This is a genomic window from Pseudomonas sp. 7SR1, from assembly GCF_900156465.1.
GTDB lineage: Bacteria > Pseudomonadota > Gammaproteobacteria > Pseudomonadales > Pseudomonadaceae > Aquipseudomonas.
In genome coordinates, this window is the sequence record NZ_LT707064.1 from 3,425,001 (window position 1) to 3,540,343 (window position 115,343).

71 protein-coding genes, 5 tRNA genes, 2 rRNA genes and 1 pseudogene (2 of these 79 cut by a window edge) are annotated in these 115,343 nt (G+C 63.5%); 47 read left to right on the plus strand and 32 right to left on the minus strand.

Annotation, left to right across the window (positions count from 1 at the left end):
• Window positions 1-2,284 (plus strand): 23S ribosomal RNA (locus BW992_RS15705); it begins 608 nt to the left of the window's first position.
• Between the two features lie 158 nt (window positions 2,285-2,442).
• Window positions 2,443-2,558: ribosomal RNA gene (gene rrf, locus BW992_RS15710) — 5S ribosomal RNA — on the plus strand.
• A 114-nt stretch (window positions 2,559-2,672) separates the two neighbouring features.
• Here rrf and BW992_RS15715 read toward each other — a convergent pair.
• Window positions 2,673-3,074, minus strand: coding sequence for a lysozyme inhibitor LprI family protein (locus BW992_RS15715; RefSeq protein ID WP_072430730.1), 402 nt, complete (start codon window positions 3,072-3,074; stop codon window positions 2,673-2,675).
• A 151-nt stretch (window positions 3,075-3,225) separates the two neighbouring features.
• On the opposite strand from BW992_RS15715, the gene BW992_RS15720 reads away from it, so the two are divergent.
• The gene (locus BW992_RS15720) at window positions 3,226-3,684 is read left to right on the plus strand and encodes an SRPBCC family protein (RefSeq protein WP_072430722.1); all 459 of its coding nucleotides are present in this window, start codon (window positions 3,226-3,228) and stop codon (window positions 3,682-3,684) included.
• Window positions 3,685-4,128: 444 nt separating this feature from the next.
• Here the strand turns inward: BW992_RS15720 and BW992_RS27555 are convergent.
• Together BW992_RS27555 and BW992_RS15730 are read right to left on the minus strand one after the other, a co-directional pair.
• Window positions 4,129-4,308, minus strand: a pseudogene (locus BW992_RS27555) (hypothetical protein); the annotation flags it as partial.
• A gap of 290 nt (window positions 4,309-4,598) precedes the next feature.
• On the minus strand, window positions 4,599-5,546 hold the full coding sequence (locus BW992_RS15730; protein ID WP_072392043.1) for an AraC family transcriptional regulator: 948 nt from the start codon (window positions 5,544-5,546) through the stop codon (window positions 4,599-4,601).
• Between the two features lie 202 nt (window positions 5,547-5,748).
• Between BW992_RS15730 and BW992_RS15735 the strand changes: the two genes are divergently transcribed.
• Window positions 5,749-6,486 (plus strand): SDR family oxidoreductase, encoded by a 738-nt coding sequence (locus BW992_RS15735; protein WP_072392046.1) that lies wholly within the window; start codon window positions 5,749-5,751, stop codon window positions 6,484-6,486.
• Between the two features lie 28 nt (window positions 6,487-6,514).
• Window positions 6,515-6,772 carry an Atu4866 domain-containing protein gene (locus BW992_RS15740; RefSeq protein ID WP_072392049.1) on the plus strand — a complete coding sequence of 86 codons (258 nt, stop codon included), beginning with the start codon at window positions 6,515-6,517 and terminating at the stop codon, window positions 6,770-6,772.
• Window positions 6,773-6,845: 73 nt separating this feature from the next.
• Here BW992_RS15740 and inhA read toward each other — a convergent pair whose 3' ends face one another.
• Window positions 6,846-7,532 (minus strand): isonitrile hydratase, encoded by a 687-nt coding sequence (gene inhA, locus BW992_RS15745; RefSeq protein ID WP_076406533.1) that lies wholly within the window; start codon window positions 7,530-7,532, stop codon window positions 6,846-6,848.
• Between the two features lie 98 nt (window positions 7,533-7,630).
• Between inhA and BW992_RS15750 the strand changes: the two genes are divergently transcribed.
• Complete coding sequence (locus tag BW992_RS15750) at window positions 7,631-8,623, plus strand: GlxA family transcriptional regulator (RefSeq protein WP_072392055.1); 993 nt, start codon at window positions 7,631-7,633, stop codon at window positions 8,621-8,623.
• Here the strand turns inward: BW992_RS15750 and BW992_RS15755 are convergent.
• Both BW992_RS15755 and BW992_RS15760 read right to left on the minus strand, forming a co-directional pair.
• On the minus strand, window positions 8,592-9,494 hold the full coding sequence (locus tag BW992_RS15755; protein WP_072392059.1) for an alpha/beta fold hydrolase: 903 nt from the start codon (window positions 9,492-9,494) through the stop codon (window positions 8,592-8,594). The two genes, BW992_RS15750 and BW992_RS15755, sit on opposite strands and share 32 nt — an antisense overlap.
• A gap of 18 nt (window positions 9,495-9,512) precedes the next feature.
• The gene (locus tag BW992_RS15760) at window positions 9,513-9,890 is read right to left on the minus strand and encodes a hypothetical protein (protein ID WP_076406535.1); all 378 of its coding nucleotides are present in this window, start codon (window positions 9,888-9,890) and stop codon (window positions 9,513-9,515) included.
• 476 nt (window positions 9,891-10,366) lie between these two features.
• On the opposite strand from BW992_RS15760, the gene BW992_RS15765 reads away from it, so the two are divergent.
• Entirely contained in the window at window positions 10,367-10,747 is a 381-nt protein-coding gene (locus tag BW992_RS15765) for a DUF6124 family protein (RefSeq protein WP_072392065.1), read from the plus strand.
• Window positions 10,748-10,833: 86 nt separating this feature from the next.
• Here BW992_RS15765 and BW992_RS15770 read toward each other — a convergent pair whose 3' ends face one another.
• The 4 genes from BW992_RS15770 to tam all read right to left on the minus strand — a co-directional run bounded on the left by BW992_RS15770 (window position 10,834) and on the right by tam (window position 15,781).
• A complete protein-coding gene (locus tag BW992_RS15770; protein ID WP_072392069.1) occupies window positions 10,834-12,657 on the minus strand; it encodes a glycoside hydrolase family 15 protein in 1,824 nt (607 codons plus the stop codon).
• The gene (locus BW992_RS15775) at window positions 12,650-13,450 is read right to left on the minus strand and encodes an SDR family oxidoreductase (RefSeq protein WP_072430716.1); all 801 of its coding nucleotides are present in this window, start codon (window positions 13,448-13,450) and stop codon (window positions 12,650-12,652) included. The genes BW992_RS15770 and BW992_RS15775 overlap by 8 nt, the downstream gene beginning before the upstream one ends.
• A 268-nt stretch (window positions 13,451-13,718) precedes the next feature.
• Window positions 13,719-14,852, minus strand: a complete 1,134-nt coding sequence (locus BW992_RS15780) for a cupin-like domain-containing protein (RefSeq protein ID WP_072392075.1) — start codon at window positions 14,850-14,852, stop codon at window positions 13,719-13,721.
• A 158-nt stretch (window positions 14,853-15,010) separates the two neighbouring features.
• Complete coding sequence (gene tam, locus BW992_RS15785; protein WP_072392078.1) at window positions 15,011-15,781, minus strand: trans-aconitate 2-methyltransferase; 771 nt, start codon at window positions 15,779-15,781, stop codon at window positions 15,011-15,013.
• Window positions 15,782-16,060: 279 nt separating this feature from the next.
• Here tam and BW992_RS15790 point away from each other — a divergent pair, with 279 nt between their 5' ends.
• From BW992_RS15790 to BW992_RS15810, 5 genes are all read left to right on the plus strand, one after another.
• Complete coding sequence (locus BW992_RS15790) at window positions 16,061-16,795, plus strand: thioesterase II family protein (protein WP_072392081.1); 735 nt, start codon at window positions 16,061-16,063, stop codon at window positions 16,793-16,795.
• Between the two features lie 223 nt (window positions 16,796-17,018).
• Window positions 17,019-29,363, plus strand: a complete 12,345-nt coding sequence (locus tag BW992_RS15795) for a non-ribosomal peptide synthetase (RefSeq protein ID WP_076406537.1) — start codon at window positions 17,019-17,021, stop codon at window positions 29,361-29,363.
• Window positions 29,363-42,901 carry a non-ribosomal peptide synthetase gene (locus BW992_RS15800; RefSeq protein ID WP_076406539.1) on the plus strand — a complete coding sequence of 4,513 codons (13,539 nt, stop codon included), beginning with the start codon at window positions 29,363-29,365 and terminating at the stop codon, window positions 42,899-42,901. Before BW992_RS15795 ends, BW992_RS15800 begins: the two co-directional genes overlap by 1 nt.
• Entirely contained in the window at window positions 42,898-46,143 is a 3,246-nt protein-coding gene (locus BW992_RS15805; RefSeq protein WP_076406541.1) for a non-ribosomal peptide synthetase, read from the plus strand. Before BW992_RS15800 ends, BW992_RS15805 begins: the two co-directional genes overlap by 4 nt.
• Window positions 46,144-46,623: 480 nt before the next feature.
• Complete coding sequence (locus BW992_RS15810) at window positions 46,624-49,092, plus strand: TonB-dependent siderophore receptor (RefSeq protein WP_072430711.1); 2,469 nt, start codon at window positions 46,624-46,626, stop codon at window positions 49,090-49,092.
• Between the two features lie 150 nt (window positions 49,093-49,242).
• Here the strand turns inward: BW992_RS15810 and BW992_RS15815 are convergent, their stop codons facing one another.
• The 5 genes from BW992_RS15815 to pvdM form a co-directional block, all read right to left on the minus strand.
• Window positions 49,243-53,400, minus strand: coding sequence for a non-ribosomal peptide synthetase (locus BW992_RS15815; RefSeq protein WP_076406543.1), 4,158 nt, complete (start codon window positions 53,398-53,400; stop codon window positions 49,243-49,245).
• Between the two features lie 37 nt (window positions 53,401-53,437).
• A complete protein-coding gene (locus tag BW992_RS15820; protein ID WP_076406546.1) occupies window positions 53,438-55,096 on the minus strand; it encodes a cyclic peptide export ABC transporter in 1,659 nt (552 codons plus the stop codon).
• An 89-nt stretch (window positions 55,097-55,185) separates the two neighbouring features.
• The gene (gene pvdO / locus BW992_RS15825) at window positions 55,186-56,082 is read right to left on the minus strand and encodes a dihydropyoverdine dehydrogenase (protein ID WP_072430708.1); all 897 of its coding nucleotides are present in this window, start codon (window positions 56,080-56,082) and stop codon (window positions 55,186-55,188) included.
• Window positions 56,083-56,116: 34 nt separating this feature from the next.
• Window positions 56,117-57,397 (minus strand): pyoverdine-tailoring periplasmic protein PvdN, encoded by a 1,281-nt coding sequence (gene pvdN / locus BW992_RS15830; protein WP_072430707.1) that lies wholly within the window; start codon window positions 57,395-57,397, stop codon window positions 56,117-56,119.
• The gene (gene pvdM, locus BW992_RS15835; RefSeq protein WP_072392109.1) at window positions 57,394-58,764 is read right to left on the minus strand and encodes a pyoverdine-tailoring dipeptidase-like protein PvdM; all 1,371 of its coding nucleotides are present in this window, start codon (window positions 58,762-58,764) and stop codon (window positions 57,394-57,396) included. Before pvdM ends, pvdN begins: the two co-directional genes overlap by 4 nt.
• A 260-nt stretch (window positions 58,765-59,024) precedes the next feature.
• Between pvdM and pvdP the strand changes: the two genes are divergently transcribed.
• Window positions 59,025-60,641 carry a pyoverdine maturation tyrosinase PvdP gene (gene pvdP, locus BW992_RS15840; RefSeq protein WP_072392112.1) on the plus strand — a complete coding sequence of 539 codons (1,617 nt, stop codon included), beginning with the start codon at window positions 59,025-59,027 and terminating at the stop codon, window positions 60,639-60,641.
• 102 nt (window positions 60,642-60,743) lie between these two features.
• On the plus strand, window positions 60,744-61,049 hold the full coding sequence (locus tag BW992_RS15845) for a hypothetical protein (RefSeq protein WP_076406549.1): 306 nt from the start codon (window positions 60,744-60,746) through the stop codon (window positions 61,047-61,049).
• 235 nt (window positions 61,050-61,284) lie between these two features.
• Here BW992_RS15845 and BW992_RS15850 read toward each other — a convergent pair whose 3' ends face one another.
• On the minus strand, window positions 61,285-61,611 hold the full coding sequence (locus BW992_RS15850) for a DUF6124 family protein (protein ID WP_072392118.1): 327 nt from the start codon (window positions 61,609-61,611) through the stop codon (window positions 61,285-61,287).
• A 574-nt stretch (window positions 61,612-62,185) separates the two neighbouring features.
• Between BW992_RS15850 and BW992_RS15855 the strand changes: the two genes are divergently transcribed.
• Both BW992_RS15855 and BW992_RS15860 read left to right on the plus strand, forming a co-directional pair.
• Window positions 62,186-62,593 (plus strand): DUF6088 family protein, encoded by a 408-nt coding sequence (locus BW992_RS15855; RefSeq protein ID WP_072430704.1) that lies wholly within the window; start codon window positions 62,186-62,188, stop codon window positions 62,591-62,593.
• A complete protein-coding gene (locus tag BW992_RS15860; RefSeq protein WP_076406552.1) occupies window positions 62,574-63,536 on the plus strand; it encodes a nucleotidyl transferase AbiEii/AbiGii toxin family protein in 963 nt (320 codons plus the stop codon). Before BW992_RS15855 ends, BW992_RS15860 begins: the two co-directional genes overlap by 20 nt.
• A 47-nt stretch (window positions 63,537-63,583) precedes the next feature.
• Here BW992_RS15860 and BW992_RS15865 read toward each other — a convergent pair whose 3' ends face one another.
• From BW992_RS15865 to BW992_RS15875, 3 genes are read right to left on the minus strand one after another with little or no spacing between them, the layout of a single operon-like run.
• Complete coding sequence (locus BW992_RS15865; protein ID WP_076406554.1) at window positions 63,584-64,978, minus strand: efflux transporter outer membrane subunit; 1,395 nt, start codon at window positions 64,976-64,978, stop codon at window positions 63,584-63,586.
• Window positions 64,979-64,988: 10 nt separating this feature from the next.
• Window positions 64,989-66,959, minus strand: a complete 1,971-nt coding sequence (locus BW992_RS15870; RefSeq protein ID WP_072459411.1) for a MacB family efflux pump subunit — start codon at window positions 66,957-66,959, stop codon at window positions 64,989-64,991.
• Complete coding sequence (locus tag BW992_RS15875; RefSeq protein WP_072392127.1) at window positions 66,960-68,111, minus strand: efflux RND transporter periplasmic adaptor subunit; 1,152 nt, start codon at window positions 68,109-68,111, stop codon at window positions 66,960-66,962. It lies immediately after the preceding gene.
• Between the two features lie 311 nt (window positions 68,112-68,422).
• Here BW992_RS15875 and BW992_RS15880 point away from each other — a divergent pair, with 311 nt between their 5' ends.
• The 11 genes from BW992_RS15880 (at window position 68,423) to BW992_RS15930 (ending at window position 83,054) form a co-directional block, all read left to right on the plus strand.
• Complete coding sequence (locus BW992_RS15880; protein WP_072459412.1) at window positions 68,423-68,905, plus strand: sigma-70 family RNA polymerase sigma factor; 483 nt, start codon at window positions 68,423-68,425, stop codon at window positions 68,903-68,905.
• Between the two features lie 153 nt (window positions 68,906-69,058).
• Window positions 69,059-70,393 carry a lysine N(6)-hydroxylase/L-ornithine N(5)-oxygenase family protein gene (locus tag BW992_RS15885; protein WP_076406557.1) on the plus strand — a complete coding sequence of 445 codons (1,335 nt, stop codon included), beginning with the start codon at window positions 69,059-69,061 and terminating at the stop codon, window positions 70,391-70,393.
• A 272-nt stretch (window positions 70,394-70,665) separates the two neighbouring features.
• On the plus strand, window positions 70,666-73,947 hold the full coding sequence (locus BW992_RS15890; RefSeq protein ID WP_076406560.1) for an ATP-binding protein: 3,282 nt from the start codon (window positions 70,666-70,668) through the stop codon (window positions 73,945-73,947).
• Between the two features lie 193 nt (window positions 73,948-74,140).
• Window positions 74,141-74,575: a chemotaxis protein CheY gene (locus BW992_RS15895; RefSeq protein ID WP_072392139.1), complete on the plus strand. Its 435-nt coding sequence runs from the start codon at window positions 74,141-74,143 to the stop codon at window positions 74,573-74,575.
• Between the two features lie 112 nt (window positions 74,576-74,687).
• Window positions 74,688-75,302, plus strand: coding sequence for a response regulator transcription factor (locus BW992_RS15900; protein WP_072392142.1), 615 nt, complete (start codon window positions 74,688-74,690; stop codon window positions 75,300-75,302).
• 115 nt (window positions 75,303-75,417) lie between these two features.
• Window positions 75,418-76,284, plus strand: a complete 867-nt coding sequence (locus tag BW992_RS15905) for a pirin family protein (RefSeq protein WP_076406562.1) — start codon at window positions 75,418-75,420, stop codon at window positions 76,282-76,284.
• Between the two features lie 205 nt (window positions 76,285-76,489).
• Window positions 76,490-77,932, plus strand: a complete 1,443-nt coding sequence (locus tag BW992_RS15910) for a mechanosensitive ion channel family protein (RefSeq protein ID WP_076406565.1) — start codon at window positions 76,490-76,492, stop codon at window positions 77,930-77,932.
• Between the two features lie 239 nt (window positions 77,933-78,171).
• Window positions 78,172-78,612 (plus strand): carboxymuconolactone decarboxylase family protein, encoded by a 441-nt coding sequence (locus BW992_RS15915; RefSeq protein ID WP_072459415.1) that lies wholly within the window; start codon window positions 78,172-78,174, stop codon window positions 78,610-78,612.
• Window positions 78,613-78,823: 211 nt separating this feature from the next.
• Complete coding sequence (locus BW992_RS15920; protein ID WP_072392155.1) at window positions 78,824-79,324, plus strand: sigma-70 family RNA polymerase sigma factor; 501 nt, start codon at window positions 78,824-78,826, stop codon at window positions 79,322-79,324.
• Window positions 79,325-79,375: 51 nt separating this feature from the next.
• Window positions 79,376-80,380: a FecR family protein gene (locus tag BW992_RS15925; protein WP_072392158.1), complete on the plus strand. Its 1,005-nt coding sequence runs from the start codon at window positions 79,376-79,378 to the stop codon at window positions 80,378-80,380.
• A gap of 235 nt (window positions 80,381-80,615) precedes the next feature.
• On the plus strand, window positions 80,616-83,054 hold the full coding sequence (locus BW992_RS15930; RefSeq protein ID WP_072392161.1) for a TonB-dependent siderophore receptor: 2,439 nt from the start codon (window positions 80,616-80,618) through the stop codon (window positions 83,052-83,054).
• A gap of 21 nt (window positions 83,055-83,075) precedes the next feature.
• On the opposite strand, the gene BW992_RS15935 is transcribed toward BW992_RS15930, so the two are convergent.
• A complete protein-coding gene (locus tag BW992_RS15935; RefSeq protein WP_072392165.1) occupies window positions 83,076-84,227 on the minus strand; it encodes an MFS transporter in 1,152 nt (383 codons plus the stop codon).
• A 207-nt stretch (window positions 84,228-84,434) separates the two neighbouring features.
• Between BW992_RS15935 and BW992_RS15940 the strand changes: the two genes are divergently transcribed.
• On the plus strand, window positions 84,435-85,427 hold the full coding sequence (locus tag BW992_RS15940; RefSeq protein WP_072392168.1) for a diaminopimelate epimerase: 993 nt from the start codon (window positions 84,435-84,437) through the stop codon (window positions 85,425-85,427).
• 88 nt (window positions 85,428-85,515) lie between these two features.
• Here the strand turns inward: BW992_RS15940 and codA are convergent, their stop codons facing one another.
• The 5 genes from codA to BW992_RS15965 all read right to left on the minus strand — a co-directional run bounded on the left by codA (window position 85,516) and on the right by BW992_RS15965 (window position 90,885).
• Window positions 85,516-86,763 carry a cytosine deaminase gene (gene codA, locus BW992_RS15945; RefSeq protein ID WP_076406569.1) on the minus strand — a complete coding sequence of 416 codons (1,248 nt, stop codon included), beginning with the start codon at window positions 86,761-86,763 and terminating at the stop codon, window positions 85,516-85,518.
• Between the two features lie 13 nt (window positions 86,764-86,776).
• On the minus strand, window positions 86,777-88,048 hold the full coding sequence (codB, locus tag BW992_RS15950; protein WP_076406571.1) for a cytosine permease: 1,272 nt from the start codon (window positions 88,046-88,048) through the stop codon (window positions 86,777-86,779).
• 274 nt (window positions 88,049-88,322) lie between these two features.
• Window positions 88,323-89,153: an alpha/beta fold hydrolase gene (locus BW992_RS15955; protein WP_072392177.1), complete on the minus strand. Its 831-nt coding sequence runs from the start codon at window positions 89,151-89,153 to the stop codon at window positions 88,323-88,325.
• 211 nt (window positions 89,154-89,364) lie between these two features.
• The gene (gene queD / locus BW992_RS15960; RefSeq protein ID WP_072392180.1) at window positions 89,365-89,721 is read right to left on the minus strand and encodes a 6-carboxytetrahydropterin synthase QueD; all 357 of its coding nucleotides are present in this window, start codon (window positions 89,719-89,721) and stop codon (window positions 89,365-89,367) included.
• Between the two features lie 84 nt (window positions 89,722-89,805).
• Window positions 89,806-90,885 (minus strand): hypothetical protein, encoded by a 1,080-nt coding sequence (locus tag BW992_RS15965; protein WP_072392184.1) that lies wholly within the window; start codon window positions 90,883-90,885, stop codon window positions 89,806-89,808.
• Between the two features lie 238 nt (window positions 90,886-91,123).
• Between BW992_RS15965 and BW992_RS15970 the strand changes: the two genes are divergently transcribed.
• The 6 genes from BW992_RS15970 (at window position 91,124) to BW992_RS15995 (ending at window position 97,185) form a co-directional block, all read left to right on the plus strand.
• Window positions 91,124-91,432 carry a PepSY domain-containing protein gene (locus tag BW992_RS15970; protein WP_072392188.1) on the plus strand — a complete coding sequence of 103 codons (309 nt, stop codon included), beginning with the start codon at window positions 91,124-91,126 and terminating at the stop codon, window positions 91,430-91,432.
• A complete protein-coding gene (locus BW992_RS15975) occupies window positions 91,432-91,743 on the plus strand; it encodes a PepSY domain-containing protein (RefSeq protein WP_072392191.1) in 312 nt (103 codons plus the stop codon). The genes BW992_RS15970 and BW992_RS15975 overlap by 1 nt, the downstream gene beginning before the upstream one ends.
• Window positions 91,743-92,411: a response regulator transcription factor gene (locus BW992_RS15980; protein ID WP_072392196.1), complete on the plus strand. Its 669-nt coding sequence runs from the start codon at window positions 91,743-91,745 to the stop codon at window positions 92,409-92,411. The genes BW992_RS15975 and BW992_RS15980 overlap by 1 nt, the downstream gene beginning before the upstream one ends.
• Window positions 92,412-92,421: 10 nt before the next feature.
• On the plus strand, window positions 92,422-93,735 hold the full coding sequence (locus BW992_RS15985; RefSeq protein WP_072392199.1) for an ATP-binding protein: 1,314 nt from the start codon (window positions 92,422-92,424) through the stop codon (window positions 93,733-93,735).
• A gap of 253 nt (window positions 93,736-93,988) precedes the next feature.
• The gene (locus tag BW992_RS15990; protein WP_165887874.1) at window positions 93,989-95,305 is read left to right on the plus strand and encodes a Na+/H+ antiporter family protein; all 1,317 of its coding nucleotides are present in this window, start codon (window positions 93,989-93,991) and stop codon (window positions 95,303-95,305) included.
• A 200-nt stretch (window positions 95,306-95,505) separates the two neighbouring features.
• Complete coding sequence (locus tag BW992_RS15995) at window positions 95,506-97,185, plus strand: methyl-accepting chemotaxis protein (protein ID WP_076406574.1); 1,680 nt, start codon at window positions 95,506-95,508, stop codon at window positions 97,183-97,185.
• A 247-nt stretch (window positions 97,186-97,432) separates the two neighbouring features.
• On the opposite strand, the gene trhP is transcribed toward BW992_RS15995, so the two are convergent.
• Window positions 97,433-98,758, minus strand: coding sequence for a prephenate-dependent tRNA uridine(34) hydroxylase TrhP (gene trhP / locus BW992_RS16000; protein ID WP_072430691.1), 1,326 nt, complete (start codon window positions 98,756-98,758; stop codon window positions 97,433-97,435).
• A 150-nt stretch (window positions 98,759-98,908) separates the two neighbouring features.
• Here trhP and BW992_RS16005 point away from each other — a divergent pair, with 150 nt between their 5' ends.
• On the plus strand, window positions 98,909-99,970 hold the full coding sequence (locus BW992_RS16005) for an AI-2E family transporter (RefSeq protein WP_072392211.1): 1,062 nt from the start codon (window positions 98,909-98,911) through the stop codon (window positions 99,968-99,970).
• 128 nt (window positions 99,971-100,098) lie between these two features.
• Here the strand turns inward: BW992_RS16005 and BW992_RS16010 are convergent, their stop codons facing one another.
• From BW992_RS16010 to BW992_RS16025, 4 genes are all read right to left on the minus strand, one after another.
• Window positions 100,099-100,281 carry a hypothetical protein gene (locus BW992_RS16010; RefSeq protein WP_072392214.1) on the minus strand — a complete coding sequence of 61 codons (183 nt, stop codon included), beginning with the start codon at window positions 100,279-100,281 and terminating at the stop codon, window positions 100,099-100,101.
• A gap of 89 nt (window positions 100,282-100,370) precedes the next feature.
• Complete coding sequence (locus BW992_RS16015; protein WP_072393063.1) at window positions 100,371-100,565, minus strand: hypothetical protein; 195 nt, start codon at window positions 100,563-100,565, stop codon at window positions 100,371-100,373.
• A 289-nt stretch (window positions 100,566-100,854) separates the two neighbouring features.
• A tRNA-Asn gene (locus BW992_RS16020) sits at window positions 100,855-100,930 on the minus strand.
• A gap of 194 nt (window positions 100,931-101,124) precedes the next feature.
• A complete protein-coding gene (locus tag BW992_RS16025) occupies window positions 101,125-102,321 on the minus strand; it encodes an amino acid aminotransferase (protein WP_072392217.1) in 1,197 nt (398 codons plus the stop codon).
• 333 nt (window positions 102,322-102,654) lie between these two features.
• Here BW992_RS16025 and uvrB point away from each other — a divergent pair, with 333 nt between their 5' ends.
• The 11 genes from uvrB (at window position 102,655) to BW992_RS16080 (ending at window position 110,727) form a co-directional block, all read left to right on the plus strand.
• Entirely contained in the window at window positions 102,655-104,670 is a 2,016-nt protein-coding gene (gene uvrB / locus BW992_RS16030; RefSeq protein ID WP_072392220.1) for an excinuclease ABC subunit UvrB, read from the plus strand.
• Between the two features lie 225 nt (window positions 104,671-104,895).
• Window positions 104,896-106,377: a glutamate--tRNA ligase gene (gltX, locus tag BW992_RS16035; protein WP_072458159.1), complete on the plus strand. Its 1,482-nt coding sequence runs from the start codon at window positions 104,896-104,898 to the stop codon at window positions 106,375-106,377.
• A gap of 146 nt (window positions 106,378-106,523) precedes the next feature.
• Window positions 106,524-106,599 (plus strand) — tRNA-Ala (locus BW992_RS16040).
• A gap of 78 nt (window positions 106,600-106,677) precedes the next feature.
• Window positions 106,678-106,753, plus strand: a tRNA-Glu gene (locus tag BW992_RS16045).
• 53 nt (window positions 106,754-106,806) lie between these two features.
• Window positions 106,807-106,882: transfer RNA gene (locus BW992_RS16050), tRNA-Ala, on the plus strand.
• A gap of 75 nt (window positions 106,883-106,957) precedes the next feature.
• Window positions 106,958-107,033: transfer RNA gene (locus BW992_RS16055), tRNA-Glu, on the plus strand.
• 179 nt (window positions 107,034-107,212) lie between these two features.
• Window positions 107,213-107,752 (plus strand): TetR/AcrR family transcriptional regulator, encoded by a 540-nt coding sequence (locus BW992_RS16060; RefSeq protein WP_072392227.1) that lies wholly within the window; start codon window positions 107,213-107,215, stop codon window positions 107,750-107,752.
• 28 nt (window positions 107,753-107,780) lie between these two features.
• A complete protein-coding gene (locus tag BW992_RS16065; RefSeq protein ID WP_072392230.1) occupies window positions 107,781-108,614 on the plus strand; it encodes an alpha/beta fold hydrolase in 834 nt (277 codons plus the stop codon).
• A gap of 65 nt (window positions 108,615-108,679) precedes the next feature.
• The gene (locus tag BW992_RS16070; RefSeq protein ID WP_072392233.1) at window positions 108,680-109,162 is read left to right on the plus strand and encodes an acyl-CoA thioesterase; all 483 of its coding nucleotides are present in this window, start codon (window positions 108,680-108,682) and stop codon (window positions 109,160-109,162) included.
• Window positions 109,163-109,194: 32 nt separating this feature from the next.
• Window positions 109,195-110,154, plus strand: a complete 960-nt coding sequence (locus BW992_RS16075; RefSeq protein ID WP_072392236.1) for a tRNA dihydrouridine synthase — start codon at window positions 109,195-109,197, stop codon at window positions 110,152-110,154.
• A gap of 120 nt (window positions 110,155-110,274) precedes the next feature.
• Entirely contained in the window at window positions 110,275-110,727 is a 453-nt protein-coding gene (locus tag BW992_RS16080) for an Hsp20 family protein (RefSeq protein ID WP_072392239.1), read from the plus strand.
• Between the two features lie 59 nt (window positions 110,728-110,786).
• Here BW992_RS16080 and BW992_RS16085 read toward each other — a convergent pair whose 3' ends face one another.
• Together BW992_RS16085 and BW992_RS16090 are read right to left on the minus strand one after the other, a co-directional pair.
• Entirely contained in the window at window positions 110,787-114,065 is a 3,279-nt protein-coding gene (locus BW992_RS16085; protein WP_072392242.1) for an EAL domain-containing protein, read from the minus strand.
• 66 nt (window positions 114,066-114,131) lie between these two features.
• Window positions 114,132-115,022, minus strand: coding sequence for a LysR family transcriptional regulator (locus BW992_RS16090; protein ID WP_072392245.1), 891 nt, complete (start codon window positions 115,020-115,022; stop codon window positions 114,132-114,134).
• 158 nt (window positions 115,023-115,180) lie between these two features.
• On the opposite strand from BW992_RS16090, the gene leuC reads away from it, so the two are divergent.
• Window positions 115,181-115,343, plus strand: partial view of a 3-isopropylmalate dehydratase large subunit gene (gene leuC / locus BW992_RS16095; protein ID WP_072392249.1) — the start only. The gene runs 1,256 nt beyond the window's last position; the window shows 163 of its 1,419 coding nt (coding positions 1-163); its start codon is at window positions 115,181-115,183; the stop codon falls past the right edge of the window.

The window sequence follows — 115,343 nt, forward strand, 5'->3', positions numbered from 1 at the left end:
GGGAGGCGTAGCGAAAGCGAGTCTTAATAGGGCGTCTAGTCGCTGGGAATAGACCCGAAACCGGGCGATCTATCCATGGGCAGGTTGAAGGTTAGGTAACACTGACTGGAGGACCGAACCGACTACCGTTGAAAAGTTAGCGGATGACCTGTGGATCGGAGTGAAAGGCTAATCAAGCTCGGAGATAGCTGGTTCTCCTCGAAAGCTATTTAGGTAGCGCCTCATGTATCACTGTAGGGGGTAGAGCACTGTTTCGGCTAGGGGGTCATCCCGACTTACCAAACCGATGCAAACTCCGAATACCTACAAGTGCCGAGCATGGGAGACACACGGCGGGTGCTAACGTCCGTCGTGAAAAGGGAAACAACCCAGACCGTCAGCTAAGGTCCCAAAGTTATGGTTAAGTGGGAAACGATGTGGGAAGGCTTAGACAGCTAGGAGGTTGGCTTAGAAGCAGCCACCCTTTAAAGAAAGCGTAATAGCTCACTAGTCGAGTCGGCCTGCGCGGAAGATGTAACGGGGCTCAAACCATACACCGAAGCTACGGGTATCACGTAAGTGATGCGGTAGAGGAGCGTTCTGTAAGCCTGTGAAGGTGAGTTGAGAAGCTTGCTGGAGGTATCAGAAGTGCGAATGCTGACATGAGTAACGACAATGGGTGTGAAAAACACCCACGCCGAAAGACCAAGGTTTCCTGCGCAACGTTAATCGACGCAGGGTTAGTCGGTCCCTAAGGCGAGGCTGAAAAGCGTAGTCGATGGAAAACAGGTTAATATTCCTGTACTTCTGGTTATTGCGATGGAGGGACGGAGAAGGCTAGGCCAGCTTGGCGTTGGTTGTCCAAGTTTAAGGTGGTAGGCTGAAATCTTAGGTAAATCCGGGGTTTCAAGGCCGAGAGCTGATGACGAGTTACCCTCTGGGTGACGAAGTGGTTGATGCCATGCTTCCAAGAAAAGCTTCTAAGCTTCAGATAACCAGGAACCGTACCCCAAACCGACACAGGTGGTTGGGTAGAGAATACCAAGGCGCTTGAGAGAACTCGGGTGAAGGAACTAGGCAAAATGGCACCGTAACTTCGGGAGAAGGTGCGCCGGTGAGGGTGAAGCACTTGCTGCGTAAGCCCACGCCGGTCGAAGATACCAGGCCGCTGCGACTGTTTATTAAAAACACAGCACTCTGCAAACACGAAAGTGGACGTATAGGGTGTGACGCCTGCCCGGTGCCGGAAGGTTAATTGATGGGGTTAGCTAACGCGAAGCTCTTGATCGAAGCCCCGGTAAACGGCGGCCGTAACTATAACGGTCCTAAGGTAGCGAAATTCCTTGTCGGGTAAGTTCCGACCTGCACGAATGGCGTAACGATGGCGGCGCTGTCTCCACCCGAGACTCAGTGAAATTGAAATCGCTGTGAAGATGCAGTGTATCCGCGGCTAGACGGAAAGACCCCGTGAACCTTTACTATAGCTTTGCACTGGACTTTGAATTTGCTTGTGTAGGATAGGTGGGAGGCTTTGAAGCGTGGACGCCAGTCTGCGTGGAGCCATCCTTGAAATACCACCCTGGCAACTTTGAGGTTCTAACTCAGGTCCGTTATCCGGATCGAGGACAGTGTATGGTGGGTAGTTTGACTGGGGCGGTCTCCTCCTAAAGAGTAACGGAGGAGTACGAAGGTGCGCTCAGACCGGTCGGAAATCGGTCGTAGAGTATAAAGGCAAAAGCGCGCTTGACTGCGAGACAGACACGTCGAGCAGGTACGAAAGTAGGTCTTAGTGATCCGGTGGTTCTGTATGGAAGGGCCATCGCTCAACGGATAAAAGGTACTCCGGGGATAACAGGCTGATACCGCCCAAGAGTTCATATCGACGGCGGTGTTTGGCACCTCGATGTCGGCTCATCACATCCTGGGGCTGAAGCCGGTCCCAAGGGTATGGCTGTTCGCCATTTAAAGTGGTACGCGAGCTGGGTTTAGAACGTCGTGAGACAGTTCGGTCCCTATCTGCCGTGGACGTTTGAGATTTGAGAGGGGCTGCTCCTAGTACGAGAGGACCGGAGTGGACGAACCTCTGGTGTTCCGGTTGTCACGCCAGTGGCATTGCCGGGTAGCTATGTTCGGAAAAGATAACCGCTGAAAGCATCTAAGCGGGAAACTTGCCTCAAGATGAGATCTCACTGGAGCCTTGAGCTCCCTGAAGGGCCGTCGAAGACTACGACGTTGATAGGCAGGGTGTGTAAGCGCTGTGAGGCGTTGAGCTAACCTGTACTAATTGCCCGTGAGGCTTGACCATATAACACCCAAGCAATCTGTCGACTCGACAGAGACCAGATTGCGGTGTTGTGAAGACGAAACGAACCGAAAGTTCGAACGTGCTGCAGGCAACACACAAACTATCGCATACCCATTCGCTGGAACGTGACCGTAAGGCACGCGCTGGCTACCGAATTTCTTGACGACCATAGAGCGTTGGAACCACCTGATCCCATCCCGAACTCAGAAGTGAAACGATGCATCGCCGATGGTAGTGTGGGGTTTCCCCATGTGAGAGTAGGTCATCGTCAAGATTAAATTCCGAAACCCCTATCTGCTGATGCAGGTAGGGGTTTTGTTTTTCTGGTCTGAATCACCTGTGCAGAAAAAGGATGCGCTGAAAGCTCATCCTTTTTGCATCAGGTCAGTCATGCCTCAGGCACGGGGCAGCTCAGATCACCTTCCTTGCATTTGAGGTAGGTCTTGAAGGTCTCGACGCGTGCTTTGGTCAAGGCGGTGACGCAATTGCCGTAAATGAGTGGATAAACACTGCCACCCTCGACCCCGGACGCTGAGAAATTGCATTCAGCATCACGGAAGCCGATCCAGGCCCGTTGTGCCTTGACCAGCAGTTGCTTGGCCCCTGGGTTGTCCTTCAGGCGTGCTGTGATTTGCTTGTACAGGCGATTCAGTTCGTCATCGGCGGCCTTCTTTTCCTGGGCCGCACATTGATTCATTTCACCTTGGGTCATGGCGTTGGTGCAATCATCGGCTTGGGCAACGCTGGCAAGAATCAGCGGTGCCAGGGCCAGCAGCAAGCGTGAGGACATGATCATCTCTCCTTGAAGGTAAAAAATGCCGGGGGAGTTTACCTCGCCCCAGGCGTTTTAACGCCGTCGCACTGTCAAACCGCAGACAGATACAACTTTCCGGTTGGCCTCGTGGTCTTACAGGCCTACTGTTGAACACAGGAGGTGACCCATGCATCTATCCGATCGCATCGAAAGAAAGATCCTGCTCAAGGTGCCGCGCTCCCAGGTTTGGCGGGCCCTGGCCAATGCCGAAACTTTCGGGCAGTGGTTTGGCGTAGCCCTGGAGGGCAAACGGTTTGTGGCAGGTGAGCGTACCCAAGGAAGGATCACTTATCCCGGTTATGAGCACCTTACCTGGGATGTGGCGGTGGAGCGGGTCGAGCCCGAGCGATTCTTCTCCTTTCGGTGGCACCCCTACGCCATTGAGCCCGAGGTCGATTACTCCCAAGAACCCGAAACGCGTGTTCAATTCGAGCTGGAGGATATGGACGGTGGAACCTTGCTGAAGGTGGTGGAGTCGGGGTTCAGTGGTATCCCCGAAGCTCGTCGACTCAAGGCTTTTCGCATGGACAGCCGTGGCTGGGACGAACAAATGGCCAATATCGAAGAGTTTCTGGCCAATACCTGAGTTACCTAAGGGTTTACGGAAGGTGGCTATGGCGAATGTCCTACACGAGATGGTAGTTATGTCGTCTGTTTCGTTTTGGATCCGACGCGTAATCTGTACTCATCCACTGAAGCACAGGGAGTGCTCAGGATCAGGGACGATCGACCATGCCAGGATGGCTATCGACAGGGAGTCGTAATGGTCTTGGAAAAAACCCGCCTAGGCGGGTTTTTTTTGCCCATAAAAAACTGTGCTGAGCGGTATAGCGAAAGGCTTACACATCGGTGCTACTTTCTCGTCTTTTGCCAAATCAGCGATGGGCCTAATCTGTGTCCATCCACTGAGTACAGGGAGTGCTTGGGGTCATGGATGATGGGACCAGGCATGGAATGCCAGACAAGGAGTCAAATTGGTCCTCAAAAACCCGCTTCGGCGGGTTTTTTTTGCCTGAGTAAAAGTGGCCCATCATGCCAGGCGCTGACCCATGGTCCGATCCGCGCCATCAGCGGCGAGGGCCTGGCCGCCGGGAGTCCGATCTGCGCCATCAGCGGCGAGGGCCTGGCCGCCGGAAGTCCGATCCGCGCCATCAGCGGCGAGGGCCTGGCCACCAGGGGTCCGCTCCGCGCCATCAGCGGCCATCGTCTGTTGGTAATCCGAGGCCTGGGTGAAGAAACGGTCTTCTTGCTGGCTCGGCAGGGCAAAGGCACTGGCGCTCAGGGCGAAGGTAGTAGCGGCGATCAGGGTGTTGAAAGTTTTCATGGTAAGACTCCGGTCATATCAAAGGTTGAGTGCCGGGTCGTTCAGATATCGTGATCTGCTGAACCCGTTGCAGCGTGACGGTTGTCTTGCTGCATGGGTTCAGATTAGGGGCGCGATGGGTGCGGTCGTTAGACGAATACTGCCCCGGTTTTGCCTGATCCTGTTTGTGTGCAGGATCAGGCAGTGTTGGCTTGCAGCGCCTGGGCACGTAGACGGGCGATGTCCTTGCTCGGAGATGCGCCGAATAGACGGCTGTATTCGCGGCTGAACTGCGAAGGGCTTTCGTAACCCATCTTGTAGCCGATTGACGAAACATCGCTGTTCTCGGAAAGCAGTAACCGTCGGGCTTCCTGCAGGCGCAGCTGCTTTTGATACTGCAATGGACTCATGGCGGTCACGGCCTTGAATCGGTGATGCAACGCAGAAGGGCTGAGGTTGATCATCTGTGCAAGGCTGTCGATGCTCAGCGGCTCGGCATAATGGGTATTGAGCCACTCGATAGCGCGGCTGATGCGGTGGGCCTGGGTGTCTGGAATGGCAATTTCATGCAAGCGCTGGCCTTGGGCACCACGCAGCAGACGGTAGAAGATCTCCTGCTGGGCCAGAGGAGCCAGGGTGGCGATGTCGTCCGGGCTCTCCAGCAGTCGCAACAGTCGCAATACGGCATCGAGCAGCGGCGCGTCGATGCGGTCCAGGAACAATCCACGCCCGCTCCGTTGGGCCGGTACGCCGATGGGGCTGGCGTCGGCGATCAGGCGGCAGATCTGTGCCGGATCGATGTCCAGGCGAATGCACATATAAGGTCGCTCGGGGCTGGCTTCGATGACCTGGCCGGCCAGTGGCAGCGTGACCGAGACCACCAGGTAATTGAGCGGGTCATATACGTAGCATTCATCCGCCAGCCGTACTTCCTTGCGTCCTTCGATGATCACGCAAAGGCCCGGCTTGTGCACGAGATGCAGGGCATCGGTCGGCTGGTCGCTACGAATCAGGTGCAAGGGTTCGATGGCCGTGGGGAAGACCCCATTTTCCGGTGCGTAACGTTTCATCAGCTCCGCCAGCTCTGCGCGGCGCTGGTTGACGCCGTCGTCTGGCGCAATCTGTATGGAGGTGGATACCGACATGCCGATCAATCTCCCTGGCCAAATGAATGGATCGCGCTAGTAAAGCCGATTGCGCGGCCGGCGACCAGAGTCGGTTTTATCGCTACAGGATCGTGCAAGTGCGCAGGAGGATCCGGCTAACCCTGAGATCGACTGCTTCCCTAATCTGGACCTGTCGAAACGCTCCCACCGGGGGCCAACACATCCAGACGAGGAAACCATCATGTCCGATATCCAGAACAAAGTAGTGGTGATCACAGGTGCCAGCAGCGGGATTGGTGAAGCCGCGGCACGTCTGCTGGCGGCACGAGGCGCCCGCGTAGTACTCGGTGCACGTCGCGTCGACCGTTTGCAGGCGCTGGTCCAGGAGCTCGAAACAAAAGGCCAGCAGGCCGTCTGCAAAGCGGTGGACGTGACCCGCCGCGACGATGTCCAGGATTTGATTGACTTCGCGGTCGAGCGTTTCGGCCGGGTCGACGTGATCATCAACAACGCCGGAGTCATGCCGCTCTCCAAGCTCGAGGCGCTGAAAGTCGAGGAATGGGATCGCATGATCGATGTCAACATCCGTGGCGTGCTCCATGGCATCGCGGCCGGCTTGCCCTTGATGCAGCGTCAGCGCAGCGGCCAGTTCATCAACATCGCATCCATCGGGGCCTACACCGTCAGCCCGACCGCCGCGGTGTATTGCGCCACCAAGTTTGCCGTGCGGGCCATTTCCGAGGGGCTGCGGCAGGAGGTCGGCGGTGATGTGCGAGTCACGGTCATTTCCCCTGGCGTGACCGAGTCGGAATTGGCCGAGAGCATTTCCGATGAAGGTGGACGTGCCGAGATGCGCGAGTTCCGCAGGATCGCGATCCCCGCCGAGGCGATTGCCCGGGCGATCGCCTACGCCATCGAGCAACCGGCGGATGTGGACGTCAGCGAGCTGGTGGTGCGGCCAACCGCCAGTCCGTTCTGAACCGACTCGACCGACAGGAGACGTTCCTATGAGAAAGGCATTTGGAGACCAGGACAAGTTCGTCGGCCTGTGGGTGACGGCCGATGGCGTGATCCGCCATCGGCTGCTGCCGGGGGGGCGTTATGACGAAGCACGCGGTACACGTGAAAGCGCCTATCAAGGCGACTACTGGCTGCAGGGCGACCACATCGAATATCACGACGACACCGGTTTCACCGCCGATGGGGATTTTCGCGAAGGTGTGCTCTATCACGCGGGTATGGTCCTGTATCGCCAGGAAGAATGACGTACTCGTTGAAACCGGCGGCGAGCGGGATACCCCCCTCGCCGCCGGTCTCATGCCGACTGGGGATTGACCGTCAAGCCACCGTCATTCGCGCCGCGGCACGTTGGGTGATCTGCGAGCGCACCCGGAACGACTCCGCCGCGCGCCGATTGGCCTCTTCCAGCACTTGCGCGGGTGCGGTGTCCGGGTGGCCAGCGTCGAACGGTGGGGCAGGGGCGTATTCGAGTTGAAGCTGGACCAGCTCGGCGGTGTCCTGGTCGAACAGCTCGGCCGCCAGAGTCAAGGCAAAGTCGATCCCGGCGGTAATGCCACCGCCGGTGATGAGCTTGTCGTCTCGTACCACGCGCTCCTTGATCGGGATCGCACCCAGGGGCGACAGCAAGCTGTGGTAGGCCCAGTGGGTGGTAGCCCGCTTCCCTCGCAGCAGTCCCGCCGCACCCAGCACCAGTGCGCCGGTGCACACCGAGGTGATGTACTGCGCTTGGCTGGCCTGGCGCTTGATGAAGGCCAGCGTCTGTTCGTCTTCCATCAACGGGCCGACACCACTGCCACCAGGGACACAGATGACGTCCAGCTTCGGGCAGTCCTCGAACGTGGTGGTGGGCGACAGTACCAGCCCGGTGCTGGAGGTGACAGGCCCCAGGTCTTTCCAGATCAGATGCACTTTCACATCCGGCAACGAGGCCAGCACGTCATAAGGGCCGGTCAGGTCCAGTTGCTGGACTTGGGGGAACAACAGCAAGCCGATCTGCAGTGTCATGTCGCTTTCTCCTTGTCAGGGTGCCCGGGGGTGGACGGTTCTACTTTAGGTCCGTAGGCTCTGGCGTATACGCCAATCACCCCACGAATTACGCCAATATGTCCCATTCACCGAAAACCGTTCATGTACTGGCCTTCGCCAATGTGCAGGTGCTGGATGTCACCGGGCCCTTGCAAGTGTTCGCCTCGGCCAACGACCTGGCCCGCCAGCGTGGCTTGCCGTTGCCGTATGCGCCGACGGTGGTGGCGGCCGGTGGCGGGGCGGTGGTGTCGTCGGCGGGCCTGGCGTTGCTGGCCGAGCCGTTGCCCGATGAGGGCAGCGACACCCTGCTTATCGCGGGTGGCTGGGGCGTGTACGAGGCGGCGAAGGACCCTGCGCTGGTGGCCTGGGTCAAGAATCATGGCCTGCGTTCGCGGCGGGTGGCGTCGGTATGCACCGGCGCGTTCCTGCTGGCTGCCAGCGGCTGGCTGGACGGCCGGCGGGTGGTCACGCACTGGACACGCTGCGAGCAGTTGGCCGAGCAGCATCCGAAATTGCGGGTCGAACCCAACCCGATTTTCATCAACGACGGTCCGGTCTGGACCTCGGCGGGGGTCACGGCTGGCATCGATCTGGCCCTGGCGCTCGTGGAGGACGACCTGGGACGTGCCGTGGCCCTGGAGGTCGCCCGGCAACTGGTGGTGTTTCTCAAGCGGCCGGGTGGGCAGTCGCAGTTCAGCGTGACCTTGTCGCTACAGAACCAGGGTGGTCGTTTCGATGAATTGCATGCCTGGATCGCCGAAAACCTTTCCTGCGACCTTGGCCTGCCCAACCTGGCCGCTCAGGCAGGCATGAGCGAACGCAGCTTCGTGCGTCACTATCGCGCCGAGACTGGCCAGACACCGGCGCGGGCGGTGGAGCTGATCCGCGTGGAGACCGCCCGCCGGCTACTGGCCGACACCGTCGTGCCGATCAAGCGGGTGGCGGCGCAATGCGGCTTTGGCAGCGAGGAAACCCTGCGACGCGGTTTCCTGCGGGCCATGGGCGTGACGCCCCAGGCGTACCGCGAGCGTTTCGCGGTCAGCCTTCAAGCAGATCCAGCAGCGCCTTGACAGTGGCTTCGGGTGCTTCCTGGGGAATGTTGTGGCCAACGCCGGCCAGCACTCGGCGTTCATAGAAACCGGTGAAGTGTCCGGCGTCCTCGTCCAGCTCGGGGGCCGGGCCCACGCCGTCGTCGGCACCGCACAGGGAAATGCTCGGCACGCGGATGGCCGGTTGCGCCGCCAGCTGTTCCTCGATCCCTTCCAGGGTCGGATCCCCCGGTGCATACATGAAACGATGCCGATAGGAATGGATCACCACGTCGACGAAGTCCGGGTTGTCGAAGGACGGTGCGCTCAGCGGGTACAGCTCGGCGCCGCGCTTCCAGGTTGGCGACCACAGGCGCCAGAGCAACGCGCACAGTTCACGTCGATTCTGCGTCAGGCCTTCGACGCCGCGGGGCGTGTGGAAGTAGTACTGGTACCACAGGCGATGTTCGGTGGCCGGGTCCAGCGGCTGGGTCGATCTAGGGATGTCCTGCAGATTGTAGCCGTCCCCGGTGACCAGGCAGCGCACACGCTCGGGCCACAACGCCGCCACGATACATGCCGCCCGGCCGCCCCAGTCGTAGCCGCACAGTGCCGCTTGGGGAATATGGAGCACGTGCATCAGGTCCAGCAGGTCCTGGGCCAGCGCCGCTTGCTGGCCGGAACGGATGATGGCGGGGTTGTTGAACCGGGTCGGGCCGTAGCCGCGCAGATAGGGCACGATGACCCGGTAACCGCGACCGGCGAGCACCGGGGCGACTTCATCGAAGGCCCTGGGGTCGTAGGGAAAACCGTGCAACAGGATCACCGGCTCCCCAGTGGCTGGGCCATGCTCTTCATAGGCGATGCGCAACAGCGGCGTCACCGCGAAATCGACCTTGGGTTCCTGGTGCATGGTGGCCTCCGGTTGTGTTCAGGCGGGCTCCTGATTCACATATTTGGCCCGATCCGGCGTGAACGTCACGTTCATCTTCGTGCTGGAGCAGGTCAGGGTGCGTTCCTGGGACAGGTCGATGTCCAGGTCTTCACCGCGCAGCCCTTGCCATTGGGCGAGGTATTTGAGGCAGCCGAATTTTTCGTTCTTCTTCAAGCTGCGGCTGACCCCGCCTTTCCAGCCCAGCACCGGCAACTCACCGGCCAGGCAACGTTGCGCCAGTTCCGGAAACTTCGACGCGCGGTCGCGGCCGATTTCCCAGCACTTGATCAAGCCCCGGTCATGGCTTCCCCAGAGATCCTCCCGGGTCAGGCCTGTTCGGAGTGGGGTCGTGATGGGGCGTTTGATATGAGTCATGTCAGGTCCTTGAGTCGGGCTTTTATCGGGCAGCTCCGCTGCACCCGTGAGTGCATCGATCTTAGGAGGGGTTTTCCGGGCTGGCAACTTCTAACGGGCAGTGGCGATAAATGGGAAAGTGGCGGTGATCGCTTTTGTGGCGAGGGGATTTATCCCCTCGCCACAATGGTGTGGTGTTCCTACAAAAAAATAGGTGAACCGGAATTTTCTGACGAGTCGCGGCGGTTGTCGGTTCGGAAGAGGCGGGGATAGGCTTTATCGGTCGCTGCAAAATCAGCGACCGGGCTTGGTCGCCCGGGTTTAGAATGGCGCACAATGCCGCGCGAGCGGCTGCCTGCTTTATGGCCGGCTGTGCGTGGGAGGGCTTCGGGCCCTGCCGGGTTTCCATTCCCTGGTCGACCAACCTGCGCACAGTTCGCCACCCCTCTGCTTGGTCGCGGAATGGCGAACTCCACTTTTGAATGGAGCTTTATGTCATGGTCAAGATCACCCCCAACCCCCCACGCGCCGAAAACCTCTCTTCCTACACCACCCTCGATTCAAGAAAACTCCGCGAAGCGGCCGACCGGGCGCTGAATATCCATCTGTCCACCCCGACGCCAGCCAAGCCCGACACCCAGGACGGCCGCGTCTTTTCGGTGGTTCCAGGCATCAACACCGAATCGGTCCTGACCAGCCTCAGCGAAACCCTGGCCTCGGCCAATGCCATGGTCAGCGACCTGGCGTTCGAGCTGGAGGGCTCTCGGCGGCATGTGGCGCTGGGCATTCAGCAATTGATCGAACTGGGTGCATTGCTGGCCGACCGAGCGCTGGATGACATCGAATTGGCTGAGCCAACAAGCCAGTTGGCGCCGTAGTCTTGTGACAAAGGGGCTTGATCTGTGGCGAGGGGATGAATCCCCTCGCCACAGTGTGTTCACTTTGAAAGTGCTGGCGACCTCGCTCACGGCTGCCAGTGGTGCTTCTCGCCGCTCAACTGGCGATCCAGGAAACTGGCCGCGCTGATCAGCGCCAGGTGGCTCAGGGCCTGGGGTGTGTTGCCCAGGTGATAGCCATGGCTGTCGAACTCCTCGGCGTACAGCCCCAGCGGGTTGGCGTAGCGCAGCAGTTGTTCGAATTCCAGCTGGGCTTTTTCCAGGCGGCCGGCGCGGGCCAGGCATTCGACGTACCAGAACGAGCACGCGACGAATGAACCTTCGCTGCCGCTGAGACCGTCGATCGGCTGGTCGTCGTTGCGGTAGCGATACACCATGCCATCGCGCACCAGGTGTTTTTCGATGGCGTCCAGGGTGGCGAGCCAGCGCGGATCGCGGGCGCTGACGAAACGCACCAGTGGCATCAGCAGCATTGAACCATCGACCGCCGTGCTGCCCAGGCGCTGGACGAAATGCTGGCGTTCGTCGTCCCAGAAATGCGTCCAGATGTCCTGGTAGATGGCTTGGCGAGTCTCGTCCCAGCGGCTGAACGGCGCAGGCAGGGAACGCTTGACCGCCAGGCGGATGCCGCGGTCGACGGCCACCCAGCACATCAGCCGCGAGTGCAGGAAATGCTGCTTGTCGCCGCGCATCTCCCAGATGCCTACGTCCTTTTCCTGCCAGATGCTGCACACCTGGTCGATCACGTCGACGGTGTGTTTCCAACCTTCATGGGAAATGGCCTCGCCGTATTTGTTGACCAGGTACACCGCATCCATCAGCTCGCCAAAGATATCCAATTGCACTTGCTGGTAGGCGAGGTTGCCAATGCGCACCGGTTGCGCCTGGCCGAAGCCGCTCAGCTGCGGCAGTTCACTTTCCGGCAGTTCCTGCCGGCCGTCGAGGCCGTAGAGGATGTTGAGTTTGGTCGGCTGCTCGCAGCAGTCGCTGACCCGGTTTCGCAGGAAACGCATGTAGGCATTGGCTTCTTCGACGAAGCCCAGGCGCATGAACGCATAGACCGTGAACGAGGCGTCGCGGATCCAGGTGTAACGGTAATCCCAATTGCGCTCGCCGCCCCGGCTTTCCGGCAGCCCGAAAGTGGCGGCGGCCAGGATGGCGCCATGTTTGCGCGAGGTCAGCAACTTGAGGGTGAGGGCCGAGCGGTTGACCATCTCCCGCCAGCGCCCTCGATAGTTGGATTGGCCGATCCAGCTGCGCCAGAACGCCAGGGTCCGTTCCAGGCACAGTGCGCTGACGTCGTCGGTGAGCCTGGGGTCGTCGATGCCCCCCAGCAGGAATTCGGCGCTCTGGCCTTCCTGCAGGGTGAACCCGGCCACCGCTGCGTTGCCATCCAGGGCCATGGCCTGGTCCGAACACAGGCGCAGGCTCGGTTGTCCCGGCGCCTCGAAACAGATATGGGGGCCGTCCTGGCGTGCCTCGGTGGCGGCCCGGGCATAGTCGTGGCGCACCGCGCAGCGCATGCGAAACGTCGCGCGGCCCACCGCCATATGGACCTTGCGCATCAGCACCGGCAGATCGTCTTCGCTGTCTGCGATGGGCAGCACGTCGGTGATCTCCACCACCACGCCGTCGCTCAGCCAACGGGTCTGCAGCACATTGGTGTCGGGCAGGTAGATCTGTTGTCGACGCGCCTGGGGCAGGTCTGGAGCGAGCTGGAAGATGCCGGCCTGGGGCGTGTCCAGCAGCGAGCAGAAGATCGACGGGCTGTCGAATTCCGGCCAACAGAAAAAATCGACGCTGCCTCGGTCATTGACCAGCGCGGCGGTGCGCATGTCGCCGATGATGCCGTGATTCTCGATGGGGCTCTGGGGTTCGTCATGCTCAGCCATTGTCACGGAACCCCGGATAAAGGCTCATCCCGCCATCGATGAACAATGTGGTACCCACCACGTAATCGGACAGGTCCGACGCCAGCCAGACCACCGCGTTGGCCACGTCGTCCACTTCGCCGACGCGTCCATAGGGAATCAGCTCCAGCAGCCTTTGCTCCTGTTCACCCTCGGTGGCTTCACGGTTGATGGCCGTGCGGATGGCGCCGGGAGCAATGCCGTTGATGCGGATGCGCTGGTGGCTGGTTTCCTGGGCCAGGGTCTGCATCAATTGATCGATGCCGCCCTTGGAGGCTGCGTAATTGACGTGCCCGGCCCAGGGGATGCGCTGATGCACCGAACTCATGTGGATAATCTTGCCGGCGGCGCGGGATACGCCCTGGCGAATGCCCTGGCGGTTGAAAATCCTCAGGGCGGCGCGGGCGCAGAGGAACTGGCCGGTGAGGTTGACACCGATCACGGTGTTCCAGTCCTCAAGGCTCATGTCGACGGCGGCGGCATCTTTCTGCAGGCCGGAATTGGCGACCAGGATGTCCAGGGCACCGAACGTCTCCAGGGCCTGGGCGAACAGCCGTTCGACCTGGTCCTCTTTCGCCACGTCGGCGCCGAGGGCGATGGCACGACCGCCGCTGTCGTTGATTTCCTCGGCCAGTTCCCTGGCCGGTCCCGCACTGGAATGATAATTGAGCACCACGGCGGCACCGGCCGCCGCCAAGGCCCTGGCCGAACCTGCGCCGATGCCGGAGCTGGCGCCGGTGACGAGGGCGACTTGTCGGGCGAGAGATATCTGCATGGTCTAGCACCTTGAAGTGAGGGCCTTACCTGCTGACTGACGGGAGGAGTGCAGAGTTCACTTGGGTGAAGCGATCTTCACGATGACGTGAAACACTGATGAACGGAAGAATGGGTGGCGAGGGGATCTATTCCCGCTGGGCTTGCGAAGCGGCCCTAAAACCAGCCAACTCGGTGTATCAGCAAGAGTCGGATTGGAGATCCTGGGGCTGCTAGGCAGCCCAACGGGGATAAATCCCCTCGCCACAGGACGGTGTTCAACTTCGGCCTTACCAGCCCCTTCCGGAGTTCACCCAGAAGTTCACCGACAGTGAGGTAGACACCGACTCCACCTGGTGGAACCAGCCCTCGGGCAGGAACAGCAGGTCCCCGGCCTCCAGGGTGATCCGCATGAACGTCACGTCCCGGGCGGCGGGAAAACGTTGGTAGTCTGGCGCATCCGGGTTGAAGTCACAGCCGTCCAGGCCGCCCTGGGGAGCCGTCGACCAGGTGCCCAGGGCCTCGCGATGGTGGGGGGCGGCGAGGATGAAGCGCTTGCGACCCCAGACCTGGGCGAACAGGTTGTCGGTGTCGTCCCGGTGCAGGGGCGTCAGGGTGCCCTTGGGGCCGATCCAGATGCGCGGCGGGATGAACAGCGACGAATCGAAGTAGGGCGGGTACTTGATCTGCTCCATCAGTTGCGCCGGCAGGATGTTGTTGCCCATGTAGGCCGGCGGTTCGCCGTCGGCGCTCCTGGGGGCCGGGTTGTCCAGGGAGGCAATGAAATCGGCCATGGAGGTGGAGCGAAAGTCCCGTTCGGTGGAAAAGGTTTTCTTCACGTAGTCGCCGTGGCGGGTGATGCCTTGCAGCTCGGCGAAGTGCACCAGGGACTCTTCGCGGCTGAGCTTGAACAGCGGCCAGTCCCGCAACGCATCGCTGATGACCACCGGGATGCCGTGGGGCAGGTAGCGCGACTGGAACTCCTGCACCGACAGATCGCTGCGCGGGCGCCGCTCCACGGTGCGTTGGGTGGGCAGGCTGGCGGTGAGTTTTTCGCTGAAGCGCGGTGGGGTGGGGTAGCGCTTGTTCATGTCGACTTTTTCTACCACGCCACCCCCATGCCGGGCATGGTCGATGATCTGCGGCAGCAGGGTCGCCAGGCCCATGTTGCCGCCGATCTTCAGGCGGCCGCTGGCGAACAGCTCCTCGACATTGGCCATGCCGGCCATGATCCCGAGGAAGTCTTTTTCCGCGACCTCGATGGTCACGTCGGGACTGGCGTGGTGGCCGGCCTGGGTGCGACTGCTGGCCTTGACCTCGGACCAGTACGCCTGATGAGGCCCGAACACGAATTGGAAAACGCCTTCGATACCAACGGCGCCGGCATTGGCGAACAGTTTGCCCAGGATGGTTTGCAGGTCCACGGCGGTCACTCTTGTGGGTTTTGGTCTTGGCAGGTAACGAGGGGCCGGAACAGAAATTTAGCCCCTCACCGCCGACCAGCGCCCAGGGCTTTGTACTTTTCGTACAAGCCCTGGTGGCCCGTATGGTTCATTTGTCTGCGGGAATCAGCCACACGGTTTTAACGCGTGGCAACCATGAACACCCGGGGGAACGGCAGCAGCACCGTGCCATCTTCCAGGGCGGGGTAGGCCTGTTCGATCGCCTTCAGGTATTGCTCCAGGTATCGGGCGCGCTGGGCTTCGTCCAGGGGATCGAGAAACGGCCGCAAGCCACTGCCCTTGAACCATTCCACCACCCCGGCGGCACCGCCGGCCAACGGATGGTGGTAGGTGGTGCGCCACACATCGACACGGGCGCAGTGGGGCTTGAGGATCGAGTAGTAGGTGCTGGCGTCTTCCACCTCGGTACGGGTATCGGCCGCCCCGGCCAGTTGGCTGGCCCAGGGGCCGCTGGCGGCGATTTCGCGCATCAGGCGGTGGGATGGCTGGTGCAGGGTATCGGGCATCTGGACCGCCAGGCTGCCTCCGGGCGCCAGTTTGTCCACCAGCGCGGGGAGCAGGCGGGCATGGTCGGGCAGCCATTGCAGCACGGCATTGGCGAAGATCACGTCGAACGGCCCGGGCTCCTGCCATTGACCGATGTCCGCCACTTCGAACGCCACGTCGGGCAAGCGTTGGCGAGCGGCGGCGATCATGTCGGCGGAACTGTCCAGGCCCCGCACCGTCGCGCCGTCGAACTGCTGCACCAGCAGTTCGGTGGAATTGCCGGGGCCGCATCCCAGGTCGATCACCGAGCGGGGCGCCATGCTCGCGATGGCGGCCAGCAGGTCTCGGGCCGGACGGGTGCGTTCCTGTTCGAAGGTGACATATTGCTTGGCGGACCAGCTCATGACGGGCTCCTTTTCGGTGGGCCAGGCTCTGTACGAAAGTTTTGAGACGAGGTCAGGCAAGGCGAAAGCAGCCGGGCAAGCGCAGAATGCATGAGCATTGCGAGGTTGTTCTCAACGCAGCCTGAACGAGTATCAAGGCTTTTCGTACAGAGCCTGGACAGGATGCCCGCCAGTATAAGGGCAGCCGATAGTAAGATGGCGCGTCGACGGTGCATTCGACTAATTCATTGCCTTGCCACTTCGTTATCTTCCATACACCACCGCTCGGAGAAAACCGCTGTGACCCAACTGACCTTGCTGTGCCTGCCTTACTCGGGCGCCAGCGCGATGGTTTACAACCGCTGGCGACGCAAGTTGCCCCAGTGGCTGCAGGTGCGGCCGGTGGAGCTGCCGGGGCGCGGGGCGCGTTTCGACGAGCCGTTGCACACCGACATGGGCCCGTTGGCGCTGCAACTGGCGCGGGAACTGCTGCCGACGCTCCAGGCGCCCTACGCCTTGTTCGGTCACAGCCTGGGGGCGCTGCTGGCTTGTGAAATCGCCCACGCCTTGCGTGAGCTGGGCTGCGCCGAGCCGGTGGCGCTGTTTGCCTCGGGCACTGCCGCGCCAACGATGCGGGCCGATTACGATCGTGGTTTCGCCGAGCCGAAAACCGATGCCGAGCTGATCGAGCAACTGCGCACCCTCAACGGCACCAGCGAAGAGGTGTTGGCCAACGAAGAGCTGATGGCGCTGACGTTGCCGGTCCTGCGCGCGGACTTCCTCATGTGCGGGCATTTCCAGCCCAGGATCCGGCCGCCCCTCAACTGCCCGGTGCATGTGCTGGGAGGCACCACGGACAAAGCCAATACCGAACAACTGATCGGCTGGCGCCGGGAAACCTCGGGCAGTTTTTCGGTGGACATGCTGGCCGGCGGTCACTTCTTCATCCACGAACACGAGGCCCGGGTGCTGCGGCTGATCAAGGATCAGTTGAGCGTGCATCACCGGCGCCATGGCCTGGCGATCAGCGCCTGACGCGCTGATGCACCCATAACCTGCTGTGTGGCGAGGGGATTTTCCCGCGGGGCTGCGCAGGCCCGCAGGAATCAATCCCCTCGCCACACTGTGGGCGGTCTATTGCACGTCGGGATGCTCTTCCTGACACAAATTCTCAAACGCTAATTTTTCCGGTCTGCATTCGTTTTATAGGGACGACTTGCCTTTGTGCCTTGTGCCCACTGATTCCGGATACCCAGAAATGAATGCTGAAGACGCCTTGAAACTTGCTCGCCGGTTTATCGGGTTGCCCCTGGAAAAGCGCCGGATGTTCCTGGCAGCGTTGGACAAGGAGGGCGTGCAGTTCAGCGGCTTCCCCATCCCCCAGGGCGTCGAGGCCGAAGATCGCCAGGCCTTGTCCTATGCCCAGCAGCGCATGTGGTTTCTCTGGCAGCTGGACCCTCACAGCGGTGCCTACAACCTGCCCGGCGCGGTGCGGCTCAAGGGCGCGTTGAGCCTGTCGGCGCTGGAGCAGGCCTTCGCCAGCCTGATGGCTCGTCATGAAACCCTGCGCACGGTGTTCCAGCGCCAGGCCGACGACAGCCTCCTGCAAGTGCCCATGACCGCGCCACTGGTGATCGAGCAAGAGGATTTCAGCGCGTTGGCGACCGCCGAGCGCGAACATGCGGTGGCCGAGGCGGCGCAACGACAGTCGCTGCTGCCGTTCGATCTGGCGGTCGGGCCGCTGTTGCGGGTCAAGCTGCTCAAGCTTGGCGAGCAGGAGCATGTATTGCTGCTGACCTTGCATCACATCGTCTCCGACGGTTGGTCGATGAACGTGCTGATCGATGAATTCATTCGCTGCTATGACGCGCATGAAGCGGGGCAGCCACCGCAACTCGCACCGTTGCCGATCCAGTACAGCGACTATGCCCTGTGGCAGCGCCGCTGGCTCGAAGCGGGCGAACAGGCACGGCAACTGGAATACTGGCAGGCGCAACTGGGGGATGAGCATCCGGTACTGGAATTGCCCACCGATCACTCCCGCCCGGCCATGCCGAGCTACCGTGGCAGCCGTCATGAATTCGCCATCGACGGCGCCTTGGCCGAGCAGCTGCGCAGCACAGCCCAGCAGCATGGCGTGACGTTGTTCATGCTCTTGCTCGGCGCGTTCAATGTGCTGTTGCATCGCTACAGCGGCCAGTGCGATATCCGTGTCGGCGTGCCCATCGCCAATCGCAATCGCGATGAAATCGAAGGCCTGATCGGCTTTTTCGTCAACACCCAGGTGCTGCGTACCGAGCTCGACGGGCAGACACGGGTGGTCGATCTTCTGCGGGCCGTCAAAGAGGCCGCCCTCGGCGCCCAGGCCCATCAGGACCTGCCGTTCGAACGCCTGGTAGAAGCCTTGAAGCTGGAGCGCAGCCTCAGCCATACGCCACTGTTCCAGGTGATGTACAACCATCAGCCGCAGGTGGCCGACGTCACCCGCATCAGCACGGCATCCGGGCTGGAGCTGGGCATGATCGACTGGCAGGGCCGCACCACCCAGTTCGACCTGACCCTGGACACCTTCGAGAAGGCCGGCAAGCTGCACGCCGCGCTGACCTACGCCAATGACCTGTTCGAAGCACCGACCATCGCGCGCATGGCGCGGCACTGGCTGCGTCTGCTGGCGGCGATGGTGGTCGATCCATCGCAGCGCATCGGCGAATTGCCCCTGCTCGATGCCGACGAGCACCAGGTCCTGGTGCACGACTGGAACACCACTGCCCAGCGCTACCCCACCGACCGGTGCATGCATCGGCTGATCGAAGCCCAGGTGGCGCGCACTCCGCAGGCCGTGGCGGTGTCTTGCGGCGAGCACAGCCTGACCTACGCCCAGCTCGACGCCCGTGCCAACCAACTGGCCCACCTGCTGATGGCGCAAGGCGTACAGGCGGACAGCCTGGTGGGGATCTGTGTCGAGCGCTCGGTGGAAATGGTTGTCGGCTTGCTGGCGATCCACAAGGCTGGCGGCGCCTATGTGCCACTGGACCCGGAATACCCGCAGGAGCGCCTGGCCTACATGATCCAGGACAGTGGCATCGCCTTGCTGCTGACCCAGGGTTCGCTGTCGGCGGCACTGCCCACCGATGACGTCAGCGTGATCCTGCTTGATCAGCCGGCCGGCTGGCTCGACGCCTACAGCGAACGCCGCCCCGAGGTGGTGGTCGATCCGTTGAGCCTGGCCTATGTGATCTATACCTCCGGTTCCACCGGCCGGCCCAAGGGCGCGGGTAACAGCCATGCCGCGCTGGTCAACCGTCTGTGCTGGATGCAACAGGCCTACAGCCTGGACGGCAGCGATGCGGTGTTGCAGAAGACACCGTTCAGTTTCGACGTGTCGGTATGGGAATTCTTCTGGCCCCTGATGACCGGCGCCCGGCTGGTGATGGCCGCGTCGGGAGCCCATCGCGACCCGCTGCAACTGATCGACAGCATCAACCGTCACGGCATCAGCACGCTGCACTTCGTGCCGTCGATGCTGCAAGCGTTTATCCACGAGCCCGGCGTGGAAACCTGTACCGGGCTCAAGCGCATCGTCTGCAGCGGTGAAGCCTTGCCCCTGGATGCCCAGCATCAGGTCTTCGCCAAGCTGCCGAACGCCGGGCTCTACAATCTGTACGGTCCGACCGAAGCGGCAATCGACGTGACCCACTGGACGTGTGTCGACGAAGACGCCGATTGTGTGCCGATCGGGCAGCCGATCGCCAACCTGCGCACCCATGTGCTCGACGCCCAGCTGAAACCGGTGCCGTGGGGTGTGTCCGGTGAGTTGTACCTGGGCGGGGCGGGGTTGGCGCGCGGTTATCACCGGCGCCCGGCATTGACCGCCGAGCGCTTTGTACCGTGCCCGTTCCATGCCGGCGAGCGCCTGTACCGTACCGGTGATCGCGTGCGCCAGCGTGCCGACGGCGTGATCGAATACCTTGGCCGCCTCGACCATCAGGTCAAGCTGCGTGGCCTGCGCATCGAGCTGGGTGAAATCGAGACCCGGCTGGTGCAACACCCGCTGGTGCGCGAGGCGGTGGTGCTGGTGCAGGACGGCAAGCACCTGGTGGGCTATGTGGTGCTGGAAAACCCCCAGCCGCCCGAGCAGTGGCAACAGGACGTCAAGGCCTGGCTGCTGGGCAGCCTGCCGGAATACATGGTCCCGACCTACCTGATGCCCCTGGCCAGGCTGCCGGTGACCGCCAACGGCAAACTGGATCGCAAGGCCCTGCCGCAACCGGATGCCGCGCCGCAGCAAGCGTTCGTCGCTCCTCAGGATGCGCTGCAGATTGCGCTGGCCGGCATATGGCAGGACGTTCTGGGGCTGGAGCGGGTCGGCCTGGAAGACAATTTCTTCGAACTGGGCGGTGATTCGATCATCTCCATCCAGGTGGTGAGCCGTGCGCGACAGCTCGGTATCCACCTCAATCCACGCGATCTGTTCCAGCACCAGACCGTGCGCAGCCTGGCGCTGGTGGCCAGCGTCGAGCATCACAATGCCGTGGACCAGGGGCCGGTCACCGGCCAAGCCCTGCTCGGACCGATCCAGCATCGGTTCTTCGCGCAGCCGATGCAGGACCGAGCGCACTGGAACCAGTCGTTGCTGCTCAGCCCGCGCGAGCCCTTGGACGCGCAGCGACTCGACGCGGCGCTGACCTGCGTCATCAATCACCACGACGCCTTGCGCCTGCGCTTCGTCGAAGACGCGGACGGCTGGCGACAGAACCATGGGCCGCTGCTGCAAGGCGCTGGCCTGTGGCTGCGCGATGCGCAATCGGTCGAACAACTGGGCGCGCTGTGCGACGAAGCGCAGCGCAGTCTTTGCCTGCGGGATGGGCCGCTGATGCGGGCGATGCTGGTCAGCCTGGCCGATGGCAGCCAGCGGCTGGCGCTGGTCATCCATCATTTGGTGGTGGACGGCGTGTCATGGCGTGTATTGCTGGAAGATTTGCAGCAGGCCTACGAGCAGTTGGCGGCGGGTGGCGGTGTGACGTTGCCGGCCAAGACCAGTGCGTTCCAGGGCTGGACCGAGCGCCTGAGCGCCGAAGCGTCGCGTTTCGACGACCAGTTGGCCTATTGGAAAGCCCAGCACCAGGGCGCGCAGGACCTGCCATGCGAGCGTCCGCAAGGCAGCCTGGAAAACGCCCATGGCGCCAGGATCCAATGGCGCCTGGACGCCGGGCTGACCCGGCAATTGCTGCAACAGGCACCAGCGGCGTATCGCACCCAGGTCAACGATCTGCTGCTGACCGCGCTGGCTCGCACCGTCAGCGGTTGGAGCGGGCAGCCGGGTACGCTGGTGGAGCTGGAAGGCCATGGCCGCGAAGACCTGTTCGATGACATCGACCTGACCCGAACGGTCGGTTGGTTCACGAGTCTGTTCGCCGTGAACCTGACCGCCGCCGACGACCTCGGCGCTTCCATCAAGGCGATCAAGGAACAATTGCGCAGCGTTCCCGACAAGGGCCTGGGCTATGGCGTGTTGCGCCATCTGGCTGCGCCCCAGGTGCGAGCCGAGCTGGCCGACCTGCCACCGGCGCGCATCACGTTCAATTACCTGGGCCAGTTCGACCGACAGTTCGACGAATCGGCGCTGTTCGAGCCGTCCAGCGAAGGCAGTGGCATCGCCCAGGACCCCACGGCGCCCCTGGCCAACTGGTTGACCGTGGAAGGGCAGGTGTACGGCGGCGAGCTGACCATGAGCTGGGGGTACAGCCGTGAGATGTTCGACAGCGCCACCGTGCAGCGACTGGTGGATCGATACGCCCTCGAACTCACGACGCTGATCGAACATTGTGCCAACCTGGCCGTGCCGCAAGCCACGCCCTCGGATTTCCCCATGGCCCGCATCACCCAGGCGCAGCTCGATGGGCTGCCCGTGCCGACCGGCCAGCTCGACGACCTGTACCCGCTGTCGCCGATGCAGCAGGGGCTGCTGTTCCACACCCTCTACGAGCAGGCCGCGGGCGAATACGTCAACCAGCTGCGGGTGGATGTGCAAGGCCTGGAGGTGGAGCGCTTCCGCGCGGCATGGCAGGCGTGCATTGATGCCCAGGACATCCTGCGCAGCGGCTTCGTCTGGCAGGGCGACCTGCAGCAGCCGTTGCAAATCGTCCACAGGCACCTGCCGGTGCCGTTCACCGTGCTGGACTGGCGTGAGCGTGCCGACCAGGCGCAGGCCCTTGCCGCGCTGGCCGAAGACGAGCGGGCCAAAGGCTTCGACCTGAGCCAGGCACCGCTGTTACGGCTGGTGCTGGTGCAGACCGGTGCCGGGCAATGGCATTTCATCTACACCCATCACCACATTCTGATGGACGGCTGGAGCAATGCGCAGCTGCTCGGCGAAGTGATGCAACGCTACAACGGCCACGCCTCGGCCAGCGTCACAGGGCGATACCGCGACTACATCGCCTGGCTGCAGCGTCAGGACGAGCAACTCGGCAAGGACTACTGGACGGCGCAACTGGCCACCCTGCAAGAACCGACCCGACTGGCCCGGGCCACCTCTGGCAGCGACAGCCAGCGCGGGCACGGCGACCTGTTCCAGACCCTCGATGCCCCGCGCACCCAGGTGCTGGAGCGCTTTGTCCGCCAGCAGAAAGTCACCCTCAACACCTTGGTGCAAGCGGCGTGGCTGTTGCTGCTGCAACGCTACACCGGCCACGACAGCGTGGCCTTCGGTGCCACCGTGGCCGGGCGTCCGGCGGATCTGCCGGGCATCGAGCAACAGGTCGGGTTGTTCATCAACACCCTGCCGGTGATCGCCGCGCCGCGTCCGGATCAATCCGTCGGGGCCTGGCTGCAAGCGGTACAGGCGCAGAACCTGGGCCTGCGGGAGTTCGAGCACACGCCACTGGCGGATATCCAGCGCTGGGCCGGGCAAGGCGGCAAGGCGCTGTTCGACAACATCCTGGTGTTCGAAAACTATCCGGTTGCCCAGGCCCTGCAGGACAGCGCCGGACAAGGGCTGGTGTTCGGCGAGGTCGCTCACCTGGAGCAGACCCATTACCCACTGAGCGTCGCCGTGACCCTCGGCCAGACCCTGGCGCTGCACTACAGCTTCGACCAGGCGCATTTCAGCCCGGCGACCATCGACCAGATCAGTCGTCACCTGATGCACCTGTTGGAAACCTTCGCCGAATCGGCGACCCGCAACCTGGGACAGATCGCCCTGGTGGACGCCGGGGAACAGGCCCGGCAACAGGCCGCCAACCATCGGCAGCCATACCCGACCGACATCGCCGTGCATCAGCGCATCGCCCGCTTGGCGGCGCTGAAGCCCCACGCCACGGCGGCGATCTTCAACGGGCAACGGTTCAGCTATGGCGACATCGACCGTCGAGCCAATCAACTGGCCCATGCCCTGATCGCCCGCGGCGTCGGCCCGGAAACCCGCGTCGGCGTGGCCCTGCCGCGCAGCGAAGGGGTGATCGTCGCGTTGCTGGCGGTGCTCAAGGCCGGCGCCGCCTACGTGCCGCTGGATACCAGCTACCCCCGCGAACGCCTGGCATACCTGATCGAGGATTCGGGGCTGGCGCTGTTGCTGACCGATTCGCGGGTGTCGGCGCAGCTGCCGCTTGAGGGGGCCGCCCAGGTGCTGGAACTCGACAGCCTGGACCTGCGTCAGCAACCCCTCGATGCGCCCGATGTCCAGGTCGATCCGCAGAACCTGGCCTACGTGATCTACACCTCCGGTTCCACCGGTAACCCCAAGGGCGTGAGCGTGGCCCATGGCCCGCTGGCGATGCATTGCCAGGCCATCGGCGAGCGCTATGAAATGCGTGACAGCGATTGCGAATTCCACTTCATGTCCTTCGCCTTCGACGGCGCCCATGAGCGCTGGCTCACCAGCCTGACCCATGGCGCTTCGCTGCTGATTCGCGACGACAGCCTGTGGACGCCGGAGCAGACCTGTCACGCGATGCGCGAACACGGCGTGACCGTGGTGGCGTTTCCGCCGGTGTACCTGCAACAACTGGCCGAGCATGCCGAGCGCGAGGGCAACCCGCCGACAGTGCGGATCTACTGCTTCGGCGGCGATGCGGTGCCCAACGCCAGTTTCGAACGGGTCAAGCGCGCCCTAGACCCGGACTTCATCATCAATGGCTACGGCCCCACCGAAACCGTGGTCACGCCGCTGATCTGGAAGGCCGGCCGCGACGTGGCCTGCGGTGCGGCCTATGCGCCGATCGGCAGCCGCATCGGTGATCGCAGTGCCTATGTGCTGGACGCCGACCTCAACCTGCTACCCCAGGGCATGGCCGGTGAGCTGTACCTGGGCGGCACGGGCCTGGCCCGGGGATACCTGAATCGCCCGGGGCTCACGGCCGAGCGCTTCGTCGCCGATCCGTTCAGCAACGGCGGTTTGCTCTACCGCACCGGTGACCTGGTGCGCCAGCGCGCCGACGGCACCTTCGATTACCTGGACCGCATCGACAACCAGGTGAAGATTCGCGGGTTCCGCATCGAGCTGGGCGAAGTCGAAGCCAGCCTGCAAGCCCTGGACGGCGTGCGCGAAGCCGTGGTGGTGGCCCAGGAAGGCACCGCCGGCAGCGGCAAGCGCCTGGTGGCCTATGTCGTGGCCGATGAGTCCGCGGCCCGGCGCCCGGCGTTCGCCGAGCAACTGCGCGAGCAGCTCCAGGCCACCTTGCCGGCGCACATGGTCCCGGCCTATCTGCTACTGCTGGAGCGCTTGCCACTAACGCCCAACGGCAAGTTTGACCGCAAGAACCTGCCCAAGCCTGACGTCAGCCAATTGCAGCAGGATTACGTAGCGCCGCGCAGCACCCTGGAACAACACCTGGCGTCCATCTGGCAGGATGTGCTCAAGCTCGGGCAGGTAGGGCTGCGGGATAACTTCTTCGAACTGGGGGGCGATTCCATCGTCTCGATCCAGGTGGTCAGCCGCGCCCGTCAGGCCGGCATCCACTTCACCCCGAAGGATCTGTTCCAGCACCAGACCATCGAGGCGCTGGCGAGCGTGGCGCGCTCGGGCCAGGCTGGCCCGGTCATCGATCAGGGACCGGTGGTCGGCGAACTGCCGCTGTTGCCGGTACAACGGCTGTTCTTCGAACAGGCGATCCCCGAGCGTCAGCACTGGAACCAGGCGGTGATGCTCAAGCCCACAGAAAGCCTCGATCCCCGGTTGCTGGAGCAGGCCCTGGACGCGCTGCGGGTGCATCACGATGGCCTGCGCTTGAGTTTCACCCCCGGGCAGGCGGGATGGACGGCACATTACCGCTCGCCGGCCAGCCCTTGCGCTGACCTGCTCTGGGTCGTGGATGCGCCGGATGCCGATGCATTGCACGACATCGCCAACCAGGCACAGCGCAGCCTCGACCTGCAGGACGGTCCGTTGTTGCGGGCCGTGCTGGCCAATCTGGCCGATGGCAGCCAGCGGCTGTTGGTGGTGATCCACCATTTGGTGGTGGACGGTGTGTCCTGGCGCATCCTCTTCGAAGACCTGCAAGACGCCTATCGCCAGTTGTCCACCGGCCAACAGGTGCGGCTGCCGGCGAAAACCACTTCGGCCCGGGTGTGGGCCGAGCGTCTGCAGGACTATGCGCGCAGCGCCGCCTTGCAGGAGGAACTGGCGTATTGGCAGGCCTGTCTGGAGGGTGTCGACGGGCAATTGCCGATGGACAATCCACTGGGCGGCCAGCAGGAGCGTCTCGCGTTGACGGTGCGCACCCGACTCGACGCGTCGTTGACCCGTCGATTGCTGCAGGAGGCGCCCCAGGCCTATCGCACCCAGGTCAACGACCTGCTGCTCACCGCCCTGGCCCGGGTCATGGTGCGCTGGACCGGAAGCGACAGCGCCCTGGTCCAGCTCGAAGGTCACGGCCGTGAAGCCCTGTTCGACGATGTCGACCTGACCCGCACCGTCGGCTGGTTCACCAGCCTGTACCCGGCCAGGCTCACCCCGACGGCCGACCTGGGCAGTTCCCTCAAACAGATCAAGGAGCAACTGCGGGCGATCCCGAACAAGGGCATGGGATTCGGTGCCCTGGCCCGACTGGGGGATGACTCGGCGCGGGCGATCCTGGCCGCGCTGCCGACACCGCGCCTGACCTTCAACTACCTGGGCCAGTTCGATGCCAGTTTCGACGAGGCCGACGGTGCCCTGTTCGTACCGGCCAGCGAAGGGGCCGGGGACGAGCTGGACCCGCAAGCGCCGTTGTCCAACCTCCTGGCGCTCAATGGCCAGGTATTCGGCGGTGAACTGAACCTGGGCTGGACCTTCAGCCGCGAGGTGTTCGACCCGGCCACCATCCAGGCCCTGGCGGACGATTACACCCGCGAGCTGCAAGGGCTGATCGAGCATTGCTGTCAGGGCGGGCAGGGCGGCGTGACGCCGTCGGACTTCCCCCTGGCCAGCCTGAGCCAATGGCAACTGGACGGGCTGCCGGTGGCGATGACGCAGATCGCCGACCTCTACCCACTGTCGCCGATGCAGCAGGGGATGCTGTTCCACAGCGTCTATGGCGAGGCCAGCGGCGACTACATCAACCAGTTGCGCCTGGACGTCGAAGGGTTGGACCCGGAGCGCTTCCGGCAGGCCTGGCAGGCGGCGGTGGATGCCCACGACATCCTGCGTACGCGCTTCGTCTGGCAGGGGGACCTGCCGGAGCCAGTGCAATTGGTCAGCAAGCACCTGGAACTGCCCTACCGCCTGCATGACCTGCAAGGCGATCCGCAGCGCGATGAAACCTTGCTGGCGCTGGCCGATGCCGAATGCCGACAACTGGCCCTGGACTCTGCGGCCCTGTTGCGATTGACCATCGCGCGTCTCGATGAGCAGCGCTACCACCTGATCTATACCCATCACCACATCCTGATGGATGGCTGGAGCAACTCGCAGTTGCTCGGCGAGGTGCTGCAACGCTACAGCGGCAATCACGTCGCCGTGCAGGGCAGCCGCTATCGGGACTACATCGCCTGGCTGCAACGCCAGGATGGCGCCGCCAGCCAGGCGTTCTGGATGCCTGCGCTCAAGCGCCTGGACGCTCCGACGCGCCTGGCCGACGCCATGGCCCGCCCGGCTGAGACCGGCATCGGTTACGGCGACCATGTGCAAGTGCTGGACGAAGGGTTGACCCGACGCCTGGAAACCTTCGCCCGGGCCTCGAAAGTCACCGTCAACACCCTGGTGCAGGCGGCGTGGCTGCTGCTGTTGCAGCGCTACACCGGCAAGGACACCGTGGCCTTTGGCGCGACGGTGGCCGGTCGCCCGGCGGACTTGCCCGGTATCGAGCAGCAGATCGGCCTGTTCATCAACACCTTGCCGGTCATTGCCAGCCCACGGGCCGAACAGTCCCTGGACAGTTGGCTGCAAGCGGTGCAAGGGCAGAACCTGGCGCTGCGGGAATTCGAGCACACCGCATTGCTGGACATCCAGCGCTGGGCCGGCCAGGGCGGTGACGCACTGTTCGACAGCCTGCTGGTGTTCGAGAACTACCCGGTCGCCCAGGCCCTGGAGCAGGGCGCGCCTCAAGGCCTGCGCTTCGGCCCGGCAGCCACCCGGGAGCAGACCAGCTATCCGTTGACCTTGCTGGTGAGCCTGGATCGACAGTTGTCGGTGCACATGAGCTACCAGCGCGCCAGTTTCCAGGCCGACACCGTGGTGCGCCTGGCGGCGCACCTGGCTCAGTTGCTCGGACAGATGACCGGCCAGGGCGAGCGCTGCCTGGGGCAGTTGTCCATGCTCGGCTTCGATGAGCATCAACGCCTGACCCACGACTGGAACCCGGTGGACGCTCCGTTCGAGCAAACCCTGTGCGTCCATCAGGCGATCGCCCGCCAGGCCGAAGCCATGCCGGATGCCCTGGCGGTGACGTTCGCCGAAAACCGTCTCAGCTACAGCGAACTGGACAGCCGCGCCAATCGCCTGGCCCACAAGCTCATCGAACTGGGCGTGGGCCCGGAAGTGCGGGTGGGCGTGGCGATGCCGCGGTCCGAACACTTGCTGGTGGCCTTGCTGGCAGTGCTCAAGGCCGGCGGCGCCTACGTGCCACTGGACCCGGATTATCCGGCCGAGCGCGTGGCCTACATGCTCGACGACAGCCGTGCCCGCGTGCTGCTGACCGAGCAGGCCGTGGCGGTGACCTTGACAGTTCCGGCCGACACCGCCGTGCTGATGCTGGACCGCATCGAGCTTGGGCAATATTCCCTGGATGCGCCGGCGACCGGGGTCACTCCGGACAACCTCGCCTATGTGATCTACACCTCCGGCTCCACCGGCAAGCCCAAGGGCGTGGCGATTGCCCATCGCAACGTGCTGGCGCTGATCGACTGGTCCAGGTCGGTCTATCGCCGCGACGACATCCAGGGCGTGCTGGCTTGCACTTCGGTGTGCTTCGACCTGTCGGTATGGGAGCTGTTCGTGACCCTGGCCAACGGCGGCTCGCTGATCATCGCCCGCAATGCGCTGGAACTGCCGCAGCTGCCGGCGCGGGATCAGGTACGCCTGGTCAACACCGTGCCATCGGCCATCGCCGCGTTGCAACGCAGCGGCGATATCCCGCCCGGCGTGCGCATCATCAACCTGGCGGGCGAGCCACTGAAGCAGAGCCTGGTGGAGGCGCTGTATCAATCGACCCGCGTCGAACACGTCTACGATCTCTACGGCCCTTCGGAAGACACCACCTATTCCACCTGGGCGCGGCGCTGCGTCGACGGCACGGCGAATATCGGCCGTCCCCTCAAGCACACGGCCAGCTACCTGCTGGATGCCGGTCTGCAACCGGTGCCCCAGGGAGTACCGGCGGAGCTGTACCTGAGCGGCGCGGGCATCACCCGTGGCTATCTCGGGCGAGCGGCGATGACCGCCGAAAAGTACGTGCCCAATCCGTTCTCCACCACCGGCGAGCGCCTGTACCGCACCGGTGACTTGTGCCGTTACCGCGCCGATGGCGTGCTCGAATACCAGGGGCGCATCGACCATCAGGTGAAGATCCGTGGCTTTCGCATCGAGCTGGGGGAAATCGAAGCGCGACTGCTGGCTCAACCGGGGGTGCGCGAGGTGGCCGTCCTGGCCCAGGACGCGCCGGGAGGTCCGCAATTGGTGGCCTATGTGGTGGCGCCTGCGCTGGACCGGGAAGCCGACGACCTGCGTGCAGTGCGCGACCGACTCAAGGGCGGGCTCAAGGCGCATCTGCCCGACTACATGGTCCCGGCCCACCTGCTGTTTCTCGACCAACTGCCCATGACCCCGAACGGCAAGCTCGACCGCAAGGCCTTGCCGGCCGTGGAGACCGGCTTGTCCCAAGCCGGCTACGTGGCCCCGGTCAGCGAGCTGGAACGACAGGTCGCGGCGATCTGGGCACAGGTGCTCACCGTGGAACGCGTGGGTCTGAACGATCACTTCTTCGAGCTGGGCGGCCATTCGCTGCTGGCGGTCAACGCCGTCTCGCGCATGGCTCTCGAACTGGGGTTGACCCTGACCCCGCAGCTGATTTTCCAGCACCCCGTCCTGCAGGATTTCGTCGCGCAACTGGACACCGGGGACGGGCCGATCAATGAACAGAAACTGAACAAGCTGGAAGCCCTGCTTGATGAAATGGAGGAAGTCTGATGGACAAGAGTGTTGCTTTGAGGATTGCCAAGCGCTTTATCACTCTGCCCCTGGACAAACGCCGGCTGTACCTGGAAAAGATGCTCGAAGAGGGCGTCTCGCCGGCCAACCTGCCGATTCCCGAGGTGCGTTCCGGGTTCGAGGATATTCCATTGTCCTATGCCCAGGAGCGCCAATGGTTCCTGTGGCAAATGGAGCCCAACAGCTCGGCCTACCACATCCCCAGTGCGCTACGCCTCAAGGGCCCGTTGGATGTACCGGCCCTGGAGCGCAGCTTCAACGCCCTGGTGGAACGCCATGAAAGCCTGCGCACCACCTTCATCGAGCGCGACGAGCGGACAGTGCAGGTGATCCACCGGCAGTTGCCGCTGCGCATCAGCCTCGAGTCGTTGCCCGCGGACTCCACCGCCAGCCTCGAGGACAGCCTCAAGGCCTTCGTCGAGCGCGAGACCGCGCGTCCGTTCGATCTGCGCCTGGGGCCGCTGCTACGGGTTTCCCTGTTGAAAATCGCCGAGGACGACCATGTGCTGGCGCTGATCCAGCACCACATCATTGCCGATGGCTGGTCGATGCAGGTGCTGGTCAATGAACTGGTGAGCCACTACGCGGCGGACACCGTCGGCACGCCGCTGGCCTTGCCGGAATTGCCCGTGCAGTACGCCGACTATGCGATCTGGCAACGCCATTGGCTCGAAGCCGGCGAGCGTGAGCGGCAGTTGGCCTATTGGGTCCGGACCCTGGGCGGCGAGCAACCGGTGCTGGAATTGCCCCTCGATCATCCGCGCCCGCCCGTACAGAGCTTTCGCGGCGCACGGCTGGACCTGGACCTGCCGCCGCAATTGGCGACGGCACTCAAGCAACTGGCCCAGCGCCAAGGGGCCAGCCTGTTCATGGTGTTGCTGGCCTCGTTCCAGGCCTTGCTGCATCGCTACAGTGGCCAACCGCAGATCCGCGTCGGCGTGCCGGTGGCCAACCGCAACCGGGTCGAGACCGAAGGCCTGATCGGCTTCTTCGTCAACACCCAGGTGCTGAACGCCCATGTGGACGGGCAACTGCCGTTCGACCGTCTGCTCGACCAGGTCAAGCAATCGGCCATGGCCGCCCAGGCGCATCAGGACCTGCCGTTCGAGCAGTTGATCGAGGCACTGCAACCGGAGCGCAGCCTCAGCCACAGCCCGATCTTCCAGGTCATGTTCAACCATCAGACCGCAGGCGATGCCCAGGGCCGGCAGTTGCACCTGCCGGGCCTGGGCATCGAAGACCTGGTGTGGGAGGGACGCACAGCCCAATTCGACCTGACCTTGGGCACGTATGAAACCGAGCAGGGAATCGCCGCCGAGCTGACCTATGCCACCGACCTGTTCGAGCCGCAGACCATCGAGCGTCTGGTCCGGCACTGGCAGAACCTGCTGCAGGGTATCGTCGACGCGCCGCAGCGACGCATCGGTGAGCTGCCGCTGCTCGACAGCGACCAGCAACGCCTGATGCAACGGCAATGGCACCGTGTGGTGGAGCAGGGGACACAGGCCACCTGCGTCCACCAGCGCATCGCCGAACAGGCCCGCCAGTCCCCCGATGCGCTGGCCCTGACCATCGATGGCCAAACCCTGACCTACCAGCAACTGGACACCCGGGCCAATCAGCTGGCCCACCGCCTGGTCGCCCTGGGCGTGACGCCTGACCAGCCGGTGGGCATCGCGCTGGAGCGCAGCGCCGAAATGATCGTCGGCCTGCTGGCGATCCTCAAGGCCGGCGGTGCCTACGTGCCGTTGGACCCGGCATATCCCGAGGATCGCCTGGCCTACATGATCCAGGACAGCGGCATCCGCCTGCTGTTGACCCAGGCCCGGCTGCAGGCGGTGTTGCCCATTCCGGCGACCCTCCAGACCCTGCTGCTGGACCAGCCCGACATGGCGCTACAGGATGCTCCCGGCACCTGCCCGGCGGTGCCACTGAGTGCCGAACACCTGGCCTACGTGATCTACACCTCCGGCTCCACCGGCAAACCCAAGGGCGTGATGGTGCGCCATGGCGCATTGAGCAACTTCGTCACCAGCATGATTGCCCAACCCGGCCTGACGGCTGGCGACCGCATGCTGTCGCTGACCACGTTCTCCTTCGACATTTTCGGCCTGGAGATCTACGGGCCGCTGTCGGCCGGGGCCAGCGTGGTGCTGACCGGCCAGAACGTGCACCAGGACCCGGAGGCGGTGCTGGCGCTGGTGGGGCAGCACGATGTGACCATGCTGCAAGCCACGCCTTCGAGCTGGCGCATGCTGCTGGACCACGAACAGGCTTCGCGACTGGCGGGGCGCACCTTCCTCTGCGGCGGCGAGGCATTGCCGCTGGAATTGGCGCAGCGGCTGCTGATGCTTTCGCCCAAGGTCTGGAACCTCTACGGCCCGACCGAGACCACCATCTGGTCGGCGGTGCATCCCTTGAGCCATGACAACAGTCGTCCGTTCCTCGGCAAGCCCCTGGACAACACTGCGCTGTACATCGTCGGCAGCGACCTGACGCTCAACCCGCCCGGCGCCCCGGGTGAACTGCTGATCGGTGGCCAAGGCCTGGCCCGTGGCTACTTCCAGCGCCCGGCGTTGACGGCCGAGCGTTTCGTCCCGAACCCATTCTCCACCACTGGCGAGCGGCTGTACCGCACCGGCGACCTGACCCGCTATCGGGCCGAGGGCGTGGTGGAGTACATCGGCCGCATCGACCATCAGGTCAAGATCCGCGGCCTGCGTATCGAGCTGGGGGAAATCGAAGCGGCGCTGCTGGCCCAGGACAGTGTGCGTGAAACCGTGGTGATCGCCCATGAAGGCCCGACCGGCTCGCAACTGGTGGCCTATGTGGTGCCCACCGCCAGTCCGATGCCCGACCCGCAAGGCGAGGCCGCGGCGCGCACCGCCCTCAAGGCCGCGCTCAAGGCGCAATTGCCCGAGTACATGGTTCCGGCGCACCTGGTGTTCCTGGCCCAGCTGCCGTTGACGCCCAACGGCAAGGTCGATCGCAAGGCGCTGCCGGCCCCGGATGTCAGCGAGGTGCAAAGGGCCTACGTGGCGCCCCGCAGCCTTCGCGAGCAACAGGTGGCGCAGATCTGGCAGCAAGTGCTCAAGCTCGAACGGGTAGGGCTGCAAGACAACTTCTTCGAGTTGGGCGGTCACTCGCTGCTGGTCACCCAGGTGGTGTCCCGGGTCCGTCGGGTGCTGGGCATCGAGGTGCCGCTGCGCAGCCTGTTCGAACACGGCACGTTGCAGGATTTCGTCGGCGCCCTCGACGCAGGCCAAGGCCCGCAGGCGCCCGCGCTGGTGCCGGTGCCACGTGACAAGCCGCTGCCGCTGTCGTTTGCCCAGGAGCGCCAATGGTTCCTGTGGAAAATGGACCCCGACAGCACCGCCTACAATATCCCGACCGCCTTGCGCCTGCGCGGTACGCTGGACAAGGACGCCTTGCGTCGCAGCTTCGAAGCGCTGGTGGAGCGTCACGAAAGCCTGCGCACCGCTTTCGTCGAAGACGACGGGCGCACCTGCCAGGTGATCCGTCCACAGGGCCAGGTCAGTGTCGTCGAGCGGCACCTGGACGGGGAGGACGAGGCCGCCATCCAGGCGTTCCTCGAACAGCAGACCCAAGGCCCGTTCGACCTCCTGAACGACGCGTTGCTGCGCGTGGCGCTGCTGGCGCTGGGCGAGCAGGAGCACATCCTGGTGCTGACCCTGCATCACATCGTGGCCGACGCCTGGTCGTTGCAGGTGATGGTCGATGACCTGATGAGCCTGTATTCGGCATTCGTCGAGGAGCGGCCCGCGCAATTGCCTCCCTTGGCGGTGCAGTACGCCGACTATGCGATCTGGCAGCGGCAATGGATGGACGCCGGCGAGCGGGAGCGCCAACTGGCCTACTGGACCGAGCAGTTGGGCGGCGAACAGCCGCTGCTGGAGTTGCCCACCGACCATCCGCGTCCGGCGCAGCAAAGCCAGCGTGGCGCGCGTTTGCCGATCGTGATCGATCCTTCGTTGAGCGATGCCCTCAAGGCACTGGCCCGACGGGAAAACGTCACCCTGTTCGTGCTCTTGCTCGGCGCTTTCCAGGCGCTGCTGCAACGCTACAGTGGGCAATCCGACATCCGCGTCGGGGTGCCGATCGCCAACCGCCAGCGGCTGGAGACCGAGCGGTTGATCGGGTTCTTCGTCAACACCCAGGTATTGCGAGCCCGGTTCGACAGCCAACTGACCGGCGCCGAGCTGCTGCAGCAGCTCAAGCAGACCGCCATGGCGGCGCAGATGCATCAGGACCTGCCGTTCGAGCAACTGGTCGATGCCTTGCAGCCGCAGCGCAACCTGAGTCACAGCCCGCTGTTCCAGGCCATGTTCAACCATCGCAACGAAACCGATGCAGCCTTTGCCAATGGATTGCCCGGCCTGGCAGTCGAGCCCCTGGGCTGGGCGCAGCGCACCGCCCAGTTCGATCTGAGCCTGGACACCGTCGACAGCCCGCAAGGCTTGCATGCGGCCCTGACCTACGCCACGGATCTGTTCGAGCCGGCCACCATCGAGCGCATGGGCCAGCACTGGCTCAACCTGTTGCAGAGCCTGGTGCAGGACCTGCATCGCCCTGTGGCCCAATGCACCTTACTGGGGGCTGACGAGCGTCGGCGGATGCTCGTCGACTGGAACGCGACGGCGGTTCGCTACCCCCTCGACCGCACGGTGCAAGGCCTGATCGAGGAGCAGGTGCGCAACCACCCGGACGCTCCGGCGCTGATTTTCGGCGAACAGCGCCTGAGCTACGGCGAACTCAACGCCCGGGCCAATCGACTGGCTCATCGGCTGGTCGATCACGGCGTCGGCCCGGACGTGCTGGTGGGCATCGCCGTGGAGCGCTCCGTGGAAATGGTCCTTGGACTGTTGGCGATCCTCAAGGCCGGCGGTGCCTACGTTCCTCTGGACCCGGAATATCCGCGGGAGCGCCTGGCCTATATGTTCGAGGACAGTGGCATCGACCTGCTGCTGACCCAGGGCCATTTGCTGGACCTGCTGCCGATCCCGGGCGGCATGCACAGCCTGCTGCTGGACGCGCCGGACGACGGCCTGTATGCCGACCGCGACAGCGATCCGCAGGTCGACGTCCACGGCGAGAACCTGGCGTATGTGATCTATACCTCCGGTTCCACCGGCAAGCCCAAGGGCGCGGGCAACCGGCATTCGGCGCTGGTCAACCGGCTGTGCTGGATGCAGCAGGCCTATGGGCTCGATTCCACGGACAGCGTGTTGCAAAAAACGCCGTTCAGTTTCGATGTGTCGGTGTGGGAGTTCTTCTGGCCGCTGATGACCGGTTCGACCCTGGTGGTGGCCGCGCCGGGGGCACATCGCGACCCGACCCAACTGATCGGGCTGATCACCGCGCACCGCATTACCACGCTGCACTTCGTTCCATCGATGTTACAGGCCTTCGTGCAAGATCCCCACGTAGCCGATTGCACCAGCCTCAAGCGCATCGTCTGCAGTGGTGAAGCGTTGCCGGTGGACGCGCAGCAGCAGGTGTTCGCCAAGCTGCCGAATGCCGGCCTGTACAACCTCTACGGCCCCACTGAGGCGGCCATCGACGTGACACACTGGACCTGTGTCGAGGAGGGTCGCGACAGCGTGCCCATCGGCCAGCCGATCGCCAATCTGGGCACCTATATCCTGGACGACGAACTGGCCCCGGTGCCGGTGGGCGTGATGGGCGAGCTGTACCTGACGGGAGAGGGGCTGGCCCGCGGCTACCATCGCCGCGCCGCGCTGACGGCCGAGCGGTTCGTCACCGGGCCCTTCGGCCAGGGACAACGGCTGTATCGCACCGGTGACCTGGCGCGGTACCGCGCCGATGGCGTGATCGAGTACGCCGGACGCATGGACCACCAGGTGAAGATCCGTGGCCTGCGCATCGAGCTGGGGGAAATCGAAGCGCGCCTGGCCGAGCACGAAGAGGTGCGCGAAACGGTGGTCATCGCTCAGGACGGTACCTTGCTGGTGGCCTACCTGGTGCCCACCCGTGCCGAGCTGCTGGACGCCGACGACGATGCCCGCCAGGCGCTGCAAGCCCGCCTCAGGGATCACCTGGGCCGCGCATTGCCCGACTACATGGTGCCGCAGCGATGGCTGTGGCTGGAAAGGATGCCTGTCAGCCCCAACGGCAAACTGGAGCGCAAGGCACTGCCCCGTGCCGATATCAACGCCAGTCCCAAGGCCTGCATCGCACCGGGCACGGCCCTGGAACAGGCCCTGGCCGACATCTGGCAAAGCGTGCTGGGGGTTGGGCAGGTGGGTATCCACGACAACTTCTTCGAGCTCGGGGGCGATTCCATCATCTCCATCCAGGTGGTCAGCCGGGCTCGCCAGGCGGGCATCCATTTCAGTCCCAAGGACCTGTTCGTCCACCAGACCATCCAGGGCCTGGCCGGCGTGGCGAGCATGGGCGACAGCGGCCCGGTTATCGACCAGGGCCCGGTGACGGGCGATGCGCCGTTGCTGCCGTTCCAGCAACTGTTCTTCGACCTGGACATGGCCGAGCCGCATCACTGGAACCAATCGTTGCTGCTCAAGGGCAGGCGGCCGGTCCACGCCGGGCATCTGGAGCAGGCGCTGCAAGCGCTGGTTGCCCATCACGATGCCTTGCGCCTGGCCTTCGTCCGTGAGGGCGATGGCTGGCTCGCTCGCCATCGCACACTCGCCGAACAGCACGCGGTGTGGCAAGACTCGCCGCTGTTGTGGACCGCAGAGGTGGCCGATGCCCCGGCGCTCGAACAATTGGCCGAACGGGCCCAGCGCAGCCTCGCACTGGACCATGGCACGCTGTTGCGCGGGGTCTTGGCGAACCTGGCCGACGGCAGCCAGCGGCTGCTGCTGGTGATCCATCACCTGGTGGTGGACGGTGTCTCCTGGCGCATTCTGCTGGAAGACCTGCAACAGGCTTATGCCCAACTGCAAGCCGGACAGCCCCCGGCGCTTGCGGCCAAGACCAGCGCCACCCAGGCCTGGGCGCAACGTTTGCAGGCCCATGCCGGCAGCGCGGCGCTACTGGCCCAGATGGCTTATTGGCAAGGCCAGTTGGCAGGTGCACGCGCCGACCTGCCTTGTGACCGCCCCCAAGGGGGCATGCTCAGGTGCCATGCCGCGCAGGTCCAGACACGCCTGGATAAACAGCAGACCCAGCGCCTCTTGCAGCAAGCGCCGGCGGCGTATCGCACCCAGGTCAACGATCTGCTGCTGACGGCCCTGGCCCGGGTAATCGGCCGCTGGACTGGCGAAGACTCCACCCTGATTCAATTGGAGGGGCATGGCCGCGAGGCGTTGTTCGATGACCTGGACCTGAGCCGCAGCGTGGGCTGGTTCACCAGCCTGTTCCCGGTGCGCCTGACGCCAGCGGCCACTGCGGCGGACTCCATCAAGACCATCAAGGAGCAGTTGCGGGCGATCCCCGACAAGGGGCTCGGATTCGGTGTGCTGCGCTACCTGGGCGACGAGCAGACGCGTCGCACCCTGGCGGCCCTGCCCATGCCTCGCATCACGTTCAACTACCTGGGCCAGTTCGACAGCGGCTTTACCGACGATGCCGACGGCTTGTTTGTCCCGGCCAGTGAATCGGCCGGTGCGCCCCAGAGTCCCCTGGCGCCGCTGGACAACTGGCTGACGCTCAACGGCAGTGTCTATGCCGGTGAACTGAGCATCGACTGGGCGTTCAGCACACAGATGTTCGACCCGGCCACCGTCCAGGCCCTGGCCCTGGACTACGGCCGGGAATTGCTGGCGCTGATCGAGCATTGCTGCCAGGCGCAGCACCAGGGCTTCACGCCTTCGGACTTCCCCCTGGCCGGCCTGACCCAGGCCCAGCTGGATGCCCTGGCCGTGGCGCCCGGGCAGGTCGAAGACATCTACCCGTTGTCGCCCATGCAGCAGGGCATGCTGTTCCATACTCTCTACGAGCAGCAGGCGGGCAACTACATCAATCAACTGCGCGTGGACGTCGAGGGGCTGCAGGTCGAGCGCTTCCGCCAGGCCTGGCAGGCCGCCATGGATGCCCATGAAGTGCTGCGCAGCAGTTTCGTCTGGGAGGGCGATTTCAAGCGGGCCCTGCAGGTGGTGCACAAACGGGTGGAGGTTGAATTCCTGTTCCACGACGGGCATGCCAACCCCGGGCTGTCCCGGGACCTGGACGCTCTCGCCCTGGCCCAGCGCCAGCAAGGCTTCGCGCTGGACGCCGCGCCGTTGCTGCGCTTGGCCGTGGTGCGGGTGGCGCAGGATCGCTATCACCTGATCTACACCAGCCATCACATCCTGATGGACGGCTGGAGCAATTCGCAGTTGCTCGGTGAAGTGCTGCAGCGCTACAGCGGCCAGGCACCGGCGCGACCGGCTGGACGCTACCGTGACTACATCGACTGGTTGTCGGCCCAGGATCCCCAGGCCAGCGAGCGGTTCTGGCGCGCACAATTGGCCGAGCTGGACGAGCCGACACACCTGGCAGGGGCCTTTGCCCGGGACTCGCGCAGTGAGGCAGTCACCGGCCACGGCGAGTACGAGCAGTGGCTCGATGAGCGCGCCACGGCGCGGCTGCATGCCTTTGCCCGAGAGCAGAAGGTGACAGTCAACACCCTGGTGCAAGCGGCCTGGCAGTTGTTGCTGCAACGCTGCACCGGACAATCGGCGGTGGCCTTCGGCGCCACGGTGGCCGGACGCCCCGCGTCCATTGCCGGCGTGGAGCAGCAGATCGGCCTGTTCATCAACACCTTGCCGGTGATCGGCAGCCCCCGGGCGGAGCACAGCGTCGGCCAATGGTTGCAGGAGGTCCAGGGGCGAAACCTGAGCCTGCGCGAGCATGAGCACACGCCCCTGTTCGACATCCAGCGCTGGGCCGGGCAGGGCGGCGCGGCACTGTTCGACACCTTGCTGGTGTTCGAGAACTATCCGGTTTCCCAGGCGTTGCAAGCGGGCGCGCCGGCCACGTTGCGTTTCGGCGAGGTGGCCAATCACGAACAGACCAACTACCCGCTGACCCTGGCAGTGAACCTGGGCGAGACGCTGTCGTTGCTGCTGAGTTACAGCCGCGACAGTTTCGCCCCGGGAGACGTTGCCCGCATCGGCCAGCACCTGGCGCACCTGCTGGAGCAGATCGCTCTGGGTGGCGAGCGCACGGTGGGGCAATTGTCATTGCTCGATGCCGGACAGCTGGCGGTTCAGCAGGGCTGGAACGCCACCGCCACCGAGTACCCCCTCGACCACAGCGTCCATCGCCTGATCGAAGCGCAGGTGCGGAGGACCCCTGACGCCTGCGCGCTGGTCTTCGGCCAGCAACGGCTCAGCTATGCGTTGCTCAATGCCCAGGCCAACCGCCTGGCTCATCTGCTGATGGAGCACGGTGTCGGTCCGGATGTGCTGGTGGGCATCGCCGTGGAGCGTTCGGTGGAAATGGTGGTGGGCCTGCTGGCGATCCTCAAGGCCGGCGGTGCCTATGTCCCGCTGGACCCGGAATATCCACAGGATCGCCTGGCCTATATGTTCGAAGACAGCGGCATTGGCTTGCTGCTGACCCAGGGGCATCTGCTTGACCAGTTGCCCGTGCCGACGGGCCTGCGCAGCCTGGTGCTGGACCAGCCGGGCGACTGGCTGGCGGGGCGCAGCGATGCCAACCCCGCGGTCGAACTGCAGGGCGAAAACCTCGCTTATGTGATCTATACCTCCGGTTCCACCGGCAAGCCCAAGGGCGCCGGCAACCGTCATTCGGCCCTGGTCAACCGCTTGTGCTGGATGCAGGACGCCTACCGGCTGGAGGCGAGCGACAGCGTGCTGCAAAAGACGCCGTTCAGTTTCGACGTCTCGGTCTGGGAGTTTTTCTGGCCCTTGCTGACCGGCTCCACATTGGTGATGGCGCCTGCGGGGGCTCATCGCGATCCGGAGCAATTGATCGAGCTGATCACCACCCATCGGATCACCACGTTGCACTTTGTCCCCTCGATGTTGCAGGTATTCATGCAGGATCCGGCGGTCAGTCGTTGCCAGAGCCTCAAGCGCATCATCTGCAGCGGCGAAGCGCTGCCGGTGGATGCCCAGTTGCAGGTCTTCGCCAAGCTGCCAGGGGCCGGTCTCTACAACCTGTACGGCCCCACCGAGGCCGCCATCGACGTGACCCACTGGACCTGCGTCGATGAAGGTCGCGATGCGGTGCCGATCGGCCAGCCCATCGCCAACCTGGGCACGTTCATCCTCGACCACAACCTGTCGCCATTGCCGGTGGGGGTGACGGGCGAATTGTACCTGGGCGGCGAAGGCCTGGCCCGCGGTTACCATCGTCGTCCGTCGCTGACGGCCGAGCGATTCGTCACCAGCCCGTTCGGCGACGGTGCGCGCCTGTACCGGACCGGCGACCTGGCGCGCTACCGTGCCGATGGTGTCATCGAGTACGCCGGGCGCATGGACCACCAGGTGAAAATCCGTGGCCTGCGCATCGAGCTGGGTGAAATCGAAGCGCGCCTGGCCGAGCACGACGAGGTCCGCGAAAGCGTGGTCATCGCTCAGGACGGCACGGTGCTGGTGGGCTATGTGGTGCCGCAGTCGCCAGCGTGGCTGGGCGGCGACGGCACTAGCAGCCAGGGGCTGGAGCAGGCGTTGAAGGCCCACTTGAGCCAGCACCTGCCCGACTACATGGTTCCACAGCACTGGTTCGTGCTGGAGCGCATGCCGGTCAGCCCTAACGGCAAGCTTGAGCGCAAGGCCCTGCCACGCTTCGATGCCAGCCAGGCGCAGCAAGGCTTCGCGATGCCCGAGGGCGAACTGGAGCAACGGATCGCCGCTGTCTGGCAAGAAGTGCTGGAAGTGGAGCAGGTCGGGCGCAACGACCATTTCTTCGAGCGCGGCGGCCACTCCCTGCTGGCGACCCAGGCCGTTTCCCGTCTGCGCAGGTTGACCCGTTATCCGCTGAGCCTGCGTGATCTGTTCAACCATCCACAGCTCAAGGCATTGGCGACGCTCATGGCAGGCCATGGGGAGGGGCCGGTGCGGGCGGGGGACTCTGGCGGGGTACGGCTCGTGGCCCATGGGCCGCGGCGCTCGGCACCGCTGTCGCTGGTGCAGCGACGCTTGTGGATCGCGGAACAGTTGTCCGGCGGCACCTCCGCGTATGGCATGCCCATGGCGCTGCGCCTGTGCGGCGAATTGTCGGTGGAGCGCCTGCTAGGCAGCTTTGCTGAGGTGATCCGCCGCCACGATGTGCTGCGCACCGCGTACACCCAGGATGACGAAGGCGACCCGGTGGCGCTGATTGCCGATGAGGTCCGGCTGGACTTCCCGGTGATCGATCTGTCCGGTCTCTCGCCCAGCGCCCAACGCGAGCGGGTGGCCCAGGCGACCCTGGAAAATGCCCGTACGCCGATCGATCTGGAGCAGGCGCCGCTGTTGCGCGGGCGGATCCTGCACCTGGGACCGACCGAGCATGTGCTGCTCTACGCCATGCATCACATCATCTCCGATGGCTGGTCCATGGGGCTTTTGATCAACGAACTGGTGCAGGCCTACGAGGCATCCGCCAAGGGCGAGCCGCTGTCGCTGCCGCCCCTGGAGGTCCAGTACCAGGACTTCGCGTTGTGGCAGCAGGCACTGGAAGAGCAAGGGGTGTTGGCGCGTCAGGCCGAGTACTGGAAACAGCGGCTTCGCGGCTACGAGGGACGCCTGGACTTGCCGCTGGACAACCCCCGCGGCCAGACCGCTTCCTATGACGGCGATGCGTTGCAGTTCCAGCTGTCCGCAGCGTTGACCGAGGCCTTGCGCCGGCTGTCCAGCAGCGCTGGCGTCACGCTGTACAGCACCTTGCTGGCGTCGTTCCAGGTATTGCTGCACCGAGTCTGCGCGGCACAAGACGTGGTGATCGGGGCGGACGTGGCCGGACGCGAGCGACCGGAGCTGGAGCGCTTGATCGGCTTCTTCGTCAACGTATTGCCCCTGCGTTCGCGCCTTGACGCCCAAGCCACGTTCTCGCGGTTCCTGGGGCAGACCCAGGACGACCTGCTGGGCGCACTGGAGCACCAGGACCTGCCGTTCGACCAGATCGTCGACGTGTCGGGCGTGCCTCGCCACAAGGGCATGAACCCGCTGCTGCAGGTGCTGTTCGTGATGAACAACGTCCCGGTGCGTACCCGTTCCATGGCCGGTCTGAACGTGGAGTTCCTGCCGGCGCTGCAGACCCATTCTAAATTCGACATGGCGCTGTTCGTTGACGAAGAAGAAGGGCAATTGCGCGGTAATTGGCAATTCGCCACAACCTTGTTCGGACACGAGCGCATCCAGTACCTGATCCAGGCCTGGACAGCCCTGTTGGAACAGATCGTCGCTGATCAGGACATTCAATTGGGAGCTATCAGCATGCCAGTCGACAACTTGGCGGCAGCCGTCACGCCTGCCACCGTCCCGGGGCCCAAGGCCGATAAACTGGGCAAGTTCCTCAAGCGTTCCGTGACGCCGCAGGCCAAGGCCCGCCCTGCACGGGTGCGTGAATCGCTGGTGGCGGCGCCCCAGCGATTCCCGTTGATGCTGGAGCCGGGCGAGCCTCACCTGGATGTCATCGAGTGGATCCAGCAGAACCGGCCGTTGATCGAGCAGAAGCTGGCCGAGCACGCCGGCATTCTCTTCCGCGGTTTCGAGCTGGACGGCGTCCAGGGCTTCGAGGCGTTCGCTGAAGCCATACAGCCGGGGCTTTATGGTCAGTACGGCGACCTGCCCAAGAAGGAAGGCGGCAAGAACACCTACCGCTCCACGCCGTACCCGGAGCGCAAGATGATCCTGTTCCATAACGAGAGCTCCCATCAGGACCGCTGGCCACGCAAGCAGATGTTCTATTGCGAACAGGCCGCGCCGGTAGGAGGCGCGACCCCGGTGGTGGACTGCCGGTTGATGTACGAACGGCTGCCGGCGGACATCCGCCAGAAGTTCGAGGAAAAGGGGCTGCTCTACGTGCGCACCTTCACCGACAAGCTCGACGTGTCGTGGCAGCATTTCTTCAAGACCGAAGACCGCAGCGAAGTCGAGGCCCGCTGCCGGGCCGGCGGCATCCAGTGGCGCTGGCTCGACAACGACGAGTTGCAGACCCGCACACCGGGGCCCGCGATCATCACGCACCCGATCACCGGTGAGAAGTCGTTCTTCAACCAGGTGCAGTTGCACCACATCTACTGGCTGGACCCGGACGTGAGGGAGGACCTGCTGTCGATGTTCGGCCTGGAACGGATGCCCCGGCATGTCTACTACGGCGACGGCACCCCGATCGAAGACGAGGTGATGCAGCGCATCGGCCAGCTGTACGAAGCCTGCGCGGTGCGTTTCGACTGGCGCAAAGGCGATGTGATCCTGCTGGACAACATGCTGGTGGCCCACGCCCGGGATCCGTTCGAAGGCCCCCGCAAGATCGTGGTTGCCATGGGCGACATGTACGACCACAGCAGCCTGGAGCGTCCGTCGGTCGCCGGGCAAACCGCCCTGGGCGAACTCAATACCGAGGAAGTCGGAGCATGAACGAGGTCACGATGGACGCGCAGGATCCGGGTTTCGCCCTGGCGCCCGAACAACAGCGGGTACTGGAGCAGTTGCCGAACACGGCGACCTGTGGCGAGGCCATGCGCTGGCTGACGGTGCTCATCGATGGCGAGCTCGATCCACAGCGCCTGCAGCTCGCGCTCGATACGTTACTGGCGCAGCAGCCGATGCTGCTGGCGCGCCTGGTCAAGGTCGCCGGCTTCCACGGTCTGCGTCAGGTCGCCAGCGGTGCCGGGCGCTTCCCGCTCACGGTACGGACGGGTGAGCAAGGGGTCGAGCAAGTCCAGGCACAGATCGAGGAATCGATGGGCCGCGCCTTCGTGGCCGGCGAATCGGAAAGCGTCCAGGCGGCGCTCTATCGCCTGGCGCCGCAGCAATGGCAACTGGTGCTGGGCATCGCCCGCTACGGTGCCGATGCGCAATCCCTGCGCTTGCTGCTCGAGCACCTCCAGCAGGCATACGCTGCGGCTTCGGCACCGGAAGATGGAGCGCCGGGCGACGAAACGCCGGGTGAGTTCGCCCAGTACCTGGAATGGCGCAGCGAAGTGGTGCTCGATGAAGATGCCGCCAGCGCGCGAGCCTACTGGCAGCAACACCTGCAAGGCGTGCAGGCGGACATCGCCACGCCTTGGCTGGCCGATCGGGGCGCCAGTGGCGAGACGGGTGTCGCCGACGCGCGCCTGTCCCTGACCTTGACGCCTGCCCAAGGCGATGCCTTGCAAAGGCTGGCCGAACAGCTCGGTCAGCCCCTCGCCACGTTGCTGCAAGGTGCGTGGTGGCTGCTGCTGGGCCGTCTGGGCGGGCTCGAGCAGACGCTGGTGGGTGTGCGTCACGACAGCCGCGAGGATTACGATTACTTCGCCAACGCCGTGGGGGTGTTCGAAAAAAACTTGCCCCTGTGCGTTTCGTTGCCGGCCACCCAGCCGTTCAACGAGTGGTTGGCGGCGCTGGCGGTGCGCCTCGAAGAACACCGAACCTGGCAGGAATACTGGGCGCCGGAACTGACCCCCGAGGCGGCGCGCCCGGCCTATGGCTTTACGGCAGGGCAGGCGCCGACTGCCGGCCACGCCGGCGGCCTGGCCTGGGTCGTGTCGCAAAGCGCCGGTGTGCAGGCCGATGGGTTCGAGCTGCTGTTGCAGGTTCGATTGCAGGATGATCGGCGACTAGCCTCGATCGACCTGTGTTATGCCCGTTCGCGTTATGCCCCTGCCTCGGCCACAGCCCTGTTGGAGCAGTACGGCGTGCTGCTGGCCTCGATCCTCGCAACGCCGCAAAACCCATTGGCGCGGCTCAGCCTGCTGGGACACGTCGAGGAGCAGCGCCTGCTGGCGATCAACCCGGCGATGCAGGCATTGCCGGACAACCGTTACCTGCCGCAGCGCATCGCCGACCTGGCCGTTGCAACGCCCCATGCCATGGCCTTGACCGACGCCCACGAGCAATTGAGCTACGAACAGCTGCATGCCCGGGTCGAGCGCTTGGCGGGAGGGCTCAAGGCGCGTGGGCTGGGGGACGGTTCGATGGTCGCCCTGGCATTGCCGCGCTCGGTCGACCTGGTGATTGCGATGCTGGCGGCCTGGCGCGTGGGGGCGGCCTACCTGCCCCTGGATGCGCAGTGGCCCCAGGCGCGCCAGGCATTGATGCTGGAACAGGCCGGCGCGACGCTGTTACTGACCGACGCGGCGCATCTGTCGGCCTGGCAGGAGGCGCCGCACACGGTACTGACCGTGGCTGAACTCGGTCAGTCGAGCGCGCCATTGGCCGGACTCGCCACCCGGGGCAACGATGTCGCATACGTATTGTTCACATCCGGCTCCACCGGCGTGCCCAAAGGCGTGGTGATCGAGCATCGACAGTTGCTCAACTACACCGCCCAGGCCAGCCAGGCGCTGGGACTGGAGCAGTGCAGGCACGTGGGTTTGAGCTCCACCGTGGCGGCGGACCTGGGCAACACGGCCCTGTTTGGCGCGTTGTTCAACGGGGCGGCCTTGCATGTAGCCAGTGATGAGCAGATGCAGGACGGCGTGTTGTTCGCCGAGTACCTGCAGCGACACGCGATCGACTGCCTGAAGATCGTACCGTCGCATCTGGCGGCGCTGCTCGACACTGAGCGGGCGACGCTGCCGCGAACGTTGATTCTCGGGGGGGAACCGATTGCCGCTCCGTTGATCGAGCGCATTGCGCGGGTGCGCGGCGATTGCCGGGTGTTCAACCACTATGGGCCGACCGAGGCTACCGTTGGCGTGATGATCCATCCGTTGACCCTGGACGGTGGCGCCGACGATTGCTCGGCCCTCAGCCAGGTGCTGGGCAATAACCGGGTCTACGTGCTGGACGCCGACCTGCGCCTGGCGCCGGTGGGCATGCTGGGTGAGTTGTACCTGGGCGGCGCGCAGCTGTGCCGGGGCTATCTGGATGCCGAAGCCGATGGGCAAGCGTTCATCCAGAGTCCTTTCGATCCGGCGCAGCGGTTGTATCGCACCGGCGACCTGGCGCGTTACCGCGCGGACGGTGCGATCCAGTTGCATGGTCGGCGCGATCAGCAGGTCAAGGTGCGCGGGTTCCGTATCGAACTGGCGGAAATCGAGGCCGAGCTGCTGCGCCTGCCAGGGGTGGCTGAAGCACTGGTGCTGCCGGCAGCGTCGGGCGAACAGGGACTGCTGGCCTTCGTCGTGGCGCAGCCGGGGCAATCGGTGGGCTTGCTGGACGCCGCGCGTAGCGGGCTGAGCGCTCGCCTGCCCAGTGTGATGGTGCCAGCGCACCTGCAACTGATCGAACAATTCCCACGGTTGGCCAACGGCAAGATTGATCGCAAGGCGCTGCAACAGCTGGCCGGCGCGGCGACGAATAGCCAGGACGCCGCGCCGCGCGATGGACTGGAGCAGTTGCTTGCCACGCGTATGGCGCAGTTGCTGGGGCTGGAGCGAATCGGCATCGACCGCGACTTCTTCGCCGCAGGGGGGCATTCGTTGCTGGTGATCAAGCTGGTGGCCGGTATCCGCAAGCTGCTGCAGTGCGAGATCCATCCAGGGCTGGTCTTCGATCATCCGACGGTGGCGTCCCTGGCGTCGGCCTTGAAGGCGGTGGAAAGCAGCCCGGGGCAACTGGAAAAAATGGCCCAGGTGCGTTTGCGCATGGATGCGATGAGCCCCGAGGAAAAGGCCCGCTTGACCGAACAGGCGCGGCAGCAGCAAGCCGCCAGGGTCGTCCAGGGCAACTGACCCGGCGGCAGACCTGAGCCCGGGCTCATCACGTCGGCCCCAGGCTCTGCGCGGGAATGCCTCGCCGGGCGCCCAGCGTTCGGCGGTTGAAGGGAAAACGGGACGTCCCTTGCTGTGAACCCGCCGCTAGCGCGGGAACGATCATGGATAAGCAGGAACGAAGGCCGTCGCTTGATTGCGACGGCCTTTTTTTAAACTTTGTTACGTGAATGATAAATAAACTCATTCCGGTTTTTTGCAGGTGCTTCGTCTTACTAAGGTGTGTAGGCAAATCGGGTCGGGCAGGGCAGCCCGGACAGCGGATTTGTCCAGCAAGAAAATTGCCGTCGTCCAGCCGGATGACCGCGCCCGGGGAGGGGCCGGTCAGCGCGCACTGATGCATTGCCAGGGGCAATCGTCAGGGCGGGTTCACCAGTGCTGGCGGACGGCGGGCCATTCGGCCCCATGGACCTTTCACTTCGACCAATAATAGAGAGCACGATGTCATCCATTCATGAGTTGAAACCTCTGTTCAAGGCACTCGTCATGTCCCGCGGCCTGCGCTCGCGTGGCGTGTTGACCGGTCTGGGGCTGGCCTGCGCATTGCCCTTCAGCGCTCAGGTGATGGCGCAGGACGTCAGCATCGACATCCCTGCGCAACCGTTGCCCAAGGCCTTGCAGGCGTTCGGTCAGCAGACCAACCAGCAGGTGATCTACAACGCTGACGACCTGGCCGGCCTGAAGAGCAACCGCGTCAGCGGCAAGATGAGCCCCCAGGCCGCCATCGCCGAACTGCTCAAGGGCACTGGCGTAAGCTACAGCCTGGAGGGCAACACGCTGATGCTGGTGCGGGGTTCCGCGGCGGGAGGCCTGGAGCTGGGCGCTACCACCGTCAAGGCCACGGCACCGGACGCGACGACCGAAGGCAGCAACTCATACACCAGCAACGCCGTGACCATCGGCAAGGGCACCCACACCCTCAAGGAAATCCCCCAGTCGATCACCGTCATGACGCGCAAGCAGATGGATGACCAGAACCTGGTGGACCTCAAGGACGCGGTCAACCAGACCACCGGTATCGTCGGCCTGCAGGGCGTCGGCCAAGGCATGATCCTGTCGTCGCGCGGCTTCCAGATCGACGACTGGCAATACGACGGCGTGCCGATCCCGCGCAACACCTACTCCCTGGGCAACTGGGCGACCCAGGACCTGATCTTCTTCGATCGCCTGGAAATCATGCGTGGCGCCTCCGGCCTGCTGCAAGGCACGGGCAGCCCCGGCGGTGCCGTCAACCTGGTGCGCAAGCGAGGCCAGAGCGCCCCGACCGTAACCCTGACCGGCAAGGCCGGCTCCTGGGACCACTACGGCCTGCAACTGGACGCCGGCGGCCCGCTGAACGAAGCCGGCAACATCCGCGGCCGGATCGTCGCCGACGAAGACCAGAGCAATTCCTTCGTCGACCATGCGTGGAACAAGACCCACTCGCTGTACGGCGCGCTGGACATCGACCTGAGCGAGGCCACCACCCTGGGCCTGGCGGTCAGCCGGTCCGAGGGCGAATCCCGCGGCAACATCCGCGGCCTGCCACGCTACGTCGACGGCTCGATGCCGGACGTTTCGCGTTCGACCTATACCGGCGCGCGCTGGAACCGTTCCGACATCGACGTCACCACGGTCTATGCCGATCTGGAACACCGCTTCAACGAGGACTGGGGCTTCAAGGTGGGCGCGGTGCACATGACCGAGGATAACCAGGCGAAAAACCAGCGGACGCAAAATGGCAACGTGGGCCTTAACCTGGATGGCACCGGTGTGCAATATGCCGACTTCGTGACTGACTTCCAGTCCACCAAGGTCGGCCTGGACATGAACCTGTCCGGCAAGTTCGAAGCCTTGTCGATGCAGCAGGAAGTCATGCTGGGTAGTAACTACTCCCAACTGGAGACCGATGACAAATACGCTCGTACGTTCAACAGCAGCAGCGACAACATCTTCGATCTCGACAACAACCGGCCGGATATCAGCTATGACAGCCTGGTCAACGCTTCGAACGGGCGGGGGACCCTCAGTAAATACGATATCCGCCAGAAGGGTGTGTATGGCACCTGGCGCGTCAAGCCGGTGGACGATCTGACGCTGGTACTGGGCTCTCGTGTCAGTTGGTATGACTACAGCTACAAGTCCAAGACCCAGAACTCGAGCGGCATCACCACGAATACCCCTAGCACTGGAACCGAGACCGGAGAGGTCACGCCCTATGCCGGTGTCATTTATGACCTGAGCCGTGAATGGGCGGTGTATGCCAGCTACACCGATGTCTTCCAGCCGCAGACCAACCTCGACCCCAACGGTTCGGTGCTCAAGCCTATCATCGGTACCAACTACGAGGTCGGCCTCAAGGGTGAGCTGATGGACGGCCGGGTCAATACGTCCCTGGCGGTGTTCCGTTACGACCAGGAAAACCGTGCGATTCCCATCGCCGGCTGTACGGGTGTGAATTGCTCCTCGGCCGCAGGGGAAGTGCGTAGCCAGGGCATCGACGCCGAAATCAGTGGTGAAGTGACGGAGAACCTCCAACTGTTCGCAGGCTACACCTACAACACGACCAAGTACCTGGAAGAGCCGGGCAAAGAGGGCAAGGTCTTCAGCACCTGGACGCCGAAACACATGTTGCGCGCATGGGGCAACTACCGGTTCACCGGCGACTGGAGTCGTCTGAGCACCGGGCTGGGCTTTACTACCCAAAGCCATACCCTGGTCTACGACTATGACCGTGAGATCCCAGGCTACACCGTATGGAATGCCCGCGTTGGCTACCAACTGACGCCGGAGATCGATCTGGCGGTCAACTTCAATAACCTGTTCGACAAGACGTACATTGCGCCCGGTTACAACCAGCTTAATGGCAACAACAACTTTGGCGATCCGCGTAACATGATGTTCACCGTGAAATACACCCCGCAGTTCTGATCCCCGCGTCAACCATAAAAAACCGACCCGCCTTGTGCGGGTCGGTTTTTTATTGGGTTGCGTTCCAGCTACTTTGCAAAAAAACGAAAACCTGTGGCGAGGGCGCCAACTCCCTTGCCACAGGTTTATCGTTTGTTCTTCGGTGTGGCGCTACTGCGTTTGCGCCGCGCTGCCCAGGAATGCTTCCACCAGCGAATCGAGCAAGCCATCGTCGAAGATCATGCTGCGATGGCGTAAAGGCGAGTGCACCGAGCATTGCAGCTCCCCCGTCACGCTGTGGGCCTGGATCAAGGTTTCGCAGAACGCCAGTTCCTGCGCTGTCTTCTCCGTTTGCGTCCACCAGCAACTGGGACGTACCCGTACCGGCTTGAAGGTGAACCCGTCGAAGGCTTCCAGCAATCGGTCATGCACCGAGAACGCCTGGGCGTTCATGACCTCCTCCTTGACGCTTTGCACCACCGACAACAGGTCGCTGCGGCCTGGTTCGATCTGGCTGGCGGCCCAGTCATGGAAGGCCTTGACCGTGCTCTCGGGGTGTTCGCGCCGATAAGCCGCGGTGCGTTCCGTGAGGGTGGGGAACAGCAGGTCGAAATATTCGATGGCTTCTACCAGGTCCTGGGAAGCCAGGTCGGCTTTTTCCTGGCCGGGCACATGCCGACGACGGGGCAACGTCTCCGGGTACAAGTGTTCAGGGATCGTGCTGTCCACCAGGCCCAGGAAACCGACGGTATGGCCCTGGCTTTCCAGCGTCGCGGCGATGTCCAGGGCAATCGTGCCGCCCAGGGACCAGCCCATCAGGTAGTACGGGCCTTGGGGCTGGGCCTTGACGATTTCCCGGCTGTAGTCGGCAATCATCTCGTCCCAGGCTTCGGGACCGACATGGGGTTCGCTGAAGCCGCGGTGCATGACGCCGAAGGTGCGCGCCCGATTCTGCAGTTTGCGCGCCAGGGGTTGGTAGCAGAACACGATGCCTCCGCTGGGGTGCAGGCAAAACAACTGCGGGGCGCTGGCGGGGGCCTGGTTCAAGGTCACCAGGCATTGAGCCTGTTCCCGATGCTTCTGCGAGATGAACAGGGCCAGTTCGGCGATGGTCGGGTTGCTCAGCAGTTCCTGCAGGCGCACCGTGATGTCCAGGCGTGCCTTGAGGCTGGCGATCAGCTCGATTGCCAGGATCGAATGCCCGCCCAGCTCGAAGAAACTGTCGTCGATGCCCACGCGCTCGACCCTGAGGGACTGTTGCCATAGCTGTGCCAGGGCTTGTTCCAACTGGGTGCGAGGCGCCACGTAGCGCGCATGCAGGAGGCTGGCGTCGGGCTCCGGCAAGGCCTTGCGGTCGAGCTTGCCATTGGCGTTGAGAGGGAACTGGTCGATGAACAGCAGGTGGCTGGGCACCATGTAGTCCGGCAGGTGCGCCTTGAGTTCGGCCAGCAGGCTTTCGCGCAGCTCGTTGCCGGAGGATGGCGTGGCGATGACGTAGGCCACCAGTTGCAGGCCACCCGGACCATCATGGGTCAGCACGACACAATCCTGCACGGGTGGCAGCCCTTGCAGGCGCGCCTGGATTTCCCCCAGTTCAATGCGGAAACCGCGAATCTTGACCTGGTGATCCAGGCGTCCGATGTATTCGATGCTGCCGTCGGCACGGTAGCGGGCCAGGTCGCCGGTGCGGTACAGGCGTCCGCCCGGCAGCGGGTCGAACGGATCGGGAATGAAGCGGCTGGCGGTCAGGTCGGCGCGCCGGTGATAACCCCGGGCCAGGCCGGCCCGACCGACGTACAGCTCACCAGTGCAGCCCTTGGGCACCGGGTTCAGGTGCGCATCGAGCAAGTACCAGGACAGATCGACGATGGGCTCGCCGATAGGGCTCGCGGCCTCGCTGTCCAGATCTTGCAACGACAGCGGTCGCCAGGTGACATGGACCGTGGTTTCCGTGATGCCATACATGTTGATCAGCTGTGGCGTGCGGTCCCCGAAGCGTTCGAACCAGGGGCGCAAGCTCTGCACATCGATGGCTTCACCGCCGAAGATCACCTGCCGCAGATGCTGGTCAAGGGGCTGCCGTGACGCGCAGGCAACCTGCGACAACGACTTGAACGCCGACGGTGTCTGGTTCAGCACGGTGACGCGTTCGTGGCACAGCAGGGCATGAAAGTCTTCCGGCGAACGGCTCACGACGTGGGGCACGATGACCAGCCGGCCGCCATGCAGCAGCGCGCCGAAGATCTCCCACACGGAAAAGTCGAAGGCGTAGGAGTGGAACAGGCACCACACGTCCCGGTGGTCGAAGCTGAACCAGCGGTCCGTGGCCTGGAACAGACGGGTGACGTTGTGATGCGCCAGCAACGCCCCTTTGGGCTTGCCCGTGGAACCCGAGGTGTAGATCACATAGGCCAGGTTGTCCGGGTGCACCGGCACATCCGGGTTGTGCTCGGGACATCCGTCATCGACGTCCTGCGGATCCAGTGACAGACAGACCGTACCGGCGGGCAACGCCAACGAATCACGCAGATGCGCCTGGGTCAGGACCCGCATGATGCCGCTGTCCTGGATCATGTAGGCCAGGCGGTCGGCCGGGTACGCCGGGTCCAGCGGCACGTAGGCGCCGCCGGCCTTGAGAATCGCCAGCAGGCCGATGATCATCTGCGGCGTACGCTGCGCAGCGATCCCCACCAGCACATCGGGCCCCACGCCTTCGGCGATCAGCCGATGGGCCAAGCGGTTGGCCTGCCGGTTGAGGTCGGCATAGCTCAGGTGTTGCCCTTCGAAGGTCAGGGCAATCGCGTCGCCCGTGGTGGCCGCGTGGCTTTCGATCACGTGGTGCAGGCATCGCTCGCGGGGCAGTTGGGTCGGTTGCCGGTTCCAGTCGTCCAGGGTCTGTTGGCGCTCCCGGGAACTCAGCAGTTGCAGTTCGCCCAATGCACATTGCGGGGTGTCGATCAGGCCCTGCAACAGGTTTTGCCAATGCTCGGCCATGCGCTCGATGGTCGCCGTCCGGTAGAGATCACGGCTGTACTCAAACGTCGCCAGTAATTGCTGCGGTGAATAATCGACATCCAGCGACAAGTCGAATTTGGCCTGACTGTCGCCAGTGGGCAGAAATTCCAGTGCCAGTCCATCCTGGATCGACATCGATGTCGTGGGCGCGCCGGTGCGCCAGTTGAACAGGACCTGGAACAGCGGGTTGGAACCCTGTGCGCCGGGGCGTTGCAATTGGTCGAGGATCAGTTCCAACGGGTAGTCGGCATGTTCAAGCGCCGCCAGGGATTGCACGCGCAGGTCGCGAAGAAAATCCAACGCGGTGCGCGTCGAATCGAGCTGCGCCCGATAGACTTGGCTGCTGACGAAAAAACCCACCAGCTCCTGGCTTTCAGGGCTGTTGCGGTTGGCGTTGGGGACGCCGACGGTGAAATCGTTCTGGTTGGCGTACCGGCCCAGCAACAGTTGCCAGGCGCCTAGCGCCACCACGAACGGCGTAAGCCCCTGGCGTCGGCAAAACGTCTCCAGGGCCTGGGCCAGGGCCGGTGCAAGTGTCACCTGGACGCGTCCGGCCATGTGCTGCTGGCTCGCGGCGCGAGCGAAATCCTGAGGCAGTTCCAGAACGGGTAGGTCATGGCCCAGGCACTGGCGCCAGTAGTCGCCGCTGCGCTGGCAGGCCGTGCTCTGCAGGTATTCGCCTCGTTGGTGGGCTGCGTAGTCGGCGTATTGCAGGGGCAAGGCCGGCAACGGTGAAGCGTCGCCGAGTAGGGCGCGGGCGTAGGCCTGGGTCAGGTCCTGCATGAGAATCGTGTTGGACCAGGCGTCGGAGACGATGTGATGCATGTTCAGCAGCAGCACGTGTTCATCGCTGTCCAGCCTGAGCAGCGTTGCCCGCATCAGCGGTGCCTGGCTGAGATCGAAGGGGCGCCTGGCGTGCTGTTCGATGCGCCGTGCGAGCTCGATGGTCCGTGCCTGGTGGTCGAGCGCGCCAAGGTCATCGCGCTGCAGGACCAGCCTGGCGTTGCGCTCGACCACCTGGGCCGCCGCGCCATCGATTTCAGTGATCGCGGTGCGCAGAATGTCGTGTCGGTCTATGACCCGGTTGAGCGCCTGCTCCAGGGCGTCGGCATCGAGCTCGCCCGTCAGGCGCAGGGCCCGTGGCAAGTTGTAGGCCGAACGGGTCGGGTCACGCTGTTGCTCCAGCCACAAGCGTTGCTGGGCGAAGGACAAGGGGGCGCGGTCCAGCCGGTCGCGGCCGGGCCCGTCGGGCATGCTGCCTTCGGCCTCTTCGAGCAGTAGCGTCAGCAGGTCATCATCTAGCAGTTCGTTCATGGTGTTCTCGCGGTAAACAGCATTGCGTCGGGTCGGTTCAGGCAAAGGCCTGCGGGGCTTTTTCACTGATGACCCGACCGGCCTGCATCCGGACCAGTTGATCGGCGATATCGAAATAACGGTCATCGTGGGAAATGACGATGATGGTCTTGCCCAGCGCTTTGAGTTCCGGCAGCAGCTGCGTATAGAAAATCCGGCGGAACACCGGGTCCTGGTCGGCGGCCCATTCGTCGAAGACCAGCACCGGGCGGCCTTCCAGCCAGGCGTTGAGCAGGGCCAGGCGCTTGCGCTGGCCGGTGGAGAGGTCGGTGGTGCTGAACACGCCGTCGTGGATGCTGACCTTGTGGGCGATTTCCAGGCGTTCCAGGTAGCGGTTGGCCTCTTCAGGCACCTGCTGGTCGCCCTGGACCAGTTCGTCGAACAGGTAGTAGTCGGCGAAGATCGTGGTGAACAACTGGCGGTAATCGTCCCGTCCAGCGGCTGTCACCGGTTTGCCGTCAAGCAGGATATCGCCGCGCTGGGGTGGATAGAGCCCCAGCAAAAGCTTGATCAGCGTGGTCTTGCCGCCGCCGTTCTCGCCGACGATGAAGACGATTTCACCCTGGGCGATGGACAGGTTGACCGGCCCGAGTGCGAAGGGTTGGCTGCCCTCGACTGCCGGGAAGGCATAATGCACATCGCGTAACTCAAGTCGCTGGATCGTTGCCGTGGCTGCGTTCCTGTCATCGAGCAACAGGTGGGACTCGGGAGAGGAAAACTGCTCGGCCAGTTCGGCGATGCGCTTGAAGGCGATGTTGGCCCGGCTGATGACCGGCAAGGTCATCACCAGGTATTCCAGCGGGCCCTTCATGTACAAAAGCACCAGCACGAAGCCGCTGAGCACGGCCTTGTCGGTACCCAGCCAAAGCGATTGCAGGGCCAGGACCAGGCCGATGACCACGAAGAACAGCATCGAGCCGAAGGTCTTGGCGACCACGAAGGTATTGACCGAGCGGATATTGGTATCGCAGATGTGATCGGCGGTCGCTTCGATGCGCTGGCTGAACATGCGCTGGCGGCGTGGACGGTGGATGCGCAGTTCCTTGGCACCGGCGGCGATGGCGCTGTAGTGCTTTTGCAGGGCGTCCTCGGCCTCGCGGGCCGCTTCGAACCCCCTGATGCCCCGGGCCCGGGCCACGTACTGGATGACGGTGCCGATCACCAGCGCCACCAGCAGCACCGCGAACATCGGCAGCGAAAGGTACGCCAGGTAGGCCAGGCAACCGAGGGTGACGGTGAATGCGATGGCCAGTGGAGCGAAGGAAAACGCGAAGTTGCTGACCATGTTGACGTCATGGGTCAGTACCGGGATGAGCCGGTGGCTGCGAAAGCGTTCGATCTGCTCGATGGGGGCCAGCAAGACTTTCTTGCCCAGGGATTTACGCAAGCCGGCGATGATGTTCTGGCCGACATGGTTGGTTCCGATGTCCGAAAGGATCGAGGTCAGCAGGGCCGCCGCGCAGAGTCCCACGAACGTCGCCAGCACCTGCGGCGTGGGCTTGGTCGCGGCATTCAAGGCGTCGTTGATGGTGGCGAGCAGGGCGGTGATGCTCAGGCCACCCAGCATGCCGAGCAGAATCGACGCCACCACAATGAGCCGGAAAGGCTTGAGCAGGCTGAGCACTTCACTGAGGGCTCCGCGGGAGTTCGAGGTCATGGGGTTCCCCTTGTAGGGCCGGTGACGGCAATGGTTCAAGGCGCTGGCGCGAGGCACGGGCAGGGTGGTGTGGGCAGGGCGGTCACGGTTCACATATCCCGGGCCACCCGGAACCCCAGCCAGTCGCCCCGTGCGTCGGGATAGACCGCGTTGCGGTTGCCCGAGCGGGAGAACACCGGCGCTTCGCCCCAGTCATTGCCGCGGATGCGCCGCACCTTGCAGTCGCCGCTGAGCCAGGCGCTGCCGTCGCTCGGGGCGCCGACGTAGTCCGGGTTGTAGCAGTCGGCCGTCCATTCGTAGACGTTGCCGTGCATGTCGTACACCCCGAAGGCGTTAGGCGCGAAGCGTCCGGCGGGGGACGTGAAGTTGTAGCCGTCGGCCGCGCCGTAGGTATTGGCGTGCTGGGCGATGCTATAGTCCTTGCCGTCATCGAAGGGGAAGGGGAACGGGCCGGTGCTGCCGCCGCGGGCCGCGTATTCACGCAACGACTCGCTGACCAGGCGGTATTGTTTCCCGGTCTTTTTCGACAGCCACGCCACGTAGGCATTGGCTTCTTCGAAATTCATGCACACCGCCGGGTGCATGTCGGTGTACTGCTTGCCCGGGTCGCTGCCCTGGTAGTCGGGAACACCGGCCTTGCAGGCACGGCCGGGGCGCTTATCGGCGTCGGGCATCGTGTAGCCGGTGTCCTGCAGATAAGCGAACCATTCGCCCTTGAGCACCTGGAAGCGGCTGATGGCCACGGGCCTGGCGAATGTCACCGGGTGCATCGGTCCTTCATCGGGTTCGCGGCCGACTTCGTCGTCCGGGGTGCCCATGGTGAAGGTGCCACTGGGCAGCACCACCATTTGCGGGCAGTCCTTGCAGTCCCGGAATACCTGGCCCGGCTGTGCCGCCTGGGCGCCGATGCAGAGCAGGCCGGTGGCGGCGGCGAGGGCCAGCGCGGGCAGTGTCTTCACTGAAAAACTGTGCAACTCACGGTTCATCATCTTTCTCGATAAAGTCAAAGAAGGGAGCGGTTCAGAGCGTCTTGCTCAGCAGCCCCATGAAGTGATCGATCTCGGCTTCGGTATTGAGTAGCCCAGGCGCGGTGCGGACCACTGGGCCGGCGTCGCGATGCACCGCGTCGGCAATCACCCGGTTCTTCATCAGGTAGGCGGCGATCTCGTCGCTCTCGCGGCCCTTGACCCGAAAGAAGGTGAAGCCGGCCGACAGGTCCGGGCTCAAGGGCGTGACCAGCTCGATCTGCGGCTGTGCCAGCAACTGTTTTTTCAAGTAGGTATTGAGGGCATGGATGCGTGCCTGCACGTCGGCCTTGCCCAGTTGCAGGTGCAACTTGAAGGCTTCGTCCGCCGCCCAGCGATGCTCGAAGGCGTGGAAACCCCCTGGCGTCATCACGGTGGAAAACGCGGTGGCTTCGGAGAACGTTGGAATGATCGGCGTGACGTACTTGAGCTCTTCGCTGCGGCTGCATACCAGGCCCGTGCCCCGGGGGCCGAACATCCACTTGTGGGTGCCGGCGATGAAGAAATCGCAGTTCATCGTCGGGAAATCGAGGTCCTCGACACCGAAGCCGTGCACGCCATCCACCACGTAGACGATGCGCTGGGCGTCGCTGCGGCCCTGGTTGTGCTTGTCGACGAGCGCGCCGATCTTGTCGATGGGCAGCTTGACGCCGCTACCCGAGTGCACCCAGGTCATGCCCAGCACGCGAGTCTGCGGACGAATGCTGCGGTCGATGGTGGCGAGGATTTGCGCCTCGCTGGCCTCGTGGGCGCTTTCGAACAACTTGATCTTGCGCACCTGTGTGCCGTTGCGCTGGGTACGCAGGCCGAGGATGGTGTGGGTGGAGTAGTGTTCGTGGGCGGTGGTGAGGATCTCCTGGTCGGCGCTCACCTGAACGCCGCCATAGATCATCGCCAGGCCTTCGGTGGTGCTGCCGGTAAGGGCGATCTGTTTGGGGCTCGCTTGCAGGTAGCGACCGGCCCAGGTCCGGACGTTTTCCTCGCGTTCTTCGGTGACCCCCAGGTCCCAGTCCATCAACAATCCCGGATTCTTGTCCAGCGCGGCGCGGTGTCGTTCGATGGCTTCGCGTACCGGACGCGGGTGGGTGGTGACCAGGAAGTTGGAAAAATGCAGGTAGTCCGGATCCTGGTCGAACAGCGAGCGCAGCTGTGTCCATTTGTCCCGGGAAATCGGCGGCAACGGATCGGCGATCGCCGGGGCCGGGAGGCTGGCGGCCAGTGGCAGGCCGGCGGCGAGGATGCCGGCCTGCTTCAGGAAAGTACGGCGTTCATTCATGGCTGGACGGCCTTCTGGTTCGAGGCCACGGCTGGCCGGGCGGCTTTCTGCACCTGGTCCCAGACCCGCAGGAAATTGCCGCCCCACAGCTTGGCGATATCGGTTTCGGAGTAGCCACGGGTCAGCAGCTCGGCGGTGACGTTGCGAATGTCGCCCACGTCCTCCCAGCCTTTCACTCCGCCGCCTTCGTTGAAGTCCGAGCTGATGCCGACGTGGTCGATGCCGATCTTGCGCACGGCATAGTCGATGGCATCGCCCAGATCCTTGAGGCTGGCCTTGGGTTCTTCCTCCAGGATGCCGTAGAGCTGGGCGGCGTATTCGCCAAACCGTTGCTCCGGCCAGGCGGCGATGATCGGGTCGCCTGGCATCAGTGCCATCGCCAGGTTGGGCAAAGGCGGCAAATCGAAACGCGCGCGCAGGGCGTTGAGTTTGTCCTGGGTTTTTTGCGTCAGTGGGCGCAGGTACTGGGAAAAACCGACGATCTGCACCACGCCGCCGCTGGCCTTGATCAGTTGCATTTCCTTGTCGCTGAGGTTGCGCGGGATGTCCACCATCGCCCGTGGCGCCGAATGGGAGGCCACCAGTGGTGTGCGGCTCAGTTGTGCGACTTGCTCCAGGGCCTGGGTCGACATCTGCGACACGTCGATGATCACGCCCAGGTCGTTCAGGCGGCCCACGGCTTGCTTGCCGATGTCGGAAAGACCGCCCAGGGCGTCGGCGGAATCGTTGAAGAAGGGCAGCGGCCGCGAAGAGTCGGCCCAGTCGTTGTTGCCGATGTAGCTGAAGCCGAACATGCGCATGCCTCGCGCCGTCCACAGGTCCAGCAGGCTCAGGTCGTGGCCCAGGGGATAGGCATTGAGCATGCTGATGAAAATCGCGAACTTGCCTTCGCCGTGCAGGCGTCGCAAATCATCCGGCGTGTAGGCGATGGCGACCTGGTTGGGAAAATCCCGAACCATGCCGGTGATGATCTTGTAGCGTACCTCCTGCTGGTTGCGCGCCTCTTCGACGAAACCGGCGGTGGGCCTGTGGGGGGCGTTGGGGCCGTTCCACAGCTCGGGCCAGCCGAAGATGGTCAGGGCTGCGCCGGACAGGTGCCCGCGGTTGGCTTTCACCAGGTCGAACTGGCCCTTGCCGTCCTTGTCGGCCTCGTTGCCGGCGGTGCCGAAGTCCAGCGGCACGGTGATGTGACTGTCGAAGGAGAGCAGGCGTTCATGCAGCTCCCGGGCTTGCTTCATCACCTTGACCGGGTAGCCGGGGTTGTCCCGCCACCAGTGGTCCCAGGCCGCGAGGCCACCACCGACCACCAGCGCCAGGGCCAGGGGCACGCCGATGAACAGAGCCTTTTTCGAACGTCGTGTTGTCATTGCCGATCTCAGTCAGGTTCGCCTTGGAAAGACAGGCGCGGGGGCCTTTGCTATCTGGGGGGAACGAGTGATCGGGCGGGAAATTTAGGCGTTCTCGGGCCCGCCATCCCGAGCAAGCTCGCTCCCACCATCTGGAATGCGCTCACCTGTGGGAGCGAGCTTGCTCGCGATGAGGCCCCCCGTTTCCCTATAAATTTGTCAGTCCACCCATCGTTCTAGCTTGGATAAAGCCCGCTCCAGGGCCTGACACAGGTAAGGCAATGACGATTTCTCGACGATGGTTCATGGCAGGCCTGGCGCTGACCGGCGCCGCCGTGCCTGTGGTGTATTACGGGCATCGCGAATTGACCCGGCCGGACCCCACCATCACCCCCGGCGAGGCTTCATTCGATGTGGCGGACGTGGCGGGCCAGCGCCGGGCGGACAAGCTGCGCGGTATCTGGACGATCCGCTTCACGGGACGCGATGCCGGCCTTGACGGTCTGCCGACCGAGGGGCTGCAGGTATTCCTCGACATCGCCCACAAGGGCCGTGGCCTGGTGGGATGCCTCGATACCGCCGAACGCCTGCGCGCTGGCGACGAGCCTCGTTACCGGCTGCTGGGCGACCTGGCCGGCGCCGACCCCAGGCAATTGAGCTGGCGACTCACCGGTGCCGAGCATGCGGCGCCGGACTACGAATTCATCATGACCCTGGACGAGGTCTGGGCCGGCTTCGGCAATGCCGGCCGCGCCACGCTCAGCGGTCGGGTGTCGCGCCTGGACCGGTCGGCGGCCCTGCCGGAACTCGACAATCAGTTCATCGCCCTCAAGCAAGCGTTCCCCGAAGCCCGCGAACGCACGCCGCTGAGCCCTGCGCTGCTGGCCTGGCTGGTGTCGCCCGAGCATCGTCTGTTCCATCAGCTCTGGCATGCCTCGCGGGATAAATGGCACGCCCTGGACGAAGACAAGCGCGACGCCCTGCGGGGCCTGGGCTGGCAGCCCGGGCCTCGGGACCAGGAGCGTGACGCTCGCGGCCCGCGCAAGGACCGCAACGGCTCGGGCATCGATTTCTTTTTCATGCATCGGCACATGCTGGGGACGGCCCGTTCGTTCCAGCCGCTGCCGTCCTGGCAACGCTTTCCCTTGCCGCAGCCGGAGCTTGACCGTGATCGCCAGGGCTTCGCCCGGTATTTCGACAACCTCGACGGTACGGCCTTGCCGCCGACCTGGCTGGCCGCCGGTGACGAGCAATACGCCCAATGGGTGAGCGACATCAAGACCGCGGAGACCTACCACAGCAATTTCCTGGTCTGGGAGTCGCGTTACCGGGATCCGCGTTACCTGTCGAAACTGACCCTGGGCCAGTTCGGCTCGGAAGTGGAACTGGGCCTGCACGACTGGCTGCACATGCGCTGGGCCTCGGTGCCTCGGGACCCGTCCAACGGCCACCCGGTGCCGTTCGCCCGCGATCAGGCCGACTTTGCCCAGCGCTGGTTCGCCCCGGAGAACGACTTCCTGGGGGATCCGTTTTCGTCCCATGTCAATCCGGTGTTCTGGGCTTTTCATGGCTGGATCGACGACCGCATCGAAGACTGGTTCCGGGCCCATGAGCGTTTCCATCCGGGGGAAGTGAGCCGGCTTGAAGTCAAGGGTGTGCCCTGGTTCGCCCCGGGCCGCTGGGTGGAGATCGCCGACCCCTGGCTGGGCCCGGACACCCATGGCTGCAGTACCACGCCAGGGTTGCAGGTTGGCCGCTCGGTAGAGATGGATCCGGAAACCATGAAGCTGGCCCTGCGCATCACCTTCGGCAGCGATGACAAAAAGCTTTCCAAACTGTTGCGCCGGGTGCCGCAACGGCCCTGGTATGCGCGCAATCTCAAGGCCAGACCTGTGTAGTGCCTGGCGAGGAGACCTGTTAGTTCTTACAGCAGACAGCCTCGTCCTCTCGGCATAGAGTGCCTGCACTGCCATCGGATCATCTGCCAAAGGAGGCTTCGAATGGAAACCAGCAAAGGCATCCTGATTACCTTGACCGAGAAAACCGGGACGACTTTCGGGGCGGTGGAGATTGAATTCGTGACCCGCATGACGGGGTTCATCGATGACGACCCGGACACTGAGTTCATCGACTCGATTGTGTCCGCCTACGGCGTCCGGGTGACCAGGACAAACCCGCAAGGTCCCCTCGACAGGGTTTCGGTACATGGAGACATGGACGGGGATAATGACGTTGACGCGGCCGACAGTCAGGCGCTGATCGATCTCGCCATCGCCGCAACCAGGGTGCCCGAACCGGCAGGATAAACCCAGGCCACAGTGACCGCGGTCCGTCAGATACACCGCCATCGCGGGCAAGCCCAGCTCCCATAATGACAGCAGCTTGTCAGATACACCGCGAACCCCTGTGGGAGCGAGCCTGCTCGCGATAGGGCGGCACATCCAGCATCACCGGTTCAGGTAGACCGCATCGCGAGCAGGGCTCGCTCCCACAAAATGTGGCTCTTTCATATTGGGGGGCTTGATAGGACTTTGCTCAGGGCTACGGCCGTTCGGCGATATCCAGGGCGCGGTTCGCCAGCAGTTCGCCCAACTCGACCATCTGCTGGATCCCCAGCGCAAAATGCCGCCGCGAACCCTCCAGCTCGAACGCCAGTTCACTGGCCATGACATTGACCGAGGCCAGGGTCTCGCTGAGGTTGGCCAGCAGGCATTCCATGTCCACGCCTTCTGCCACGGTGAACAACTGGCCCGGTAATGGATTGGTCTTTTCAGGTTTGGGGTCGAGGTAGAAGGCGAGGGCGCGGTCGGCGGCTTCGTTGAGTTTTTTCGAGTCGTCTTCGGGGGGATTGGGGGTGATCTTGAACATGGTGCAGCTCCTGGTTATTCACGTGGGCTGACATTCATCACTTGCAGATGATGGGTGGCAGCTATGCGCGGGTCTGCAAGACCGGGAAACCAGGCACCCGGCAGACCCGAAGGTCTCCCACACACAGCCGCCATGAAACGAACAAAACCGTCTCGATGGGCTTGCGGCTACGCGCCTGGTTTTCGTCGGGCTTGCAGACCCGATCGCTGAAATCAGCGACCCGGAAACAGTAAAAGCCACGAGCCAGGCACACAAGCCGGCGGATTCTGGCGCAGTTGTAGGCAATGGCGCAAGGCGATGTAGCCTCGCTCGGGAGTCCTAAATGGCAGGATAAACAGAATCAAAGCCGGACACCCTGTGTACGGACATCGCCCACAGCTGCTTCAGAATCCGCCGGCTTGTGCGCTTTGTGCTTCATCGGTAGGTTGAGATTTGTCGCTACTGCTCTCTGAATTGGCCTGTATTCCCCATGCTGATCTATACTGAGCAAGCATGAGCACAGTTTGTATTGAAAAATTCATATGGAACAGTAGGTTGTGTACTTTTCGGGCTTAGGTGCCGTTTGAGGTGAGACATGATTATCGAGGAGCGCATCAGGAGATCAATCGCCTTGCGAAAGGACGACGTGTTTCTGCGCTCTGAATTTTCCAAGTTCGGCAGTTCCGCACAGGTATCCCGAGCGTTGCGTCATCTGGTGGCTAACGGTGTATTGGTCAGACTTGGCGTTGGCGTCTTCGCGAAGGCTAAAAACAGTGTGCTCACCGGCAAGCCAATCCCGATACGTCCGCTTGAAGTTCTGGCGCCTCTGGCTCTGCAGAAGCTTGGCGTGAAGATCACGGCGGGGCGCGCGTTGCGTGAATACAATGCCAGCGACAGTTTGCAGCTTCCCGCCGGCGTTGTTTTTGATACAGGCTCACGCCGTATTATCCGCAAGCTCGGCTTTGGTGGGCGCTACGTAGTTTATGAAAACCATCACGCCTGAGCAGGTTGAGTTGATTGATGCGGTACTGGCTGAGGTTGAGGTCGGTTTTCTGACCGCCAGCATTCTTGAAAAAGACATCCATGTAACCGATGCCTTGCAGCATCTGATGGGAATACAGTTTCCGGGCATTCGATTAGTGTTCTGTGGCGGGACGAGCCTGTCCAAGGCCTATCGATTGATCGAGCGCATGTCAGAAGACGTTGACTTGAAGATCGTATGGGACAAGTCGAGCATGTTCAGTGCTTCGGCTCAAAAGCGACACCTCAGTCAGTTGAAGGCTGAGGTTTCCCAGGGGCTCGCCAGGCTTGGCTTCGAAGAAATCGTGGACGCGCGTATTGCCCGGAATGAAAACCGATATTTCTCCAGTCGTTGGCAATATGCACCTCAATACCCGCACGACTTGAGTTTGCGCCCTTATCTGAGCCTGGAACTGACCGCACGAATGCCTGAGTTCGAAGTGACTCTGCGACCGCTGGAACACTTGGTGGATAGACTTGCCGCAAGGCCTGGGTACTTGGGAAGTATCCCCTGTGTAGCGGTTGAAGAAACACTTGCGGAAAAAGTCATTTCATTTCTTCGGCGTTATGCCCAGCACCAGGCCGGGGCCATGCTTCAGGCGTGGGACGATACATTGGTGCGTCATATCTACGACGTTTATTGCATCAGCCTTGCCGATCCTGCCGTCAGCGAACGAGCCGCCAGCGGTTTCAAAAAACTGGTGAACTTCGACGCCGCTGAATTTGGTCGGCAGTTTCCTCCGTTCGCTGCCAATCCAGGAAAGGTCATGCAGAGAGCCCTCGATCAAAGCAGCTCGGACGCGGCGATTCGTGGCCAGTATGACGCGAGGCTGATGCCGTTGATTTTTGGCTCCATCCGCCCCGGCTTCGACGAGGCTTTTGCAGTGTTTCGTGAACACGCCGAGTTGTTGATTCGAACTCTTTGAATGCTTGGTCAGATTAGCTGGCCTCCGCGTGTTACTTGGTTTTAGCCTTACATCACCTGCCACCCACCACCCAATGCCTTGTACAACGCCACGCTAGCCTGCACCCGCGCCAATCGCAATTGCACGTTCATGTCCTGGGCGGCGTACAGCGTCCGTTGGGTTTCCAGCACCGTGAGCAGGTCTTCTGCGCCGGCCCGGTAGCGGCTCTGGGCGATGTCGAAGGCGGTCTGGGCCTGGTGCAGTTCTTCGGTCTGCCACTGCCGTTGCTGGTCCAGGCCGTCGATGCCGTTCAGGGCTTTCTCGACATCGGCGAAGCCGTTGACGATGGCGGCGCGGTAGAGCTCCAGCAACTCCTCCTGGCGGGCGGTGGCCCTGTCCCGTTCGGCCTTGAGGCGGCCGTTGTTGAAGATCGGCGCGGCCAGGCCGGCGCTGAGGTTGTAGACGTTGTTGCGCAACAGCTGGTCGGCGATGTCGGCGCCGGTGGCCAGGCCCAGGCCCAGGGTCACGGAGGGCAGCATCGCGGCGCGGGCCACGGTGATGTCGGCCTGGGCCGCCGCGAGGCGCGCTTCGGCGGCGGCAATGTCCGGCCGCCGGCGCAGCAGCTCGCTGGGTACCCCGGCGTCGACGGACGGCCAGTTCAGGCGGTCGAAGGGTTCATCCTCGATCCGGATCGACTGCACCGGTTGTCCCAGTAAGGTGGCCAGGGTAATCAGGGCTTCCCGGGCCTGTTGCTGCACTTGGGGCAACCGGCGCTGTTGGGCCGCCACCAGGCTTTTTTGCTGGGACAGCTCCAGGGCCGTGGCGCTGCCGGCGTCGTAACGGGTCTGGACCAACTGGAGCACGTTGTGGGCGTTGGCCAGGTTCAGCTCGGCGATGCGCTGTTGTTCGCGAAGGGACAACGCCTGGGTGTAGCTATTGGCGACCCCGCTGAGCAGGGTCAGCTCCACGGTCGCCTGGTCGAACCGGCTGGCTTGCAGTGTGTTCAGCGCGCTGTCCCGGGCCGCCCGTTTACCGCCCCAGAAGTCCAGCTCGTAGGTGGCGCTGAGGTGGGCATCGTAGTAATCGATGGTGCGGTTGTTCCGGTCCACGTCCAGCTGGCTGTAACCCTGGCCTCGCAGCAATTCCTGGCGGTTGCCGTTGAGCCCGGCGGTGATCTCGGGCAGCAGTGGGGCACCGGCGATCACCGCGCTGGCCTGTGCCTGGCGAACCCTGGCCATGGCGGCGGCCAGGTCGTGGCTGTCCAGGCGCGCCTGTTCGATCAGGCGGTTCAATTGCGTGCTGCCAAATTGCGTCCACCATTGCTGGTTATCTGCGCGAGCATTGGGCGTATGGAGGCTCTGCCAGGCCGGTGGTGGCTGGATGCCGCTGTCCGGCGCTGGCACCGGGCTGGCGCAGGCCGCCAATAGCAGGCTGGCGGCCAGGAGGGTCAGGTGCGCTTTCATAGATTGGGATTCATTCACTGGTGAGGGCCGCGACCGGGTCGAGGCGGGCGGCCTTGCGAGCCGGCATGAAGCCGAAGACGACGCCGGTGACCAGGGCGCAGCCGAAGGCGCCGAACACCGCCAGCCATTCGAAGGCCACGGCGATCCTGCCCAGCAGCAACGCGCCGCCCACCAGCAGGGCCAGGCCAATGCCAGCGAGCCCACCCACCACCGAGAGCATGACCGCTTCGGTGAGGAACTGGCGCAGGATGTCGCGCTGGCGAGCGCCGGTGGCCATGCGGATGCCGATCTCACGGGTCCGCTCGCGCACGGTCATGAGCATGATGTTCATCACGCCGATGCCTCCCACCAGCAGCGAGATCGCAGCAATGGCCCCGAGCATCAGCGACAGCGTGCCCTGGGTCCGGGCTTCGGCCTGGATCATCGCGGCGTTGTTGGTCAGTTCGAAATCCTGCTTGCCGTCGTGCAGGCGCAGCAGGGTCCGGGAAATGGCCTGCTCGGCCTCCTTGACCTTGCCCGCGTCCCGGGCGGCGATCACCACGTATTCGGGATGACGGGTGCCGAACAGCCTGACGCTGGCGGCGGAGTAGGGCACGGCGATGCGGTTGTCGGCGTCCGAATCCCCGGAACTGGCGCCTTTTTCCGCCAGTACGCCGACCACCTGGAACGGCATGTTCTCGATCAGGATATAGCGGCCGATGGGATCGGCGATGTCCTTGAGCAGTTTCTGCCGGACCTTGTGGCCGATCACCGCCACCGCCGCCGCGCCTTGTTCATCGGCGTCGGTGAAATAGCTGCCCTCGGTCACCGGCCAGTTGAAGATCGTCGGGAAATTCGTGTCGTTGCCGCCCACGTAACTGGTGTGGTCGAGGTTGCCGAAACGCACGCTGGCGTTGGCGCCGTTGACCGGCATGATGCGTTGCACCTCGGGCAGGGCGGCGAGGGCCGCCAGGTCATGCTCGCTGATGATGCCCTTGGCGGCGCGTGGAGTGGGCGCGGAGCCGTTGAGGTAGATGATGTTGGAGCCGAACGCTCCCATCTGCGCCATGACCTGGCGCTTGCTGCCTTCGCCCACCGCCAGCATCACCACCACCGAGGCCACGCCGATGACGATGCCGAGCAGGGTCAGGGCGGTGCGGAAGCGGTTGATCCACATCACCCGCCACGCCGCCTGTACCGCGTCCACCAGCTCGCCTTTCCAGGCGCCGTTGTGTTCGCTGCCGGCGCTCAGGCGCTGGCGCAGGTCCACGGCCTGCAGTGCTTTCGGGTTGGCTCGCGGCGGTGGCGTATCGGTGCGGGCGCTGTCGCTGATGATCAGCCCGTCGCGGACCTCGATGATGCGTTTGGCCCGGGCCGCCACTTCGCGGTCATGGGTAATCAGGATCACCACATGGCCCTGGCTTGCCAGTTCGTCGAGCAAGGCCATGACCTCGATGCCGCTCTGGCTGTCGAGGGCGCCGGTGGGCTCGTCGGCGAGGATGATGTGCCCGCCGTTCATCAAGGCCCGGGCAATCGACACCCGCTGCTGCTGGCCCCCGGACAATTGATGCGGACGGTTGCCGGTGCGGCTGGCCAGGCCCAGGCGTTCGAGCAGGGCGCTGGCCCGGGCGTGACGCTCGGCGGCAGAGGTACCGGCATAGATGGCCGGCATCTCGACGTTTTCCTGGGCCGTGCCGGACGGGATCAGGTGATAGCCCTGGAACACGAAGCCGAACGCCTCGCGCCGCAACCAGGCCAGTTCGTCGCTGCCCAGGCGAGCGACGTCCTCGCCGGCAAAACGGTACTCGCCGCTGGTAGGGCGATCGAGGCAACCGAGGATGTTCATCAAGGTGGACTTGCCGGAGCCGGACGCCCCGACGATCGCCAGGAACTCCCCGGCATGGATCGACAGGTCGATGCCGCGCAGCACCTCCACCCGCGGACTGTCGCCGCCACCATAGGCCTTGCGGATGTCCCGCAGTTCGATCAGGGGCGTGTCCATTCAGCCCCCGTTGCCAGCGGCCGGACCGATGAGCACCCGCTCGCCCTCGCTGAGGCCGTCGAGGATCTGGGTGCGCAGGCGATCGCTGACGCCGGTCCGGACGCTGCGTGCCTGGACATCGCCGTTGGCGGCCAGCACCCGCACCTGGCCGGCGTTGTCCTGCAAGGCCGCGGTGGGCACGGTCAACACATCGTGGGCCTGGGCGGCGACGAAGAACACCTGGGCGGTCATGTCGGTCATCAGGGCGCGGTCGGCGTTATCCACATCCAGCAACACGGTATAGAGCACCACCCGCTCGGTGCCGCTGCGCCCTCCCGTGGGGCTGCCGCCCTGGCTGGCTTCCAGCGGGCGCGGCGGCACGGGGAGAATCTGGCGCACGGTGCTGCTCCAGCGCCGGCCGCCCCCCGCCAGGGTGGTGAAGTAGGCGGTCATGCCCGGCTTGACGTGACCGATGTCCGCCTCCGACACCTCGGCCCAGACCGTCATCGGCGACAGCCGGGCGATGCGCAGGATCAACGGTGTCTGTTGCTGGGCATTGAGGGTCTGGCCTTCCCGGGCCCCGACAGCCACCACAGTGCCGGCCATGGGCGCATAGATGCGGGTATAGCCCAGCTCGGCCTCGTCACTGCGCAGGCTGGCCTGGGCCTGGCGGATCTGGGCCTGGAACATGTCGATGCGGGCCTGGGTCGCGCGCACTTCGGCCTGGGCCGTCTGCACGTCTTCCTCGCGGGTGGCGCCGCCGGCCTTGAGTTGCTGCTGACGGCGGAATTTCTGCTGCGCCAGGTCGTGCTGTGCCCGTTGTTCCTGGAGCTGGGCCTTGAGGTTTTCGATGGAGAAGCGCCCGGCATCCAGCCTGGCCTGTTGCGTGGAAGGATCGATTTCCACCAGCAACTGCCCCTCGCGAACCTCGTCGCCGGCCTCCACGTGGATCTTCTGGATCTGCCCGGAGGCCTGTGCGCCCACATCCACATAACGTCGTGGCTGCAACGTTCCCAGGGCGGTCACGCTGTTTTCGATATCGCCCCGGGTGACGGCGACGGTGGCCAGGGGGGCGTTATTCGGTACCACCGCCTGCCAGGCGGCGAAGGCCACGGCTGGGAGCACGGCGAAAGTCAGAAGCCAGGCGCGACGGGTGGGTCGGGGACGTTTCATGCAGGGTTCCGGCCGGTGAAATCGGGCCCGTTCCAGGGAGGGCGGGGACGGGGGCTGTTCTGGTAAACGAGCGCTTTGGACGGGAATTTACTGGCTTGAAACACTTGGTAGCAGGTTGAAGGGAAGACAACTCAATCGCCGATCCATGGATGCGGTGGTGGCGGGATTTATCTGTGATACAAACGAATGCTTTAAATCTATATGAGAATTACTATAAATTACGCGATTGAATCTGACACCATTGTGCTACGCCTTTTCGAGCGGGCCGGGTGGCAGAGGGATAGCTGTCGCAGCCATTGCGCACGGGAGTCATGTTGGAAAACTACTATCGCGAGCTGGTGTGTTTCCTGAACGCCAGGCTAGGCAACCGCCAGGCGGCCGAGGATGTGGTGCATGACGCCTATGTGCGGGTGCTGGAGCGTGCCAGCGATACGCCCATCGAACAGCCCCGGGCGTTCCTTTATCGCACGGCGCTGAACCTGGTGATCGACGGGCATCGACGCAATACCCTGCGCCAGGTCGAATCCCTGGATGTGCTCGACAGCGAAGAACGTTTCTTCACACCATCGCCCCATACCAGCCTCGACCATGGCCAGCGCCTGGACATGCTGCAACGTGCGCTGGCCGAACTGCCGCCGCTGTGCCGGGAAAGCTTTTTGCTGCGCAAGCTCGAAGGCCTGTCTCACCCGCAGATCGCCGAGCGCCTGGGCATTTCCCGGGCACTGGTGGAAAAGCACATCGTCAATGCCATGAAACACTGCCGTATCCGCGTCCGGCAGTGGGACAGGGGCTGAACCTCGTCGCGCGTTAAATTTCCTTTCATCGTCCTCGTTACCACTCAACAGCAACTACTGACGACTTGCCGGCCCGGTTGCATGGGCACCGCCGGCCGGTTTTCCCGGCTTTTCGCGCCCTGTTGAGGGGCTTCTCTCCAGAGGACACTGGACATGACACAGGCAACTGCAACGCCCCACGTTCACGATTTGATCGGCATCGGCTTCGGCCCCTCGAACCTGGCGTTGGCCATCGCGTTGCAGGAGCGCGGCCCGGTCCAGGGCGAGCTGGATGCGCTGTTCCTCGACAAGCAGGCCGACTATCGCTGGCACGGCAATACCCTGGTGACCCAGAGCGAGCTGCAGATCTCCTTCCTCAAGGACCTGGTGACCCTGCGCAACCCCACCAGCCCCTATTCGTTCGTCAACTACCTCAAGCAGCACGGTCGCCTGGTGGACTTCATCAACCTGGGCACCTTCTACCCGTGTCGCATGGAGTACAACGACTACCTGCGCTGGGTCGCCGCACAGTTCGCCGGGCAGAGCCGCTACGGCGAGGAAGTGTTGCGTATCGAACCGGTGCTGCAGCACCAGCAGGTCGAAGCCCTGCGGGTGATCTCCCGGGACGAGCAGGGCAAGGAGCGAGTGCGTACCGCCCGCTCGGTGGTGGTGAGCGCCGGTGGCACGCCGCGTATTCCGGCGGCATTCAAGGCGTTCAAGGACGATCGCCGGGTGTTCCACCATTCCCGCTACCTGGAGTGCATGGCGGCCCAGCCTTGTGTGAAAGGCCAGCCCATGAACATCGCCATCATCGGCGGCGGCCAGAGTGCCGCGGAAGCCTTCATCGACCTCAACGACAGTTTTCCTTCGGCGCGGGTCGACATGATCCTGCGCGGCTCGGCCCTCAAGCCGGCCGACGACAGCCCGTTCGTCAACGAAGTGTTCTCGCCGGAGTTCACCGACCTGGTGTTCCAGCAACCCCACAGCGAGCGCGAGCGCCTGATCAACGAGTACCACAACACCAATTATTCGGTGGTGGACATCGACCTGATCGAACGCATCTACGGCATCTTCTATCGGCAGAAAGTCTCCGGCATCGCCCGCCACGCGTTCCGTACCCTCACCACTGTGGAAAAAGCCACCGCCACCGACGCGGGCGTGGAACTGGCGGTACGCAACAACGCCACCGGCGAGGTGAGCGTGCGTCTCTACGACGCCGTGGTGCTGGCCACGGGATACGAGCGCCAGACGCACCGCACCTTGCTGGCGCCGCTTGCGCAATACCTGGGCGACTTCGAAGTGGACCGCAACTACAAGCTGGTCACCGACGAGCGCTGCAAGACTGCGATCTATATGCAGGGTTTCTGCCAGGCCAGTCATGGTCTGAGCGATACCTTGCTGTCGATCCTGCCGGTGCGCGCCGATGAGATCGCCGGCTCGCTGTATGAGCATGCCAAGTACCACGACCAGAGCCGCCCGGTACGCGACCAACTGCTGGCCGCGGTGTAGACGACATCAGCGCGATCCCTGTGGGGGCAGGCGGCACCCACAGGTCTTGTTCACGTCTTTTCGGCGGGCCTGGGCCATAAGTCGTTGGCCTCAGGCAGGCAAATCCTCGGAAATTTCCTACACTCAATCCACGCCTGTCACCGTTCGATAGGCGTATGGACGGTTCGCTGTTCCCTCGCATTGGCAGTCTGAACCTATCAGCCGGTCACTCGGGCTCGACCTGAAGCCAGCGGTGCGCCGGGCCGATTTCGCCAAGCGAAACCCCGATTCAGATGATGCAGCTTCTACGCACGGGCCTGGTGGCACTGTTGCTGGGCTCGTTGAGTGTGATGCCACAGGCTGGCGCGGCTCCCGAATGGCTGGAGGTACTCGGGCGCTCTCACGTGGACGATTATTCGGTGTCCCTGGAGGCGGCGGACCAGGCCTGGTTGCGGCAGAAGGGCACGTTGCGGCTGGGGGCCTCGGCGCCGGATTACGCACCCTTCAGCATCACCGGCAATGGCCGCGACTATGAGGGCCTGACCGCCGACTACGCGCAGTTGCTCGGGCAGCTGCTGCAGGTCCAGGTGCGGGTGCTGCGCTATCCGTCCCGTGCCGAATCGCTGCAGGCGCTGCGCGAGGGTGAAATCGACCTGCTCGGCACGGCCAACGGCTTCGAGGCCGACGATCCGGCGCTGGTGATGTCGCGGGCCTACGCCGATGACCTGCCCACCCTGGTGGCCCGCATCGACGACAGCCAGGATCTGCCCCCGGACCTGGCGGGCAAGCGGCTGGCGATGCTCTACCACTATTTGCCACCGGAACGGGTCGAGGCGTTCTATCCCGACGCGACCTTGCAACTGTACCCCTCGACATTGAGTGCCATCGGCGCCGTGGCGTTCGGCCAGGCCGATGTCTATCTGGGGGATTCCATCAGTTCCAACTACCTGATCAGCAAGAATTACCTGAACAACGTCCAACTGGCGGACTTCTCGCGCCTGGAAGTACAGCCGTTCGCCTTTGCCCTCAGGCGCGACAATGCGCGCCTGCTGCGGCTCGTGAACGCGGCGTTGCAAGCCATTCCCACCGGCGAAAACATGGTGATCCAGCGCCGCTGGAGCGCCGGCGGCGCGAGCATGCCGGGCCAGCAGGCGCTGCATTTCAGCGTCGATGAACAGCGTTGGCTGGAGGCCCATCCGCGGATCAGGGTGGTGATCGACGAGAACTTCCTGCCGCTGACGTTCACTGACGAACAAGGTCACTTGCGGGGCATCAGCGCCGATGTGCTGGCCAGGATCAGCTTGCGCACCGGCCTGAAGTTCGATATCCAGCGTGGCAAATCGGTGTACGACCTGATCGACCAAGTCAGGAGTGGCCGGGCCGATGTGTTGGCGGCAATCACCATCAGCACCGGCGCCGAGGATGACGACACGCTGCGTTTCACCCGGCCGTACCTGACCAACCCCTTCGTGCTGGTGACCTCCCTGAAGGGCAAGGCTCCGTTGACCCTCGACCAGATGGAAGGCAAGCGGCTGGCGCTGGTGCGAGGCAATGTCTTGCAGCCCTACCTGCAGGAAACCTTTGCGAAGGTGCAACTGGTGCCTGCGCAAAACGTGCCCGAGGCCATGGCCATGGTCGCCGCCGGTACCGTGGATGGTGCGGTCAATTCGTTGATCAGCGCCCGCTACATGATCTCGCGCCAATACCGCGACCGGTTGCAGGTCACCAGCACCGTGGGCACCTTGCCGGCACGCATTGCCCTGGCGACCCACCGGGATGCGTCGCAGCTGCATGGCATTCTCGACAAGGCGCTGCTGGGCATCTCTCCCGAGGAAATGGACGAGCTGACCAACCGCTGGCGCAGTGAGGTGGTGATCGATGACAGCTACTGGCTGCGCAACCGCACCACCATCGTCCAGGGATTTGCCATCGCCGCGCTGCTGTTGCTGCTGGCCCTGGGCTGGGTCGCTTATCTGCGGCGGTTGCTGGAGCAATTGCGTGTGGCCAAGGCCAGCGCCGACGACGCCAATCGGGCCAAGACCACGTTCGTGGCAACCATGAGCCATGAAATCCGCACGCCAATGAACGCGGTGATCGGCATGCTGGAGCTGGCGCAGAAAAAAGCCGAACAAGGCGTCGTGGACCGGGAGGCTATCGAGGTCGCTTCCGGGGCGGCCCATGGCTTGCTGGATCTGATCGGCGACATCCTCGACATCGCCCGTATCGAGTCAGGGCGCCTGTCCCTGGCGCCGGAACGGGCCAACCTGCGGCAGTTGGTCGAGTCGGTGGCGCGGATGTTCGAAGGCCTGGCGCGACACAAGCACCTGGACCTGCCCCAGGACCTGGGCGAAGCGGCCAATCGCGATGTGCTGATCGATCCGTTGCGCTTCAAGCAGATCGTCTCGAACCTGCTGGGCAATGCCATCAAGTTCACCGACCGGGGACAGGTGCGCCTGAGCCTGCAGGCCGAGCCAGGGCCTGACGGTGAGCGCCTGGATATTCGCCTGCGGATCGAAGACACCGGTTGCGGGATCGCCCGGCAAGACCAGGAGCAGCTGTTTCGCCCTTTCACCCAGGCCCCTCACTCGCGCCAGTCGGCTCGCAGCGGGGCCGGGCTGGGATTGGTCATCAGCCACACCTTGTGCGAAATGATGGACGGTAGCCTGACACTGGAGAGTGCGCCGGGGCAGGGGACTCAGGTGGAGGTGCGCCTGAGCCTGCCCTTGCTCGACGCCCTGGCGCCGGTTCCCAAGCTGGAGGTCGCGCCGGCGACGTCGGCCCGGCGGCTGGACATTCTGGTGGTGGACGACCACCCGGCCAACCGTCTGCTGCTGTCCCGGCAGTTGAGCTACCTGGGGCATCGGGTCGAGGTGGCCGAGGACGGTGTCCAGGGGCTGCGCGCCTGGCGCGACGGACACTTCGACGCGGTCATCAGCGACTGCAACATGCCGTCGATGAACGGCTATGAACTGGCCCGGGCCATTCGCGCCGACGAGCGCATCCGAGGCCAGGCGCCAGCAGTGATCCTGGGGGTCACGGCCAATGCCCAGCGCGAGGAAAAGGACCGCTGCGTCGAAGCCGGGATGGATGATTGCCTGTTCAAGCCCATCGGTCTCACGGCGCTGAGGGCGCGCCTGGAGGACGTCATCGATGCCCGGGCCGGCGGGACTGAGTCCGCCGCGGCCATCGACGACCTCGACTTGAGCAGCCTTGAAGAACTGACGGGGGGCGACACCGCTTCGCTCAGGGAACTGCTGGGCACCTTGCTGCGCAGCAATACCGACGACGAGGCACGTCTGGTGCACCTGGCAGACCGCCGTGATGTGCCTGGGCTCGCGGACCTGGCGCATCGGATCAAGGGCGGGGCGCGGATGATCCAGGCACAACACCTGATCGCCGCCTGCGAAGCCCTGGAGGATGCCTGCCGAAGCGCCGACGCCTCATCGGTGGCCAGTGCGGTGGAGGATGTGCGCCAGGCCATGGAGCAACTGGCCCAACGTCTGCAGGACCATCTGGCGGGAGGAACCGCCCGTGCCGGACCGCGAAGCGATACCGGCGGTTTTTTGCGCGAATGACATGGCGATCCTTGCGTCGGGGATGGCTTTTTCCGACTCTTTTTAGGACTCGTCCTACAGCGCCCCCGAAAAGCTTCCTCTAGCCTGACGCCCCTTAACGTTCACGAGCCGGCTTCTGGCACTTTGTACGAAAGTCGCGCAGGCACTTTCGCTACGAAGCCTAGCCGTCGCGTTGTCATTGGGATGCCTTGTCATGCCGAACAAAGCACTACGTATCATGATTGCCGATACACAACATTCTCATCGGATGAGGCTCGAGTTCCTGTTCAACCAGCAGGGCTATTACCGCATTGCCCCCGTGAGCCACGCGCAGGAACTGATGACACTGGTGGAATACACCAGCGAGCCGTTCGACCTGCTTGTCGTCGATGCCTGCCTGGCAGACGGCGTGCTGCAACTGCCCGGTCTTTTCCTCGATAACCCCCAGCTGCGTCACGGGCTGATCTACAACACCCGCCAGGCCGGGCTGTTGTCGGTTCCGGTCTCGCGTCGCTCCAGTGTGCAGCTGCATCCTGCGCCACTGCCCGACCTGGCTTCACTGGCGCGCCTGATGGAACAGGTCGATCCCCAGGAACACGGGGTGGGGCAGACCTGGAGAAGCTCCGCCATCCAGGGGCTCGGCGGCTGATCTCGACCATTGGTCGGGACTGTCAGACCTGACAGGTGGCCCGGCCTGCCGCCTGTGCAAGAGTCCGGTGCAGTCATGGCATCGGTGTCGTCAATTCATCTGGGGAATAGCCTTGAAGAACGTGTTGATCGTGGATGACCACCCTGTCATACGGGGGGCGCTGCGGCTGATTTGCCAGAACGAAGGGTTTTCACGCGTCAGAGACGCCAGCGGCGTGGCCGATGCCAGGGCGCTCATCAAGGAAAGTGCGCCGGACCTGGTGATTCTGGACCTGGTGATGAATGGTTTCGATGGCCTGGACCTGCTGGTCTGGATCATGGCCCAGCACCCCGAATGCGCGGTGCTGGTATTCACCTCCCAGGATGCCCAGCACTTCTGTAACCGTTGCATCTCGGCGGGAGCGAGGGGCTTCGTGACCAAGCGAAGCGACCTGAAGGAACTGGCCAAGGCGCTGCACGCCTTGAAGTCCGGTTATTCCTATTTCCCCCAGATGCCTGTCCGGCTCGACCTGCGGCAGCGCACCGAACAGCAGGCCCTGGAAAGCCTTTCCACCCGGGAGCTGTCCATCCTGCGGATGCTCGCCATGGGCATGCGGGGCAAGGATGTGGCCGAATCCCTGTTCCTGAGCCCGAAGACCGTCAGCACCTACAAGACCCGTCTGCTGGAAAAGCTGGGCTTGAAGACCCTGGTGGGGTTGTCGGATTTTGCCAAGCGCAATCACCTGTAAACCGTGATCGTCCTTCAGGTAGAACGCTGAGGCTGGTTTTTGCAGCCTAGCGGATCGACGGTGTGGCTTTTAATCTGTCTCCATGGCTTGGCCCTACCGGATTTGGAGACTCAGCATGAAAAGCATCATCGGCCTTTACACCAGCCCCCGGCCCCATTGGGTCGGCGACGGTTTCCCGGTTCGTACCCTGTTTTCCTACGACAGCCTGGGCGAGCACATCAGCCCGTTTCTGCTGCTGGACCACGCGGCCCCGACCGAATTTTCCCCTACCCGGGAGCGCCGCGGAGTCGGCCAGCATCCGCACCGGGGATTCGAAACCGTGACCATCGTCTATCAGGGCGAACTGGAACACCGGGACTCCACCGGCAGTGGGGGCAGGATCGGCCCGGGTGACGTGCAGTGGATGACCGCCGGATCCGGCATCCTTCATGAGGAGTTTCATTCCCAAGCCTTCGCCCGCCAGGGTGGGACCATGGAAATGGTCCAGCTGTGGGTCAACCTGCCCGCCAAGGACAAGATGGCGCCGGCCGGCTACCAGACCCTCGTCGCCGGCGAGATCCCGGATATCGCCCTCAAAGGCGACGCCGGCCGCCTGCGCCTGATTGCCGGCACCTTCGATGGGCAGCAGGGGCCGGCGAAGACCTTCACCCCGATCGACGTCTGGGACATCCGCTTGAACGCTGGCAAAAGCCTGGACCTGGACCTGCATGAGGGACGCAATGTCGCGCTGGTGGTGCTGCGCGGTGCGGTCTCGCTCAACGGTCGCGAGCGGGCCGAGGCCGGGCAGCTGGCTCTGTTCGACCGGGCGGGAGACCGGATGACCCTGCAAGCCAGCGAGGATGCGGTGGTGCTGTTGCTCAGCGGCGAGCCCATCGACGAACCCATCGTCGGCCATGGTCCGTTCGTGATGAACAGCGAGCAGGAGATTCTCCAGGCCTTCACCGACTTCCACGCCGGGCGCTTCGGCCAGATGGACGACTGACTGGCGCATGCGATGGACGGGGCTGGTGGCTTTGCTCACCCGCCCTGGATCCCTTGTGGGACGGGCTTGCTGGCCAAACCACGACATCGGTGGACTTGCTTGTCGAAATGTTGCCCTCGTCGCGAGCGGGCCCGCTGGCACAAAAGTTTGTGGCGTGTGCAATTTGTGCCAATCTTCGCTCCAATGATTTCCTGGAGCTGTCCCGATGCTGTCTCTGATCACCGATCATCCGATGCTCTGCGCCCTGGTGCTGCTCGTGCTGGACCTGCTGTTGTGGCGGCTGGTCAGTACGCAGCGGACCTACTGGAAAATCGGTGGTCGCCTGGTGATTTTTTCGTTGTTCAGCATGCTGCTGTTCAACGAGGGGCTCAATCCGATGGTGCCGGCGCCCTGGGGCGACGATGTGCCGCGGCATCTGGCGGCCACCGGTCTGCAGATTGCCTGGTGGCTGTTCGCCGCGCGGACCCTGACGGTGTTGATCGGCGCGGCGATGATGCAGCGGGTCGGGCACACCGGGCGCTTGCTGCAGGATCTGCTGGGTGCGGTGATCTTCCTGATCGCCGTCATCGCGGCCCTGGCCTACGTGCTGGACCTGCCGGTCAAGGGCGTACTGGCGACATCCGGCGCGATGGCGATCATTGTCGGCCTCGCGTTGCAAAGCACCCTCAGCGATGTGTTTTCCGGGATCGTGCTCAATACCACCAAGCCCTATCAGCTCGATGACTGGATCTCCATCGACGGCACCGAAGGCCGCGTCACCGACATCGACTGGCGCGCCACGCGGTTGCAGACGGCCCAGGGCAGCATGGCGGTGATTCCCAACTCCCTGGCGGCCAAGGCCAAGATCGTCAACTTCAGCCGGCCCAGCGATGTGCACGGTCTTTCCATCAGCGTCCCGGTCAGCCCCCACGCCCGACCGCAGAAAGTGATCGAGGCGCTGGAGCGCGCCATGATCGGCTGCCGTGCATTGCTCGCCAGCCCGGCGCCCTGCGTGACCCTCAAGAGCACCGGCAGCGCCGGGGCGGAATATGAGATCAGCGGGTTCGTGGCCTCCATGAGCCAGAAGCGCGAGGTGCGCAATCAACTGTTCGACCTGGCGTTCCGGCATCTTCGGGCTTCGGGCATCAGCCTGCTCTCCACCAGCGAGAACACTGCCGCCGCCGGTACGTCGCGGCCCCGGGCCCTGCTGGACAGTTCGAGCATTTTCGCCACATTGCGCCCGGAGGAAAAAGACACCTTCAGCCAGAACATGACCCTGCATACCTTCCGCGCCGGGGACATGATCCTGCCCGCCGGGGAGGTCAGCGACCATCTGTTCATCATCGAGTCGGGGGTGGTCAGCGTGACCCTGGTGCGCAATGGCCAGGTACTCGAAGGCGGACGCATGGGGCCAGGGGAGGTGATTGGCGAAGCGGGAATCGTCTCCGACCAGGCCGCCCTGGCCAACTTCACGGCCAAGACGTTCTGCTCCCTGTATCGCATCGAGAAGAGCTACCTCAAGCCGTGCCTCGACGCTCGCCATGACATTGCCGATGCGATGAAGAACCTGCTGGACGTGCGCACCCACCTGGCCCAGAACCTGACGCGGGAGATGCCCAAGCCCGTCGCCAAGAAACGCTTCCTGCAATGGTTGCGCAGCCGCGCCTGAACAGGTCCTGAAGTCGGGGCCCCCTGAGGCGAGGAGATTTATCCCCGCTGGACTGCGAAGCAGGCCCATACGGTTGAGCAGGGCGTCTGCTTCGCAGCCGTGCGGGGATAACTCCCGTCGCCACAGGGACAATCATCTTCGATGCCCATTGGCCACCCGAACTTCCCAATAATTGGCTATTTGTACGGCGCCACCGCAAGGCTAACGTAGCGCCACACCCAATCGTTCTGGAGTTCACCATGCAACCGCGCATCGATTTTTATACCGCTTCCCCGGACGCCTTCAAGGCCATGATGGCCCTGGAAACCGCCGTTTCGAAACTGGGCCTGGAAAAATCCCTGCTGGAACTGGTCAAGCTGCGTTCCTCGCAGATCAATGGCTGCGCCTTCTGCATCGACATGCACACCGCCGATGCCCGCAAGGACGGTGAGACCGAGCGGCGCCTGTACGCCGTGACCGCCTGGCGCGAAGCACCGTTCTTCACCGGCCGCGAACGCGCCGCACTGGCCTGGACCGAAGCCCTGACCCGCCTGAGCGACACCCACGCGCCCGATGCCGACTATGCGCTGCTGAGCGAACACTTCTCCCCCAAGGAAATGGTCGACCTGACGGTGGCGATCAACACCATCAACGGCTGGAACCGCCTGGCGGTGGGCTTTCGCAAGATGCCTGAAGCCTAGTCGAACGCAAAGAGACCGGTGGGAGCGAGCCTGCTCGCGATGGGGTAGGGCATTCAATGTTGAATTGACTGTCAAGCTGCCATCGCGAGCAGGCTCGCTGCCATAGGACATTCTCGATTCTGAAAGCTTCGGACGACAGGCAGTGCAATAGGTTTGCTTCAGCTTAATGGGAAGAATTACTATTCACATCCCGTTTCCGCAGCGCGCCGTAATGACCCCCAAGTTGCCCCGCTTATCCGGTTTTTTCGAGCATTACGAAGAGTTGATCGGAACCTGGACCCGGCGCCTGCGCAATCGCGAGCAGGCCGAGGACCTGGCCCACGATACCTTCGTGCGGGTACTCGAGGCCGATTCGGCGGGGGTCGAGCAACCCCGGGCCTACTTGCACCAGACGGCGCGCAACATTGCAGTGGATGGCTATCGGCGCGAAGATCGACGGGGCGCCATGGAGGAGGCGGCGATCGATTTCAGTCAGTCGCTTTCCAGCGACCCGGAGCATTTCATGCACGCGATCCAGCTGGCGGACTCCATCGAACGGGCGCTTGCCGAGCTGCCAGCCAACTGCCGTACGGTGTTTGTCTGGCAGAAGATCGAAGGCCTGACCCAGGCGGAAATCGCCGAGCGCCTGGGGCTGTCAAAAAACATGGTGGAAAAGTATATGATCCGCACCCTGCGGCATCTGCGCGATCACCTGGACGGGCCTGGGCAATGATCCGCCGTCGTCTTGCACTGCAACCCGCTCACCTGAACCCGAGGACCTTCCATGATGGATAGCCGTGATTGCCCGTGTGGGCAGAACCGGGTTCGCGACGAAGCGGCGCAATGGTTCGTGCGCCTGCAAGCGCCGGTCATGGGGGTGGAGGAGCGTCGGCGCTTCGATGCCTGGCTGGACGAACACCCCAACCACCGAGATGAAATCCAGTTGCTGCAAGGCATCTGGAGCGCCACGGACCTGCTGCCCCGCGAGCGCCTGCAGGCCTTGTGCGCGCCCCCGGCCAAACGTCCCGCGCGCCGGCCGTTGCTGCGCTATGCCGTGGCCGCCGGACTACTGGCGGTGACGATCGGGCTGGGGCTGTTCAGCGGCCTGGGTTCTACCACCGACTACAGCGCAGAGTTTGCCACTGCCCTTGGCGAACGCCGGCACATCGCGCTACCGGACGGCTCGCTGATCGATCTCAATAGTCGCAGCCGAGTACGTATCCAGTTCGTGCATCATCAGCGCCGGGTGGAGTTGATCGAAGGGCAAGCGTTGTTTCGTGTCGAGCATGACGTCGGCCGGCCTTTTACCGTCGAAGCGGGCAACGGCCAGGTGACAGTGACCGGAACACGCTTCGACGTGCGCCGTGATGTCGACAAGACCCGGGTCGCGGTAGAGCAGGGCAGCGTCAAGGTCCAGGGGCGCGATCTGTCCCAGGCCAGCTTTGTCAGCCTGACGGCCGGCCTGGGTACCCAGATCGACGCCCAGGGCAAGGTGGCCACGCCCTATGCGATCGATGCCGATGCGCTCACCGCCTGGCGCAATGGCAAGCTGGTGTTCAACAACGCCTCGTTGAACGAGGTGGCCGAAGAGGTTTCCCGTTATCGCGCCAAACCCTTGCGGGTGGGCAGCGCGGCGGTGGGCAACCTGCGCTTGACCAGCGTGTTCCGTTCCGACAATCCCGAGGCGTTGCTCAAGGCCCTGCCGGACATCCTGCCGGTGGCCGTGCGAACCCTGGACGACGGTAGCCAGGAAATAGTTGCGCGCCAGGTTCTGCCTGAAAAGCCTTGATACTCGTTCATGCCGCGTTGAAAACCGGCTCGTGCGCGAGTCCGATCGCCATGCTCATTTACTCCAGTAAAGTCGAGCGCGACCCTCGCCGGTTTTCGCCTTGCCTACCTGCCCAAGATTTTTCAAACAGAGCCTGGATTCAGGTTTTTTTCGAGTTCTTCGTCTACTTGTCCAACTGCAACTGGTTTGTATTAACAGACGCGTATTCTTGCGATTCGACAGGACAAGGTTCGACGTGAAAACTTTTGCTAAAAACAACAAACGCCGCCAACCCCGCTGGTTGCCACTGGCCTTGACGTTGGCCGTCAACGCCGCGGTTCCCCAGGTTCTTGCCGATCAGGCGGCCAGTAGCATCCATATCCAGGCCCAGCCGCTGGGCCAGGCCTTGAGCCAGCTGGCCCAGCAGACCTCGTTGCAGGTGTTCTTCAGCCCCGAGCTGGTGGCTGGCAAGCAGGCGCCGGCGGTGGAAGGCAACCTGTCCCCGGAAGCGGCCCTGCGCCAGCTGCTGCAGGGCAGCGGCCTGCAGTACCAGCTCAATGACGGTTCGGTGACGGTGCTGCCGGCGCCTTCGGCCACCAATGGTGGCCCGCTGGAGCTGGGCGCCACGGACATCCAGGTGGTGGGCGACTGGCTCGGCGATGCCAATGCCGAAGTAGTGCAGAACCATCCTGGCGCACGCACGGTGATCCGCCGCGAAGCGATGCAAGAGCAGGGCGCCATGAACGTCGGCGATGTCCTGCGGCGTGTGCCCGGTGTGCAAGTGCAGGACGCCAATGGCACCGGCGGCAGCGATATTTCCCTCAACGTCGGTGTACGAGGCCTGACCTCGCGCCTGTCGCCGCGCTCCACGGTGTTGATCGACGGCGTCCCGGCAGCGTTCGCGCCTTACGGTCAGCCGCAATTGTCCATGGCGCCGATTTCCTCGGGCAACCTGGACAGCATCGATGTGGTACGCGGCGCTGGCTCCGTGCGCTACGGGCCGCAGAACGTCGGCGGGGTCATCAACTTCGTGACCCGGGCGATTCCGGAAAAGGCCACCGGTGAAATCGGCACCACGCTGGAAACTTCCCAGCGCGGCGGCTGGAAACATATCGACACGGCATTCCTCGGCGGTACGGCCGACAATGGCATGGGCGCCGCGCTCCTGTATTCCAGCGTGAACGGCAACGGCTATCGCCGCAGCAATAATGGCAACGACATCGACGACGTGATCCTCAAGACCCACTGGGCGCCTACCGAGGTGGACGATTTCTCCCTGAATTTCCATTACTACGACGCCAAGGCCGATATGCCGGGCGGCCTGAACCAGGCGCAATATGACGCCGACCCGTATCAGTCCGACCGCGACTGGGACACTTTCGCCGGCCGGCGCAAGGACGTTTCCTTCAAGTGGATCCGGGAAATCAGCGAACGCACCCAGGCCGAGGTGCTGACCTATTACTCCGACAGCTACCGTGGCAGCACCATCGCCTCTCGGGATCAACGCAACCTGGTGTCTTACCCGCGCACCTATTACACCTTCGGCATCGAGCCGCGGGTGTCCCATGTGTTCGACCTGGGCCCCACGACCCAGGAGGCCAGCGTGGGGTATCGCTACCTCAAGGAGGGCATGCACGAAGAGGCCAGTCGCCTGGCGTTGCGTGATAACCAGCCAGTGGTGCGTCCGGGGGCCGATGGCCATGTCTATCAGGACCGTACCGGAGGCACCGAGGCCCATGCGGTCTACGTCGATGACAAGATCGATATCGGCAAATGGACCATCACCCCGGGTATCCGCTTCGAAAGCATCAGCACCGAATGGCACGACCGCCCGGTGCTCGACAACGCCGGCCGTCCCGTGCAGGAAAAGCGCCGCAGCATCGACAGCAACGAGCCGCTGCCGGCCCTGAGCGTGATGTATCACCTGTCCGATGCGTGGAAGCTGTTCGCCAACTACGAGACGTCCTTCGGCAGCCTGCAGTATTTCCAGCTCGGCCAGGGCGGCGTGGGCAACGACACGGCCAATGGCCTGAGCCCGGAAAAGGCCAAGACCTACGAGATCGGTACGCGCTACAACGATGAGGTGTGGGGCGGGGAAGTGACGCTGTTCTACATCGACTTCGACGATGAGCTGCAATACATCAGCAACGATGTGGGCTGGACCAACATGGGCGCCACCAAGCACCAGGGCCTGGAAGCTTCGGTGCGCTACGACCTGGCCGCCCTGGACCCGCGTCTCGAGGGCTTGAGCGCCAACGCCGGTTTCACCTACACCCGGGCGACCTATGAAGGCCAGATCCCGAGCTTCAAGGGGCGTGACCTGCCGTTCTACTCGCGCCAGGTGGCAAACGTGGGCTTGCGCTACGACGTCAATCGCTGGACGTACAACCTCGATGCGTTTGCCCAGTCCAAGCAACGCTCGCCCGGAAACAACGTGAACCCCGACGGCAGTTTCAGCGACAACTACATCACCGACGGCACCGCCGACGGGCAGTTTGGCGACATGCCTGGCTACGTGCTGTGGAACGTGCGGGCCGGCTATGACTTTGGCGAGCAGCTGTCGAACCTGAAACTCGGCGCCGGGGTGAAGAACCTCTTCGACCACCAGTACTACACCCGTTCGAGCGACAACAACTCGGGGATCTACGTGGGGGCGCCGCGGACGTTCTTCGTGCAGGCCAGCGTGGGGTTCTGATGAGAACGCCTTGCGCAGGGATCAGACTTTGAGCACTTTCCCACTGGCCGCCACCGCCACCAGTGACAGCGCAATCAGCCCGAACGCAATGCTCAGGCTGCTGCCATGGGCCACGAACCCGATCAGCGCCGGGCCGGCAAGGATGCCGGCGTAGCCGATGGTGGTGATGGCCGGTACGGCAATCGCTTCAGGCATCAGTGTCTGTTTGCCGACGGCGGTGTACAGCACCGGCACGATGTTCGAACAACCGGCCCCCACCAATCCATATCCCAGCAACGCCGCCTGCCACATTGGTGCCAGGGTCGCCAGCAGGAACCCGGCCGCGGCGGTCGCGCCGCCGTAGATGATCACGCGCCGGGCGCCCAGGCGACGCACCACTGAATCGCCCGTCAACCGGCCGACGGTCATCGTCAGCGCGAACGCGGCATAACCCAGCCCGGCGTAGGCGGTTTCCACCCCGCGCTCGGTGGTCAGGAACACCGCACTCCAGTCCAGCACCGCGCCCTCGGCCAGAAATACGATGAAACAGAGGATGCCGATGAACAACACCACGCCATGGGGAATGGCAAACGCCGGTCCCGAACTCTCACTGCCGTAGGGCAGTAGATGCGGCGCCGCCTTGAACAGCGCCACCAACAGCAAGGCGTTGACCACCAGTGTCGCCCCCAGGGGCGAGAGCCCCATGCCGAGCAAGGCACTGACCCCGGCCGCACCAATGATGCCCCCCAGGCTGAACATGCCGTGGAAGCCCGACATCATGGTCTTGCCACTGGCTCGCTCGACGATCACCGCTTGCAGGTTGACCGTCGAATCCACGGTGCCAAGCCCGGCACCGAACACGAACAGCGCGGCCACCAGCCAGGGTAGCGTCGTCATCGTCGCCAGCAACGGCAGCGCCAGACAGATCAGTATCGTGCCGCCGCTGAGCACCCGACGGCAGCCGAACCGCGCCGCCAGCGCACCGGAAATCGGCATCGCCAGGATCGACCCCACCCCCAGGCACAACAGCAGCAACCCGAGGGTGCCTTCATCGAGATTGGCCCGGACCTTGGCATAAGGCACCAGCGGCGCCCAGGCCGCGATGCCGACACCGGCGATCAGATAGGCAATGCGGGTGGACATCTGTTCCAGGCGTCCGGGGATAAAGGTTGGCGGTGGGGTGATGGCAGTCATGAAACGTCCTTGGTCTGGCGATGCGGTGGTGCGGGCAGGGCCCTATGCTTGCATATTCACTGACCGTGCTGCGACTCCAAGGTGCCGACCGCGTTGTCTGCATCGCGAGCAAGTTTTGATCCCACCGTTATGCGTTGACGATTTTGCTCCTGCAGGGGCGCTCGGCATAAAGTACTGCCTCTCGCTGGCGAATACCGGGTTGGGTCCATGACGCAGTTTTATGATGCACGCGGCAATGTTTATGGTGTGGTTTCACCGCAACAGGTCCGTGCCCAGGGCATAGACCTGCCCTCGTCGGCCGGACAGGCGGCAAGGGCGAGGGAAGGTTGGACTTCAGCCGCCATCCATGCCTTCTGCAGTTGGGCGCCGGGCGAAGCCCCGCCGGGGGCCAAGGCCCATCGCTGCGACGGCTTGCTGATCGGGCCATTCCAGAGCGAGCCGCCCTTCGATCTGCTGATCGTCAACACCGATGGCACCCTGGCCGAGCGCAGTGGCAATGGCCTGACGATCTTTTCCCAGGCCCTGAAAGAACGCGGGTTGATAAAGGACGATGGCGATTGCCTGCTGCAGGTCCATCACGACAATCCCCATGGCGTGTCGCCGTTGCGCACATCGGTGCGGGCCGCCATGTTCGAGGGCGTACAGGGTTTCTGGTTGGACCTGGGGCGGCCGTCGTTCGGACCGCAAGCCGTCGGTGCCCGGAACGTGGAGCGCGTGACCTTCCAGCAGCGCGATGTCAGTCGGGTAGCGGCGTTGCACGCCTTGAACCCGGCATGGGGCCACAGCCAGTTCGTGAACATCGGCAATCCGCACTGCGTGACGTTGGTGGACAGGGCCGACGCCCTGCCGGACAACCCACAGATGCGCGCCCCGGCCTTGGCGCAGGGCCTGACCCGCATCGCCTTTGCCGCGCCCGCAGGGTCGGGTTCTCCTTGTCCGGCAGGGGTGAATCTGCAATGGGCGTGGCTCCAGGCCCCGGGACTAATCGTCGCTCGCGTCTTCGAGCGCGGCGAAGGCCCCACGGCTTCCTCGGGCACCAGCGCCAGCGCCGTGGCCAGCGCTGCGTGGCGAGTGGGCTGGGTCGCGGCGGGACCGGTGAGGGTTGTCATGCCCGGTGGCACAGCGCCGATCTTATTGGAACAACAGGATGAGGCGTTGGTGCGAGTTAGGCTGTTCGGCACTGCCAAGGCCATCCCGTGAATCCCTGTGTTCCCGGTAGTGCCGAGGACCCGTCAGGCGCCACCGATGACGCCATCATGATCAGGCTCGTCTCCCAGCGGGGGCAGGTTCAATCCAACACGGGAGCAAACTCCACCACCGGCATCTGCCGCTTCATCAGCACTTCGCCATTGCGAATCGAGTAGAGCGGCAAGCCCTGGCTGCGGATCACTTCGTAGTCGCTGTCCGCCGACAGGATCAGCAGGTTCGCCGGGCGGCCGGGCTCCAGGCCGTAGCGCTCGCCCAGGGCCATGGCCTTGGCACTGTTGTCGGTGACCAGGTCCAGGGCGCTTTGCAGGTTGCGGTAGCCGAGCATATGGCAGATATGCAGGCCGGCTTCCAGTACCCGCAGGATGTTGCCGTTGCCCAGGGGATACCACGGGTCGACGATGGAATCCTGGCCGAAGCACACGTTCATCCCGGCTTCGAGCAATTCGTTGACACGGGTGACGCCGCGGCGTTTGGGGAAGGTATCGAAGCGCCCCTGCAGGTGGATGCTTTCGGTGGGGCAGGACACGAAACTGATGCCCGAATGCCCCAGCAGGCGGAACAGCTTGGCGCAGTAGGCGTTGTCGTAGGAGCCCATGGCCGTGGTGTGGCTGGCTGTCACCCGACTGCCCATGTTGCGGCTGCGGGCTTCTTCGGCAAGCACCTCCAAAAAGCGTGAGTGCGGGTCGTCGGTCTCGTCGCAATGCACATCCACCAGGCAACCGGTGCGTTCGGCCAGGTCCATCAGGAACTTCACCGAGCTGACGCCCTGGTCGCGGGTGTACTCGAAATGCGGGATACCGCCCACCACATCGGCGCCCATGCGAATCGCTTCTTCCATCAGTTCGCGGCCATTGCGGTAGGACTCGATGCCTTCCTGGGGAAACGCGACGATCTGCATGTCCACCAGGTGACGGCTTTCCTCGCGCACCTGCAGCATGGCCTTGAGGGCCGTCAGTTCAGGGTCGGTCACGTCGACGTGGGTACGCACATGCTGGATGCCGTGGGCAGCGAGGGCCTGGAGGGTCTTCTTGGCGCGGGTCCTGGTGTCTTCCTGGGTGATGGTGGCCTTGCGCTCGCCCCAGCATTCGATGCCTTCGAACAGCGTACCGCTCATGTTCCAGCGCGGTTCGCCGGCCGTGAGGGTAGCGTCCAGGTGGATGTGCGGCTCGACGAAAGGCGGCACCACCAGGTTGCCTCCGGCATCGAGGTCTTCCGGGCCAAGGCTGGGGGCCTCGGTCTGGCGGGCGATATTGGCGATCAGGCCGTTTTCCAGGTGCAGCTCATGCAAGCCTTCACGGTTGCGCAGGCGAGCGTTGATGATGTGCATCGGCGAGTCCTTGTTATAGGTCTTGGAGTGGCGCAACAGCGGTGCGGGTACCCATGACGCCAGTCAATACCACATACGTTAGCGCGCCGGTGGCGATTCCTACCAGTGGCGCGACCCATGGCGAATTGAATGCGGCGACAGTACCCAGCCCATAGGCCAGCAAGCCGGGCCAGTTGAAGGCTGGCAACCTTGCTTCGGCCAGGCGTGGATAACGGCCGCGCCAGCGAAAGAAGAAGTCGGCCATGATCACGCCGCCGATCGGCGGGATGACCGTGCCCAGAAGGATCAGGTAGGGCACCAGCAGGTCGTACATGCCCAGCAGGGCCAGCAGTGTACCGACCAGCGCCCCGCCCAGGGTAACGGCCTTGCGTCGACGGGTTCGCAGCAGGTTGCAGCCGGCCACGGCGAAGTTGTAGATGGTGTTGTCCTGGGTGCTCCAGATGTTGAGCAGCAGCATCGCCATCGCCGCCATGGCGAAGCCCTGCAGCAGCAACACTTCGACCACGTCCGGTTGCTGATAGACGATGGCGCCGTAGGCACCGATCAGCACCATCAGCCCATTGCCGAGGAAAAAGCCGATCAGGCTGGCCAGCACCGCAACCTTCGCCGAGCGGGAGAAGCGCGTCCAGTTGGTGGCCTGGGTCGCGCCGCTGACGAAGGTGCCGAACACCAGCGTGATGGCGGTGGACCAATCGAGGCTGCCTGTGGGAACCACGGCCAGCAATCCCTCGAAACCGCCGATTTTCGTCGTCGCCACCCACATCGACAGCATCAGCAGCAACAGCATGGCCGGTACGGCGATATAGGAAAGGATCTCCAGCCCGCGATAGCCGATGTAGGCGGTGGCGCAAAACCCCAGGCCGAACAGCACCATCAGCCCCAGCACGCTGCTCTGGTCCAGCTCGAAATACTTGCCCAGCACCACGGCCGCGGTGGCCGTGCCCCAGGCGTACCAGCCGATCTGGGTGAAACCCAGGATCAGGTCGCTGAGCTTGCTGCCGACCTCACCGAAACAGAAGCGGCCCATCAGCACCGAGTTGAGCCCGCTCTTGAAGGCGATGTAGCCCAGGCCTGCGGCATACAGGCCCAGCAGCAGGTTGCCGATCACGATCACCGTGAGCATTTCGACAAAACCGAAGGCCACCCCCAGCTTGCCGCCGGCGAACATCGTCGCGGTGAAAAAGGTGAAGCCCAGCAACACCATGGCCGTGGAGGCCAGGCCCTTGCGGGCATGCATCGGCACTTCGCTCAAAGGGTAATCGTTGCCCGGATCGTTCTGAGTCATGTGGCGGACCTTGCAAAAGAGGAAAGACCGCGAGCGTGCAGCGGCCGTGCCAAGCGCGTGATCGCGAGGTTATTTATAGACAATCCTGGGAGTTGGGGGGCGCAGGGGGGGCGAAAGCGGTGCGCGAGTGATTCAAGTTGGAACACGGATCCCATTAGCGACGAGCCCTGTGGGAGCGAGCTTGCTCGCGATAGCCTTGTGACAGATAGCATCAAAGTGACTGCCATGCCGCCATCGCGAGCAAGCTCGCTCCCCCAGAAGAATGCGGTGTCTTTCAGGTCGGGGAGGACAGTGGCAAAAAACGCAACATCGCCGCCACGATGGCTTGCGGTGCGTCTTCCTGGACCAGGTGCCCGGCGTTCGGAACGGGATGCAATTGTGCCCCGGGGATCATCCGTTGGAGGGCCTGGCCGCGTTCGATGGGAATCCACTGGTCATCCTCGCCCCAGAGGATCTGGGTCGGGCAGCGCACGCTCGGGTACAGGTCTTGCGCCTCACGGGTATAGCGTTCGTCCATCTGCGCGATCTGCCGGTAGAACGCCGCCTGGCCTGTCTCGCCCAGCCATGGCTTTACGTAGGGCGCCAGTTCCTCGTCCGGGATGTCCCGTTTGATCGCACCACGAATGTACGTCGGCACGATGGCGCGTTGAATGTAGTCGGGCAGGCCGCTGAAGGCGGCTTCATGTTGGCGCACATGCTGTACGAAGGCGGAGCCCCAGGGCGACAGGGCCACGGGGTCGATCAGGGTCAGGCTGCGGTAGTCCCTGCCGTCGAGCAGATGCGCGCGCAGGGCGGTGGCGCCGCCGAAGTCATGGGCCACCACGTCCGGGCAGTCCAGGCCCCAGTGTTCCAGCAATTGTGCGAGCAACAGGTTTTGCACGCCCAGGGACACGTCGGCATCGGGTTGTGCGGATTGGCCATAACCCAGCAGGTCGAAGTAGTGCACCCGGTGGGTGGCGAAAAACAGCGGGGCGATGCGGTGCCACACGTAGGAAGAGAACGGCGTGCCGTGGACAAATACCAAGGGCGGGCCATCGCCGTGGATGGCGTAGCGGATGGGATGTCCGTTGAAGGTGTATGTCTGATCCAGCGGCCAGTGGGTCATAATCGTGTCCTCTTGGCATGTTCGAGCCAAAGAGCATAGACACAAAAAAGCTGATGTCAGGCAAACAGGGACCTGTGGCGAAGGCAGTTATCCCCGCTGGGCTGCGCAGCAGACCCAAAGCAATGGACTCGATCCGCCTGACACACCGAATGGCGGTTTCAGGACTGCTGCGCGGCCCAGCGGGGGATGAACCCCGCCACAAGGGATTTGGTTATTCGCCGCGATAGATGCAGCCGCTGGTGCATGTCTCATGGATGCGAATGGCACTGAGCTCGGGCAGCAACGGCTTCAATTCACTCCAGATCCACTTGGCCAGGACTTCGCTGGTGGGGTTTTCCAGGCCGGGAATGTCGTTGAGGTAGTTGTGGTCCAGGCGCTCGTACAGCGGCTTGAAGATCGCCTTGATCTCGGAGAAGTCACGAATCCAGCCGGTGTACGGGTCGATATCGCCGTCCAGATGGATCGCCACTTTGAACGAATGGCCATGAAGGCGGCCGCACTTGTGGCCTTGCGGCACGTGGGGCAGGCGGTGGGCGGATTCGAAGGTAAACTCTTTGAAGATTTCCACGGGGTTCGGGCTCTTTAGGGTAGCGGTCGCGAGGCAGGCGGCGGAGTTTATCAGTTTGGCTCCGGCGTTGCGCGACCGTGCTGACTAAAGGGTCAGCAATCGCTCGCCCAACCCCCCATTGGCCGTCAGTTCCAGGAACTCGTCGCCCAGCCGTCGGCTTTCGTCCATTGCGGTGCGCCAGTATTTGCGGCGGCTTGGGTCATCGCCCATGAAACGCTTGAAGTCGTTACGATCCGGCAGTTTGCCGAAGGGCAGGCGAGCCAGGTACTCACGGGACGGCGCCAGTAGCAGCACGTCCTGCAGGCGTTCGGCATTGCCCCGGCGCCACGGCAGGCTCTTGTCGAACCAGCCGGGAATGACCCGGTCGGTAAAATGTGGATACAGCACGATGTCATCGCCGCTGTAGGGCAGGTCGAGGTGATAGTCCAGCAGGCCGCCGTCGCGGTAGGTACCGGCACCGGCACCCGGCAGGTCGCGCACGCCTTCCATCACCATGGGAATGGAGCCCGATGCCAGCAAGGCCTGGCGCAGGTTGGCCACCTCCAGCGGGACGAAGCGCGACGGAAAGTCGTTCAGAGGATGCAACGGCGGCGCCAGGCGCGGATCGTGGACGATCAGCCGTTCGAAGTGCCGTGACAGCCGTGCGCGGCCGCGCAGGTTGTCGGCGATCACCGACGACAGGCCCAGGCCCAGCCGCCCACGATGATCCTGCGCGAGCAAGCCATGGCTTTTGACCACCATGATGTTGAGCCGGTAATGCGGGTTGTCGAGGATCGCCGCATCGCGGCCTTCGAGCAGGTCGTCGAGCATGCGCTGCGAACTCTGGCTGACCCCGGCCATGGTCACGCCTTTGGCAAAGCTCTGTTCGTTGTACAAGGTGCCCAGGCGCCGGATCCCTTCGGCGGCATCCGGCAGGCAGGCACTGGCGAAGCGCCAGGAGCCTACCGACGCGCCGATCAGCGAGCGTTCCCGGGGCGCGGCGGGCAGCCATTCACCGAACAGCGCCAGGTCCAGCCCCTGGATCCCCAGGGCCTTGGGCCCCCCGGCGGCGCCGGGCAGGATGCCAACGTCGCGGGCGCTGAGGCCCGCCTCGCGAATGCGCGCGAAAGCACGAGGGCCGGCCTTGAGGGTGAGCGCTGGGATCTTGATGTGGATGGCGGTCATACCGGCCTCGAATGCGTACAGGTGGATGATTATAACGACACAACAACCCGTGGAAGCGAGCCCGCTGGCGATGGCGCCGGCCCATCCCGCGCCGATTCAGGTTCGCACGGCTCTGCCAGCAAGCCCGTCCCTGCAAGCGTTCACAGACGTTGATGTGGGTTCAATGATGGCAATTCAGTTTCAGTTAAGTTCTTCCCGATAGAGTCGTTGCGTGACGATTATAAAAAGGAGACAAACCATGAACCGCCTGACTGCCTTTTTCATCGCGATGTCCATGGCCCTCGGCGCCGGCCTGGCCCAGGCTCGAGACCTTGATGCCGGCGAAGCCCAAAAACTGCAGGACGCTGGTACCATTCAGTCCTTTGAAAAACTCAAGGCCGCAGCCCTGGCCCAGCACCCTGGTGCCACGCTGACGGATGTCGAGCTGGAGGAAGAGTACGGCAAGTACATCTTCCAGGTGGACCTGCGCGATGCCAAGGGCATCGACTGGGACCTTGAATTGGATGCTGTGACCGGCAAGGTGCTCAAGAATCATCAGGATACGTAATGAAGCTTAATCTACGCGCCCGCAGTCCCTGGCTGCTGGCGCTGCTGACGTTTTGTTCGGTGGTCATGGCTCGCGACCTGGACCAGGACGAAGCCCTGCAATTACGCCAGCAGGGCGTGATACTGCCCCTTGAGCATCTGCTGCAACAGGCGCTGGACCGGCATCCCGGCGCCAAGTTGCTGGAAGCCGAGCTGGAGGAAAAGCACGGGGTCTATATTTACGAGGTCGAGCTGCTGGATACCGACGGCGTCGTGCGCGAGCTGGACCTGGAGGCCAAGACCGGCCGTTTACTCAAAGATAAGGAAGATTGATGCGCCTGCTTCTGGTGGAAGATCACGTTCCCCTGGCCGACGAGTTGATGGCCGGGCTTGCACGACAGGGTTATGCCGTCGACTGGCTCGCCGATGGGCGCGATGCGGTGTACCAGGGCAGTACCGAGCCCTATGACCTGATCATCCTCGACCTCGGCCTGCCCGGGGTGCCGGGGCTCGAGGTGCTGGCCCAGTGGCGTGCCGGCGGCCTGAGCACCCCGGTGCTGATTCTCACGGCCCGTGGTTCCTGGGCCGAGCGCATCGAAGGTCTCAAGGCCGGCGCGGACGACTACCTCACCAAGCCGTTTCATCCCGAAGAGCTGCACCTGCGGATCCAGGCGCTGCTGCGTCGCTCCCATGGCCAGGTCAACCAACCGACGCTCCAGGCCGCCGGGCTGCATCTGGACGAAGGGCGTCAATGCGTGGTCCGCGACGGTACGGACATCCAGCTCACGGCTGCCGAGTTTCGCCTGTTGCGCTATTTCATGCTTCACCCTGAACAGATCCTCTCCAAGAGCCATCTCTCCGAGCACCTGTATGACGGCGAAACCGAGCGCGATTCCAATGTGCTGGAGGTTCACGTCAATCACCTGCGGCGCAAGCTGGGACGCAGCGTGATCGAGACCCGTCGTGGGCAGGGCTATCTGTTCGGCGGACAGGCGCAATGAGCGCCGGGCAGTGAGGTCCATCCAGCGGCGCCTGAGCCTGGGCCTGATCGGTGTGATGGTGGTGGTCGGCCTGGTCCTGGCGCAGACCAGCCTGTGGTTGTTCGAGCTGGGTTTGCAGCGTTACCTGGAAGCCGGGCTGCGCAACGACAGCGAGAGCCTGCTGGTGGCCCTGGTGCGCGGCCCCCAGGGGTTGCAGCTGGATGAGCGCCGCTTGTCGCCGGCCTATCTGCGCCCGTTTTCCGGGCACTATTTCCGCATCGATTTTGCCGATGTGCATTGGCGCTCCCGCTCCCTTTGGGACCAGGAATTGCCCCGGCTCGAGCATCCGGGCCTGCACAGCAACCTGAAACTGGGGCCCGAAGGGCAGAAGCTGCTGGTGCTGCGTACCGACTACCGGCGCCTGGGCCAGGCGATCTCCATCAGCGTGGCCCAGGACTACACGCCAGTGCGCGACAGTTTCCTGCGCATGCAACAGGTCGGCCTCGGCCTCGGCCTGGCCGGCCTGCTGCTGATCCTGTTTCTGCAACGGATCACGGTGCGCCGGGCCTTGCGTCCATTGGAGGCGGCCCGGGAACAGATCGCCCAGCTACAGCGCGGGCAGCGCTCGCAGCTCGATGAACAAGTGCCCCGGGAGCTGGAGCCGTTGGTGGCGCAGATCAACCACCTGCTGGCCCATACCGAGGACAGCCTCAAGCGTTCGCGCAATGCCCTGGGCAACCTGGGCCATGCCTTGAAGACCCCGCTGGCGGTGCTGCAAAGCCTGGCCTCCAACGAAAAGCTCGATCCCTATCCGGAGCTGCGCAAGCTGTTGCTCGAACAGCTGGAACAGGTGCGGCAGCGCCTCAATCGCGAGCTCAACCGTGCCCGGCTGTCCGGCGATGCGTTGCCCGGCGCGCACCTGGACTGTGACGCTGAGTTGCCGGGGCTGCTGGCGACCCTGAACATGATCCATGGCGAGCACCTGCACCTGGCGTACGTCGCACCGCCCGGGCTGCACTTGCCCTGGGACCGCGAAGACCTGCTGGAACTGCTGGGCAACCTGCTGGACAACGCCTGCAAATGGGCCGACGCCGAAGTGCGCCTGACCGTCACCGAAACCGCCGGGACATTCAGCCTGGCGGTGGAGGACGATGGCCCGGGGATTCCCGAGGACCGGCGTGACCAGGTGTTCAGCCGGGGCACGCGCCTGGACGAACAGACCGACGGCCATGGCCTCGGGCTCGGTATCGTGCGCGACATCGTCGACACCTGGAGCGGTACGCTGGCACTGCATGACAGCGAGTGGGGCGGGCTGAAGGTCGTGATCGAACTGCCCAAGCGCTGAGCTCTATCGCATGACGCCGCCCAACCTGTGGGAGCGGGCTTGCCCGCGATAGCAATCGCTCGGCAGCTATTCATGCGTCCGCACTGACGCCATCGCGAGCAAGCCCGCTCCCACAAGGGGGGCGCTTGGCGCTAGTCAATATCGCGAGATTTGAAAACCCGCCCCACGGCCCTTGCAGCTTGCCGCCGCTTCCTGCAAAGTCGCGGCCTTTTTGTCCGGTGGCCTTCCATCGCTGTGCTTTGAGGTAACGATGATAAATGCAGTAATTGCCGCGGTTGGCGTCATGCTGGTGCTCAGCCTGTCCCGCGTGCATGTGGTGATCGCGCTGATTATCGGCGCATTGGTGGGTGGCCTGACCGGCGGCCTGGGTATCGAGGCCACGCTCAAGGCGTTCAACGCAGGCCTTGGCGGCGGGGCGACAGTGGCATTGTCCTACGCCTTGCTTGGAGCGTTCGCGGTAGCGATTGCCAAGTCCGGCATGGCCCATGCCTTGGCCGACAAGGCCCTGGCCATGGTGGACCGCCAGGACGCCGCTGGTGGCTCCGGTGTGAAATGGGTGCTGATCGGTTTGCTGGGGACGGTCGCGGTCGCTTCCCAGAACATCCTGCCGATCCACATCGCCTTCATCCCGCTGCTGGTGCCGCCGCTGCTCTATGTGCTGACCAAGCTCCAGCTGGATCGTCGGCTGATCGCCTGCGTCATGACCTTCGGCCTGATCACCCCCTACATGTTCCTGCCGGTGGGCTTCGGCAACATCTTCCTCAATGAAATCCTGCTGGCCAACATCGCCCGCAGCGGCGTGGATGTCAGTGGCATCAACGTCACGCACGCCATGGGTATCCCGGCGCTGGGCATGGTCTTCGGCCTGGTGCTGTCGTTCTTCACCTATCGCAGGAAACGCGTCTACGACCTGAAGAAGATCGCCAGGGCCGAACAAGTGGCGGTGCGCTACAACCCGTTGAGCCTGGCGGTGGCCGGGTTGGCAGTGGCTGCGGCGTTCGCCATCCAGCTGCTGCTGGACTCGATGATCATCGGTGCCCTGGTCGGCTTCCTGATTTTCTCCATCTCGGGGGTGGTGCGCTGGCGCGAAACCGACGACCTGTTCACCGAAGGCATGAAGATGATGGCGATGATCGGCTTCATCATGATCGCCGCGTCGGGTTTTGCCGAGGTGATGAAGGCCACCGGTGAAGTCCAGAGTCTGGTGGAGACGTCGGCGGCGTGGATCGACCACAACAAGGGCGTCGGTGCGCTGATGATGTTGCTGGTGGGCTTGCTGGTCACCATGGGCATCGGCTCGTCGTTCTCCACGGTGCCGATCCTGACGACGATTTTCGTGCCGCTGTGCCTGCAGCTGGGCTTCAGCCCCCTGGCCATCGTCTGCATCGTCGGCACGGCCGGCGCCCTGGGCGACGCCGGCTCGCCTGCCTCGGACTCGACCCTGGGCCCGACCTCCGGCCTGAACATCGACGGCCAGCACCACCACATATGGGACACCGTGGTGCCGACCTTCATCCACTACAACCTGCCGCTGCTGGCGTTTGGTTGGGTGGCGGCGATGGTGCTGTAGCCTCGAGACCGAGTCGCCTCAATCGCAAGCAGGCTCGCTCCCACAGGGAATTGCACTCCAATGTGGGAGCGAGCCTGCTCGCGAAGGGGCTGCCCAGATCAACCCTTCCCTGAGCCCCTGCTCACCTTGTCCTACAGTTTTGCCGTGCGATGCCGTTAATACAGCTAACCACGCCAATAACACCTACAAGAGTGAACAGCATGCGCCTGAGCCTGAAGGCTAAAGTCCTGTCCCTGGCAATACTCCCGGTATTGCTGTCCGCTGTGATCATCAGCCTGACCACGGCATTCATCCTGAAGGAACAGGCCGCCAACGAGGTCCGACAGACCCGTGAACGCCTGCTCGCCGAGGCCAAGGCCACGCTGCAGAATTACGTGGCGGTGGGCCTGACCGCCATCAAGCCGCTGTACGATGCCGCCGCGCCCGGCGATAACGCCGCGCGGGCCCAGGCGATCAAGCTGCTGTCGAACGTCAGCTACGGCAAGGACGGCTATTTCTTCGGCTACGACTCCGAAACCGTGCGCCTGTTCAAGGCCAACAGCCCCGATGGCGTGGGCAAGAGCTTCAAGGACAACCGTGACCCGAACGGTGTCTACGTCAACCGTGACCTGGTGAAAGTGGCCAAGGACGGGACGCATTACCTCGAATACAGCTCGCCGCTGCCCAACAGCAACGAACTGGTACCCAAGCTCGGCTACACCGAATACCTGCCCAAGTGGGACATGGCGGTCGGCAGCTCGGTCAACCTGGACGGCATCGAAGGCCAGGTGGCGCTGGTGGAAGCCAAGGTCCACGATCGTGTACAGGGCGTGATATTGAGCATCGTCGGCATCGCCGCCGTCGTGTTGCTGGTGATCGCCGTGGTGGGGTTGCTGCTGGCCAATACCATCCTGCGGCCGCTGCATCTGATGAAGGACAACCTCGACGACATCGCGGCCGGCGAGGGCGACCTGACCCGGCGCCTGCCCATCACCAGCCAGGACGAGCTGGGCCAACTGGCCGGTTCGTTCAACCGCTTCGTCGACAAGATCCATGGCCTGGTGCGCCAGATCACCGACATGACCTCGCAACTGACCGGCCTGGTGACCCAGGTGTCCGAGCAGGCCCAGCGTTCCGAACAGGCCATGGAACGCCAGCGCCACGAAACCGACCAGGTCGCCACGGCGATCAACCAGATGTCTTCGGCCGCCCAGGAAGTGGCTCGCAGCGCCCAGGGGGCCGCCGTCGCGGCCCAGCAGACCGATGAAGAGGGCCAGTCCGCCAAGCGCGTGGTCGCCGGCAGCATCCAGCAGATCCATGCCCTGGTGAGCGACATTCGCAGCAGTGGCCTGTCCCTGGACAGCCTGCAGCAGGACGTGGCCTCCATCGTCAGCGTACTGGGGGTGATCCGCTCGATCGCCGAGCAGACCAACCTGCTGGCCCTCAACGCCGCCATCGAGGCCGCGCGGGCGGGGGAAGCGGGGCGAGGTTTTGCCGTGGTGGCCGATGAAGTGCGGGCCCTGGCCAGCCGGACCCAGCAGAGTACCCAGGAGATCCAGGGCATGATCGACCGCCTGCAATCGGGTACCCATGCGGCGGTGGAAGCGATGCGTCGTTCCAGCGAGGCCGGTGACGGCACTTCGGTGCAGGCCAACGAGGCGGGCGCCTCCCTGGATGCCATGGCGCAGTTGATCGGCACCATCAACTCGATGAACGCCCAGATCGCCAGCGCCGCCGAAGAACAGACCGCCGTGGCCGAGGAAATCAACCGCAGCGTGCATCAGATCGCCGTGGCGGTGGACAGCGTCGCCGACGAAACCCAGCGGGGCGCCCAGACTTCCCGCAGCCTCAACGACCTGGGCCAGCGCCTGGGCAAGCTGGTGGGGCAGTTCCGCATCTGATCCCGCAGCAGCAGGAGCTGCCGAAGGCTGCGATCTTTCGCTCTCGATCCAGTTGTTTCGCCTGGGCTACCGGGCCCTATCGAAAGTGGAGGATCGCAGCCTTCGGCAGTTTCTGCCGCGACCAAAGGCCGGGCAGGACCCCTGTGGGTGCGAGCTTGCTCGCGACAGAGGCGGATCGGTCATCGAAGTGTTGCCTGGGCAGCCGCCATCGCGAGCAAGCTCGCTCCCACAGGGGCAACTGTAACCGCTAGGGTGCCTGCACATCCCGCATCAACAACCCGAACCGCAGATCCACCGCGTCCGGGATCGGCACGTACACCACATGTCCATCCCCCGGGGCGACGTCGATGCTCTGGCCCTTGGCGTTCTGCAACTGATGCAGGTCGAAGTGGAAGTTGCCCTTGGGTGTCATCAATTCCATGTGATCGCCCAGGCCGAAGCGGTTCTTGACCCTTACTTCCGCCAGGCGCTCGCGACGCTCGCCGGTCAGTTCGCCGACGAACTGCTGGCGCTCCGACACCGAGCTGCCGTTCTGGTAGTTCTGATATTCATCGTGCACATGCCGCCGCAGAAAGCCTTCGGTGTAGCCGCGCTGGGCCAGTGATTCGAGGTCGGTCATCAGGCTGCGGTCGAATTCCCGGCCGGCCACGGCGTCGTCGATCGCCCGGCGGTAAACCTGGGTGGCACGGGCGCAATAGAAGTGGGACTTGGTCCGGCCTTCGATCTTCAGCGAGTGCACCCCCATGCGGGTGAGCCGCTCCACGTGCTGGACCGCACGCAGGTCCTTGGCGTTCATTATGTAGGTGCCGTGCTCGTCCTCGAAGGCGGGCATGGACTCGTCCGGGCGATTGGCCTCCTGGAGCAGGAATACCTGGTCCGTGGGGGCGCCCAGGCCGAGCGTGGGTTCGGGCTGGTAGCTCTGCACGATTTCGCCGGTCACGTTTTCCATGGCCGGTTGCGCCGAATACTTCCAGCGACAGGCATTGGTGCAACTGCCCTGGTTGGCGTCGCGCCGGTTCAGGTATCCCGACAGCAGGCAGCGCCCGGAATAGGCCATGCACAGCGCGCCATGGACGAACACTTCCAGCTCCATGGCCGGGACCTGCTGGCGAATCTCGGCGATTTCCTCCAGGGACAGCTCCCGGGACAGGATGATCCGGCTCAAGCCCTGTTGCTGCCAGAACTCCACGCTTGCCCAGTTCACCGTGTTGGCCTGGACCGACAGGTGGATGGGCATCTCTGGGAAATGCCGGCGAACCAGCATGATCAGTCCCGGGTCGGACATGATCAGCGCATCCGGCGCCATGGCGATCACAGGTTCCAGATCCTTGAGGAAGGTGCGCAGCTTGGCGTTGTGCGGGGCGATGTTGACCACCACGTAAAACCGCTTGCCCATGGCCTGGGCCTCGCCGATGCCCAGGGCCAGGTTGGCGTGATCGAATTCATTGTTGCGCACCCGCAGGCTGTAGCGCGGCTGGCCGGCGTACACCGCATCGGCTCCGTAGGCGAAGGCATAGCGCATGTTTTTCAGGGTGCCGGCGGGGGCGAGCAGTTCGGGGGCTACGAGGGGCATGGTGGCGTCGGATCGCAAAAAGCGGCGAGGGTAATCCGCGTCCGGTCGAGCAGTATTGATGCAGGTCAATGCGGGGGTGGGCAAACGCGACGGCACTCCGGCGAGTCCGGGCTGACTAACGTTTATCCCGCCTCTGGACATGGAAAGCTGATGAATCGAAAGATGCTGCAGAACAAAGCCCAGATGTCGCTGTTGGTGCTGGTCACCGTCGCGTTCATCTGGATCCTGTTACCCTTCTACGGAGCGGTCTTCTGGGCGGTGATCCTGGCCATTGTCTTTGCGCCGATGCAGCGTCGCGTGCAGCTGAAGTTCGGCTGGCAGCGCAACGTCACCTCGCTGTTCACCCTCAGTATCTGCGTGCTGATCGCGATCCTGCCGGTGATCGTCATCAGCATGCTGCTGGTGCAGGAGGGCACGGCCCTCTACAAGAGCCTGGAGAGCGGCGAGCTGGACGTTGCCGATTACCTGGCCCGGTTCAAGGAAGCCTTGCCCCCGTATTTCCAGAACCTGTTCGACCGTTTCGGCCTGGGTAACCTGAACGGGTTGCGCGACAGAATCGTCAAGAGCGCCATGCAGGGCAGCGAGTTCTTCGCCACCCAGGCCTTCAGCTTCGGCCAGGGGACTTTCCAGTTCCTGGTCAGCTTCTTCGTGATGCTCTATCTGCTGTTCTTCTTCCTGCGCGATGGCGCGGAACTGGCGCGCAAGGTGCGCGCCGCCGTACCGCTGGCCGAATACCAGAAGCGTCGGCTGCAATTGAAGTTCAACCGGGTGGTGCGGGCGACCGTCAAGGGCAACCTGCTGGTGGCGATCACCCAAGGGGCGCTGGGTGGGCTGATTTTCTGGATCCTGGGCATCCCGACGGTGTTGCCATGGGCGGTGCTGATGGCGTTCCTGTCCCTGTTGCCTGCCGTTGGCGCGGGGCTGGTGTGGGCGCCGGTGGCGGTGTATTTCCTGCTGTCGGGGGCGATCTGGCAAGGTGTGGTGCTGACGCTGTTCGGCGTGTTCGTGATCGGGCTGGTGGATAACTTCCTGCGTCCGATCCTGGTGGGCAAGGACACCAAGATGCCTGATTACCTGGTGCTGGTGTCGACCCTGGGCGGCCTGGCGGTGTTCGGGCTCAACGGGTTCGTGATCGGCCCCTTGATCGCCGCGCTGTTCATCTCGTGCTGGGCGCTGTTCGTGGAAAGCCAGCCCAAGGTGAAGCTGCCTTAGGCTCTGTACGAAAAGTCTTGAAACCAAGGTCAGGCAAGGCGAAAACAGCCGAACAAGCGCCGTGTACTGGAGTGCATGAGCATTGCGAGGCAGTTTTCAGCGCGACATGAACCCGTATCAAGGCTTTCTTAGGCGGTCAGCACATAGGGGCCGATACGTTGGGACAGGGCCTGGGCGGCGGGCAATGAAGTCAGCGGGCCGCTGATGGTCACGCCATCCTGCACCAGATACCAGCAGGCCAGCAGACCGCGTTCCCTGAGCGGGGCGGGGACGGCACTGCCGATGACAGACATGATTCGAACCTTGGACATTGGGCACCTCCATCAATCGATGGAGCTACCTTACGGTTCAGGCGGCGGGACGAAAAATCAACAGTCTCGATAGTAGGAATCGACGCCGCTCAGTCGACCACCAGATCGAGCATATGCACCACTTCCCGCTCATTGAGTACGCCCTTGCGGACCAGGTTCTCCGTCAGCAACGAAAGAAACTTGGCGCTGCGATGGCCTTCCAGGTGCTTGAGCTCGGTCAACACGTTATACACCTTGCTGGAGGTGCACAGGCCGACGATGCGGTGGGGATTTTGTGTGGGCATACCTTCGTCCTTGTTGTTATGAAGCTGTTGTTGACGGACAGCGCCAGCTTGCGGCAGCGCCATGACACTCGCGTGACAGCTTGGGTTTGAGAAAAAGAAAGCAGGATTCAGACCATAATGCCTTTTTGGCGCCGGATTATTGTTCTGGCAGCGACCTCGGGGAGGCTTATTCGGCCATCCCCCAGGCTGAATGCGACGCCTGGCTCAAGCTTTGCCCCTGTACAGGGCAAAAGCCGCCCACAAAAAAGCCCCTGAACCTTTCGATTCAGGGGCTTCTTGTCTTGCTGTCTGGCTCCACGACCTGGACTCGAACCAGGGACCCAGTGATTAACAGTCACTTGCTCTACCAACTGAGCTATCGCGGAATGACGCGTATGTTACTGATTGGAAAAGAGAAGTCAAGCTTTGGGTGGTGAATCGGGCGCTCGAAGGGAGGTGGGTGCTCGCTCGGTCACTTGTTACTGCTTCACACAGCCTAGACGCCGAGGAAACAGAGGACCTTGTGTGAGCGAGCAAGCCCGCCCCCACAAAATCTTACTTTCCCGTTATTTCGCGGGCCTCATATGACCTGCACGATCGCCTTGGTCACCGCATCGATGTTGTTCTGGTTCAACGCGGCCACGCAGATGCGACCGGTGTCCAGGGCGTAGATACCGAACTCGTTGCGCAGGCGCGCCACTTGTTCAACGGTCAGGCCGGAGTAGGAGAACATACCGCGCTGGCGTGCGACGAAGCTGAAGTCGCGGTGCGGCGCTGCCTTGGCCAGCATGTCCACCATCTGATTGCGCATGCCGCGGATCCGCAGGCGCATTTCAGCCAGTTCCGCTTCCCACTGGGCACGCAGCTCGGGGCTGTTGAGGACGGCGGCCACGATGCTGGCACCGTGGGTCGGCGGGTTGGAGTAGTTGGTGCGGATCACGCGCTTGACCTGGGACAGCACCCGGGCACTTTCTTCTTTCGATTCGCTGACGATCGACAGTGCGCCAACACGTTCGCCGTACAGGGAGAACGACTTGGAGAACGAGCTGGACGCGAAGAAGGTCAGGCCCGATTCGGCGAACAGGCGCACGGCCGCCGCGTCTTCGTCGATACCGTCGCCGAAGCCCTGGTACGCCATGTCCAGGAACGGAACGTGATTCTTGGCCTTGACCACGGCCAGCACGTTTTTCCAGTCTTCGGGGCTCAAGTCCACGCCGGTCGGGTTGTGGCAGCAAGCGTGCAGCACAATGATCGAACGGTCGGGCAGGGCGTTGAGGTCTTCCAGCAGGCCCGAGCGGTTCACGTCGTGGGTGGCGGCGTCATAGTAGCGGTAGTTCTGCACCGGGAAACCGGCGGTCTCGAACAGGGCGCGGTGGTTTTCCCAGCTTGGGTCGCTGATGGCCACGACGGCGTCGGGCAGCAGTTGCTTGAGGAAGTCGGCCCCGATCTTCAGCGCGCCGGTGCCGCCCACAGCCTGGGTGGTGATGACGCGACCGGAGGCGATCAGGGGCGAGTCCTTGCCGAACAGCAAGGTCTGCACCGCCTGGTCATAAGCGGCAATACCGTCGATCGGCAGGTAGCCACGGGAAACGTGCTGGGCCACGCGAATCGTCTCGGCTTCGACCACGGCGCGCAGGAGTGGAATACGCCCCTCTTCATTGCAGTACACGCCTACGCCCAGGTTGACCTTGTTGGTACGGGTGTCGGCGTTGAATGCTTCGTTGAGGCCCAGGATGGGGTCGCGGGGTGCCAATTCGACAGCGGAAAACAGGCTCATTATTGCGCGGCTCTGAATGGAGTAAGAGGGGACGTGTCACGCTCCAGCCGAATGCACTAGAGCGGTGCACAAACGGGGAGCTAGTATAGAGGCCATCACCGGGTACCGCGACAGGCGATTCAGCTTTTACGGTAAGTATTTTCGATTTTTTTTCGACCGTTAGTCCTGGTGCGGCGTCAAAGTCCACAAGGCGCGTAGGACGTCCGTCTTGAAAGCGAAGGCATTCAACTCCACATTGGATGCATTCCAGCTTTTTCTTCGGGCGACATCCGTCGTTTCGGTCTTTCTCGTTTCTGTCGCCTGGCCGACAGGAGTGAATCCAGAGGTTATGTCATGTCTGAATTCCAGCTCGTCACCCGATTCAAGCCCGCCGGCGACCAGCCGGAAGCCATCCGCCTGATGGTCGAAGGTATCGAGGCGGGCCTGGCCCATCAGACGCTGCTCGGCGTCACCGGTTCGGGCAAGACCTTCAGCATCGCCAACGTGATCGCCCAGGTGCAGCGTCCGACCCTGGTACTGGCGCCGAACAAGACCCTGGCGGCGCAGCTGTATGGCGAGTTCAAGGCGTTTTTCCCGAACAACGCGGTGGAATACTTCGTTTCCTACTACGACTACTACCAGCCTGAAGCCTATGTGCCTTCGTCGGACACCTTCATCGAGAAGGATGCCTCGATCAACGACCACATCGAGCAGATGCGGCTGTCGGCCACCAAGGCGTTGCTGGAGCGCAAGGATGCGATCATTGTCACCACGGTGTCGTGCATCTACGGCCTGGGTAGCCCGGAGACCTACCTGAAGATGGTGTTGCACGTCGACCGCGGCGACAAACTCGATCAGCGGGCCTTGTTGCGGCGCCTGGCGGACCTGCAATACACCCGCAACGACATGGATTTCGCCCGGGCGACCTTCCGGGTGCGTGGCGATGTGATCGACATCTATCCGGCGGAATCGGACCTGGAGGCGATCCGCATCGAGTTGTTCGACGATGAAGTGGAGAGCATTTCGGCGTTCGACCCGCTGACCGGCGAGGTGATCCGCAAGCTGCCACGCTTTACCTTCTATCCCAAGAGCCACTACGTCACGCCCCGGGAAACCCTGCTGGACGCCATCGAGGGCATCAAGGCCGAGCTGCAAGAACGCCTGGAATACCTGCGTTCGAACAACAAGCTGGTGGAAGCCCAGCGCCTGGAGCAGCGAACCCGTTTCGACCTGGAGATGATCCTGGAGCTGGGCTACTGCAACGGTATCGAAAACTACTCGCGTTACCTGTCGGGTCGCCCGGCGGGCGCACCGCCGCCCACCTTGTACGATTACCTGCCGGCCGACGCCTTGCTGGTGATCGACGAGTCCCACGTCAGCGTGCCCCAGGTCGGCGCCATGTACAAAGGCGACCGTTCGCGCAAGGAAACCCTGGTGGAATACGGGTTCCGCCTGCCCTCGGCGCTGGACAACCGACCCATGCGCTTCGATGAATGGGAGAGCGTCAGCCCGCAGACGATCTTTGTCTCGGCCACCCCCGGCAATTACGAGGCCGAGCATGCCGGACGCGTGGTCGAGCAGGTGGTACGTCCCACCGGGCTGGTCGACCCGCAGGTGGAAGTGCGTCCGGCGCTGACCCAGGTAGATGACCTGCTCTCGGAAATCAACAAGCGCGTGGCGGTGGAGGAGCGCGTGCTGGTCACTACGCTGACCAAGCGCATGGCCGAAGACCTTACCGATTACCTGGCCGATCACGGTGTGCGGGTGCGTTACCTGCACTCGGATATCGACACGGTGGAGCGGGTCGAGATTATCCGCGACCTGCGCCTGGGAACCTTCGACGTGCTGGTGGGCATCAACCTGCTGCGTGAGGGCCTGGACATGCCGGAAGTGTCCCTGGTGGCGATTCTCGATGCCGACAAGGAAGGATTCCTGCGCTCCGAGCGTTCGCTGATCCAGACCATCGGCCGCGCCGCCCGTAACCTCAACGGCCGGGCGATTCTCTACGCCGACAACATGACCGGCTCCATGGAGCGGGCCATCGGCGAGACCGAACGCCGCCGCGAGAAACAGATCGCGTTCAACCTGGCCAACGGCATCACGCCCAAGGGGGTCTTCAAGGACGTGGCGGACATCATGGAAGGCGCCACCGTGCCAGGCTCTCGCAGCAAGAAGCGCAAGGGCATGGCCAAGGCCGCCGAAGAGAGCGCCCGCTACGAGGCCGAACTGCGCTCGCCCAGCGAAATCACCAAGCGTATCCGCCAGTTGGAAGAGAAGATGTACCAGTTGGCCCGGGACCTGGAATTCGAGGCAGCGGCGCAATTGCGTGACGAAATTGGCAAGTTGCGCGAGCGGTTGCTGACTGTCTGAGGCTGCGTGGCGACCTCAAGGGCTTCATCGCGAGCAAGCTCGCTCCCACAGTTCGATCGAGTCGCCCCATGATCCCTTGTGGGGAGCGAGCTTGCTCGCGATGGGGGCGACTCGGTCTGACGACTGGCCACACAAATCCCGCTCTCACTGGAGCCCGCCCGCCATCGCCTGTTACCATTCGCCCCCTGTTTCATCTTCGCTTTTATATTCTTTCCGAGACATGCCATGACCACCGTCCGCACCCGCATCGCGCCTTCGCCCACTGGCGATCCCCATGTCGGCACCGCTTACATCGCCTTGTTCAACTATTGCTTTGCCAAGCAGCATGGCGGTGAGTTCATCCTGCGGATCGAGGACACCGATCAGTTGCGCTCGACCCGTGAGTCCGAGCAGCAGATTTTCGACGCCTTGCGCTGGTTGGGCATCGACTGGAGCGAAGGTCCGGATGTCGGCGGCCCGCACGGTCCGTACCGCCAGAGCGAGCGTGGTGACATCTACAAGCAGTATTGCCAGCAGTTGGTGGACATGGGGCATGCGTTCCCGTGTTTCTGCACCGCCGAAGAGCTGGACCAGATGCGCGCCGAGCAGATCGCCCGTGGCGAAACCCCGCGCTATGACGGCCGGGCGCTGCTGCTGTCCAAGGAAGAAGTCGCTCGTCGCCTGGCGGCCGGCGAGCCCCATGTGATCCGCATGAAAGTGCCGACCGAAGGCGTCTGCGTGGTGCCGGACATGCTGCGTGGCGATGTCGAGATCCCGTGGGACCGCATGGACATGCAAGTGCTGATGAAGACCGACGGCCTGCCGACGTACTTCCTGGCCAACGTGGTCGACGATCACCTGATGGGCATCACCCACGTATTGCGCGGTGAAGAATGGCTGCCGTCGGCGCCGAAACTGATCCTGCTGTATGAATACTTCGGCTGGGAGCAGCCGCAGCTGTGCTACATGCCGCTGCTGCGTAACCCGGACAAGAGCAAGCTGTCCAAACGCAAGAACCCCACCTCGGTGACCTTCTACGAGCGCATGGGCTTCATGCCCGAGGCAATGCTCAACTACCTGGGCCGCATGGGCTGGTCGATGCCGGACGAGCGCGAGAAGTTCTCGCTGCAGGAAATGGTCGAGCACTTCGACCTGTCGCGCGTCTCCCTGGGCGGGCCGATCTTCGACATCGAGAAGCTGTCGTGGCTCAACGGCCAGTGGTTGCGCGACTTGCCGGTGGAAGAATTTGCCGCTCGCGTGCAGAAATGGGCGCTCAACCCCGAGTACATGATGAAGATCGCGCCCCATGTGCAGGGCAGGGTAGAGACATTCAGCCAGATCGCGCCGCTGGCCGGCTTCTTCTTCGCCGGTGGCGTGACACCGGATGCGAAGCTTTTCGAATCCAAGAAGCTCTCCGGCGACCAGGTGCGCCAACTGATGCAGCTGATCCTCTGGAAGCTCGAAAGCCTGCGCCAGTGGGAAAAGGACACGATCACCGCGACCATCCAGGCCGTGGTCGAGTCCCTGGAGTTGAAACTGCGCGATGCCATGCCGTTGATGTTCGCTGCCATTACCGGCCAGGCCAGCTCGGTATCGGTGCTCGATGCAATGGAAATCCTCGGGCCGGACCTGACCCGTTTCCGCCTGCGCCAGGCCATCGATCTGCTCGGTGGCGTGTCGAAGAAGGAAAACAAGGAGTGGGAAAAACTGCTGGGCGCCATCGCCTGAGCAGTCGATGAGGCAGGGCATGCCCCGGTTTTCCGGGGTTTGTCGGTAAGTGATTGTTATCCCGGCAAAAAATTTTCAGATTTGTTGAAAATAAATTTGACAGCCTTCTGATACGCCCTTAAGATTCGCCCCGTCCTCAGCGATGAGGGGCTATAGCTCAGCTGGGAGAGCGCTTGCATGGCATGCAAGAGGTCGACGGTTCGATCCCGTCTAGCTCCACCAATTTACACTTCAAGGCTTGGCCACACCGGCCTTGAAGCGATCAACACTCAGCGTTGATCAGTTGTTAGAAGGGTTTGCGTCCCCTTCGTCTAGTGGCCTAGGACACCGCCCTTTCACGGCGGTAACAGGGGTTCGAGTCCCCTAGGGGACGCCAGTTTTACAGAAGCGATGTTACAAGATGTCGCTCCGCCGCGAGGCGAAAAATCCGGGGCTATAGCTCAGCTGGGAGAGCGCTTGCATGGCATGCAAGAGGTCGACGGTTCGATCCCGTCTAGCTCCACCAATTTGAACTTCAAGGTCTGGCCACACCGGCCTTGAAGTGATCAGTTCTCAGCGCTGATCAAGTCAGAAGGTTTGTGTCCCCTTCGTCTAGTGGCCTAGGACACCGCCCTTTCACGGCGGTAACAGGGGTTCGAGTCCCCTAGGGGACGCCACGATTACCCGCACTGCGGGATTTTTAAGGGTCATTCAATTCTTGAATGGCCCTTTTGTTTGTTTGGCGTTCGGCCAATTCTCCAATACCCCAATTCACGTACCTGACCAACGGTCTCTTTTCTGCTTGCAGAAAATTATTATGCGTATAATATTTCAATCGTAATATTCGGAGGCAGCGATGAGCGATAAAAAGGCACAAACCCGTGAACGCATTATCAAGGCCGCCAGCGACGCGCTGATCCAGCGTGGGCCGGCGGAACCGAGCGTGGGCGAGGTGATGGGAGCGGCCGGGCTGACGGTCGGTGGTTTCTATGCCCATTTTGAAAGCAAGGACGCCCTGATGCTGGAGGCGTTCAAGCAACTGCTGGGCCGGCGTCGCGGCATGATCGCGGATATGAATGCCGAGCTGACCGATGAAGAGCGGCGCGCCCTGGTGGCCGCGTTCTATCTGTCGCGAAAGCATCGGGACTCCACCGAGAACGCCTGCCCGATTCCTGCCTCCATCGGCGAGCTTGGCCGGCTGCCGGATCCGTTTCGTGAAGTGCTCAATGAACATATCGAGTTGATGGCTGCACAACTGGCAGGCAGCCCGGACGACGCCGATAAAGCCCTGGCCGACATCGCATTGATGGTCGGTGGCCTGGCCCTGGCACGGGCATTGGGTCCGGGGGAGCTGTCGGATCGTTTGTTGCGTGCGGCCAAGTCGGCGGTGCGTTGAGCCAACAAGCAAGCCCTGGAGACAAGCAATGGACAGGTTAAGCTGGATTCGTGGTGTGAATGGCACGCTTGGCCGGGTAGCCCCGGGCCTGGTGGCAAAGAAAATGCGGACGCTGTTCATGCGGCCTCGAAATCTGCCACCACGGGACTGGGAGCTGCCATTGCTGGCAAGTTCCGAGCGCATCACCTTGCGCTTCGGTCTCTCTGCCTTGCGCTGGGGCAAGGGGCCGACCGTCCTGCTGATGCACGGCTGGGAAGGGCGACCCACGCAATTCGCCGCGCTGATCACGGCCTTGGTGGACGCCGGGTATACGGTGGTGGCGCTGGATGGACCGGCCCATGGTCGCTCTCCGGGCCACGAGGCGAACGTCCTGCTGTTCGCCAGGGCCATGCTCGAGGCCGCGGCTGAGTTGCCGCCGTTGCAAGCCGTGATCGGGCATTCCATGGGGGGCGCCAGCGCCATGCTTGCGGTGCAACTGGGATTGCGTACCGAAACCCTGGTCAGCATCGCCGCGCCTGCGCGCATCCTGGGGGTGCTGCGCGGTTTTGCCCGGATCATGGGAATGCCGCCCCGGGCGCGGTCCGCGTTCATTCGCCAAGTGGAAAAGGACGTGGGCATGCCGGCCTCGAAGATGGATGTCGCTCACTATCAATTGGATGTGCCGGGGCTGGTGGTCCATGCCGAGGACGACACCTCGGTGTCGGTCAAGGAGTCGCAACTGATCCACGAGGCCTGGTTCGACAGCCGGCTGCTGCGCTTGCCGGCCGGCGGGCATCAACGGGTGCTGGCCGATCCGCGCGTGATCGACGGTGTGTTGTCGCTGCTGGCCGGACGCAGCCTGCAAGCGCGGCAATCGGCCTGAGCGTACCCGCGAACGCTGCGCGATCCGTTACACTGCCCCGATCCATATTCGACCGGGAGAGGGGCATGGGCTGGGATCGGGCAACACCGTTCATCATTGATCTTCAAGTGGCTGGCGAAGACATCGACGGGTTGGGCCACGCCAACAACGCGGTCTACGTCACCTGGCTCGAGCGCTGCGCCTGGCGCCACTCCCAGCGCCTTGGGCTGGATCTGGCAGAGTATCGACGGCTGGACCGGGCCATGGCCGTCGTGCGCCATGAAGTCGACTACCTGGCAGCCGCCTATGAAGGCGATGAACTGCAATTGGCCACCTGGATCGTCGACTGGGACCAGCGCCTGAAGATGACCCGGCATTTCCAGTTGATTCGTCCCAGCGACAACACCACGTTGCTGCGCGCCCAGACCACGTTCGTCTGTATCGAGCTGTCCACCGGCAGGCCCAAGCGCATGCCGCCGGAATTCATCGAAGGCTATGGCCCGGCGATCGGTTCCCGCGACAGCGAGACGGCTCGCGATGGCGCCGATTTTGTAGGCGAAATCCGGTAAACTGCCGCACGTTTTTTCGTTGAGTGTTTCCCATGCAAATTGCCCTGGCGCCCATGGAGGGGTTGGTCGACAACATCCTGCGGGATGTCCTGACCCGTGTTGGCGGGATCGACTGGTGCGTCACCGAGTTCATTCGCATCAATGATCGCCTGCTCACGCCGACCTACTTTCACAAGCTCGCCCCGGAATTGCTGACCGGCGCCCGGACCGCCGCCGGTGTGCCGCTGCGGGTGCAATTGCTGGGTTCCGATCCGGTGTGCCTGGCGGAAAACGCCGCCTTGGCCTGTGAGTTGGGCTCGCAGGTCATCGACCTGAACTTCGGCTGCCCGGCCAAGACCGTGAACAAGTCCCGGGGCGGAGCGGTGCTGCTCAAGGAGCCGGAGCTGCTCAACGAGATCGTCACGCACGTACGGCGTGCGGTGCCTGGGCATATTCCTGTCACCGCCAAGATGCGCCTGGGCTTCGACAGCCCGGACGGCGCGCTGGTCTGTGCCACGGCTCTGGCCGAAGGTGGCGCCGCCCACATCGTGGTGCACGCGCGGACCAAGACCGACGGCTACAAGCCGCCGGCTCACTGGGAGTGGATCCCTCGGGTCCAGGAAGTGGTCAAGGTGCCGGTGTTCGCCAATGGCGATATCTGGAGCGTCGAAGACTGGCGCCGTTGCCGCCAAATCAGCGGCGTCGAGGACATCATGCTCGGTCGCGGCCTCGTTTCCCGCCCCGACCTGGCCCGGCAGATTGCAGCGGCTCGGGCCGGGGAAGAAGTGGTGCCGATGTCCTGGGCCGAGTTGCAACCCATGCTCCAGGATTTCTGGGGGCAAGTGGTCGAGCAACTGACACCGCGCCAGGCTCCCGGCCGGCTCAAGCAATGGTTGGCAATGCTGACGCGCAATTATCCCGAGGCAGCGACGCTGTTCAGCGCGTTGCGGCGGGAAACCGAACTGGATGCGGTAGGGCATCTGCTGGGTGTGAAACGTACCGAAGCGGCCTGAAAAAAATTTCAGAAAAAGCTCTTGAAAAGTATTTGGCGGCCCCTAGATAAGGGGTACGCGATGCCGAATCCGGGTCGCGGAGACAAAAAAACTTGCTGAATTTTTCAGGAGATTTGAATCATGAGTACTGCATTTTCGCTGGCCCCTCTGTTCCGTTCCTCGGTAGGCTTCGATCGTTTCAACGATCTTTTCGAAACCGCCCTGCGCAACGAACCGGGCAGCAGCTATCCACCCTACAACGTGGAAAAACATGGCGATGACGAATACCGCATCGTGGTCGCCGCCGCTGGGTTCCGGGAGGAAGACCTGGACCTTCAGGTGGAAAAAGGTGTGCTGACCATCAGCGGCGGCAAGCGCGAGGCCAGCAATGACAGCGTGACCTACCTGCACCAGGGCATCGCCCAGCGTGCGTTCAAGTTGTCCTTCCGGTTGGCTGACCATATCGAGATCAAGTCCGCCGGCCTGAGCAACGGTCTGTTGAGCATCGACCTGTTGCGTGTGGTACCGGAAGAGGCCAAGGCCAAGCGCATCCCGATCAACGGAGCGCAGCAGCAACCCGCGCTGCAGAACTGATGCATCGCAATTAAAGAAGGGCGCCGAAATGGCGCCCTTTTTCATTCTGTAGATCAGGGTCACGGCAACAGCCGCTCGAACGCCTCCAGCGGCAACGGCCGGCTGTGCAGGTAGCCTTGGTACAGGTGGCAATCGAGCCCTTGCAGAAATTGCAGTTGTTCCAGTGTTTCCACCCCTTCGGCGATCATTTCCAGGTTGAGGCTGCGGGCCATGGCGACGATGGCGCGGATGATTTCAGCGTCGTTGGGGTCGCTGGTGGCGTCGCGTACGAACGACTGATCGATTTTCAGGGTGTCCACCGGCAGGCGCTTGAGGTAGGTCAGGGATGAATAGCCGGTGCCGAAATCGTCCATGGCGAAGCTCACCCCCAGTTTCTTCAGGCGGCGCATCTTGGCGATGGTGTCGTCCAGGTTCTGGATCACGATGCCTTCGGTGATTTCCAGTTTCAGCATCGTGAAAGGCAGGCCATGGGTCGCCAGGCTGCTTTCGATGCGCTCGACGAAATCGCTCTGGCGGAACTGTCGCGGGCTGATATTCACGCACAGGCTGAAACGCCGGGGATCGATCTTGCCCTTGGCGATCAGTTGCTTGAAACCGTCGCAGGCTTCGTCGAGGATCCAGGTGCCGACCTCCAGGATCAGCCCGCTGTCCTCCAGCACCTTGATGAATTCATTGGGCGATTGGGCGCCCAGTTCGGGATGGTGCCAGCGCACCAGGGTCTCGGCACCGATGATACGGTTGTCCCGGGCGTCGACCTGGGGTTGGAAATGCACGCTGAATTCCCCGCGAGCCAGGGCCTGGCGCAGGTCGGTTTCCATGCGCAAGCGTTCGCTGGCGGCCTTTTGCATGGTGGTGTGGAACATCTGTGACGTGTTGCGTCCCGAATCCTTGGCCCGGTACAGCGCGATATCGGCGCGCTTGAGCAGGTCGGCGGGCGTGGAGCCATGGTCGGGAATCAGCGCCATGCCGATGCTTGGCGTGACTTGCAGCCGCTGGCCATCGAGGGACATCGGCTCCGAGAGCAGTTCTCGCAGGGTATCGGCCAGTTTCTGCACCTGCTCGGTGACTTCGCTGCGGCTACCTTCGAGGCCGCTGAGCAAGACCACGAATTCGTCGCCACCCAGGCGCGCCACCGTGTCCTCCTGGCGCACGCTGGCCTCCAGGCGCGCGGTGATGATCTTCAGCACTGTATCGCCCACCGGATGGCCCAGTGAGTCGTTGATGTGCTTGAAGTGGTCCAGATCGAGGAACAGCAGCGCACCGCGCAGGTCATGGCGCTTGAGCAAGGCGATCTGCTGGCTCAGGCGGTCCATCAGCAAGGCACGGTTGGGCAGGTTGGTCAGCGGATCGTGATAGGCCAGGTGGCGAATCTGTGCTTCGGCGTTGCGCAGCAGGCTGACATCCCGGGCGGTGAGCAACAGGCAATCGGTTTCGTTGAGGGTGATGGGCTCGACCGACACCTCCACGGTGAGCAACTCCCCGCGCTTGTTGCGCCCGAGCATTTCCTGGTGGTGCACGCGTCCCTTGAGCTGCAGTTCGGCCAGCAGTGCCGTGCGCTGTTTGGCTTCGGCCCAGATGCCCACCTCGAACACGGTATGGCCGAGTACCTCGTCGGCGCGGTAGCCGGTCAGGCGACAGAAGCCATCGTTGACCTCGAGGTAGCGGCCGCTTTCACGTTCGGTGATGGTGATGGCGTCGGGGCTGGAATGGAATGCCTTGGCGAACTTTTCCTCGCTGGCCTTGAGGGCCGCTTCGGAGCGTTGCTGCTGGGTAATGTCCCGCAGCGTGGTCACGATGCAGGGCTGGTTGTCGACGTTGATCTGGCGGCTGGAGATCACGCAGGTCAGCGGATGGCCGGACCTGTGGTGCACGACAATGGCGACATTGCTCAGGGACTGCTCGCGGATCACCCGCTCGATGCGCTGCAGGCTGCTGCCCGAGGCATCCCAGAGGCCGATCTCGTCGGCACTGCGGCCAATCACGTCGCTGGCGGTCCAGCCGAATGTCTGGGTAAAGCTCGAATTGATCTCCAGGAACCGGCCGCTGTCCTGGTGAGTGAGGCAGATCGGGTCGGGACTGACCTGGAACAACGTGGCGAATTTTTCTTCCGATGCCGCCAGGCTCTGTTCGCGCTCCACCTGGTCGGTGATGTCGAGCAGGGTGCCGGCCATGCGCAATGGGCTGCCATCGTCGTTGCGATACAGACGGGCGCGACTTTCCAGGTAGCGGGAGCTGCCGTCCGGCAGTTGCACCCGATAGGTCAACTGGTAATTGCCCGCCGGGCCTTCGCGCAGGCTGCGGTAGGCGTTGCGCATGTTGTTGCGTTCTTCGTCCGGTACGCCTTCGAAGAACGCGTCGAAGGATTCGTGGAACGGCTTGGGTTCCAGGCCATGGAGCTGCGCGGCCCGGGCCGAGCCGTAGAGCATGCCGCTGGGGATGTGCCAGTCCCAGGTGCCCAGTTGCGCCGAGTCGAGGGCCAGGTCCAGGCGTTCCTGGCTGTCCTTGAGGGCCTGCTCGGCCAGCTTGCGTTCGGTGGTGTCGAGAAAGGTGCTCAGCAGATAGGGTTGGCCTTCGAGTTCGACCTTCTGCGCGCTGAGTATGCCGCTGTGGATCTGGCCGTTGCTGGCCCGGAATTCCACTTCCATGCTCACCAGCTCGCCCTTGGCCTTGGTCGCTTCCACCAGCCTGGCCCTTTGGCTGGGGTCGACCCACAAGCCCAGCTCCAGGGTGGTCCGGCCGATCACATCATGCACCGGCCAGCCGAACAGGCTCTCGAAATACTGGTTGGCTTCGCTGATCAGCCCGTCTTCCTGGCGGGTCAGCAGCACCATGTTCGGGCAGAGATGAAAAAGCGTGGCGAAGCGCTTTTCCGAACTGCGCAGGGCCTGTTCGCGCTCGCGTTGATGGGTGATCTCGCGGATCACCCCGATCATGCGCGGACGGCCGTGCTTGTCGGGCAGTACGCTGCCACTGATTTCCAGCCAGTGCAGGCTGCCGTCGGGCCAGACGATGCGGTGGTGCATGGCCTGTTCCAGTGGCGCACCGGCCACGGCCGCGTGGAAGGCCCGGACGGCCTTGGCCCGGTCTTCGGGCAGCAGGAGGTCCAGGTAGTCCACATCGGCCGGCAATGGCTGGCGCGGATCGAAGCCGAACAGCGCCTGGGTGCCCCGGGACCAGCTGATCTTGCCGCTATCGATATCCCACGACCAGGCCCCCAGGCGCGCGCCGTTCAGGGCGGCCAGCAACTGCGGCGCGCTGTCCCAGCTTTGCTCGGACCGCTTGGGGTCGAGTGCCTGGATGCGCGGCAGGGGCGGGATATGGTCGGCAGGGTTGGGCATTATCTAGCGGGCCTTGGGCAGTTGGGCGTTAGGCACGGGCATTCGGCCCTAGAGGAGTCGCACGACTTATGCCTGGGTCCCTGGCAGATCGATTTGTGCGTCCAGTAGGGCCATGAAGGCCCGAGCAGCGTTCGACAGCGTCCGTTCGGTGTGCAAGATATAGCCTAGCTGGCGACTGAGCTGTATGCCCGGCAAAGGTATGCGAGCCACCTGATCGTCGAGCATCGTGCGTGGCAGGACGCTCCAGGCCAGGCCGATGGAGACCATCATTTTTATGGTTTCCAGATAATTCGTGCTCATGGCGATGTTCGGCGTCAGGCCCTGGGCCTCGAACAGGCGTTGCACGATGTGGTGGGTAAAGGTGTTGCCCCCCGGGAAGACCGCCGGGTGCAGGGCGATGTCCGCCAGGCTCACGCTGGCGTTGTCCAGCAGTGCGTGCTCCGGCGCTACCACGAAGTCCAGGGGATCGTCCCATACCGGCGTGGCGCGCATCAGGGTGTGGGGTTCGGGGGCGAGGGTGATGACCGCCAACTCCGCCCGGCCATGGAGGATTTCCTCATAGGCCACTTCCGAATCCAGGAACTGGATGTCCAGCGCGACCTGGGGGTAGCGGCGGGTGAATTCCCGCAACAGAGGCGGCAGGCGATGCAGGCCGATGTGGTGGCTGGTGGCAAGGGTCAGCCGCCCGCTGACCTCGCCGGTCAGGTTGGTCAGGGCGCGACGGGTGTCGTCCAGTACGTTGAGGATCTGATAAGCCCGTGGCAGCAGGGCCCGACCGGCTTCGGTCAGGCCTATTTCACGGCCCAGGCGGTCGAACAGGCGTACGTTGAGCTGTTGTTCCAGGCCGGCGATGCGCTTGCTGATGGCCGGCTGGGTCAGGTGCAGGCGCTCGCCGGCACCGGAGAAGCTGCCGGTCTCGGCAATGGCAATAAAGGCATTGAGGTTGGCAAGGTCCATGGCCGTCTCGATTGAATTCCTGTTGGTTATGCAAAGTATGAAAAATATGAATTTGAGTTATTTAATGTAGCCTCATAACATCAGCCTCACAAGCCAGAGGGTTATTGAATTCATTCAAGGCCCGGGGCATAGAAACAAGCTGATGAGGAAACCGTCTGATGGCCGGCAAAACGCTCTACGACAAGCTCTGGGATTCGCACCTGGTCAAGCAGCGCGACGATGGTTCGGCGCTGATCTATATCGACCGTCACATCATCCACGAAGTGACGTCGCCGCAGGCTTTCGAAGGCCTGCGCCTGGCCGGGCGCAAGCCGTGGCGCA

Excerpts from the sequence above, each read along its gene's own strand:
- BW992_RS15750 (WP_072392055.1), top strand. The coding sequence starts at position 7,631 with ATGTCCCATTCACCGAAAACCGTTCATGTACTGGCCTTCGCCAATGTG.
- BW992_RS15770 (WP_072392069.1), bottom strand. The coding sequence starts at position 12,657 with ATGGCTGAGCATGACGAACCCCAGAGCCCCATCGAGAATCACGGCATC.
- BW992_RS15980 (WP_072392196.1), top strand. The coding sequence starts at position 91,743 with ATGCGCCTGCTTCTGGTGGAAGATCACGTTCCCCTGGCCGACGAGTTG.
- BW992_RS15915 (WP_072459415.1), top strand. The coding sequence starts at position 78,172 with ATGCAACCGCGCATCGATTTTTATACCGCTTCCCCGGACGCCTTCAAG.
- gltX (WP_072458159.1), top strand. The coding sequence starts at position 104,896 with ATGACCACCGTCCGCACCCGCATCGCGCCTTCGCCCACTGGCGATCCC.
- BW992_RS15815 (WP_076406543.1), bottom strand. The coding sequence starts at position 53,400 with ATGAACGAACTGCTAGATGATGACCTGCTGACGCTACTGCTCGAAGAG.
- BW992_RS15955 (WP_072392177.1), bottom strand. The coding sequence starts at position 89,153 with ATGACCCACTGGCCGCTGGATCAGACATACACCTTCAACGGACATCCC.
- BW992_RS16060 (WP_072392227.1), top strand. The coding sequence starts at position 107,213 with ATGAGCGATAAAAAGGCACAAACCCGTGAACGCATTATCAAGGCCGCC.
- BW992_RS15810 (WP_072430711.1), top strand. The coding sequence starts at position 46,624 with ATGTCATCCATTCATGAGTTGAAACCTCTGTTCAAGGCACTCGTCATG.
- uvrB (WP_072392220.1), top strand. The coding sequence starts at position 102,655 with ATGTCTGAATTCCAGCTCGTCACCCGATTCAAGCCCGCCGGCGACCAG.
- BW992_RS15940 (WP_072392168.1), top strand. The coding sequence starts at position 84,435 with ATGACGCAGTTTTATGATGCACGCGGCAATGTTTATGGTGTGGTTTCA.
- BW992_RS15905 (WP_076406562.1), top strand. The coding sequence starts at position 75,418 with ATGAAAAGCATCATCGGCCTTTACACCAGCCCCCGGCCCCATTGGGTC.
- BW992_RS15975 (WP_072392191.1), top strand. The coding sequence starts at position 91,432 with ATGAAGCTTAATCTACGCGCCCGCAGTCCCTGGCTGCTGGCGCTGCTG.
- BW992_RS15735 (WP_072392046.1), top strand. The coding sequence starts at position 5,749 with ATGTCCGATATCCAGAACAAAGTAGTGGTGATCACAGGTGCCAGCAGC.
- BW992_RS15860 (WP_076406552.1), top strand. The coding sequence starts at position 62,574 with ATGAAAACCATCACGCCTGAGCAGGTTGAGTTGATTGATGCGGTACTG.
- BW992_RS15845 (WP_076406549.1), top strand. The coding sequence starts at position 60,744 with ATGGAAACCAGCAAAGGCATCCTGATTACCTTGACCGAGAAAACCGGG.
- BW992_RS15760 (WP_076406535.1), bottom strand. The coding sequence starts at position 9,890 with ATGACTCATATCAAACGCCCCATCACGACCCCACTCCGAACAGGCCTG.
- BW992_RS15855 (WP_072430704.1), top strand. The coding sequence starts at position 62,186 with ATGATTATCGAGGAGCGCATCAGGAGATCAATCGCCTTGCGAAAGGAC.
- BW992_RS15715 (WP_072430730.1), bottom strand. The coding sequence starts at position 3,074 with ATGTCCTCACGCTTGCTGCTGGCCCTGGCACCGCTGATTCTTGCCAGC.
- BW992_RS15730 (WP_072392043.1), bottom strand. The coding sequence starts at position 5,546 with ATGTCGGTATCCACCTCCATACAGATTGCGCCAGACGACGGCGTCAAC.
- BW992_RS16075 (WP_072392236.1), top strand. The coding sequence starts at position 109,195 with ATGCAAATTGCCCTGGCGCCCATGGAGGGGTTGGTCGACAACATCCTG.
- pvdM (WP_072392109.1), bottom strand. The coding sequence starts at position 58,764 with ATGACAACACGACGTTCGAAAAAGGCTCTGTTCATCGGCGTGCCCCTG.
- BW992_RS15865 (WP_076406554.1), bottom strand. The coding sequence starts at position 64,978 with ATGAAAGCGCACCTGACCCTCCTGGCCGCCAGCCTGCTATTGGCGGCC.
- BW992_RS16090 (WP_072392245.1), bottom strand. The coding sequence starts at position 115,022 with ATGGACCTTGCCAACCTCAATGCCTTTATTGCCATTGCCGAGACCGGC.
- BW992_RS15850 (WP_072392118.1), bottom strand. The coding sequence starts at position 61,611 with ATGTTCAAGATCACCCCCAATCCCCCCGAAGACGACTCGAAAAAACTC.
- BW992_RS15740 (WP_072392049.1), top strand. The coding sequence starts at position 6,515 with ATGAGAAAGGCATTTGGAGACCAGGACAAGTTCGTCGGCCTGTGGGTG.
- BW992_RS16015 (WP_072393063.1), bottom strand. The coding sequence starts at position 100,565 with ATGCCCACACAAAATCCCCACCGCATCGTCGGCCTGTGCACCTCCAGC.
- BW992_RS15870 (WP_072459411.1), bottom strand. The coding sequence starts at position 66,959 with ATGGACACGCCCCTGATCGAACTGCGGGACATCCGCAAGGCCTATGGT.
- inhA (WP_076406533.1), bottom strand. The coding sequence starts at position 7,532 with ATGACACTGCAGATCGGCTTGCTGTTGTTCCCCCAAGTCCAGCAACTG.
- pvdO (WP_072430708.1), bottom strand. The coding sequence starts at position 56,082 with ATGAACCGTGAGTTGCACAGTTTTTCAGTGAAGACACTGCCCGCGCTG.
- pvdP (WP_072392112.1), top strand. The coding sequence starts at position 59,025 with ATGACGATTTCTCGACGATGGTTCATGGCAGGCCTGGCGCTGACCGGC.
- BW992_RS15920 (WP_072392155.1), top strand. The coding sequence starts at position 78,824 with ATGACCCCCAAGTTGCCCCGCTTATCCGGTTTTTTCGAGCATTACGAA.
- BW992_RS16005 (WP_072392211.1), top strand. The coding sequence starts at position 98,909 with ATGAATCGAAAGATGCTGCAGAACAAAGCCCAGATGTCGCTGTTGGTG.
- BW992_RS15895 (WP_072392139.1), top strand. The coding sequence starts at position 74,141 with ATGCCGAACAAAGCACTACGTATCATGATTGCCGATACACAACATTCT.
- BW992_RS16025 (WP_072392217.1), bottom strand. The coding sequence starts at position 102,321 with ATGAGCCTGTTTTCCGCTGTCGAATTGGCACCCCGCGACCCCATCCTG.
- BW992_RS15720 (WP_072430722.1), top strand. The coding sequence starts at position 3,226 with ATGCATCTATCCGATCGCATCGAAAGAAAGATCCTGCTCAAGGTGCCG.
- BW992_RS15910 (WP_076406565.1), top strand. The coding sequence starts at position 76,490 with ATGCTGTCTCTGATCACCGATCATCCGATGCTCTGCGCCCTGGTGCTG.
- pvdN (WP_072430707.1), bottom strand. The coding sequence starts at position 57,397 with ATGAATGAACGCCGTACTTTCCTGAAGCAGGCCGGCATCCTCGCCGCC.
- codB (WP_076406571.1), bottom strand. The coding sequence starts at position 88,048 with ATGACTCAGAACGATCCGGGCAACGATTACCCTTTGAGCGAAGTGCCG.
- BW992_RS15875 (WP_072392127.1), bottom strand. The coding sequence starts at position 68,111 with ATGAAACGTCCCCGACCCACCCGTCGCGCCTGGCTTCTGACTTTCGCC.
- tam (WP_072392078.1), bottom strand. The coding sequence starts at position 15,781 with ATGAGCTGGTCCGCCAAGCAATATGTCACCTTCGAACAGGAACGCACC.
- BW992_RS16085 (WP_072392242.1), bottom strand. The coding sequence starts at position 114,065 with ATGCCCAACCCTGCCGACCATATCCCGCCCCTGCCGCGCATCCAGGCA.
- BW992_RS15805 (WP_076406541.1), top strand. The coding sequence starts at position 42,898 with ATGAACGAGGTCACGATGGACGCGCAGGATCCGGGTTTCGCCCTGGCG.
- BW992_RS15880 (WP_072459412.1), top strand. The coding sequence starts at position 68,423 with ATGTTGGAAAACTACTATCGCGAGCTGGTGTGTTTCCTGAACGCCAGG.
- BW992_RS15970 (WP_072392188.1), top strand. The coding sequence starts at position 91,124 with ATGAACCGCCTGACTGCCTTTTTCATCGCGATGTCCATGGCCCTCGGC.
- BW992_RS16070 (WP_072392233.1), top strand. The coding sequence starts at position 108,680 with ATGGGCTGGGATCGGGCAACACCGTTCATCATTGATCTTCAAGTGGCT.
- BW992_RS15765 (WP_072392065.1), top strand. The coding sequence starts at position 10,367 with ATGGTCAAGATCACCCCCAACCCCCCACGCGCCGAAAACCTCTCTTCC.
- BW992_RS15795 (WP_076406537.1), top strand. The coding sequence starts at position 17,019 with ATGAATGCTGAAGACGCCTTGAAACTTGCTCGCCGGTTTATCGGGTTG.
- BW992_RS16010 (WP_072392214.1), bottom strand. The coding sequence starts at position 100,281 with ATGTCCAAGGTTCGAATCATGTCTGTCATCGGCAGTGCCGTCCCCGCC.
- BW992_RS15965 (WP_072392184.1), bottom strand. The coding sequence starts at position 90,885 with ATGACCGCCATCCACATCAAGATCCCAGCGCTCACCCTCAAGGCCGGC.
- trhP (WP_072430691.1), bottom strand. The coding sequence starts at position 98,758 with ATGCCCCTCGTAGCCCCCGAACTGCTCGCCCCCGCCGGCACCCTGAAA.
- BW992_RS15800 (WP_076406539.1), top strand. The coding sequence starts at position 29,363 with ATGGACAAGAGTGTTGCTTTGAGGATTGCCAAGCGCTTTATCACTCTG.
- BW992_RS15755 (WP_072392059.1), bottom strand. The coding sequence starts at position 9,494 with ATGCACCAGGAACCCAAGGTCGATTTCGCGGTGACGCCGCTGTTGCGC.
- BW992_RS15885 (WP_076406557.1), top strand. The coding sequence starts at position 69,059 with ATGACACAGGCAACTGCAACGCCCCACGTTCACGATTTGATCGGCATC.
- BW992_RS15935 (WP_072392165.1), bottom strand. The coding sequence starts at position 84,227 with ATGACTGCCATCACCCCACCGCCAACCTTTATCCCCGGACGCCTGGAA.
- BW992_RS15890 (WP_076406560.1), top strand. The coding sequence starts at position 70,666 with ATGATGCAGCTTCTACGCACGGGCCTGGTGGCACTGTTGCTGGGCTCG.
- BW992_RS16065 (WP_072392230.1), top strand. The coding sequence starts at position 107,781 with ATGGACAGGTTAAGCTGGATTCGTGGTGTGAATGGCACGCTTGGCCGG.
- BW992_RS15925 (WP_072392158.1), top strand. The coding sequence starts at position 79,376 with ATGATGGATAGCCGTGATTGCCCGTGTGGGCAGAACCGGGTTCGCGAC.
- BW992_RS15820 (WP_076406546.1), bottom strand. The coding sequence starts at position 55,096 with ATGACCTCGAACTCCCGCGGAGCCCTCAGTGAAGTGCTCAGCCTGCTC.
- BW992_RS16080 (WP_072392239.1), top strand. The coding sequence starts at position 110,275 with ATGAGTACTGCATTTTCGCTGGCCCCTCTGTTCCGTTCCTCGGTAGGC.
- BW992_RS15995 (WP_076406574.1), top strand. The coding sequence starts at position 95,506 with ATGCGCCTGAGCCTGAAGGCTAAAGTCCTGTCCCTGGCAATACTCCCG.
- codA (WP_076406569.1), bottom strand. The coding sequence starts at position 86,763 with ATGCACATCATCAACGCTCGCCTGCGCAACCGTGAAGGCTTGCATGAG.
- BW992_RS15775 (WP_072430716.1), bottom strand. The coding sequence starts at position 13,450 with ATGCAGATATCTCTCGCCCGACAAGTCGCCCTCGTCACCGGCGCCAGC.